This window comes from Ruegeria discodermiae (assembly GCF_030758345.1).
GTDB lineage: Bacteria > Pseudomonadota > Alphaproteobacteria > Rhodobacterales > Rhodobacteraceae > Ruegeria_C.
On record NZ_JAVAMO010000007.1, the window covers coordinates 1 to 114142 of the forward strand.

The window sequence follows — 114142 nt, forward strand, 5'->3', positions numbered from 1 at the left end:
CTTCACCCTTTATCGTATCGAAGTTGTGTTGGTATGCCGCCCTAATCGCCGCTTTCCCTGCATGCAAGGAGCCATTCGAAAAGATCACTATCGCGTCGTCGCTGATGAGCGGCGCAACGGAGCTCCAATCTTGAGTGCCGAGAGCGTGTTCGTATTCCTTCACAAAGGATTTGGCGGACACTATTGCTTCCAATGCTAGTTATCCTGATCCGCTGTCGATTACCGCTTTTTTTGCTTCAAATTTCTCGAGTTACTGTGAGGCATTCGCCAGTTGATCATCTGGTAGGTCCCAAGGTTGCGCCGCATTGCCAAAAACCACGAACGCCGGTGTAAAGTTGGAAGGTTCGTCCATTGTGGCGGCATGTATGTATATGCGCTCGGGAAACCTCTCGGTGCGGCTGGTCATTGGCGAACCGCATTTTGGACAGAAACCGGCGTGGGTGACAGCACCGTTGTCACTTGAGGAAGCAAATTCCCTAGTCGTCCCCGAGCATTTGAACGCATCCTTCGGGACCGCGAATGCCGATGAATGACCAGCGCCAGTTGCTCTCTGGCACTTGCGACAATGACAATTGAAGGCGAACTCAATTTCAGCGCGAACTTCATATCTGACGGCGCCACAGGCACAGCCTCCGCGAATAACATCAGTCATCCCGCGTCCCTTCCAAAAGTCGTCGAAGTTTCGGCATGCCACTTGACCATCCAGATTGGAGAACCTGCTTTGCCTTGAGCGTGGGAAGTCGTTTGTGCACCAACGTCACTCGCGAGCCACCCGCCTCGGCGCGGAAACGAACACTAACGCGCGTTTCACGCCCTTCTGTCAGGTCACCGTCTTCTTCGCTTTCCCAAGTGAACGACAGCAGATTGCCGGGTTCAATCGCCAGATATCGACCGTGATGATGTGAGACATCTCCGGACTGCGAGATCATCTTGAAGCGCCAGCGACCGCCAATCTTGAAATCCATCTCAAGGACTTCGGCGCGAAAACCTTCGGGGCCAAACCATTTCTCAATTTTGCCGGGGTTAGCCCAAGCAGAGAATGCCTGGCGAACACCCACCGCGTACCAGGCTGATACTTTGACCTCATCGACATCAGATGCAGCATCACTGCTCATCGGACTTCTCGCGCATTAGGAACTCTCCCAACGACTCCAGATTGGCACCCCAGAAAGCTCCATACCGTTCCGCCCAGGTAAGAACCGGTTGGAATCCTCTCTTGTCCAGTTCGATGTGGTGTTGGCGACCGTTCAAAGTCCTGCGGATCATATCTGCCTTCTCGAGCACACTTAGGTGTTGGGAAATCGCTCCCGGAGATATGCCATGATTTGCGCCGAGCTGACCCACCGTAGATGGCCCATCCAGAAGTCTATCCAGCATCTGACGCCTGACAGGGTGCGCAAGTGCTGAGAAAGTCGCGTCGGTGCTCATAATGTTTATTTATCCCTAAACAGTTTAGGGTAAACTAAACAAACTTGAAGGGAAGTCAAGAGACGTCTGAGCAGGAACTCAAACCAGACATTGGGGCGATACTTACAGCGGCAGCAAAGTCCTGTGATCTGTGAGTTCGAACCAGACTAGATTTTGCGGCTGCAGCGAATGGCGGCAACGCGGGCTGCGACCGCAGCATCGAGGGACTGGGTCGGATGTCGGCTCTGGGCCGTCTCATCGAAGCGAGACTTTTCTGGCCGCTGCACGCTGCGCTTGCTCTAAAGCGCGGAGTGAGCCCAGTTCGACCGATGCTGCAATGCGCAGGAATGTCTGGTCACAGATTTTGCAAGGACGATGTTGATTGAGCGTTTTGCATGGTTGGATCTTAGGCAGTCCTGGAGTTGTTTGTTTTCGGACATTGCAGAACTAGAAACCATCAATAGAAAGCACAGCGACTCCGACGAAATCGGGGGAAACACAGTCCCACGCGGTACAAGAGAAAGGCTTAAGTTATTGATTACTATTACAAAAAACGCCCCCAGACTTGGAGGCGAGAGTATAAGGAGTAGCGATTATTGGGGACGCGTTATTGTGGATTTACAACCAAAGTGCCTGACTTCATGGCGTCGATCAGATTGTTGACTTCATCCACTACGTCCACCGGGATATCTGAATGGAACGACCCGATCCGCATGGCCAATTCATTGCCCATATCCGCCCGGTAGAGCGCACCTTCCAGTTTTCCAGCAGCTGCCAAATCCAGGTAGGACCGCATGTTGCCTCGGACATCCAAAATTGCGGACTGTAGGATTTCCGGCCATTCGTTGATCGCATCACGATAGATGCCGATGCCATAGACGCCTTTTTCCTGAACGGCCTGCATGGAGCCCAGCGTCGCGCTGTCCATTGTCGGCCAGACGACATCGGCGCCTTGGGAAATTTGGTTCAAAGCAGCTTCTTTGCCCTTGGCGATGTCATCCCAGTCGCCGGTCCAGGTAACCAGCACTCTGACGTCCGGATTGGCCGCTTTGGCCCCCGCTTCATAGCCAGCAACCGTGTCGGTCGTGAATTTGAACTGTTGCGCCGCGATGATGCCGATGGTGCCTGTGTCTGACATGGAGCCCGCGACGTAGCCCATCAGATAAGCGATTTGACTGAAATAGAAATCCGCGTTGGCAATGTTGTCTTTTGTGCCCAGCCCGTTGTTCACCATGAACATGGTTTCTGGGAAGCGTGCTGCGACACGTTCCACTGCGTCCTGGAACTCTCCGCCGTGACCGATCACAAGGTCATACCCCCGGCGTGCGTAGTCGCTCAGGACTTCGATTTGTTCCGGCTGATGCACGCTTTCTGAAAAAGCGGCTTCAAAGCCAAGCACTTCACCTGCCTTGGTGAGACCTTCGAATCCGGCTTGGTTCCAGCCATTATCAGAAATCGATCCGGGCATAACGATCGCGGCGCGTTCGATCCCCTCAGCGGCCGCAGGCCCGGCCAACATCAGTACCGCAAGCCCCGCCAATAGTTTGGACTTCAATTGCATTGTTGTTCTCCCATATTGGATATGTGTTGTCAGGGTGACGGGAGGATCGCGACGTGAAAAACGATGGTTTCTCACGTCACGGCTGAGATTTATCGATGCTCTCGGTCGTAGGGCAGTCCGACGCTTGCAGGTGCGCTGGCCTTAGCGCCGAGGACCACAAGTGCGACCAGCGATGCGAGGTAAGGCAAGATCAGGAAGAGCTGATAGGGAATCTCTGGCGAAGTGAATTGCAGTTTGAACTGCACCGCATCACAGAAGCCGAAGAAAAGCGCCGCGCAGATCGCGCCAATGGGCGACCAACGTCCCAAGATGATTGCCGCAAGCGCAATGAAGCCTTTGCCCGCGCTCATGCCTTCCGCAAACACATAGACTTGCGACAAGACCAGTTGCACTCCGGCCAGCGCCGCGAGGGCTCCGCTGACTGCAATCGCGAGATATTGCATGCGAAAGACAGGAACCCCGGCCAAGTCCGCGGCCTTCGGGTTTTCACCAACGGCGCGCAGGTCCAGACCCTTGTGGGATTTCATCAGCCAGAACCAGGCTGCTATTGCCAATCCGATCAATAGGTAGAACAGCGGATCCTGGGAAAACAGGGACGGGCCAACGACGGGAAGATCTGACAAGAAGGGAATATTGATCTGCGAGAACCCGTTTACCCGCGCCCCTCCGGCCTGAGCCCCGAATATCTGACGGGACAGAAAAGCTGTGAGTCCGGCCAGCAGCAGGTTGAGCGCGATACCGCCAACCAGCTGGTTGATGCGCAGCCGGATCGACATATACCCAAGCAGCAGGCCAGAGATCAGGCCGCAAATGATCCCGCATCCGAGCCCGATCATGGCGGAGCCCGTTGCGAAAGATCCAGCTGCAGCGCCAAGCGCTCCGGCAAGGATCTGACCTTCGAGGCCGATGTTGTACAACCCGCCACGTTCCGCGATCACCCCGCCAAGGGCAGCAAAAGCAATTGGCGTACCCAGTCGGGCGGTTCCGGCAAGGACGTCGCCCAGCAAAACAAGATCAATCATAGCCTATGCCTCTTTCTTTCGGCGTTGTGTTTGGCGGCGCAGCCGCAGGTTTTTTGCCAGGAGCTTCAGAATGGATATTGACGTGGTTCGTGGTGTCACGAGGGCGGCAGCGACAAAAACCACGACGAGCCCCTCGACCACTTCGATGACGGAACTGTCGACCCCGACGGCGCGTTGCATCGTTCCCGCCCCGGCAGAGAGCCCGGCAAGGAACAGCGCGGTCAAAGGCGCGACAATTGGATTAAGAGCCGCAAGGAAGGCGACGACAATTCCGTCATAGCCGTAGCCATCGCTAAACAGGTGGAACAGGCGATACTTCAACCCGATCACCTCGATTGCGCCGGCTAAACCGGCAAGGCTGCCGCCAATCAACATGGCGCGAATGATGGTCTTTTTCTGGTCCACACCGGCATAGGCCGCAGCGCGCGCATTGCGCCCCACAAGGTCCAGTTGGAAACCCGATGGCGTGAAGCGTAGCCAGAAATACAAGATGATCGTCATGCCCAGCCCGAATACAAAGCCCGCATGGGTATCAGATTGCGGCATCAGAATAGGCAGGCGATAGGCGTCTGAGACTTCCTCCGAATAAGGATATGGCGCGCCTTCGGCCAATAGCGGCCCAGCTACGGCGTAGCTGACGATGTGGATCGCAATGAAGTTCATCAGCAGCGTGACAATGACCTCATTCGTGCCCCGATAGGCTTTGAGATACGCAGGAATTGCCGCCCAAAACGCCCCGCCGGCGGCGGCGGCGATAAATATCAGCGGCACGCCCAATATACCGGGCAGATTGGGGATCGCCAGAGCGAAGACGGCGCCGAACAACCCACCAATATAAATCTGCCCCTCGCCACCGATATTGAACACACCGGCGCGCATCGGAATGATCACGGCCAGCCCGGCCAGAAGCATCGGCGAGGCTTTGACTAAAGTATTGGAGAAGCCCCAGTAATTCAGGAAAGATTCCAGAAACAGAACCTTATAGGCCTCAAACGGGTTGTGCCCGTCCAGCAGGATCAGCACGCCGCCAACGCTCAGCGCTGAAAGCAAAGCAATCGCAATCCGGCGTTGCATGGTAAATCTGTTCATTTTACCTCCTCCGGCGCTGCCGTCATCAAGAGCCCGATGTCTTGAAGAGTTGTGTTTTCTGGATCGACAACACCAGTGATCCGGCCAAAGGCCATCACGGCGACGCGGTCAGAGATGTCGAGCACATGTTCAAGTTCAGTGGAGATATAGAGAACCCCCACGCCGCTTTGGGCGACGGCACGGATCTGGTTCTGAACAAAGTCCGTTGCGCCGACATCAAGCCCTTTTGTCGGCTGTACGACGACCAAGAGATTGCGCGCCCTGGCCACTTCACGAGCCAGAACGATCTTTTGTTGATTGCCACCGGATAATGCCGAGGCGTTCAATTTTGGGTCAGGGGGCCTAATGTCGAAGGCCGCGACCACGTCGCTTGCGATCTCGTGCATCGCGCGCCGGGAAATCAGACCGCCTGACATGAACCTGTCATCGCCAATGGATCGAAAAGCAAGATTTTCTTCGACACTGAGCGACAGGACCAAACCTTCGGCATGGCGGTCCTCGGGCACGAAGCCTATGCCATCTGCAATGCGCGAAGCGATGGAGGCGCTTGATATCTCGGTGCCATTAAGATGGATGGCGCCGCTGGTTTGCCTTTTGAGGCCGGTGATCACCTCGCTCAACTCCGTCTGGCCGTTGCCGTCGATCCCGGCGATTCCAAGGATTTCGCCAGCCTTCACGGTGAGGGTCAGATCCTGCAGGATTTCCGCGCCGCCTGGATCGATCAGGCAGACATCAGAGACAACCAGAGCGTCCGGTGCTGAGCTGGTGTCATTGCGCACCTTTTCGGCCTTGGGCATCCCGACCGTTTCGCTGGTCGGTTTTTCTCCCATCATAAGCGCTGACATCTGGGCCATGGGCGTGGTCGCAACCGGAAGAACACCCTCGACGCGCCCATGGCGCATTACCATGACGCGATCGGCAATTTCGCGGATTTCATCGAGCTTGTGGCTGATGAAAAAGACGAGGCAGCCGTTGGCGACCAGCTTGCGCACCCCTTTGAGAAACGGCGCGATTTCGGTCGGGGCAAGAACGCTGGTGGGTTCATCCAGGATCAGGATCGATACATCGCGAAATAGCGCCTTAAGGATCTCCACCCTTTGCTTCATGCCCACAGGCATTTCCGTGACGCGGATGTCGAAATCGACGTTAAAGTCAAAGTCGCTGCAAAGCTGCCGAATGCGCGCCCGCGCTTCGGCACCCCTCTTTGTGCTGGGCAAGCCGATCAGAATGTTCTCTTCGGCGTTCATCGCGCCGACCAGGCTGAAATGCTGGTGGATCATGCCGATCCCATGCTCAATAGCTTTTGCTGGGCTGCTCACCGAAACAGGTGCTCCGCCCAGTTTGATTTCGCCGTTATCGGGCTGATACAGGCCGATCAAAACGCTTGCGAACGTGGTTTTCCCCGCTCCGTTCTCGCCCAAAATCGCAATGCACTCGCCCTTCGAGGCCAGCAGATTGACGTTGTGCAATGCACGAACTGCGCCAAACGACTTGCAGATGCCGGTGACGTTCAAAAATGGATCCAAGACAACCTCCCAACTTTCACGCAAATTCAAGAGAGAATGCCCTATCTTCTCAAATTAGATGTTTTCACCTCACGGCTGAGAATTTCGCCCACATGAGAACTGGCAATCGGGTTAGAGTAGAGCGACGAACTAGCATCGCACCAGGAGAGCAAAGCCGCGCGTCATGGCGAAGATACCGTCGTTGAAAAGCATTCAGGCCTTCGAAGCGGCCTGCCGGCATCTGAGTTTCAAGGATGCTGCCGATGAATTATGCGTCACTCCGACTGCCATTTCCCATCAGATCAAATCGCTGGAGGATCAACTTGGGGTGCCCCTGTTTCACCGGCTGACCCGCGCCTTGAAGCTGACGGAGGATGGGGCCAACTACGCGCCCCACATCATTGAGGCCTTCAAGAACATCGAAGCCGCCTCTCTCGCGCTGGAGGAAGACGACCTTGCGGGCACATTGACAATCTCAACCACCGGATCCTTTGCCGCCAACTGGCTTAGCCCGCGGCTGCGAGGTTTTTACGAGAAATACCCGGAGATATCGGTAAGGGTTCTGTCAAGCGATCAACTGGTGGATTTCAAATCCAGCGATGTGGATGTGGCCATTCGGTATGGTTTTGGCGATTATCCTGACAGCAATGTGGCTTGGGTCTTGAATGATTGGGTAGCCCCTGTCTGCAGCGTGGAAAAGGCGAAGTCACTGAGTTCCCCCAAAGATCTTCGGAAGTCTCGTCTGATCGAATACCAATGGAGCGGGTTTTCTGATGCGGATCCGAGTTGGGAGCGCTGGATGGACGCGGCTGGCTTGCAGATTGGTGATGTCGAGCCCTATGTCACCTATTCCGAGGAACACATCTGCTTGCTGACAGCAAGCGATGGTCATGGTGTGGCCCTGGTCAGCCTTTTGGCCGCCGCGCGTTTTCTGGAACGTAATATGCTGGTCGCCCCCTTTGACACGGCATTGAAGAACAAGAGCTATTTTCTCGTCTGCCCGGAAACTTACGCCAATCGTGCACGCGTTCGTGTGTTCCGGGAATGGCTATTGGACCAAGCAGATGAGTTTCGCGACAGCGCCGTCGGTCAAAGGTTTTTTGAAGATTAGCGCGTCCGCAACGATCTAATCCGTCGCTTGAATTTTTGTCATTTCTAAATTGCCGAGAAGCATGCGTTTCTGAACCCCTAATCAGGAGTTCTTGCGCATGCAAAGTTTTGACCCTTCCCAACCCGATGGTTTCAATCAAACTCTGGACAGCACGGTCTCTGCCGACGGCGTCCCGGTCATTGCAGAACGGTATACAGTGCCAGCACGTTGCGGTGTCGCGGTGCGTTTGACAGCCGGGCAGACTTTGACCATCACCAATCCGACCGGCTGGCAAGTCTGCGATTTCTGGGCGTTCAATGCGGCAGAGCTGCAAGAATATTTGTCTATGCCGCATGTGCATACGGATCTTCTGTCTGTTTTCCCAAAGGTCGGTGACAGGTTGGTCAGCAATCTGCGCAATCCTCTTCTGACGCTGACCCAAGACACATCGCCGGGTGTTCATGACACTACGGTCGCCGCTTGCGATGCCAACCGGTACAAGCAATTGGGCGTCACTGACTATCACGACAATTGCGCCGACAACTTGAGGCAGGCCATGATTGCTATCGGGCAAAAAGCACCGCATGTGCCAGCGCCATTCAATCTGTGGATGAACGTCCCAGTTCACCCAGATGGCAGCCTTGCCTGGGCTGCGCCAGTGTCAAAGCCGGGGGACAGCATGACCTTCAAAGCTGAGATGCCAGTCTACGCCGTGATGTCGGCCTGCCCGCAAGATATCACTCCAGTTAACGGGGACGAAGGCAAGCCGAGCGCACTGGAATTTGTTGTTCATGACTGCTGATGTCGGCGACATTTTTTCTGCCCGCTGGATCATCGAAGATGCCTTTCACAGTCACAACGACTTCGCGCTTTATGTTCTAGACGGCAGAATAGGTGGCTTGGCGCCTCTGGCCGTATTGAAGTCACGTTATCCCAGCGCAAGGGTGCACTTGGACACAAACACGGCGATCCTGCCGGGGTTTGTGAATGCGCATCACCATTGTTATGGGGTCAACCTAATCAACCAAGGGATACGGGATGACCTGTTAGAGCCTTGGATTTTCGCCTCCGCTGGCGCAGCTGACGTTGCGCCGCGCCTCGCCACCGAATACGCGGCAATGCGCTTGCTGAAGAATGGGGTAACGGCTGTTGTGGATGCCTGCACCGCGGGTCAGACAGCGGTCCTTGCCGAAGCGAAGATAAGGGACAAAATCGCCGTATATAATGGGCTTGGCCTGTCCTGTGCCATCGCGCCGGGCGAGAGATGGCACAACCAGCTTGTGCATCCCTATGGGCAAAGCCAGTCGTTTCTGACCACCTTGCCCGAGGTTCTGCGATGCAAACTGCAACGCCAACACGTTGCGCGCACACGTATTGAACCGCAAAGCTTTGTGCGGCTTCTGTCCCGGATGCATGGCGAATACGCGGCTTCTGAGTGCGCTGATGTGTGGTTTGGCCCCACTGCACCGCATTGGACGGGCCGAAAGACCCTGCGCGACATCGCCAGCAAGGTTCGCGAAAGCGGCCAGCGCGTTCACACCCATGCCGAGGAGTCTCGGCTGCAGCACATATCGGCCACAGCCTGGTGTTTTCAGGGTGCTATTACAGAATTGGGCAAAGCGGGCCTGCTCACTGACGGCTTATCTTTGGCGCATATGGTCTGGGCAGACGAAAAAGACCTGGCGCGAGTGGCCGAGGCGCGCGCGCATATCGTGTGTAATCCTAGCTCCAATTTGCGGCTTCGGTCCGGCATTGCACCCGCGCCATTGATGAAGCGGATGGGCATCAACCTCGCACTGGGGATGGATGGGACCAGCCTGGCAGGCGATGACGATATGTTCGCCGAAATGCGTCTGGCGCAAAGCCTTTATTGGTCAAGTGATCGGGCGAACCCCACCCTGACCGCGAAGGATGTTTTCGACATGGCCACTATGGGTGGCGCGCGTTTGATGGGTATGGATCGCAGCATCGGAAGCCTGTCCGTCGGCAAACGCGCCGACTTTGTGATCCTGCGACTGGACCGTCTTGAAGGGCCTTGGTTGGACCCCGGCGTTGATCCGGTTGAGCTTTTGGTCAGCTCGGCAAAATCCACGGATATCCATAGCGTCTTCACCGGCGGACAACTGGCCGTTTCGCACGGCGAGACCAAAAAGTGCGACGAAAAGATAATTCTTCAAAACATCACCGACTGCATGCAGCGCGCCGCTGATCAAAGGCTGAGCGCCAGTGAATATGCCGCCGTCAAATCCGCATTGCAGCGCTGGTATGATGATTGGCTGACGAACAACGCCCCGCAATTGTGACAGAGGAGCAAGACCATGCAGAAGAAAATAATCTGGCCAAACGGCGCGCGATGCGCCTGTGCGATCACCTTTGATATCGATGCGGACAGCCTGATCCATATCGCAAAGCCGGTCGACGGGCATGATCGCCTCTATCCGATCTCCATGGGGCGCTACGGGCCGACGGTTGCCATCCCTCGGATTCTAGAAACCTACAAACGTCTTGGGCTGAGACAGTCCTTCTTCGCACCCGGATGGGTCGTGGAACAATATCCAGATGCCATGCAAGCCATCCTGAAAGATGGTCATGAAATCGGCCATCATGGCTATTTGCACGAAGACCCGACAAACCACAGCTCGTCTGAACAAGCCTATTGGTTTGAACGCGCGCTGGAGTCGCATAAGCGGGTTCTAGGAAATGTGCCAAAAGGCTATCGCGCACCGGTTTACAATGTGACGCAAGCCGTCATCGACCTGCTGAACAAGCATGAATTCGACTATGACAGTTCGCTGATGGCGGATGATTTGCCATATCTCATGCGATCCGGCGGGCGGACTTTAGTCGAACTTCCATCGCATTGGGGGACCGACGACTGGCCGCAGTTCGCCCACTTTGAGGAGATTGGCTACATGATGCCCGTCGCCGGGCCACGCGCCGGGCTGACCCCATTTTGGGAGGAATTCGAAGCCCAATACGAAGAAGGTGGTTTCTGGATTGGCATCTGGCATCCCTTCCTGACCGGGCGTTTGGCGCGGTGGCGGCAGGTGGAAGACTGGATGGAATCTATCTTGAAAAGGGGCGACGTCTGGTTCGCCACACTCGGAGAGATCGCGCAGCACGTGCTCACGCAATTTGAGGCAGACCGGCAAAGCGTACGGGTTGAAGAGCTGCCCTACTACCGGGCTCCGGTCCTGATGGCATGAATATCCTTCAACGGGCGCGCGACTTCCTGGCTTCGCTCGACGCCCAACGCGAGGTATTCCTTGGCGTTGCGCCAGATAGACTGTTGCAGGATGCCCGATCCGCCGCCGCGCGGCGGGCCGCAGGGAGGCTGCTTGGCCCGTTGGACGGCCAGTTTCTTGCTGTAAAGGCCAATATCGACGTGCAAGCGCTCCGAAGCCATGCGGGATCTTTGGCCATCGATCCTCAACCAGCAGACAATGACGCCCCGATCGTGGCCAGGCTCCGTTCTGCGGGCGCGATCATTCTGGGCCATGTGAACATGTCGGAATTCGCCTTCTCCGGGCTCGGAGTTAATCCGCATTTCGGCACCCCTCTGAATGCGTTGGACAGTACAATGGTGCCTGGCGGTTCCTCGAGCGGATCGGCATCAGCCGTTGCCTTGGGCTTGGCCGACATCGCCTTGGGCACAGATACCTCCGGCTCCGTGCGCATTCCGGCCGCCTGTCAGGGCCTTGTGGGGTTTCGCCCAACTATGAACCGCTATGAAAGCGCCGGGATTTTACCTCTGGCACCTTCCTTGGATACGCCAGGCTCACTCGCCTTAAACGTCAGTCAGATTTGCGCTGTGGATCGCGTTTTGTCGGATTGCAAAAAAACCGGGCACGCCTGCCGTCAACTTCTGTGCCTGAGGGAAGATGCCCTGGTGGGATTTACCCTGGAAATCAAGACAATGTACGAACAGGCCCAGCAGCATTTGTCCGAGTATGGCATCGAATTGGAAAGGGTTGATATCCGAAGTTTCACTCGTGTCACGGAGATCTTCCAAACCTATGGAACGCTGGTGAGTGCCGAAGCCTTTCGTCTTCTGCCAAGTTTGGTCGGAGACCAGCAGACCAGTCTGGACCCAAATGTGCAGGATCGCCTTGCTCAGGCGGCTTCAATCCTTGGCACAAGTCTGCAGGCATTGCTGGAAATCCGGCGGGCACTCATCTCAGACTTTGGCAGGGAACTGGCAGGGAAGATGCTGCTTTACCCGACATTGCCGTCGTACCCGCCGTCTGTTCAAGCCGTGACCGGCGATAAAGGGGTCTTTGCACGGGAAAACGCCCGTATCCTGTCGGTATCGATGAAAGCCGCTTTCCTCAATGCCCCAACAATTTCCATTCCATTTGGAGAACGGAGACCGGGGGTCAGCCTATCCTTGAGCGGCGGCGCAAACAGGGACGCGGATGTACTTGTGACGGCGTCTCATCTGGAAAAGATTTTTTCAGCGATTAGAGATGGCTGAGGTCAGCTCACTCTATTCAGAATTCTCTTCATTTGTACCTGTGCGTCTCTGGCTTCACCTTTGAATGGTTCATTGCAAACTGACTAGGTGACAAGATGACCACAATCCTGAGAATTGACGCAAGCGTGCGCCGCACCGACAACCCTGTTGCGGCCTATAACTCCATTTCCCGCGCTTTGGCGGACAGTTTCGTGGAAGAATGGAAAACGGTTGATCCGGACGTCGAAATTATTGTGCGTGACGTCGGAATGACCCCGCCGGATTTCATTTCCAACGATTGGATCGCGTCCGTCTTTACAGCAGAAGAGGAACGCACTCCTGAACAGAGCGCTTTGATCAGCTTGTCTGATACGCTGATTGACGAGATCGACCGCTCCGACATCCTTCTGATTTCGACGCCCATGTACAACTACGGCATGCCCGCAGCCCTGAAGGCTTGGTTTGATCAGATCATCCGGATCAACAAGACATTTACGTTTGATTTGGCGCGCGGCGACTTCCCTCTGGAACCGATCATGTCTGGCAAAACACTGGTGCTGCTGACTTCGGCTGGCGAATTCGGCTTTGAGGACGGTGGAATTCGCAATGACTCGGGTCACCTTTCTGCGCATATCAGCACATTGCGCAAGTACCTGGGCGCAGAACGCATGTTCGAAGCTGCGGCCGAGTACCAGGAATTTGCTGATGAGCGTCACAAAGCTTCGGTCGCCTCAGCTCAGGCCGAGGCTCGTCACATTGCGCGTGAGCTTGCCTAACCGTTAGCAGACCGGCAATTGGAGATGTCTATGGCCGCGATTGCAATTCCTGGGGACGCATCACCGGAGCATTGCTTGCTCGACTGATCGAAAAACCTGACGCGCATTACTCTTTGCGCGTACCTGTCAGTTCCTGGGCGACGTGCAGGCTGACCTGGAAAGCCAAGGCGTTCCCGCCGAGCAAATCCACACCGAATGCTTCGGTTCCGCCGTGTGATCTCTATAGACAAAGATCCGCAATCGGAAATTAGAACGAGAGGAGTAACAATATGCGCGAGTCATATGATGTGATCATAATTGGCGGGGGCAATGCAGGGTTCGGTGTTTCCTCCGTGGCACATGGAACCGGAAAGTCCATTGCCTTTATCGAAGCACGCGATTTCGGCGGGACCTGTCCCAATCGCGGCTGCACGCCAAAAAAGGTTTTGGTGGCGGCCGCCCATGCAATGCACGAGATCGAACAAGCCCCCATCCATGGGATCGAAGTCAGCAAGCCAAAGCTCAATTGGACGAAACTGATCGACCGAGAGAAAGACCTAATTGGTTTCATTCCTGAAGCCATGCAGGGGTTGGCCGAAAAACGCGGTGATGTCTTTCGAGGCACTGCGCGTTTTGTCGGGCCGAACGAGGTTGAGGTCAAAGGTCAGGTTATACATGGCAAGGACATCGTTATCGCAACAGGATCGAAGCCAAGGCCTCTGCCTATTCCCGGCGCCGAGCACATGATCACGTCCGACGAAGTTCTGTCCGATGCGACATTGCCAAAAGAAGTTGTCTTCATTGGCGGCGGTGTCATAGCCATGGAGTTCAGCCACGTCTACGCGCGAGCCGGCGTGCAGGTGACAATCCTTGAAGCGCTGCCACAGCTGCTGCCACGTATGGACAGTGACGCCGTCGCGGCTCTGCAAGCGGAAACCGAACGCCTCGGCGTTGTGGTTAAAACCGGAGTATCGGTGACGGCAATCGAGAAGACTGCCGACGGGTTGCGTGTTGAATTCGAACATGACGGCAGAAACCAAAGTCTTTTAGCCGAGCGGGTCGTCAACGGCGCAGGCCGCGTCGCCAATATCGACGGGCTTAACCTCGATGCCGCCGGTGTCGGGCATGACGGACTTCGCATTCTGATCGACGATACGATGCGGTCCACCTCCAACTCTTCAGTCTGGGTTGCGGGCGATGCTGTCACCAGCTCCGCTCAACTTTCCCCCATCGCAACCTATGAGGGTCAGATTGTCGGCCACAACATCGTGCATGGACCAACTAAAAGGCCGGATTACAGCGTGATCCCCAGCGCCGTCTACACCGTTCCAGCGCTCAGCACCGTGGGTCTGACTGAAGCTGAAGCGCGGGAAAAGGGTCTCGATGTCTCAGTTACGGCTTCTGATATGTCCGGGTGGTTTTCCACCAAGACCTATGCGGAAACGGCAGCCTGGTCGAAGGTTTTAGTCGACAAGAGTAGCGATCAAGTCTTGGGTGCTCATATTCTGGGCCATCACGGTGACGAACTGATTCATCTCTTTGCGATGGCCATGCGTCACGGCATCTCTGCCAGCGATCTTAAGTCCTCGCTATATGCGTTTCCGACCTTCGCTGCGGATATGAAATCTTTGATTTAGAGCAGCTTGATACAAGCTGATCCTTCCCAAAGGAGAGCCGCCATGAACGATAAAGTCTGTCTGATTACAGGTGTCTGTGACGCAACCGGAGCATCGGTTGCCCGCCGGTTTGCACGGGACGGATACCGTGTTGCCTTGCTGGCCGAGAACGCGGTTAAGTCGATGTCATCCGCCATGAACGCCCACGCGTCGATTACCTGAGACCCGAAGGTATTGGTAACTCTCAATTGTGCGCCTTGCACAAGACGATACGCGCGGCCAGTGCGGGCCTTCAGCACAAAAGTCTCTGCCATCAGAACAGCAAAGCGCCGGTTGTTGGCAAGAGGACCGCATATACGCTTGTGGAGGCGGTGATGAACAGGCGATTGCGTTTCGGCCCGCCAAAGCAAACATTCGAGACCTCTTCTGGGACGAAAATCTTGCCCAGCAGCGTGCCATCCGGGTGGTAACAATGAACGCCGTCCTTTGCGCTCGTCCAGATACGGCCTTGGGTATCGAGCCGAAATCCGTCAAAGACGCCTTCTTCGCATTCAGCAAAGACATCCCCGCCTGAGAGCTTGCCGTCTGCACTAACGAAGAACGCGCGGATATGATGCTCTCCGCTTGCGTAACGCGTGCCACCACTGTCAGCGATATACAGCGTTTGCTCGTCTAGCGAAAATGCAAGTCCATTCGGACAGGCAAAGTCAGTAGTCACTTGTGTGACATCGCCGGTGGCCGGATCGAGACGATAGACATGTTCACCGTCAAGCTCTGGGTCTGCCTGAAACCCTTCGTAGTCAGACTCGATCCCGTAGGCCGGGTCACTGAACCAGATCGTGTCATCTGATCGCACCACAACATCGTTGGGGCTGTTGAACCGCTTTCCCTCGAAATGACTGGCCAGAGTCGTAACCGACCCATCATGCTCAATCCGGGTGACACTGCGCGTCCCATGCTCGCAAGCTACAATCCGACCTTGCCGGTCGAGCGTTGAGCCATTCGTGTAGCATCCGAGGCCTGAGCGGATGTCTCCGACTGCTCCGGTCAGTTCGTCCCAGCGGAGCCGTCGATCATTGGGAATGTCGCTCCAGATCAGGCATCTGAACGTCGGAGAATACACCGGTCCTTCTGTCCATTTACCACCTGTCCAGATTTGGTCGATCGGCTCATCCAGTTTGATGCTGCGTTTGAACCGATCATCACGGATTTCGTAAGTATCAGTCTTGGTCATTGGCAATACTGGCTCGGGTTGCTATAAATTACATAGCAACATAGGGCACTACAGAAAGTATAGCAAGTGATTAAGATACCGATACCAGGTCAGCCTGTCCGTGGTTCAAAAAGCGGCGCGCCCATAATGGCTCTGTTCGACCTGCTTGGACGGCACTGGTCTATGGGAGTCCTTTGGACGCTGAGCGAGACTGGCCCATGCACATTCCGAAAGTTGCAAGAAGAATGCGAAACAATCTCACCTGCGGCACTCAACACCCGACTGAAGGAGCTTCAAGCGGCGGGATTTGTTCATCGCGTTGCCGAAGGATATGCGTCGACTGATCTGGGACAACACCTCTATGATCATCTCTGTCCACTCGGAGACTTCAGTAAGGAATGGGCGAAACACTTACATGCTCGGGAATAGGAGAGCGGACGTTCAGAATCATTGATTGAAAGTTCGGTTTGTCTCGCTTTTCAGTCGCCTGAACCAGCTGCAGCGATGCGTTCGCAGCGAATGTCAGCAAAGCAGGCTGCGAATGCAGCGTTGGCGACCCACGTCCAAGGTCGGCTTAGGGCCGGGCTATGCCCTAACTTTAATTGCACCTAAAATAGGTGTTTAGTCAGCCTTCATATTCTAGGGTTTAAAGGCCCGCATTGTAGTTGGATGCAAACACTAACACTTAATTGGACACCTAAACATCGCAGGATTGAATGACTTGAGCGCGGTTGGGTCGCCGATCCATCAGGCGCGTTAGGGCTGGCGGAACCAAGGCCGCAACTTCTTCGGGTCTGTACTCGTTAGAAACGTCATATACCCGGGTGCCAGCATATTGCTGTGTTGAACTTTGATGGAGTGGATACCCTCCTCGTTGCTTGGTGATACTTCACCATTCTGGCACATTGCGATGCCGTAGAGCGGGGGTATCCACTCCATCAAAGTCGCTTTGCGCCAACTCACAGAAACACAATACTGTCGGCAAGCCCGTCGAGTGTAAGGCCATTAAGGCCATTCCCTTCAAGTATCCATTGCTCATAGAAGGCATCATCGTTGGAACGTACAGACAAGATCGTTCGCCCAATGTCGTCTGTTTCCAACATTAGAGAATCGTCATTGTCGGGGGCGCCGGATCGCGTGACCATACCAATCGGAGCAGCGATGACAATTTTGTCGATGCCGACTTCGAAGTTTCGAAATATGGTTGCGCCGTGTTTTTGGGGGTCCCACAATACTTCGATTGCTTCGGGATCGGCCCTGGCCAGCAGCGGCGCGGTGTCTGGGCCGACCTCCGATCGGGCAGATAGACCAAGATTGATAATTACCTCGCCATTATACGCGACGTCTTCACCTGCACCTCCATCGATGAAATCGAACCCCTCTCCGCCAAACAGGATGTCATTGCCATCGCCGCCAAACAAAAAGTCATCGCCGTCACCAGCGATCAGAGTGTCATTGCCGTCATCGCCCAAAAGCAGGTCGTCGCCCTTACCCGCGACCAGCAGGTCCGTGTCATCCCCGCCAATGAGCGTATCATCACCATCAAAACTATAGAGTTGATCAGCACCAGAACCACCAACCAACGCCGCACTGGTGTTGCCGGCGAATAAAATATCGGCTCCCGTGCCGCCGCGAAGCACAAGATTGACGTCGGACTGTATGCTGCGTGCGTAAATCACATCATCGCCCGTCTCACCGTCCACAATGACGGTATCCACATCCGGTGCGGCTGATAGATCGCCTAATTTGACCTGGTCGTCGCCGTCTCCCGCGTGGATTTCAACGGCTTCCGTGGTGCTCAGGCGATTCAGGCTCCAGGCCGGGCCGGTGTTCTCTACATGAAGCAGCGAGGTCTCGAACGACAGGTCGATTTTGTCGGGAAGATCGCTAAAACTGAACACAGCCCCATCTTTCCCGGGGCCGCCGTCCATACGGTCGTTGCCGTCGCCTTCGGACCAAATCATCAAGTCATCGCCCGAACCGCCCAGAAGGACATCGTTGCCCAGACCGCCCTGGAGTTCGTCGTCTCCGGCACGTCCGCGCAATTGATCATGATCGGCGCCGCCATCAAGCAGATCACCACCGCCGCCGCCAATAAGCGTATCCGCGCCTGCGCCACCATAGACCTCAAATCCGGTCAGAGTTTCGATCCCGGTGCCGCCGGCCTCGAACCAATCGTTATCTTCAAGAAGATTGATGTTTGTGATCTCTGCGTCCGTCACGTAGATCGTGGAAGTCCCGTCTTCGATGCGCACGCGACCATTGTCAGAGCGCACGCGCACAACATCCCGCGTTGGATCGAAAAAGTTGAACTGCGCAGTGTCCTGACCGTCGCCGCCATCAATCAGATCATTGCCGTGGCCACCATGCCAGATCATCACGTCGTCGCCCGTACCGCCGTAAACAGCATCATTGCCACGCCCGCCAAGGAGGATGTCGTCATCAAGCCCGCCCTGAACGACGTCTGCGCTGTCGCCGCCGACCACAACGTCTGCGCCTATGCCACCGTCGAGTTCCAGCCGTACGCCAAGCTCTGCCAGGCCATCGGAGGCGATGATCACATCGTTGCCGCCCCGACCATTGATATCCAGAACCTCTGACGCGCCGATGTCGAGAGTGACTGGCCCGAGATTTTTGCGTTCCAGCATGATCCGCCCTCCCTCCATGCGGATCTCGAACCGGTCGCCCGAGCTGTTCGCACCGTTGACCTGAACGGTGTCAAAACCGGCGCCGCCTTCAATGAAATCTGAGCCATCATTGTTTTGCCAGATAAAGAGATCATTGCCGACGCCGCCAAAAAGCCTGTCGCTTCCCGCACCACCAACAAGCTGATCGTTGCCGCTGCCTCCGTCGAGAATGTCATCACCGTCGAAGCCACTGAGCAAGTCGTTACCGCTGGAACCGAACAGCCGATCTGCCCCTTGAGCGCCGAACACCTGATCATCGCCATGTCCGGACCGAACCACAAGCGGTGGCATGGGACCGCTGGTGTCATCCAGTCTGATGTGATCATCGCCACCAAGCCCAGACACGAAGATCAGCTTGGTCAGTGTTAGGGTCGCCGGGCCGCCGGCAATTGGAATGTCGCCGGCGTTGATCTGTAGGCGTCCGTCCGTAAGGCGTGTGATTGTGATCTGGGCGTCAAGCTCATCGTCATTGACAAAGAGATGTCCGGTTATGTCATTGAAAAATGCTGTCGTGGCCATGTCGAATTCCTGATTTCTAAAGCCGCTATCGAGGCTTTGATGTAATTGTGATAGACCGATGTCCGATTTTATTGACCTGAAGTCAGGCGCGGTTCACTGAACTATTTCGTATGGCGACCAGCTAACCGCAGCACAGGATCCTGATATCTGTGATGTAAGAACTGGGTGAAGGTGATCATCCTCCTGAGCGTTGGGGTGAAGCAGATCTCGCCTTATTCTCGTTGTGTTCAAAAGGTTGATCGCGACGGCTTTTCCGGTGATGTCGGGAATGGACGCGTTCGATGATTGACGACCTTATCGCTTTGATTGTGCCTTCACATAGGCCTCCATTTCAGCACGAAGAATCTTCCGGAACTCTGCTTCCTTTGATGCCAGAACCTGCGCATACAGAATGTCGGCGATGCGCCCATTTGCGAGGTCAGTGGCGGCCGCGGCGCCCACGGCCTCACCGCTTTTCTGGCCAACTTTCGCGGGATTTTGGGTCATCCAGGTGGCGATCTCACGATTGACGTCGCCATTGGAGTTCAACAACTTGCTGAACCCGCTAGTCCCGAACCTGACAAAGAACTTCGTGATGGCTTTGGTCACAACTCTTTCAGGGAAGTTCTGGATACCTTTAGAAAAAGCCTCGGCATTCACCTTCACCAGTTCCTTGGCGACGGCCTTTGCCTCCTGATCCAGCACGCGCGACACAAGTCGGCTTTGAGACAATCTGGAAAGCTGAGTGGTCATGACGGGTCGCGATGCCAAAGCATTCACCAGTGGCTTGGCCGCATATTTGGCGATCCCACCTGCGATGGCGCCCCCTGCGGCACCTGCAATGGCGTTAGCGGCAACTCTCTTGGCAATGTCGCCGGGCGACCGCTGCTTTAGACCGGCATCCATGCGCCCTAGGGCATCTGCGCCGTCAAAGGTCAGGCTGACACCTGTATTGGAGAGCGCGCCGACCAGTACGCCTGCCGACAGGCTGGCGGGGGCTGCGAGGGTGACGGCAACGACCGTCCCGCAGAACTTCCCGACCTCCTTGACCATTTTCAGGCGAGCCACCGTGCGTTCTGCAGACCCGATAAGATCGCCGACCCACTTATGCACATCGTTGGTGTAGGCGGTGATGACTTCCTCTGCGGTTTCTAGCTCGCTTGCGAATTTCTTGTATTTCCGGCCTTTGGTTGTCTGAGCAAGCTGTATCAAGGCCCGGCCGGCGCGCATTCTGCTCTTCATTGGTTCATCAACCGAAGAAAACCTGTTGACCACAAATGAGACGAACCATTGGTTGTCATTGATCTTGCATTGGGTGTCGTGACGGCCGATTGCGTAGGTGTATCTTATTCGAAGCGCGGAATAGGCGCGGTCCATCGTTTTGTGCACATTCGAAAGTAGTGTCTGGTACTCTTTTTCGGTTAAGACAGTCTGCCCGCGCGGCCCCTTGATCAGAAAAGCCTTGGCCCTTGGATCTGGCAGCCAAATTTCGGATCCCTTTGTTAGAGTGGCACCTTTCTTTTTGAGCAGGGGCAGGCACTTGCGGTTCTTGGGGTGCTTCAGAATTGTGTCAGGATCCTTGATCCGAAACTGTTTCACAATGGATTGCAACGTATCGCCTTCTTTTGCCTTGTACTTGATCCACATGGATTATCCTCGCTAACAGCGTACTCATTGATAATTGTCGTCGCTCATGCGCGTTTCGGTTGGCTAAATTCTGCGCTGAAAGGCCACAAAACTTGTCGTGTTGCCGGCACCGACCGAAGCCGCCCCGAAACCCAGCGTGTCGCGATCGCCCAGATCCAGGCTAAGGTAGACCCGATAGTCCTTGCATCGATCAGGCGTGGTGAGCGCCCTGGCTAAAACGGTTACCCGGTCACTGGCGGGGCGGAAGTCGATCCCGGCAATGTAATTCAATGCCGTTGCTGATGCTGCGGTCACGAAATCGCGAACAGGCTTCGGCCTAACATCTTGCCCGGCTCAATGCTCTTGCTTGTTGCCAAGCAGGTGCAATGGCGTTTCGGTAGTCGCCTAACTGATCTTGCCTAGGGGATTGGCGGCCAGTTCTTGAAGGTCCGCGGCCGGCTCACCTGGCGGCAATTCATCGAAGAATAGTCCCGACGCCATACGGCCTTCAAACACAAGATCGTTGACAAGGATGCCGTTCGAGAACAAGCTGTTTGGCGCAACAGCGGGATCAGCGAACGCGGCCTGCAGGGATGCCAAGGCGACGGCAAAAGACACTGGTACAAGTTTCACTTTTCATAGCTCCATTAAATACGAAAAACTGTCGCTTTTTGAACTTACTGTTTCGAGCGATGAGAGAACGACAGTGTTGATGGTTATCGTCCCGCCACAATCTCGCCGTCGATAATGGTAGCCGTGCCCGTCATTGAAAGCTTTTAGGAAATCTGTAGATATTCGTTAGAACTACGCGATTTCTGCCCGAGGCTGCCCCATGATCTATAGCTTCAGCACTTACGAGCTCGATACCGAGAAATTCGAACTTCGCAAAAGTGGCGGTCTTGTGCCAATTGAACCGCAAGTCTTTACGTTGATCCAGTTTCTGGTCGAAAATCAGCATAGGATGGTGTCCAAATCTGAAATCGTGGAAGCGGTCTGGGATGGTCGAGCGATCTCGGACAGCGCCATCAGCAGCAGAATACGATCCGCCCGTAACGCTCTGAACGAAAGCGAGAACGCGAGCCAGTTCATCCAAACGATACACGGAAAAGGGCTTAGATTCGTCGCAGAGGTGCAGGAATTGGGTGACACTCGAAGCAGCTCTGGCGCTGTAGACCCTGTGCCGCAAGACGTCGTCACGACCGCCACTTCAGCACAGGTCAAGGACAGACCTTCGATCGCCGTATTGCCCTTTGAATGTCTCACGCCCAATTCCGAAGATGCCTTGTTCGCATCTGGACTGACCGAGGACGTGATCACGAACCTGTCGCGGTTTCGGGATCTGTTTGTCTTTTCGCGTGTGACCACAACTGCACTGGCGGGTGCAGGTCTCAGCGCCCAGGAAATTCATCATCGGCTCAAGGTAGATTTCATCATTGAAGGCAGTATTCGAAAGTCCGCAGAAAAAGTGCGTGTTACGTTTAAGTTGATAGACGCCACCTCAGACGACACTCTCCTCTCAGAGCGGCTCGAAGATACCTGCACACTACAGAATCTCTTCGACTTCCAGGACAAGATTTCGCTTCTGATTGCGGGGCGCATTGCAAATAGGCGGCACCTGCTTCGCTTGACTGAACAAGAGGACGCACGCCGCCTGTGCAGCACGGCAAAGTGGGGCACATATCGCTGGATCGCGCAGTACTACGAGTATATGCGGACCCGTGACAGTGTACTACATGCGTCGGTACGGGCCGGTCTCACGGACGCGTTGACAAATGATCCGAAATCAAGCGATGGCGCAGCGGCGCTGGCAGTGCTCCTACTGGATGAGTTTCGGTTTGGAACCAACAGTAGACCGGGTCATCCGGTCCTGGATGATGCCTACCACCATGCCAAGAGGGCAGTCGCAAACGATCTTTCAAATGCCTTTGCCCATCAGTCTTTGGCCATGGTGCAATACCATCGAGGCGAGTTTGACGAATTCCTCGCATCGTCCCAAAGGTCGCTCACACTAAACTCAGGGCGCGCCGATGCCTTGGCAGCGTTTGGTTGCCTTAACTATCTGGCAGGGTATTTCAGACGCGCCATGATCCAGCTCGATCAAGCGATCGATCTAAATCCGATGGAAAATGGCACTGCACGGCTCGTCCGCGCAGGCTGCCATTTCGTTGAAAACCGATACAGCGCAGCATTGCTTGATATTCGACAAACTGACCTGCCGGATTTGCCGTGGTACCACGCTTACAGCATTGCCATTAACTATGCGGCGGGAGACACCGAAACAGCGCTCGCACAAGCGCTATTGATGCAGGAGCAGTTCCCGGATTTTCTAACCCAAGCCGCAGCCATGAGAGACGTTCTGAAAATCTGCGACGAAGTACACGTAAAATTTGATGCTGTTTGGCAAGAGGTATTTGTAGCACTGGAGATGAGCCGCAAATAGTCTCGTTTCATGTCTTTCCAAAGAGGCCGTGCGTGAAAAAAGGACGGTTGCGACGATGATCCACGTCATCAGCCATTCCAATGGATTTGAAGGACTGCTCCCCAAGAAATCTGAGGCCAGTGGCCCTACTCGTGCGTGAGCAATCTCACGCCAAAGAAAGCTGCAACGAAATTGAAACTGGAAACTGGGGCCGCATGAGGCCAGAAAGCAATCGATGGTTTCTTCTGGAAGCTGATGGAAGGTTTGGTCTCATGTCGGAGCACATGTTCAGTCGTTGATGCAAAAGACCAATTTACTTGGCGTTGAGCACGAGAGAAAAGAGAATATTTATTGCCATTTCAAATTCTTAAGGAAGAAAATTTTACACGTGTTGTCCTGAGCGCGCCCCTTGGTGAAGTGATCGATTTGCCGATCAATGCAGCGAGTCCGTCGCGGTCGGGACCGTATATCTTTGATCATTGGCAAGAGGGACGCTTTGAATACTTCTACTCTTACGAAGACACTTGGGCTTGGAATTTCAGATTTCGCGTTGATGTTTACGGCAACGGCGAAGCACAGCATAGATTTTGGACTGCAGACAATCAAAATGACGCTATGCCGAGTGCTTCGGTATCACTCATCACCGCAGAGAACCACATTCTACACCGCTTTTCGACCGAGACCAGCTCTCAACCCAACAGACCTCACGTAGAAAGCCAGCGACAATCGGGGCCAATTGTTTGGTGGGAAAAGGCAACCCGACTGGGTTTTATCTTCCAAGTATTCCGTTGACCAAAAATGCGAACCTGTAACAAACGCTATCGAATGATGACCATTGTTAGGTTTTGTTCAGAGAAAGCAGGGATCGTGCTCATCATTGCGCCGGGCGTCTTGGCTGTGATCCAGCCAACAACGGCTCTTCGATCCAGGCTGGACAAGTTGCCGGAGACCGGAATGGGAGGAGACTATCGGAACGCCGCTTAGCATCCGTACCGCAGTTGTAGGCGGCGCAGCAATGGCAGCCCACGACAGCATCAATCTGATCGAAGGCTTTGGTCTTGAAGGAGAAGGCTATGCGACGGGCAAGGGCATGTACTCGGAGTTTCTAGATATCCTCGAAATCACTTTGATCGAGAACGAAACCCTTGTGGCCTTGGAGCGCGACCATGGGGTTGCCCTTCATGCCTATGAGCATGTGTTCACCGGAACGGGGATCATGTCAGATGCCGCACCAAGGGCGCGACCGCATCCGGATCGTATCCGCCACTGATCCGTAGCCGGTGACCACTTGCCAATTGCAATTCGATCAGTCCATCTGCATCGGGCATTGCCTCTGCCCGTGTAGGCTCTGCAACGTCAGTTTTCTGGATATCGCCTCTCTCAATGTTGACCTTCCAACAGAAGGTTCTGCGGGACTGAGTATATTGCTAACTTACTACCTCTATCGACTGGCTCGATGCCGCGAGTGTTGCGACATGCGATTTTAGTACTTCAACGAACTGGTCACGCGCCTCGTTTGGTTCTGAATGCCGCGGAAACAGGAGACCAAACGACATCCAACGTTCAGGTGTGATTGGGACCGTCTGAACGCGGGTCTTATCCACATCCGCCGCAACAAGTTCATCTGCGATTGTGACACCACCGCCATCTGCTACGAGAGCACATGCCAGCGATGAAGAAGCGACCTCGCAAGTTTGCTTTGGCAATATCCCTGCGGATCGAAACATATCATCCAGTTGATCGCGCAATAGCAATCCGTGCATGAGTCGGACAACGGGAACATCAGCCAGATCGTCAATGGAAATTTCCTTCAGATTGGCAAGTGGATGATCAATTGGTACGACGGCTTGCGCTCTTACGCGCAACAACAGTTCGGTTCGGATGTCGGGATGTTCGACGGGCAGAGCGCCAATACCCACATCATATTCTCGACCAGCCAACCACTTGCCAGCTTCTCTGCGGGCGCGCACATCGAGGCTGATATTGGTATCAGGGTTTGCCCTAACAAATTGACCGACAGCGGGGGACGCCAAGGCGCGCGCGATCCGTGGCATGGCGACGATCCGAAGGTTCTGGGTGCGGCCTGCACGAATCTCGGCGGCGATGCCGGGGATCTCATCCAGATTATCGAGAATACGGCCCGCTTCGCGATAAAATGCAAGACCCTCGGGTGTTGGGGTGAGGTTCCGACCGCTGCGATCAAAGAGGTCAAGCCGCAATTCACCTTCAAGGCCGGAAATCAAGCGGCTTACCGCCGGTTGCGAAAGGTGCAGTATGTTTGCTGCTGCTGCGAGTGATCCCTCAGACAGCGTAGCTCTGAATGCACGAAGCGCTTTGATGTTCATGTTCGTCACCGTCACTTACATGATTTGCAAGTAAACTAAACATCTTTGCATTTTTCGCAATCTCAACCATCTGCTAGGTGAGATCAGGAGAGAAACTAGGGAGGACTCTATGAAACGCAGAACACTTATTTCTGCCGCACTGGCAAGCATCGCCCTTGCGGCATCAGCCACAGCCAGCTTTGCGGCTGACTGGCCCAAACGCCCGATCAACCTGGTTGTGCCCTACAAGGCAGGCGGCGGCACTGATGCATATGCCCGCGCTATCTCAGCGGCAGCCGAAGGCATTTTGGATGTGCCGGTTGTTGTCGTGAACAAGCCCGGCTCGGGTGGCTTGAATGGGGCCAATTCTGTCGTTGGCGCACGGCCTGATGGCTACACGATGATGATGACCTCTGGTGGCTCATTCCTGCTGTCCACCATGACCCGCGACACGGACATTGATGCACTGGACAGCTTTGAGTTCGTTGCACAGGTCGGCCAATTGCAAACCTCACTGATGGTCCCGAAGAACAGCCCGTTCCAGTCTGTTCAAGACGTGATCGACGCAGCGAAGGCTGACCCCGGCTCGCTTCGTTGGGCGCATTCAGGCCGCGGTGGTTTCCACCATGTTGGTGGTCTGGGCTTTCTGGCCAATAACGGTATCGAAGCGCAGGATGTGCCGTTCAAAGGTGGCGGGCCAACCCGCGCCGCTCTGATCGGTGAACAAGCCGATTTCGGCTTCTTGGGCGTACAACAGCTGGCCGGGTTCGAAGATCAACTGCGCGCCCTGGCCGTCAACAGTCAAGAACGCGATGGCATCATGAAAGATGTACCTGCTTTTGGAGAGTTGGGCATTCCGTTTGCCGCAGTCTCCTCGCCGGTGATCGTGTTTGCTCCGAAGGGCACGCCTGCCGAGGTTGTCGCAGCAATGGAAGCTGCGCTTGAACAGATTGCGGCCAAGCCCGAGTTCGCCGAGCTGCTGGCGTCGCGCGGCACTGGCCCGGTCTATCAGAACGGCGCGGATGCCAAGGCAACGCTGATTTCTATGAAAGAGGACGCCACTCCTTTGATTGAAAGCTTGACCAACTAAGTCCTCATGGCCGGGGGATCGATGATCTCCCGGCTTCTTTCTGTCCACGCATTATTCAGGGAGGATGACATGCGCGCTTATGCCGAAGGTCTTGTGCTGGCCATCGTTTCACTTGCGGCCATCTGGGGCGCGTGGCAGGTGCCCGCTGCATCACCCGGCGACACCTGGGCCGGGATCGTGCCCTTTGCTGCCTCCGTCGCTCTTCTGGGCTTGTCGTGCCTCTTGTTGGTTGGTGCATCCCGTCAGACCGGAGATGTCGCTACAGCAAGCGGAGACAACAATGCCACTCCGCAGATTATCGCGCTGTTCATCATTGCGCTGATCTACCAACAGTCATTCCGCTGGTTTGGCTACTTGCTGCCCACGGCCATAGTGGCTCCCATCGTGCTTTACATGTTCGGTATGCGGAGCTGGATTGGCCTTGCGGTCTCCGTGGTCATCTGCCCGCTGGTCTTCCACCTCATCTTTTTTGTGCTGCTTGGTGTCTTCCCGCCCTATGGCGAAGTGTTTGACCTGCTTAGCTGGCTACAGGGGTAAGTCTCATGGAAATTTTTCCCGCCCTTCTTTCGGTCATCACCGACCCGATACTACTTTTTGCCATCGTTCTTGCCGCTGCCGTTGGCATGATCGTGGGCGCAACGCCGGGTCTGACGGCATCAGCTGCAATCGCGATGCTGCTGCCCATCACATTCTATATGTCACCGCTCTTTGCACTCGCCTTTCTTTATGTGATCGGAAAATCCGGGCGCTATGGCGGCTCTATTGCGGCGATCCTGTTCAATACGCCTGGCACTGCCGCGAGCGCCGCAACGCAGATTGACGGCTATCCACTGGCCCGCGCTGGTAAAGCGGGCAAGGCAATGAAAGTTGCCACAATCTCATCCGTGATCGGCGATCTCATGGGCGACGTTCTGTTGGTTGTTGGGGTGGGGTTCATCGCCGCAATTGCGCTGAAACTCGGACCGCCAGAAACCTTTGCCATCTACTTTGCGGCCTTTGTCGTGATTGGCTCGGTGATCGGAAAGTCCATCGTCAAAGGTCTGGCCTCCGCGCTCCTGGGTATTCTGGTGGCAATGGTAGGGCTCGATCCGATTTCCAGCGAAGAGCGCTACACGTTCGGCTCGTTTGATCTCTCCAACGGGATCGGCCTCGTACCGCTGATGATTGGTGTCTTTGTCTTGGGCGAAGTATTTGCGCAGGTTGAAGAACGGCGAAAAGCAACTGGCGAGACCAAGGAAAACGAAAGCTCCGCTGACGGCAATGATCTGACATGGGAAGAATACAAACCCTGTCTGCCCCATGCCGTGCGGGGCGGGTTCATCGGTGCCGGCATCGGTGTTCTGCCGGGTCTGGGGTCAGCTATTGCGGCGTTTATCTCCTATGGAGAAGGCAAGCGCCGCGCTAAAAACCCTGAACAATGGGGCAAGGGCGCATTGGAGGGCGTTGCAGCACCCGAAGCGGCGAACAACGCTGTATCCGGTCCTTCCATGGCTCCACTGCTGACATTGGGTATTCCAGGCTCGACGATTGGGGCGATCCTGTTGGGCGTGTTTCTGATCCACGGCATCCAAGTCGGGCCGACGCTGTTCCTGACCGACAAGGAACTTGTCTACAAGCTCTTTGCCTGCGGAATGCTGGGTATCATTGCCTATGGTCTGATCGGTTATTTCGGAGCCACGCAAGTCGCGCAACTGATCCTGAAAATCCCGACCAATGTGCTCTATCCGCTGATCTTCATGACAGCCTTTGTTGCGGCCTATTCGGCGCGCGGCTCCATGTTCGATGTGACGGTGATGACCTGTGCTGGTTTTATCGGCTGGCTGATGCGCAAATATGACTTCAACATCGCGGCCTTCGTGATCTCCTTTGTATTGGCCAAGGGCGCAGAAGAAACCTTCCGGCAATCGTTGCTGATGTCAGATGCCGGTGCGCTTATCTTTGTCGAGCGCCCGATCGCGCTCGCCTTCCTGATCCTTGGTGCCGGGGCGATTGCCTTCCGCATTCGCGGCATCATGAAAGAACGCAAACTGGCGCAGGGAGGGTTAGGTGATGCTTGAATGGCAGCTCATGCAAGGCAGCTTTTCCAGCACAGATATGCGCCGTATCTGGTCGGAATCTTCCACAATCTCCGCATGGATCAAAGTCGAACAAACCCTGGCGCGAGTGCAAAGAAATGTGGGTCTCGTACCGGACGAAGCGGTCGTTGCGCTGGACGGGTTTTGCATTGGAAAGCTCGATCAGGAGCGCTTGCGCCAGGACATGGGGCTTGTCGGGCGACCCATAGTGGGACTGGTCGGGCAGCTGCGCGAACACGTGGGCGAGGATCTCGCCAAGTTCGTCCATTTCAAAAGTACGACACAAGACATCATGGATACTGCGCTTGCGATGCAAATGAGGCTCGGTCTGGCGACCGTGTTGAGCGACCTCGATCAGCTCGTGTCCTCCCTGACGGGTCTGATCGAGGCGCACCCCAATACGCGAATGATCGGGCGTACCAACGGGCAACATGCGATCCCAATGCTGCTCCGGACCAAGTTTGAAGTCTGGCGCGCAGAGCTGTTGCGCCGTCGTGAGGTGATCACCGAGGCGGAAAGACGCGGGGCGTTGGTTCAGGTCGGCGGACCCTTGGGTGATCTGTCCAACTACGAAGACGGAAAAGGGGCTGAGGTAAAGGTTGGCATGGCAGAGGCGCTTGGGTTGAACGCAGCCGAACCACATTGGCAGAACGCACGTGATGGCGTTGCTGATATTGCCTCCGCACTCGGTGGGCTCTGTGCGTCGATCTGCAAGATCGCGCACAACATCAACCTGCTCTCATCCAGCGACATCGGGGAGATTTGCGAATGCCATGAAAACGGCAAGGGTGCGTCGTCCTCGATGCATCATAAGCGCAACCAGCGGGCCAGTGAATTTGCCGAAGCTGTTGCAAGGCTTGGGCGCCAAAGATCGGAGCAAATCGGGGAACTTACCTTGCACCAACATGAGCGCTCTGGCGGCGTTTGGGTTGGCGAGTGGCTTGTCATTCCAGAAGTGTTCTTGCTGTCTTCAGGAACTCTGTCCTGGGCAAAACGGATGCTGTCCGATTTGAGAATCGACAAAGACAGGATGGAACAGAATTTAATCTGAGAAGAGTGAGGAAACGATAACCGTCATTCGCGTTGTTATGGCGAACGTCAAAATTGTCCGCGTCTAAAATGTCGGATCAAGCGGCGGCGAAAGTGCGCTCTTGGTTCGAGAGAAATCGACCAACGCGAGTGACCGGATTGGCGACATGCGCTGCGTTGCAGAGATCGACCTGCCGCGCATGCGAACGGATGCTGCTTCAGCGAAGGCTCAAAATCGAATGTCGGGAAAGTCCGCACTGCCGCCGTTGAATACGTCGAGCGCGCTGGTGAACCTGACCGGAAACGTCAGATGACCGCTGTGAGCCCAGAACTACTTCATGCTCCCGTATTTTCGGTTCAAATACCTAATGGTCGGCACACCAAGATAGATCATCCAAAATAGCCAAATCCAGATCACAATATTTGCAACAAGAACATCGCGATTTGGGAATGCATTGGTTGCGAATATCAACAACAAAAAGAACGCGAAATGCGACACCAACAGGAAGACAAATGCCCGTACTGGGTTTCTCTCAAGCACTCCTTCGAAGTTAAGGAACAAGTCTTTCAACATTTCATGCTCCGGTCCTCCAACCAATCATGCATACCCTACACCAAATGTCAGAAAAGTCCGCACTGCCGCTGTTGAATACGTCGAGCGCGCTGGTGAACCTGACCGGAAGCGTCAGATGACCGCTGTGAGCCCATATTTACAACCGCCGCGCACCGCAGCGAATGTCAGCTTTCCTTGAAGCCTACTGAAAGAGAAGCTGGAACGGGTATCTGATATTCGTCGCCCTGCGCGAGTTCACAAACTTCAGCGCGCACCACTTCTTTGATCCGCTCGCGCGCGCTTTCAGGTTGCGAATTCAACATTGCAGTTGCGCGAACTGCACCCTTGTTAAAGGCGTCAAATACCTGGTCTGGACTAGAATGACGCCAAGTTTGAGCCGCTCCAACTGTTGAAACTCTTGTGAAGCCTGTCGGTTCCAGAATGGCTTTGACTTCCGCTGGATCAGCAAAGCGAAAGTATGGCGGAGCCGCAGGGAGTTTGATGTCTGAGACCCCGTGCTTTTCGATGGCGGCCAAGACAATCCCGAAGCCTTCACCTTCTGCCGGTGCAGCCCACACGGAGAATGCAAAAGCTCCACCTGGCCTCAAGACACGCCACGCTTCTTGAGCAGCTTTCTCTGGTTCCGGAAGATGGTTCATTCCAAATCCCATAACCACTGCATCGAATGCTTGATCATCAAATGGCAATTCTTGTGCGTCGCCCTGGACGAATTCGGTGCCGGGATATGTTTTTCGGGCCAGCTCAACTTGGGCGCTTGAGAAATCCAAACCGATGGGAACTGCCCCAATGCTCTTAGCCGCTGCCGTGACGTAGCCTGCACCGGTTGCTACATCAAGGACCTTCGAGCCATGCTTGACCTTCGCCAATCGGAGCATTGGGAGGGCAGATTGCGTCGACAGTGCTCCCCAATGATCATGGTAAGCTTCTGCTGCTTTTTCCCAACCATTCCATTCAAACGCAGTGAATGGTTCGATGTCTTTCGAAGAAAATGTCATTGGCACCGACACGAATACTCACTTTGCACACTAAAAGCAGACATTCGTTTCGGTCAAAGGAAAGTCGGCTTCGTCCGCAAACTGTGAGTTCGGCCTTGTCAAAACACTGCTCTTGCAGCGAATGGCCGCAAAGCGGGCTGCGACCGCAGAATTTCGAGGAGGCGCTCAAAGTCGGCTAAGGGCCGTCCTCCTTTGGGCACGACAATAATGTCAGTCTCCCGATGTGAGCCCTTCCTTCAACACAACCGCGACTCATTGGACTGCGGCGTTTCGAACCCAATTTGTTGCTTCAACCCGGGTGCGCGTTACGAAACCCAAGTGCTCGTAGAGTGCGATGGCCGATGTATTCGACGCGTAAGCATGTAGAAATGGAGTATTGCCTGCGTCGCGGATACGGTCACACATGCGGCGCACCAGCTCAGTGCCCATGCCGCGTCCGCGAAACGCAGGATCGACACATAGAGCGCTGATCTCGGTATAGCCTGGTAGCTTCAGACGCTGGCCCGCCATCGCGACAAGCGCGCCGTCCCGGAATGTGCCGATGAAATCACCCAAGCGGTTTGTTTGCGACCGAAACGGCCCCGGTTTGCAGAGTTTGGCCAGATCAAGCATCTGCGCTGCATTTGTTTGGCCCAGCTCACAGATTTCGAATGTATTTCGGGGCGGCATCGGTCGCTTGGCAATCATCTGGACACCGGTGACGGGATCCTCCCCCCAGCATTGTCGCGGACAAATCGGTGTTTTGGCTTCGATCGTTGTGACCGGCTCTTTCCTATGCGCAATAAGCGAAAGGAAGTCCTGGATCTGATGTCGGGCAAATCCTTGGCTGGCCGCAAAGGGGCTCATCTCGCGCGGCAATGCGCGCGCTGTACCCGTGCACTCTGCGAAGTGGGAGAGGTTTGTGCTGAGCGAATGCCAGATTGGGCGATCAAGCATCTCGGTTTGGCAGGTGATTATCTGGTGCTGTGCCATCGTTTCAAATCCTATCAGGAGCGAAATGGAAGTGCGGGCCGAGCTTTTGGTCCGCGGGAAAGGCCCGGGCTTAGAATTCTGCTTTGCGGGGTTGCCGGGCGTTCCTGCGCACAAGCCTTGGAAACAAGAAGGGAACGTTTCTTTGATAGGCCGCGTAGCGGGCACCAAACATGCGCAGCAAAGCGCGTTCTTCGAAATAGAGGCCGACGAAGATGTAGGCGGTCATCGACCCTGCAAAGAGCAGGTGACCAACCGTCAGTTGAGGCGTTGAGAAAAGCAGAATAATGATCCCAAGCTGCATGGGGTGGCGGACGATCCGGTAGAGCGCGGGTGTTTTGAACTCGGGCGTCGGCATCGGGGTGCCGCGCAGATGTGTCCAGCTCTGACGCAGGCCAAAGAGCTCAAAATGATCGATCAGGAAGGTGGACCAGAGTACAATCGCCGCGCCCAGTGCAAATGTTGCGAAAGGCACGATCTGCGAGGGCCCCGCGAGGGACCAGAGCGTCATGTCCATGGGTTGCCACAGCCACATCGCGAGCGCAAGACAGAGGCTCGACTGAACTACATATGTGCTGCGCTCGGCAGCCCGGGGCAGAATGGCGTAGAGTTTTTCTTTCATCCAGTCTCTTGCCAGCAGACTGTGCAAAAGGCCGAAGAAGGCGATCAGAGCTACGTTGACAACGCTGGCTCCGAAGAGGCCACCGGGGGCGGCAAGGCCGGGATCGTTGATGGCTTTTGGCACCAAAAGTTGCAGGAGAAAGGCCGCCATATAGCCAAAGACTGCCAGAAAAAGCACGTAGGCAAAAACGCCGTAAAGGAAGATTGCAAGCCGTTGCATTTTGGGTCCTCTCAAAGGGGTGATCTGTGTGCATCAGCCTTAGAAAGATCCCGATCTTGCTGCTTGATCCGAAATTGATGACTGCGTGATGATTTCGTGAAGTCAAAAGCTAAGAGGCTCGCAAAACAGTCCGAGCCTGTAAAAAAACAACCCTATTTCATGGCTCGTCAGCAGAACCTTTGGGCAGCGGCTATATCCCGTATTTGCCCAGCACTTGCAGAGCCACCGTTTGAAAGTCCGGGTTGCGGAAGGGCAGAGCGCTGAACAGATACCCGCCGTCTATGCCGGGATAGCGTTCGAGCGCCCGAGAGGCCCATCTTTGCGCTGCATCGCCATGGCCGGCCAGATCGTTGGCAATCACGGCGACCAGATCCATAATAACCAATGCGTTTGGCGCGTTTGCCGATTTGTTGGCCCATAGCGCGGCATCGGAATATGCACCCTGGTTCAGGTAGCCCAGGGCGCGGATACCGTGGAACCCGTAGATCAATGGGTCCATCGGGCTGAGCAATGTGGCTTGTTCCGAGGCGCCCTCGAAATCGATGTCGGTATCCGACAACACACCCAGAAGCCCTTTGGAATAGTACCCTTGGGCGAAGTTCGGATTTATCTCGATGGATCGCGACACCCAATCGAGCCCTGGTTCCAAATCCCCGGTCAGCCAGCAGGCCCTGCCGCGGACAAAGTTCGCGAAATGGTCAAACTCATCCAGTTCCAGACTGCGTTCGGCTGCCGCAATGGCGATCTTTGTCGACTGTGCCGTGTCGGTCCCCTCATATACATTGAAGGCGCTTTGGAAATGAGCGAAGGACAGCGCCGCGTGCGCTTTTGCAAAGGCTGGGTCCAGAGAAATTGCGCGATCAAACAGGGAAATTGCGCGCGCATTGCTCGATTGCGTGAAGCGGTACATATGGACCAAACCGACATGAAACGACGACCAGGCATCAAGGCTTTCGGTTGCGGCTGATTGCAGAAAACGCGCCTCGTGCCGGGATATGCGCATTTCGATCGAGGCCATGGTGCCGCGAACAATCTTTGCGCGCAGGTCGTGAACATCATCCACGGACCCCTCGAACTGATCGACCCACACAATGCTGTTTCGCAACAGATCGACAAGTTCGACCGTAATCATCAGCCGATCCGCCAAACGTTCAATGGTTCCTGTCAGGCAGTATTTGACGCCCAGTTGTTCTGTGACCTCATTCAAGGGGCGGTCTTTGAATTGGAATGCAGTGGCTCTGGCGATCACACGCAGCCAATGAAGACGGGAAAGTGCCTGGATGACGTCATGCGCAATGGCCACTGACATGATCAGATCGCCATTTGTTTCCCCGACCAGGTCAAAAGGCAAGACGGCGACACCGGGCAATTGGTGTGTTTGCTGCCCTTGCAGCGTCGAAAGCGGGGGGTCTCGCGGCGTTGCGGGCTTTGAGGCTACCTCGGTCACATCTGCCACAAATCGGTAGCCTTTGCCGCGGAGCGTCTTGATGAAATTCTGGTTTTTTCCGTCATCTCCAAGCGCGCGGCGGAGCTGTTTGAGGGATTGAGAGATCGACGCATCCGAAACAAATACACCCGGCCAGACGGCTTCAAGCACCTGGTCCTTGCTGACGGCGCGGTGGTGGTTTTCGACAAGAAAAAGCAGCAGATCGAAGGTCTTGGGCTCTAACGCTACCAACGCATCGTTAGACCGCAGCTCAACCCGTGCCTTGCTGAGCGTAAACTTGTCGAACCTGTATTCCATAAGGCAAGGTTAACGCTCCGGTGATGCTGCGGAAAGTGGCAAAAATCAGGTCAAGGGACTGCATCGATTGCATTTCTGTGGCCCCTGGTAATTTCTGCCGCCGCCTGAACGCGCGCAATCCTCAGCAACTCCTCACACCACCATCAAGCAGAGGATGCGCTTTTGACGCGAGGATCGAAGCATGCGCGAACCGACCGGCCGCGCGGCCGGTGTGACAGTTCCGCCAGGACTCAGATCGTTGCAAAGGACATTGCCATGCCATCACCCACCCCACAAAGCCCTCTGGGCGAACATGAAGCGCCTGTAGCGCAGACGCACCAGCGCCCCTCTCCACTCTGCGATGCCGAACCTTCGCGGAGCCACCCGGTCTTGGCCCTTCATAGTTCCGGATCGGGCGCAAAGCAGTGGCGCTATCTGCAAGACGCCCTTGGGCAGAGGCGTAACATCTTGTTCCCACAACTTGCCGAAACCGAGATGGTCGCGCGGGGTTGGACAATGGAAGACTACCGGCTGGAAATCGAAGCCGAACCGTTGGTCAAACACCTGCACCGCCTCGGGCGTCCGGCACATCTGATTGGCCACTCTTTTGGGGGTGGCGTTGCATTGCATATCGCACAGAGACACCCGGAACATGTTGCGTCCCTGTGCCTCTATGAACCGACGGCTTTTCATGTTCTGCGCCCGGGCAAGGCCGCCGACCGCAGCTTGTTTCAGGATCTCGAGATCCTCGGAATTTCTGTACAGGACGCCGTTGACAGAGGGTTGCCAGAATTTGGCGCGCAGTTGGTAACTGAGTTCTGGGGCGGCCTTGGCGCGTGGGAGGCGCTTTCGCCCCAGCGTCGCGAAGCATTGGCAAAATGGGCCCCCAAAGCGCCTTTGGACTGCGGCGCGCTGCTTTATGAAGAGCGCCGGATACCTGTGCCCGAGGACATCCCCTTTACCCTGATTTACGGGGCCGAAACCCATATGCACACACGCCGGATTGTCGAAGTGCTAGCCGGCGAAACAAAGCAGGCCCGCGTTGTGGTTCATTCAGGGGCGAACCATTTTGGGCCGATCCTGTGTCGCGAACAGACTGCCCAGTTGATAGGGCACCATATCGAACGTGCCGAACACAGAACAACCGCATGATTGAGCCGCTCCAGCTCTTTTCAGCGCGACGGCCAATACCCTGAGGCGGGTCGCCAGCGACGATCAAACGGCTTTGACACCCTCTATCCCCGAAACCCGTGCCGGTTGGAAAACCGCGCACGGGTTTTGCTATTGGACCCATCGCATTGGCAGGGCAGCAAAATCATCCCGACTCTGCTTGCTTAGACCAGTAAATCATCGGGTGCATCAATCGCCGCATTCACCCACTTATCGGGGCCGCGTCCGAAACGCTCACACAGCGATCAAGATATCATCAACATACCCTCCGACAGCCCTCAAGCAGCTGCCTGCTCGCGCGTCTAGATCTGCAATCAGCGCCGGAATGGTCCGGCCAGATCAACTGCCCCGGTGTGGGCGAGACAGGAGACAAGACAATGCCCATTCGAAATTATCCTTGGTGGAACTGGGGCGAGACTTTTTATGGAACCAACTCGGAAGATGTTCTTTTTGGAACGTCTTACAATGACACCCTCTATGGTTTTGGTGGCGACGATTACCTTTCGGGCGGTACCGGGAACGATACGCTTTCGGGCGGGTTGGGTGACGACACGCTGGTTGGCGGCAGAGGGAATGACAGGCTCTATGGCGGAGCAGGCGCTGATGAGATGCATGGTGGCATCGGCAGCGACTGGGTCGACTATACCGGGGCGGTGGGCGACGCATATGGCAACGGCCTTGTCATCAACCTTGCAACCGGTGCAGGTGGTCGCGGCGATGCCGAGGGGGACACATATTTCAGTATCGAGAACGTGGTTGGCTCGTCTTTGGGCGACAGGATCTACGGCAATGCTGCGAACAACTATCTCTACGGAGCAGACGGGAACGATGTGTTCTTTGGCAGTCTGGGCGCGGACACGCTGGATGGCGGTGAGGGGGACAAGGATCAGGTCAGCTATTTTGCCTCGACCGCAGGCGTGAATGTGGACCTCTACTCTGGTCTTGGCCATGGCGGTCATGCGGCAGGCGACACGCTTTACAACATCGAGAATGTTATGGGGTCGCAATATTCAGACCAGCTATTTGGAGATGACGGAGACAACTACTTCGACTCTTTCGGTGGCAACGACCAGCTCCGCGGTTATGGCGGGGACGACCTGCTTTCGGGCGGTGACGGCGCAGACAGCCTTTATGGTGGCGATGGTCTGGATGAACTTTATGCTGGCGACGGTGACGATTGGATGGTCGGCGGCGCTGGCGGAGACCACTTCGATGGCGGTCGTGGGTCTGATTGGGTGTCCTACAGGGATGACGGCAATGGCGTTGCAACTGCCAATATGACCGGCGTTTCCGTCAATCTGGCCGACGGTATCGGAGGCCGCGGACATGCCTGGGGGGATACGTATCGCGATGTCGAAAACGTCGAGGGGACTGACAACACGGACTTCATGTTCGGAAATGAGGCCGACAACATCCTCAAAAGCTGGGGCGGGGATGATGTTCTGAAGGGCGGCGATGGTAACGACATGCTGATTGCGGGTGCCGGGGATGACCGACTGTTCGGAGGCGCGAGTGCTGACAGCATGTATGGCGGCAACGGCAGCGATCACTTTGTGTTCAAAGAGGCCTCTGAGTCCACTGCCGATACTTTCGACACCATCGTCGATTGGGACCATCAGTGGTCTTGGGGCAAGGGCCGCGAATACGATAAGATTGACCTGTCAGCCATTGATGCCAACGATCAGATCGCAGGCAATCAGGCGCTAGAATGGATTGACAAGGCTGCCTTTTCCGAGGTGGGCCAGATCCAGCAACTGCACGGGGGCGCGACAACCTGGATCCGCGTGAACCTCGACACTGACTTCACCGATGCCGAGATGGTGATCAAGGTCGATCAAGCCGTCGACTTTCACGATTGGGACTTCATCGTTTGATCCTTTCGTGAGTGGGGCTGGCCGCAGGCTAGCCCCAAATATGACCAACAATATCAGCGGGTTTTCGACCGGGCGGATAAGATGGCCCGCGCGACCTTGGAAAATCTATCTGTGACTCAGCGAGCACAGCGTTCTGGATACCGGTTTCGTCGCCCATGTCGGAGACAAGATGGCAGTGATCTGCCAGCTGGGCATCGAAAGCGTTCCAAAGGCCCCACATGCCACCTAGGTCCAATTCTAGGCTCGAGCAACCGACCAACAGTTGGCGTGCCAAGACCCCTCTGGGGCAGGGGTCACTTCTCCACCGCCAACGGTGCCACTACAGAAGACATCGTTCGGTAGTACCTCGCAAATCGCATCGCCGAATGTCCGAAAAGCAGCCTGCGAGCTTAGTTTTGATGATTGTGGGCCGACGGCAGGATTGGGCCGGAGATACTTGCCCAATATCCGCATTGCACTCATGAACCGCTTCAATGCTCACGACACCGCCGAACTCACTCGTGTGGCATAACATCAGCGGGGAAAGGGGCCTTCACGCTTCACGTGCGAGCTACGCAACCACGCCGCTTTTCCGGGTATTTGTTGGCCGAGGGGTTGGTCTGCACTGCAAAACTGCATGACGCTTAGGCGGCTATACGGGAAGGCAAAGGCCAGCAACTCTGGCAAATTTGCAGAAGGTCAACATGAAGCGGAGATGCCAACACGACAATACCCAATTGCCCAACGGCAAATCATTTTGAAGCAATTCCCACGAAAGGATAAACCATTGAAGAAAATATCAACTGTAAATCGTAGCATTGTGGCGGCAACTGTTCTGGTGACGCTATTTGCGACAATCCCGGTTTCCGCTCAAAATGCGAAGAACTCCTTGCCGTCCACAAGCCGGTCTTCCGACTTTGGTACATCTGGTGGTCACACCCACAAAATACCTGACAAAGTCCAAGTTACTAATCTGGCCAACGGCGAGGTCGGTTGCCACAACCACGATCAGCAGGTGTCAACTCCAGGAGCTTGCGACTGGCCGGACAATTCATCGGGTGGCGCTGGGTCCAGCGAACCAGTGCAATAGGACTGTTGTTTCGGCGGAGTGTGGCCGCTGCACAATCTCAATAATCTTAAACGTAAGTGTTTACTCGGCAGTCGCAGCAGTCTGGCTGCCGAGGCAGGTCAGTTGCGAGACAAAACCTCTATTTACGGCCTGACTTAACAAGTTTGATGATATGACGCTCTGTTCAAGTAATCGTCTATTTGACGGTAGATGGATGGTCGGAAAGTCGCGACTTTGGAAAATTGCGACGCTAATGATCACGATGAGTTTTCCCGCTTATGGACAACCGATCAGTGGTGACGACGCAAAACCCAAAATTATCACCTATCGAAGGTTACACATTGCTCAAAGCCTCTCAGCTCAGCCAGACTTGAGTGGTCTGCTGTCAGCCAAATCGACCGGCTACCTATTTGCGGATATTACAAAAAAGGCAGGCAAATTTGATTTCGCAGCTGATCGTCAATCAGTGTGGGCACGCCTGCAAGGTAGCTGGTTTGAAAACGAACACCATTTGAGATCTTATTTCTTTGGCGCCGCCGGCGCTCATTTCAGCCTGACACCAAACGCAATAGCTGGTGTCATGCTTCAATTCGACCAGATGATCCAGGAGAGTTTCGGGGCTGGGAGCACAGGCAAAGGATATCTGATCGGGCCATACTTTGTCGCGAAGCTCCAAGATCAACCGCTTTATTTCGAAGTTCGATACTTGCGAGGCCGAACCGAAACCGACTTCATCGGGTTTGGGAGTGCGGTCGAGGACATTGTGTCAGAGCAGACATTGGCAACCTTAGAGGTATCAGGCCAATTGATCTTTGATGACTTCACATTGACGCCACATCTGCTCTATAGCCATCTCGAGAATTCCCAGCAGCCCTTTGTCGACAACGAAACCGGCAGAATTGCAGAGCAAAGCATGACGGTTACGGGCGTCGTAGCCGGTCTAGACTATTCCAAGCACTTGCGGGTTCAGAGTGGAGACCTGGACTTTACGAGTGGGATTTCGGTCAGTTGGTCGGAAACAGTTGCCAGGCGCTTTGGATCAACCCTGACGGAGGATTTCGGCGGCATGTGGGGAAGGGTCCATATGGGCGCTACCTATACAATAGAGAGCGACTTCAAAGCACGCGCCAGCGTTGCCGGAATCGTTACAGATAGCGACCAGAACTGGGGCATAGACTTAGAACTGGAAATGAGGTTCTAAGGGCATTGTCGTGTCGCACGGATCAGAAATTGGGCGGATTGGCCCCAAGGCTTCGTGCGGTCGAGTGCCAAGCTGATGAGCATGGACCTTGTGGTCACGCCTTACACGTGAGTTCCGCAACAATGTCTTTCCAGACCGATGCGTGTCGGTGGTTGATATCAGCGATTTTGTGTGGCCGCTCTTAGGGTCTTGATGAACCAGTGCTGCAACAAAATTATGGTCTTTGCGTCGCAGATTTCACCGCTTTCGATCATGTTCATTGCATCCGAAAGTGAAACCTGAATTGTTTCGATATCCTCACCTTCCTCATAGGATCCGCCGCCTGATGTTTGCTGATCGCTACTGCGGTAGGTTCCGGTGAAGAAAGCAAGATATTCAGTGACAGAACCTGGACTCATGTAGACGTCAAACAGGTGGGTCAGTTTGTCGATCAGAAAGCCCGTTTCTTCTACAAGCTCTTCTCTCATACGCTCTTCGGCGGCCATGCCATCAAGCAAGCCCGCGGGCGCTTCAATGAGCGAGAGCTGACCGCCATTCAGGAATACCGGAAGCCGAAATTGGCGGGTCAAAAGAACGGTGTCTGTATCCGGATTGTGCAGCAAACACGCTGCCCCGTTGCCACGATCATAGGTCTCACGTGTTTGACGTTGCCATTCACCATTGATGCGCTCGATCTCATATTCATGCTTGGTTAGAACGCCCCAGTCATTGGATAAGATGGTGGAAGAAATTGGCCGGAAGGTGTCCCGGGCTGGTAGTGTCTGTTTGTTCTTCATTTCAAAATCATACCCAGAGTTGCAAGATGGAAACCGCCAGCAATCCGGCCATTCCCCCGTTGAAGATATGCCAGTGCCAATCTGCAGAAAGAACGCGGGACACCAATCGTCCTGTCAACGCCCAGAACGTGAGGGACAGAAGTGCCGATAAGGCAAACACAGCGGCCAGCAAGCCGCCCAAAAGGATTGGATCTGACACCAACTGGGAAAATGAGGAAGCCACGCCAAGGGCCATCGCCCAAGCCTTTGGATTGACGAGCAAAAGCATCGCCCCATTGATGAAGCTCAGAGGACGTTCGCCGTTTGCATTGATCGTGTTAGGCGCTCCGGAAAATCCAAGTTTTACAGCCAACCAAAGCAGGTAAACGGTTCCGAGCGCCTTCACAATCAGATTCAAAGCGGGTGCAGCCTGAAGCGTCGTGGCGAGGCCGCTACAAGAAACCGCGACCAATCCCGAGAGTGTGAGAGCAATTCCGGTGATAAGCGGGATACTTCTCAGAAGTCCGAACCGGGCACCTGATGCTGTTGCCAAGGTTGTTGCACCGCCGGGCGACCCGGTGGCAATCAACGCAAATAGGACAAGTGCAAAGAACTGATCGAACATAGGTGGCCCAAAATCACTTTATTGCCGTTCCTTCGATTTCAAACAGATGGTCCAACGCTTTGCGCCCGTTTCGTAAGGCCAATCTATAGCTCATTCCTATTTCCTTTTATCCCGCGGATTTTTGATTGCTCAGCTTTCATCAATGATGCTGACAATCTTTCCGTTCGCGACACGAAAGGCAGCCGCGCCGGAAAGACGCAGTTCTTGGCCGGCCTTCCAGCCATTAGACGTATCCATCGCGACCCTGGCTGTGAAATCAATCTCGACCAGCGTCGTATCGGCAACCGAAATGATATGCGTCACCGTTTGTCGGCGGCTTTCAAAAAGCTGCACAGCCAGCTGCGCAAGCTCACGAAATTCCTGCTTGCCGGTTGTCGACGCTGACACTACGCCCTCTGTGATGTTCTGAAACTCGACACTGTTGCAAAGGCAGGCCAGCATCCCATCAACATCCTTTTGGTTGTAGGCGTTGATATAGGTCTCAATGACGTTCGGAAGTTTATTCATGTGATTTCACGTGCGCTCCCGGTCACGCGCACCGACGCTCCTTTGGTGTCATCCAGAGACACCGTGATAAGCGACGGGCTCCCCATGTCTTCACCCTGGCGAATGGTGAACCTGCCGCCATGCGGCCAAGTGCAATCCCGCAGGTAACCGGCAAATGCAGCAGCGGCCGCACCTGTCGCGGGGTCTTCGAGCACGCCGCCTGAAGCAAACGCATTGCGAACCACAAATGTCTGATCGCTTTCGATGAACACCAACATGACCGTGACCAGATCATGTACACGCATGACATTTCGACCCTTGTCGAGGTCGTAATCCATTCCGGCAAGCGTGTTGCGACTCTTTAGCGGTAGGACAACGTGATTGGCGCCTCCATGAATATGGGCTGGTGCCAACCGCGGATCGAGATCATCTGAGGTCAGGCCGAATAACGCCAAAACATCTCTGGCTTCATCATTCGCAAGCGCACGGCTTCGGGTCGGTGGAGAGAATAAGGTCGCCACCAGTCCCTCCGGTGACTCCGCCGCTTCGACTGAGATATTGGCGTCGTTCAGGACAAGCGAATAAGTGCCCGGACCGTGCTGCTTTCCCAGTACCGCACCCAAGGCAATGGTTGCGTGCCCACAAAATGGCACTTCGGATTCAGGAGAGAAATAGCGCGCGCGCCAGGTTTTTCCGATGTCGTCCTGAGCGACAGCGAAGACAGTTTCCGAATAGCCGACCTCAGCAGCGATACGCGCCATATCCTCTCGGGAAGCAGGGGACTGAAGAAGCACGACACCAGCCGGGTTGCCGCCTTCTGATCCTTGACTGAATGCGGATATCCGCTGAACGTCCATTGATAGGTCTCCATTTTAATTGACCCCGACAATAACGCCAAGCCAACACGCCTGTCCCAGAGATTTCATCAGCGTTTTCTCTTTCTTTCTTTTAATATGGAGGCTGTTTTTGCATTATCCCTTCATGGCGAAAGAACTTGATCAAATCGACAAAAGAATCATCGAGATACTCGATGCCAATGGCCGAGCAAGTCTCTCAGAGATTGGCAAAGCGGTAGGCTTGTCCGGCCCTGCAGTCGGTGAGCGATTGCGTGGCTTGCAAGAGCGCGGCCATATCTCGGGCTTTGGCGCACGTATCGACCTGCGCAGTTTGGGGTATACAATTCAGGCGCTTATCCGGATCAAACCCAGAAGCGGCCAACTCCACATTGTCGAACGAATGATCGAAGAAGAACCGCGCTTTATGTCTTGTGATCGCGTCACTGGCGACGATTGCTATGTTGCGCGGATTGCCCTTCGGGATGTGAGTGAGTTGGATGAAATCGTCCTACCGCTTCATGATCGCGCTGAGACCCATACCTCGATTGTGAAGTCTTCGATTTTTGACAGCAGATTGCCGCCGCTCATAAAGGATACGTAAACACCCCTGCATGTCTGCCCAATTTCGCCTATGTTGGCGGGTCGAAAACAACTAGCAGCTGGTTTGGCAAGCAGTCACTTCAATTTCAACCAGCAGATCCGGCGCAGCAAGTGCGGCAACAACCAATGTCGTAACCGCTGGTGCCTGATCAGAACTCCACCGTTCCTGGCGAAGATCGCTCAATGGTTTGAGATGTGCGGGATCAGTGACATAGTAGACTACGCGCGCAATATTCGCCCGCGTCATATCCGCATCGGCCAACAGTGCTTCAACATTGCTCATCGCCTGTCTCGCCTGAGCATCAAAGCCTTGGCACGTGCTCCCATCAGGAGCGACGCCAATTTGACCTGCTAGAAACAGAATTCTCTCTGGATTCTCGACAAGATTTCCGTGGGCAAAGACACCTTCGTAACGGGGCGGCACGCGCGATACTGTTTCCGGGGCAAGTCGACGCAATTGCTTTTCTCCAGAGGAATGTAGGTGAATGACAGTTTGACCGGAGAAAGTGTTGAAGCTCCAATCAGAAATGGGATGGAGGCATAAAGCACACTTATTGCTCACTCCGCCCGAAACTCAGCAGTCTCTCGTGTTAACCAGTTCCGGAAGCGCTTTATTTTCAATGCGTTGCGACGACTTTCAGGGTAGACTAGCCAATAGCCGCTACCGTCATCGCCAAGCAAGTCGAAGGGTTGCACCAGTACCCCGCTGTTTAGCTCATTCTGAAAAAATGCGGGTGTAAGCATCGCGACGCCTTGACCGGCAATTGCCGCACCAGCCTCGATCACCTGCGGACCAAAGGTCTGAGGCGGCGTGGTTGGAGAAAACTCCTGTTCAGAGCCGGCTAGAGAAAACCAGTTTACCCACCAAGGGTCCCCCCGAGACAAGATGGGCAGCTTCATAAGATCTTCGGGTCTCTTTAGTCCACCAACCGTTTCCAAAAGTGATGGTGCCAGCATCGGTGTAAATCGGGTTGGCATGAGCAATTCGCTCTGCAACCCATCCCATTTGCCGCGACCACCGCGGACGGCGACATCACAGTCACCCGTCGAAAAATCCATCAATGCCTCGCTGAGTTCCAGCCGGAGGACAATTTCAGGATTGGCGCTTTGAAATCCTGCAAGGCGCTGTGCGAGAAAATTGGTCGCGAATGTTGGAATAACGCTGATACTCAGCTTCTTCGATCCTGCACCCTGAGCATTGTCGAAAGCATCCGCGAGGATATCGAGGGATGCCGAGACGCGATGATAGAATTTTTCGCCAACCGGGGTCAGCCCTACACCACGCGCGTGTCGCTCGAACAGCGATGCGCCAACGCGCTCCTCCAGGACTTTCACTTGATAACTGACCGCGGCTTGCGTCATCCCAAGCTCACTGGCTGCAGCCGTAAAGGACTTGTGGCGCGCGGCTGCTTCAAAAACCCGGATTGCGGGGAGAGGGGGTAGGTTTCTCGCCATTAGGTATAAGTCAGTTTATTGTCTCGTGCAGAATTTGAATTTGTTCTGGGGCCGGAATTCCATGATGTCAACAGGAGCAGGCGCTCTGAGTTTGCGCATGACTTCAAGCCATGGAGTTCCTATGTACAAGTTAATACGATCAATTTTCGCAAAACTGCGGGTCCGACAGGCGCCAAAACAGCAGGCCCGCGATGTCTATGCGGACAGTTGCTGCCTGTCTGAGCATATGAAGAACGATATAGGATGGTATAATGGATCGCCAAAATCTGACAGCCACCATGTAAGGGCGGTAGTTGTCCACGATGTCATGTTCCGTTTCTGATTTGCAGGCTCTTGATGACCCTTTCTTATGCCGCCGAGTTTGGTCGAGTAGAACCGGCAGATAAGTTTTTTGAAACGATCTGAGTTCAGCGATGAGCGCAGGCTTTGTGAATTAGGTCATCCCCATGCGACACTCTTCCGAAGGCTCAACGCCAGGGCCTAAAATGCACATCGGACCAGGCGATTCCGGGATCTGTTCGAAACAGCGGCGATCCAATTTCACTGAGATAGACATTGCCATGGCGGCAAGCAATGGCGCTGAAGCTATCCGTCTTGCGTGTGCTTCTAATCAAGAAAAGCCCTCCCTTCCAAGGGTTTCCTGCTCTCATAAACCTGACTGATGTCTTGGTCGCATATCTTGTTGGATGTGCCGCCGTCTCGTTGCGAAATGTGTACCCCCGACTGTTTAAGGGAAGGTCCGCCGTGGCAGGTGGATCAATGGCGCGATACTCTGTTGTGGGAGGCGAAAGGATGAATTTGAATTGGGATGACATTCGCATCCTGCTTGCATTAGTCCGTTCTGGTTCGTTAACACGCGCGTCGCAGTTTCTTGAAATTGACCAGACAACGGTCGGGCGCAGACTTTCGTCGTTGGAGCGCGCGCTAGGAGCGACCCTCTTCCTGAGATCAAAATCAGGTTTGATACCGACCGAGACCGGCGAGAAGATCATTGCGGACGCTCTGGAGATCGAGCGAAGGGCGGATCGAATCGTTCACGCTGCATCTGAACAGGACGATGAGCCGATCGGGGAAATTTGTATTCTGGGCGAGCATTGGATTTTGCAGCATCTTGCGGCACATTTTCTTCCCTCGCTCATGTCGGCGCACCCCAAACTAACCATACGACTGATCTCCCAACCCGAAGGTATTGCGTCCAGAACGGCGGCAACCGTTTCCCTCTGGTTTGAGAACCCTCCACAGCTGGGCGAATTTGCCATTAAGCTTGTCGATGTACCCTTCGCACTCTTTGCCAAGAAGGCAAGCAACTGTAATGAAACGGGTTGGGTTGCGGTACGCAATACTCATGCGTCGCGCAGGGCGACGCTGACGCTGACCGATAAATTGAGGAAGCGCGACGAACCAATGCGTGTTCTTGCAGATGATCCGAAGTTAATTGAAGCCTGCATCAACCGCGGTCTGGGCAAGGGGTTGCTTCCCGTGTGTCTGGCACGGCAAAACCGTGATTTGGAAAGGGTCGGTGGGTCGGAGGCCGAGGTGTCGCGTCGACTACATCTTCACGCGCATCCTGACACTGTTCAATCGCACCGCGTTCAAACGATAATAAGACGCTTACGTGAGGAGGCGGCTGCCATCTTTTCGGCTGAACCAAGTGTCAGCCAGCATCAGTCACGACCGCGGAAACTGAGCCACGGCACCCGTGTTTAGATCAAGTCGAGCATTAGCATCTGACTTCGGATATGCCGCTTCGATCATGACCGTAGCCAAGCCGTCATAGGCCTGGGCCCAGGCCCGAAGAGCTCTGCCTTCATCAGAGCCATCCAACAAGGTTTCGAGCATTTCTATAAGCGCTTGCCGAACAAGCTCATAATGCTCCCGTTTGACGCCATAGGCCAGATGCCTCAAGGCGAGATCGCTTACCACCGGCGTAAGCTCTTGCGTATTCTGAAGCTGAGATATCACCAACCCCAACGTACTCATGAGCTTGGTCGCCTGCACGGACATATCCTCCAGGAACATATCCTTGGTCTCAGGCGCGATCTCGAACAATCTCTCATAGAAAACCGCGCCTGCCCGGTCGAGGTCTGCAGACATTTGAATGAATGATGTCCGAATGGCGTCGATGTCGTCGCTGGAAAGCTGCATTGAATTCCCCTTTGAGCCCTGTTTTGCACCAGTTTTCCGGGCCAGGGAATTCGTAGAACTGCAGCATCAGTCAGGCGAAAATGCCTTGAGCATACAGCGCATGGCCTAGCATTTATGCGCCTTCCCGCACCTAGGAATCGATGAAATCCACCGAGAATAATAGCGTAAGGCGCGGTCAGGCATCTACGCAGGTTATGACTGCACAGGTTCGGGTTCTTTGCCAGGAAGGACGCAGCTATCTCAATCACACAATGAAGTTCGACGCCGCTTATCTCGGGTGGCGCTGCGGGCGGGATGTAACGATTGGAGATTAACGATGGCCCTACGAAGATTTACGCAGAGACTTGGCGAAACCTCAAATGCGATAGAGATGCTTTACGCAGGCCAAACGAGAAAAGGCGATGATAATGATGTCGATATTTCCGACATCCTGATCTGGAATATTGATGGAGGAAGCGTTGCTGAAGCCAGTGCCACGACTGGCGGCTTGCCTGACATCATGGTGCGCGATGATGATGATGACAGTGCGCCAACCGACGATAGTGACGATCTGCCCGATATGATTATCTGGGATATTGATGGTGGTAACTTGGTAGACCATCGCAACAGCGACAACGCGGATCAGTTCGTGTTTGAAAAAAACGATGACGAAGTCCTTCCAGATCAAAATCAGGAAATCGTTGGAACTATCGGGAACGATCTTTTGGTGGGTACGGACGCTTCCGAACTTGTCAGAGGGTATCAAGGGGACGACATACTTAGCGGTATGGGCGGTAACGACGAAATCCTCGCTGGAACTGGAAATGATACGATCTTTGGCGGGGAAGGGAATGACCGGATGTATGGTATGGCAGGTGACGACGTAGTTTATGGTGGCAGCGGTGACGACCTCTTGCGTGCGGGTATCGGGAACGACGAACTCGCCGGTGGGGATGGCGCAGACCAATTTGCCTTCTTAGGAAACATTAGCGGGTTGCTTGGCCTTGCAACCATCAAAGACTTCGAAATTGGCCTCGACAGTTTCATATTCAATGAGGCATTTCTTAATGTCGCCCCCGGAGAAACCCTGCATCAGAATGTGATCGCCCTAGAAGGGAATGGAGGTACCGAGCTGTGGGCTGACGTCGCCGATATAGGATTGACTCAAATCGCATTTGTCGAAGACCTGACGATGCAGCAACTTCAGATCGAATTCGATAGCTCACTTTTGCTGTAACCACGACACACTGCGTCGAGGCCTGTACTATTGCACGCCCTTGACGTTTTCATCTTGGTATTTGTGCTGGCCCTAATGGTTCCCGAACCATGCGAGTCGGTGCGGCACCAAAACAGCAAAACCAGCTTGTCAGACTGCACTTAACCGACATTTCGAGGTTTGCTTGGCAACGCTTCAAGACTTCGCAAGTGCCCCTGAAAAACTGGTCGATTGTGCAAGTAACATTGCAAGGAATCAATTCAAATGGCAGCATTAAAAAAAGGTGCGAAGGGTAAAGAAGTCGAAACCCTTCAGAAACGTCTCAACACGTTGGGCGCAAAACCGCCCCTTGTTCCCGACAGCGACTTCGGCCCTAAGACACACAAGGCACTTGTGGCTTTTCAGAAGAAATCAAAACTAAGATCTACAAACGGTGTTGTCGACAAACATACATCCGCTGCGCTGAAAATTGGTGGGCCATTGCCCACGATGAACGTTAAACCAGCAGGTCCCGCGACGCAGAATCTAAAGGACTTTCGAAAGCACAATCTGCTGCTACAGGGTCATATGACCGCCTTAAAGGGGGCGTCGGTGAACCTCACCGATATCCTTGATAAGAGATTGCCGGGTGTTGAAAAGATGACGGCTGCGAATGGACCGCTATGGGAAAAGGTGTTCAAAAAAACCACCGATCTTGTCGGCAAGCAGAAGAAATTCGATGCAATTCTCTTGTCCGATCCCGTGCAGGCCCGGAAAATTTCGTCGGAATGCGATACCCTGTTGAAAGATATGCTGGCGATCTTTGACAAAATGGACGCAAACATCATGAGCGTCTATACCACTCTGGACAAGATGATGGCGGACCTCAACAAAGGTGTTGCGACTGTTCAGAAGATGATGTCCGAACTAAAGGCGCATACAAAGAGGAACAAGAAGTTCTTTTAGGGGTTCCGTCGCAAACTTTTTCTCCACCTGAACCGGCGACAAGCCAAGATCAGTGTCGCGATCAAGACCATAATAACAGCGACGCTCTGCGGATCGAAATGGGATCCCATGACAGGGAACGCCATCCAGCTCAGATTGCTCATGGCGTGGAACAGCGAGGTTGCAAACACACTCTGGCCGCCGTGGACGAAAAGCCAAAGGATGATGATTCTGCGGGAGATCGTGCCGCCGGACCACCATGCGATCCATTCCCACTTGCGCCCTGCCTGTAACAGGGGAATGACGTGCCACAAGACGGTTGCGACACCAAGAATCGCACCAGCAGTAAGCAAGCCATGCGAGACATAAAGCGCGCGCGCGGCGTAGCCCGTCCAACCGAGTTCCTCGACCGTCGCCGCAAACAGAAACAGTGCAAACAAGCCTAGTAGTTGGCCCGGATCCAACTGAGGGGCTGGCAGGTCATGCCCTGTTGCGAGAAGCCAGGCGCCAGATAGGACCATCACCAATGGCATTGTAACAACTACGACAACCCATGCCCAAAGCCGCATCGCCGCGGCGTCAACGGACCTTCTCCAGAATCGTCTGAGCGCCTGAACTCCGCCGATACGCAGAACCAGAATGGAGGCTGCCGTGGCTGGAGCAACCACCATAAGCGCGCTTAGCGGAAGCGCAGGTAACAGCCGCATATCGGTCAGTGTGCCAAGTGCCCAAAAAGGAAGGCTCACGACGCCGGTTAGGGCGAAGAACACAAAGGGGCTTGCGGGTGTCATCGCGGGCTTAATCTGCCGCCAGCTGCTTCAACGGGAGCACGTAGAGTATTAACTCATGGGCGACGCCCTGGGACCTGCCGATCTTTTGGAAGCCACAAGATCGAAGCAAACGGTGCGACGCTTTATTTGGCACATCAACGGATGCAACCAGCTTGGAAAGGCAAAGGGTATCGCGAGCATGGTCGATCACGGCGGCCAAGGCGCGGAGGGCCAACCCTTGCCGCCAAAATCGGGGACCAAGCGCAATGGTTGGCTCAATGCCACCCGCCATCTCTGGAATATCTTCAAGAGCGCCGGTCACTGGCATCAGGCTGGCAATGCCCGTGATATCCTTCGCGTCTGTTTCAATCACCCACAGTCCCAGACCTTCTGCGTCGCGACGGTTGCTGTCTGCAAGGAATGCCGCGATTTCGGGTGTCGTCAGAATCTTGTCATCACAGAGAAACCGCCGCACCTCGGGCGTCGTCAGGAGGGCCAGTAACTTCCCAGCATCCGTCTTTGTCACCGGACGTAGGCAGTTTGATCCAAATGGCAATACTGTCTTCATCGCGCATACTCCTCCGCCGTGAGTTTGTCCGTGGTACGCGCCCTATGGAATGGGCGCGCACTTTATCAGGATGTGGCTTTCGGCAAGGAGGGATCGCTGCCCCACTCCGCCCAGGATCGATGGTACACCCGTACTCGTGGGACCCCCAAAAGACGCAGCGCAACGTAGCTGTGGGCCGAAGCGAGGCCATTCTGGCAATGCATGATCACATTGCTCTCAGGCGCAATATTGTGGCGTTCGAAATGCGCCGTCAGCGCATCGGCGGGCAGGAACTTTCCGTCCTCGTCGAGGTTATGCGCCCAAGGCACATTCAGAGCCCAAGGGATATGACCCTCATCAAACATGTGTGTCGGACGGACATCGATAAGTATCGCATCCGATGCACCGCGATGCTCCAAAATATCTTCGGCCGTTGCATGGCGCCGGGGGCTCGGTGCGGCCTGGAAAATGGCGGTTTGCGGTTTCGTGGCTTTCGTCAAATTTATCCCGCCAGCGGCCTGCCACGCCGTCCACCCACCATTCAGAATGGAGACATTCCGATGTCCGAGATATTCAAGCAGCCAAAACATACGAGCTGCGTGAAACCCACCACGATCATCGTAGAAGACAACGATGCTGTCCGCATCTATGCCAAGGTTGCCAATGATGGCTTCGATCTCTTGGATTGATCGAAGGGATCCGTCGATCGGACTGTGGGGCGCGACGACAGCGTTTGGATCCAGATGAACGGCTCCGGAGATGTGACCAGCCTCATAGGCGTCACGGGCGCGAACGTCGACCACGACCAGACTGATACCGCCAGGCGAAGAAGTACTGTGGGCGACCGGCGAGATTGCTGCGATCAAGTCCGCAGCCTCAATGAGCAGGTCGGGGTTGGCATACTGCGTCGCCTGCGCAAATCCAAGCTGCGGCAGAGCAAATACAGCCAGACCGGCCGACAAGACACCGAACGAACGGCGGGTAAGATTGGTATTCATCCTAATCTCCTTGGATATCTATTCAGTCTGGCATCTCAACGAGACGCAGATAGGGGACTGGAGCATTCCATCCCTTGGGAAAGCGTTTGGCAGCCTCGTCATCCGAAACCGATGGTACGATCACCACGTCTTCGCCTTTGGCCCAGTTCGCCGGCGTCGCAAGTTGGTGGCGCGCAGTCAGTTGAAGGCTGTCGATGGCGCGCAACACTTCGTTGAAATCCCGGCCTGTGGTCATCGGGTAAGAGATCGTCAATTTGATCTTCTTATCCGGCCCAATCACGAACAGCGTGCGTGCCGTTGCATTATCCATCGCGGTGCGCCTCGATGCCGCGTCACCTGCGTCCGCTGGTAACATGTCATAGAGTTTCGCTATTTTCAGATCAGAATCTCCGATCAGCGGATAGTTTGGTGCGTGTCCGGTCGCGGTACGAATATCATCGGACCACCTGTTGTGATCTTCGACAGGATCAATCGACAGGCCGATCAGCTTGACGCCGCGGCGGTCGAATTCGGGCCTCATGCGGGCCATCACGCCAAGTTCGGTCGTGCAGACCGGCGTGAAATCCTTCGGGTGGGAGAACAAAACGCACCAGTTGTCTCCGACCCAATTGTGGAAATGGATCATCCCTTCCGTCGAGTTGGCCAGAAAGTTTGGTGCTTCAGAGTTAATTGAAAGCGGCATAATAGCTCCTTCATTGGCATTGGACGATACGGCCCGTACGGCCCGCGTCGCCTGGGGCTTAACCCGGCGAGCCATTCAACTCCTGAAAGAAAGCTGAAAGAAACCTGAAGGCTCGATTGCGCTATTGAAATGATAACGCTTGGTCGAAAGTAGCTCAGACAGCCATAAGCTCTTTGTCGAGATCCCTGAATGCCGGGGCCGCGGTCACGCGGCGAAAACTAGTCTCTTGACCAAGGATGCAAGCATGCCGCCAGCCGCGAAGACCAAGAAAGCGAAGACGTTCTATCGCCGAAGACACATCCCCAATCTCCGCGAAGGCAAGAGCGCGGTTGTACTCTAGCGGAGAGTCATGATGCGTCACGCTCTCGATGCCGGATAGCGCGGCACGATGGTCACCGAGTATCGCGAGAAGAGGGCCGAGCGTGTAGAGCGCTCTCATGGAATGGGGATTAAGGGACAACTCCGACTGAACCTTCCGCAAGGCACGCTCGGCATGCAGGCGCGATCGGTAAGCGTCGGTTCGGACAAAAATACGCGCGGCGAGAAAATCGGGTTCAAACTGGTCTGGAGCAAGCGTCGCAGCACGAATGGCTAGTGCAGCGGCGGCCCGACTGTTTCCCATCGTGTAAGCAAGTTTTGCCGCGTCCAGATGAACGTCTGCGTCTTCGCGCCCAAATGCCAATGCGGTTTCTAACGAGCTTAAACCCGGCTCGACCCACCCAATGGCAATTCGGGCGGAAGCGTCTGCCAGATAACCTCTGGCACTCGTGGGGTCGAGCCGGATCGCAGCACCAGCTTCCTCAAGCGTCCGATCCAAAAGCATGGCCCCTTCAGACCAGTAGATATGTCGTTTCAATAGCGCTTCTGCATGGAGAGCGCGTATTTCTGCATTTCCGGGGGCCATTGCTGCTGCCTGGGCCGAAAGATCGAAGTATGATCTAAAGTCGCCCTCTCCACCGCGTGCAAAGCATTCTTGCGCTTCGAGACTTAGAGTGTATGCATCCAACGATAAGATGGGGCCATCCCGACGCTGGTGAGACATTCCTTTGTGGTCTGAGGTTTGTTCAAACGGCACGTTTAGGCGGTAACCGCCGCGCGCAACGGTTGCGATCAGATTGCGGTTCTTCAGCACGCGACGCAGTTCCGAGACAACCTGTGTCAGGCTTTCATCACTGACGATTACATGCGGCCAAACCCGGTCCAGCAGCTTGCTGCGCTCTACAACCTTCCCGTCAGCGTCGACAAGAACCTGCAATAGCCTTATCGCACGCGGCGAAAGCTGCTCTGAATGGTTGTCTCTAAGTGCGGTCCTGGCGGCCAGATCAATCAGCCAGCCATCGATAGAAAGTTTCATGAAAACACCGAATGATAACGTCACTAACGAAAAGCCTACATGCTAGCCGCGGATTGCAGGTTGGAAAACCGTTCTGCGCATACAAACACATAGAAGTGATTTGAAGCGCTATTGGATCTGACCGGATAGGGACCGAAACGCGCAGATCACAAAGTTTGCGGTGCCCTCCCCGTGTTTATCAAATGTGTCGCGAAACCGTGCATCGCCGTCATACATATCCGCCAGCGCTCCCAAGTGGCTTGCATCGCACGGATAGAACCAGCGATCGATCAGGTCGGCATACGCCCTCGCAAGCTTCGACGCTTCGACACCCTTTGTTGAGGCGTTTGCTCGGGCAAGTTCAGCAAAGCCTTTGCAAAGCGCGTTGTGCTCCTTGTGATATTGCGCCCAATTCGCCTCGGTGTAGTTGGCGCTGCGCTTTGCCGATGTTGTCCAGGCCTCAGTTTCGCCCCAGCGTGTCTTGGCTTCATCTTCGAACTGAGACGGGTCGAACCCGCCGAAGAGCGTTGTCATATCCAAATTCTTTCGCGTTTTGCGGTCGATCAGAGCCAGCGCTTCATCAATGCCGCGGATCAATGCCTCGTTTTGGGCGATCTGATCGGTGACAGCCTGTCTTTGCGCGAGAAGAGCCGCCCTGCGGTCAAACGACGGGTCGTCTATAAGTCTTGCGATCTCGTCCAATGCAAGGCCAAGCGTGCGATATGTCAGGATCTGCTGAAGCCTGAGCACGCTGTCCCTGTCATACTGCCTGCGACCCGACGCACCGCGTAGTTTCGGCTTGAGCAATCCGATCTCGTCGTAGTGATGCAAGGTGCGCACCGTGACACCGCTTCGTTCAGCGAGCTGCCCAACTGTGAAGAGTTTGATTCGTGACATGGTTTAATCGATACGACCTCACGCCACGTGAGGTTCAAGACATTTTTTTGCGCCATTGGAGAGCTATGGCATGGAACAGAGTTATTGACCTGATCATCAATTGCCTTGCTTCCGTCCGTCGTCGCTCTGTTTGCAACGCCGTGCTCCAGCTTCACTAGTCGAAAACCACGCTCTTGAATGGCCACTGCCGCCAGGCTCTCGCTGGCGCACTGCGGATATGGCGAATGACAACTCTTCCTCGCCCGATCTCCTTCTGTTGGCAATTAGGAGCGCAGGTCGGAAAATAGGTCAGTTCTCCAAACAATAGTTCTGTCTTGCAGATTGTGAGTTCATCTGGCCTTTCATCTCGCTCTGGCAGCGAATGTCAGCATTGCGGGTTGCGACCGCAGCATCCGGAGGCGATGCTCAGGGTCCGGTTTGGGCCGCGAGTGCCAGCACTAGTCGAGGATCCTAAGTTGGCTTTCCGACAACCAATCGTTGGTTATCTTTAAGCGAAATCAGAGTATCTGCGACTGATTGATTCAGCCGGACAATGCGTCTTCAATCACGACAGATGGGAATACTTTTCGGGAAAAAACACCTCCAACCCGGCCTTTCGCCATCCTTCCAGCATCAACAGGGGCATTTTCCCGGCGACACACCAGACTTCGGCCTCGGTGAAAATCCTTGTCGCGAAATCCGGATACAGAGCTTTGATGGTCGCGACCTCGGCGCGGGTCAACTCCATGTCTCCGGCGAGTGCGCTATAGGCAACCATATAGGCATGATACCAGAAATACCCTTCCATCGGTGTCTTCTTCTGCTCGGCGATGGCAGCTCTCGGGTCTCCGCTGACGAAGTAGTCACAGGCGCGTGTCAGGCGGAACCAACCGGGATGGACTGGGCTGAGTTCGACGGCGCGATCGGCCAATGGAACCGCTCGATCAAAGTCGCTGATCAGGCAGTAACAGAACGCGATTTCCGCCAGATTATGCGCATGACCCGGATTGAGCGACACACATTTCTCAGCGGCAACGTGGAAATCATCTAGCTCTTTCCGATGGAACCGCGTCAGCGCGCGGGCAAGGTAAGCAAAGCTGTTTTCACGATCAAACGACACGCTTTTTTCGGCGTATGTCAACGCGCGATCAAGCAGATCCGGTTTCGGCGGGTCATGAAAGGGCAGGCGGTATTCATCCACATATAGAAGCGCCAAGGCGGCCCAGGCATCAGAAGACCCGCGGTCTTCAGCGGTCGCTGCTTCAAGGCCCGCTTTAACGTCGGCGTGGAGTTTCCGATCTCTTGTCTCGTAGTAGTCGTAGAAGCGCGCTATCTGTAGGTAGGTGTCCCATTTGGTGAACTGAGCACCGCGATCATGGCGGGTTATGAATTTGCCGATCGGACCGTATCGGTCGGCGACCCGCCCGGCAACTAGCAGCGCGATCTGGTCCTGTATCTCATAAAGGCTATCCGGGCTGGCCTCGCGTTCGAATTGCTCTGCAAGGACGCTCAGACCGGTCACCGCGTCAAGCAGTTGAACCTTTACACGTGTGGTTGCCGCTGTCAGCCGGACGCTGCCCTCCATCACAAAATCCGCGCCAAGCCGCTGGCTCAAATCGGTGACGCCCGCCCCGTCATTGATGAGCTTGGTCGTCGTCAAGCGCGAGAAGACAAACAGATCGCGGAAACGGGCGAGGTTGGAGATTGTTTCTTCGGTGAGGCCCTTAGCAAAAACCACCTCGTTACTGGTTTGCGCAAAGCTCTCGAAGGGAAGGACGGCGATGGACGGTTTGTCTCTGGCATCTGGAAGGTCAAACCTTGTCCGGGCCGTATTTTTTGCGGCGTCGGGGACCAAATGATCCTTGCCCGGGTCATCAAGCTCCTCAACATCCGCAATAAAGCGCAATCCCTGACCATGGACCGTCCGTATCACGCTTTGCAACTTGCCAGTGTCACCAAGCGCAAGCCGAGCGGATCGAATCCGACTGCTGACAGCTCCCTCTGAGACAATGCGACCGCCCCAGACGACATCCATCATCTCGGATTTTGAAACCATCCGATGACGATTTGCGATCAGCAGCTTGATGATCGCAAAGACCTGCGGTTCGAGCGCAATCAACTTTCCGTCTTCGCATAGCTCAAACGTCTCTGGGTCAAGCAGGAACCGGCCAAATCTGTATTTCATTATGTCCTTATAACAAATTCTAGGAAATCTATGGAAATTCTATAGGTGCCCTTCAAGCGACGGACCGCACGCATGTCTAGGTGTTTCATTGCTCGGCTCAATACTGATGTGCTGGGCTCAAGTGAAAAGGAAACTGATATGAGTGCAAAATACCGTGACCGTTTGCCCCAACTTCATGGCAAACAATGTTTGAGCGATGGGGGGCTGGAAACCCATCTCATTTTCAACGAAGGCTATGATCTGCCCATGTTCGCGGCGTTTACGCTGCTGCAAGAAGAGGCAGGACGCCAGGCATTGGATCGCTACATGCGCCGGTTTGCCAAAATCGCCTTGCGTGATGGCCGGGGGCTTCTTCTTGATACGCCGACCTGGCGTGCCAGCGCACGGTGGGCCAAAGATATCGAGATTTCGATCGATACCCTTGCTAGGTTGCATTGTGAAGCCGTGGAACTGCTGCACGACCTGCGTACGGAACTGGAAACACCAGCGTCTCCGTTTGTGGTCAATGGGGTGATCGGGCCCCAGGATGATGGCTACAACCCGCAGGCATTCATGAACCGGAACGTGGCGCAGATCTACCACGGGCAACAGGTTGACTGGTTCGCAGCGCTTGATGTCGACATGATTTCGGCGATCACTATGACCTATGTGGAGGAGGCAATCGGTATCACCAATGCCTGTGCCGAGGTGCGAATGCCGGTTGTCATCTCGTTTACAGTTGAGACTGACGGGCGGTTGCCATCAGGGCAGAGACTGGGCGAGGCGATTGAGCAAGTCGACGCGGAAGCCGTTCTTGCCCCAGCCTATTATATGATCAACTGCGCGCATCCCGATCACTTTGCAGATGTACTGACGGGCAATCCTGCGTGGCTGTCGCGTGTCATGGGCGTACGGGCCAACGCGTCTCGGATGAGTCACGAAGAGCTGGATGCGGCAGAAGAGTTGGACGAGGGAAACCCGCAGGAATTGGGTGGCCACTATCGCCAATTGGCTGGGATTTTCCCAAGTCTGACGGTCATGGGCGGCTGCTGTGGCACCGACCACCGCCACATCGACGCGATCAGTAAGGCCTGCCTGCACGCCGATGTCACTGCGGCCTAAAATCCGCGTGCTTGTTTCGGCCCGTGTGGCCGATGCTCAGACACGCAAAGTTTGTACGATTTAAGGATTGGTAAGATGAAGAAATTGAAGAAGGGATCCAAGGGGTCCGACGTCAAAACCCTGCAGACTACGCTGAACAAGACCCCGCCCAAGGCGAAGCTGAAGATTGATGGTATCTTCGGCGTCAAAACCGAGGCCGCCGTCAAGGCGTTTCAAAAGGCCAAGCGGCTCAAGCAGGATGGCATCGCGGGCGAAAAAACGCTCGGTGCGCTCGGGCTGCATAAAAACAAAAGCCAGGAAGTTGACTGGCCCTGGCCAGAAATGGACAAATCGATCCGCAGCAACCACAAGGTTTACGCAACACATCGCCGGATCGTCACCGCTGCGTTGAAGCTTGCAGGAAAGACGAAAACCGCTGAAATGGCAGCGCTACAAAAGAAGATGCAGGCAGCTCTGAAAGAGCTCAACCGCACCTTTTTGGCGCAGGACAAGCCCGCCAGAGCTGTTGTCGTCCTGGAACGCGCATTCGAGAAGGCCAAGCGCGACAATCCGTCGGCCTGTGCCGGAATTGTGAAAAAAGCAAAGAAACTTGCCGAGACCTCGGTCAATGCAGCCATCATATTGCTCAGTGCAGAGGAAACGGTCGAGGCGCTTGCCGTCGAGATCAAGCAGGCGGCCTCAAACGCGCCGGAGCCGCGCCCGGTTGAAAAGACCAGGAAGCGGATCACCCGGTACAAATCGCTGGGTAAGGCTGACCAGAAAAGCATGGATAAAAGCCTTGAGCTATGCCGCCGTCATTCGAGCCCCGGCGTGGATGCGGTGCGTGACAAGTATCTGGCTTTGATTGACCAAGCCAATTCACCCGGCAACTCTTCGGTTCCTCAAATTATGAAACGTTTGGTGGAGCTGGAAGTGCTTGAGATCAAGTATAACAACGCGATAAAAAGTTCATCCGCCAGCGAATTGCACCGCGCTCTGCATGACCTAAAGCTCATCGACAAAACCATCGGGGCTCTGGAGAAAGCCCGGCTGGTCCGGCTGAAGCAAAAGGCCGCGCTCGACAAGGAACTTGTCAAACAGGTCAAGGCTTCGGTCTTCGCATAAACTGCGGCCCTGCACCCAAACCGGGTGTGGGGCTGGCTCATATCACACGGTGTAGGGCCTTACGGCCGCAATGTATTTTCGGAATTAGGAGAAAGATGATGATGAGAAGAGGTTTTTTATCGGCGCTTGCGCTTGCAGGAAGCGCATTACTGATGCCACAGATCCTTGCGGCTGATGGGTCGATTGCCGGAACCTATTCGGTCCAGGGGCGCAATGTCGAAGGCCAGATATATGACGGCGTTGCGACTGTCGCGCAGGACGACTCATTCGTGAATTTCGAATGGAGGATCGGCACCCAAGTCATTAACGGCGCCGGATCAATTGATGGCAAGGTCGTGACTGTCGACTGGGGGTCTGAATTCCCCGTTGTCTATGTGGTGATGGCCAATCGCTCGTTGCATGGTACATGGGCCGACGGCCTGGCACTTGACAGGCTGACGCCTCAGTAGTCGGGAGCCGGAGTTAAGGTCGGCTCTGTGCCGATGATGCAGCACATGCTTACCTATCGCGTCGTTGCTGCGTTGCCGCTGGGATCGTCTATCAGCCTAAAGTGTTGCATGCCGTTCCATCGAAGCAATAGTGTAGCCAACAATGAGAAGTCTCACTGGCCAAGACAACGATTTCCTCAAGATTGTACTGCCGGCGGCAGCTGCTGGAAAAGTGGATGCAGTCAAGAGCTACCTGGAAACCAAACCGTCATATTTGCACAGGATTGGTCCGCACGGGCGCACGATGTTGTGGGAAGCGGCGCGTGGCGGCAAGTTCGCGATGGTTAAGCTGTTGGCGGAATTGGGTGCCAACATTGAGGGGCGCGGTTGCTACAACAATGAGACACTGGTTGAGCTGTCTCCTTGGTGTATTGCCGCGTTTCGAGGCAGATCAAAGGTCGCTGAATTGCTCCGTCAATATGGTTCAGAATACCGGTTGGAGTCTGCCTGCTTCCTGGGTGATCTGGACAGAGTTCGCGACCGAATGTCGAAGACGCTAATCAATAAGGTTATCTGCGAAGAACCGGGCAGGGACCGTTTGTTGCCGCTGCACTATGCCGTGGCGGGCCAGCAACTGGACGTCGCGAAGTATCTAATCAGCCAAGGTGCTGATGCGGTGATCGATGGTGCGCGCATGGGGAGTTGGGCACTTGGCCACGAAAATCCTGACATGCTTCGACTTCTGCTGGACAACGGGGCGACATTGCGTCCTGGAGACGCAAATGAAGCGTGTTTGTCTGGGCGTTGGGCTTCTGTCTTGAATGGCTACGGATACCAACTCGACATCAACGCTCCAGATCGGTTGGGATTTCCGCCGCTCATCGAGGCTTGCCGTGGAAATCACAACGCGACGGAGAACATCGAAGAAATCCAATGCTTGCTCAGACGGGGTGCCGACGTTGCCGTTCGAGATCACAAGGGAAAAACGGCTCTGCATCGCGCAGCGCAAGCAAACTTCACAGGCGCGATACAAACACTGTTAGATGCCGGTGCCGATCTGGACGCGACTGACACCAAAGGGGAGACACCGCTCTATGATGCCGTTAGAGCCGGGCGTGTGGAGTCAGCGGCACTGTTGATCAAGCTGGGTGCCGATACCGCAGTTCGAAACAATCTTGGCCAGTCCGTTTCGCTTATCGCGGTGCGTTCAAAGAAGCCGACCGCAGAATTGATATATTCAGTGGTTAACCAGGATCGAAAAACGCACTGAACGCATTTCGCGAGCGGAACAGTTCTTCTATCTGGGCATCCGCAATATACCGTCTACAATTCACCTATACGTTGGCATCTGATCCGACGGCACCAAAACATCCGATCTCACATACCCGAAGATCCGATCTGTGCCATCCAGCGACACCGCGTGCCACCCGTCTGCAGATTGCAATACGATTGGGTTGTGAGCCAGTGTCAGTGTCATCACGACTTTGGAATTGTGGCCCGGTTTCTCAAATACCTTTGCCTGACGCACGACCGAAAAGTAGACCTGATCCTTCAGCAAATAGGATGTCGCAAAATCCTGTGGCTCAGCCGGAGACCTACGGCCAAAGTCACCAATATCAGCGGCCATCGGATTGATGATATTCCCATCGACCTGGTTTTTTCCGAACCAGAGATGATGTGAAAACTGAAACAGGTTCCACCGCTCGGAATTGTAGAACTCCCGCGTGCCGGGCCAGCCACGCGACAAGGCGAGCCAACTCAAATCAACCAGTCCTGCATCCAACAGCCGCCTCAAAACCAACCCGGACCCATAGGCCCCCACGCGGTATCGGTTGCCACCCCGTTGAAATGCCGTTCGCACAGCGGTGAAATACGCCATGACCCCGGCTAGTTGTGGTGGCTCGTTCCAACTGCCATCTACTCCGAAATAGATGGCGGATCCTCCAGGTTGCCCAATCACGGTTTCTGCGTATTCCAATGCATGTTCGGCATCCGCTTTCCCACGCTCAGCTGTGATGCTCTCCAACCTGTCATTGTTGTACTGAAACACCGCGCCGATATTTATCCCGGCCTCCCACAAGGCCTGCGCCTCGGGTCTGCGCAGCACTTTGTGGGGCAGGTTCCGTTCCGGCTGATCTTTGTAAGCATAATAGCGGAACACCGTCCGCACGTTCCGCTGCACCAGCATGTCCATCATGCCCTCGCGGCGGGTCATATCAAATGCGGCATCAATCACCGTAATCGGGACAAACGAAGACAGCTCCTGCGCAGATGGCCCAGACGGGCAGACCAATCCTGCGCCCGCCATTGCCAATATCTGTCGCCGCGAAACCTGCATCAGTCCTCCTGGTACACAACAATCGCCAATCAAACATCGTCGGGACCAGGCGATGCCCGCTGTTGTTCAGCACTACTGCAAACCAAAGCTTTCTTAGACTTTGACTGCATTGTGTCACCATACATCAACTTGACTACGCTTGACCGCCCTTAGATTTGATCTGCCCACATTTGTCGCTTTGGCGCCCTTGGTGGAAGCCGCAGCACATGTCATTGGACTGTTTGCGTTAGGAATGATCGCCCTGACAATGCTGAGTCATGGCCAGAGTGCATGAAGCGAATTCACGCTTACTGTTTGCCAGCTAGAACACCACTTGTCCGCTCCGGGCCATCCTTGGCTACTCCAATGGCAATTCAACGCAAACCTTGACCCTTCAGCGCTGCGCAGCATTGATCAAGTAGGGCTCTCGGCGCAATTCTCTAGGTGGCCAAGGATCGGAGGCTTTCGCGAGCGTGCAATTTGATGCTCGCCCGCAAACGACCCCAACATTGGCAGGTCGCATTGCATCCGCTAGGCTGATGACACCCCCCAAAATGGGAGAGCTGTGATGCCCAATGTGACCTCCCCTATCCTTGGGCTGATCTGCGGGCTGGCCATTGGGACGCCGCTTTTTGCGCAATCGGATGCCGCGCGCGTGGTCTCGGCGCTGCGCGCCGCTGTGGAGGCCCCATTGCCAGAAAGGGCGTTGCGCGATGTGCAGGCGGAATTACTGGCGCTGCTGGCCGACACTCCACAATCCCCGATCGCTGCGGCGATCCTTGCGGTGCCTGCGGGCAAGGACCGCTCTCTGTTGCAATTGGTGCAGTCTGAGCTGGCGCAGGTGGCTGCGACGCAAGAAGGAGGTGCAAACTGCGCAGACGTGGATCGTATCGAGAATCTGGCCAACCGCATTCTCGCACAGCGGACCGAAGTCGGTGGGTTTGCGCAGGCCAATTTCGGCACTGAGGCCATCTATCTGTGGCTGCGATATGCACAACCGGACTTTGCGACCGGTCTTGCCCGCCTGCAACAGCTCGCCACACTTGGGCGGCGGGGGCCGCGACAGATGGAGGACCTCACACTCAGTTATGCCTATGCCAACCTGCCGCCCGATGAGGCCGAAATGCTTTTCGGGTATGCCGCTACCCAGGCATTTGCGCATAACCATCGCAACGCGCTTGGTTCGCTGGCACGGGTGGATAACGGAAAAAGCTATTTTGCGCGGCTGAACCAGGCGGTCGAGTCGGGGGAGGTTCAGGAGATCACGGGTTTGACCCTGTCTACAGCGATTGACCTTTATCCTTTGGAGGACGCGCGCAAGATTGCCATTGCAGCTGAGGCGGAGAAGGCGGGTTTCCCAACCTTCGCTCTAACGCTGCTGTCTTCCCTGTCCGATCAGACCGCCTATGCCGAGTTTGTAACCCGCAACGCCGGCGACGAAAGACTGATGAGCTTTCCGGTTTATTACTACGGTGGGTCAGCCCTAGCTAGGAAGGCACCGGTCGCCCCACTGCCGGAGCAGACGTTTAACGCCCAGCCGGAAAATCAGTTTCTCACCCTGCGGGCGGGGTTGCTGATTGGCGAGGCGGATTATCTGAACATTCTCTACAACCAGACAGGCTGGGAAGATGCCATAGGCGCAGCGGCGGCGGGGTTTCTTGAGCAGTTGCAGGCGGGCGAGACCAGTAGCATCGGCCGGATGGAGGACAACTGGCTTTATGTCTACGACCAAATTGCTACCCGCGCGGACCCGGATGAGCTGCGCCAGCAGATGTCGAGCTTTGATATTTCCTCCAAGGTTCGCCACTACGCTGGGCGCGCGCAACAGCTGATTGACTGGATGCGTGCGAAGCGTACGGTGCGGCCTTTGCTACACGGTCAAAGCGCGGAAATCCCTGCGCGGCCAGAACTGCTGTCGAATGAGTTTGACTGGTCCAGTTGGACACGCCTTGCAAAAGAAGTCGCAGCGGGGAGCACACCCCCAGGGGCTACAATGCAGGAACAGATGATAGTGGCCGAACTGCTCTGGACCGCTGGGCGGGAGGAGGATGCTATTGCCCATGCCCAAATGCAGATGGATCCCGAACCCCGGCTCGCCTTTTTTCGTGATGTAATGAAACGGCTGGACCGCGCCTGCGCGGGCCATGGCTTTACCTTGGGGCAATCAATATTGTTGGGCGGGCAAATGTCCTATGTGTTTGAACGGAGCGACTGATCTGCTTCTTTTTGATCGGCACCTCGGAAGGCGGTTTGCGGCAGGCGCGGCCACCAAGCGACGAGGATATCCTCTCAATCGTCGAATAGAGCGGCGCGTAAGTGGCACATCCGGATGCAGATGGGTGAGAATACCGGAGCTGAGACATCACTATTTGGCGAGCAGCAAGGGCTGGGAGTTGACCCGCTGCCGTGACAAGCGCACCTGACCCGCCTCCGAGCGGCATGGGTGGGATTACACAAGCGCTGAAAGCGGACTGCGTCCGCGGAACTCGATAAGGTGCCGAGTGTCGGCTACTGCCCAACGACCGCTGACACCATCGTCCAGATGGACCAGGAGTAACAATCACAATGGACCAAGAAGATCATATTACCCAATCCTGCAAGTCGCGAAACGTCAGAACTGATCATCTGGATGCCACGACATGACGTGAATGGCGCGCCAGTCTGTTTCTTCGGACTTTGAGAACCAAATAGTCAAATTTTCGTCCGGTGACAAAGACCATGTAACTTCTCGTATGTTCGGCGGGTTTTGTGTCCTCTGTGTTTCATCGAACAAGTTGGTCAGTTCGATCCTAAACTCCGAGACAACCACGCCAAGCTCGAACCGGTCTTCCTGGATGGGATCACCCAGCTTCTGCTCTACCTCATCGAAGGACTTACCAAGGATTTCGGTGGTAACACTGCCTGTTTCCATTTGACTTTCTCCTTTCGGGTCGCCCGACGCGCAGCTTGCTGACGTTAGAGCCGCAGCTCCCGCCGTGACGGCCACCATCAATGGCTTTCTCAACCGTATCAATTTACGCTCTTCACCGAGAAGGAGGTGTTCGGGATCATCTTGTTGAGTTGTTCAACCAAATGCTTTGCGTGCCGCTTTTTTACTTGGTTGCCGAGGTTCATGATTGACTTCTTGTGATGATGGAAGGCGTTCGATTTCTTGTACTCGTCAGGTTGACCAATCGCATGGCCAAACTCGTGCGCCGCAACATCCATCTTCACGCCATCGCCAGCGCCTTTGTTTGCAGGTTGGAGATCTTCAGTATCAAGCGTGATTTCCTGCTTGCCCCAATTCACCTTCGAGACGTTGGATCCTCCCTTTGGAATTTTCATGGCAAAGACTGTCCAGTGTTTTCCCTTTTTGCGCGGATCGACATCAAAGAAGACGGTGAACTTCTTGCCCGCGAAATACTTTGCGAAGTCCGATGTTCCTGAAACATCCAGCACAAATTTGCCGCCCCAGGACTTCCGAATGATTTTCTCGGTTTCGATATGGAAATCTTTCTTTTCTTTTGACGTCCACTTCGAGACCTTGCCTTTGGTCTTGTAGACATAGTCCCAATTCTGTCGGACCCATATCTGCTGCTTCGAGCCGGTTAGTTCGAAATCCATACGCTTGGTTTTGAGCTTGTGGTCCATTTTTGCGGGCTTAGTTGGACCCGACAAGGCAGCTTTCAGGGCGGCCAGCGTGTTTTTCCCAGCCAGCCCGTCAACTTTCAGCGGCGGATTGGCTTTCTGAAAGGCCTTCACCGCCGCCTCCGTGAGCGGGCCAAAGATGCCATCCACAGCCAGCTTTGGTTTTGCTTTTGCTTTGTTTAGATCGGTCTGAAGGGTCTTTACATCTTTGCCCTTCGATCCTTTCCTGAGTAGTGTCGCCATCGGTAACCCCAAATCCACTCTTTAAAACACGTTGTCGACTATCGTTGCGACTCTCCTCGAACACAGCGGAGCAAATAGGTGACGAAGAAGCTAAAGCTCGATGCAAAATAGCCAATGAAAAAATCTTGAACTGTACGGAAGTATTACAGATAACGCCGACATTTTCAACACAACGTCTTGCCTGCGTAGCAGACAAAAACCACGAGATCCCGCCCTACACCGTCGCAGCGCGAACGTGGGCAATCATCAGGTCGCGAAGAACACAGATGCCAATGATGCCCCCTTAAGTGTCTGGCGCCCAGGCTTCGTGTTTCTCGTTGCTCAGCAATAAAACGGAATGGCCACCAGCCTCAAATTAGGTTCTGGACCTAACGTGCCCCCAACGGACGTGAACCTGCCAAATTGGGAAGGTAGGGCCGTCGGCAAGCTGTCTGTTCGTTGGCAAGACGGAGCAAATCACTCTCTGAGGAGGCCAAGGACATCAGGGGCTTGTATTACTCAGAAGTAACAGCTGCACCCGAGCTAATGAGCGCAGAATCTAAGCTTGGCGCGTGATCTAACTAACTGAAATAACAAGCGTTGTTGTATAGACGACCGCGCAACGGCGCCAACTCCCCTCTGGCATCAGTGGCAGTGATACGGCTTCTTACCCGCGTGGCAGCATTGGCCGGGAGGGGAGCTTTTGCGGCACCCGCCGCCGTGGTGGATTTCCTGGGAGTTCGTTGTTGGAGAGTTTGAAGCTACCGTTGACGCATAAGCTGGGGCGCCGAAAGCAAGAGCGCTGATGGCAAAGGCATAAAGAATGTGTTTCATGAATATCTCCCAAGAATGTTCGACCACTACACAGCGGTCTGGGTGATCTGCGTTGATTTGGGTCAAGTGCGGCCTCACCAATACCGTCCGCAATACCCTTCGCGGATCATGACCGATGCCAGGTCACGACCATCGGGTAACGTGCAACTGCCAATTTTTCGATCGTAGCTGGTCCGTCCGTTCAGGTAACAGATCAATGTCGGTCGGGCAGTCAGATTGCGCATTCGATTTGTCGCTTGCTTTCCCTTTGTCGTATAGCGCTCTGCGCAATCCAGTGACCCGAACCGGATCGGTACGCCTTCAACTTCGATTGTGTCACCGTCGCGAACATGGGTAACCCGACCTTCAACGGTCCCAACAGCAGTGCGCTGCACCAGTGCGCTGAAATACTCCGGAAAACGCTCTGCGGCCTTCTGTGGGAGCACCAAGGCGGCGACAGTTATAGCTATCAGGGCAAAAAGGGTGAATCCAGCGATAGACCGGATGAAGAGTACCAATCTGCGGCGCGCCTTCTTCCTAACCCTTCCTTGCGACCGATGATCGATGCTGGATTTCGTCAATACCCGGGTCAATGTGCTGAACTGCTTGTCGCTGAGCCGCGTTCTGTTCCCATACCGGCGGAACTTGGATTGCATATCACCGAGGAACTTTCGCTCCCATTCATTCAGGCCAACCGATGAAAGGGCCCGGGTGATGTTGCCTTGGATTTGATGACGTTGGTCGGGCGGAAACTGCATGCGCGTAGAGATGGCAAGCAAATGCGGCGAGAATTTGGAAGACCGTCACTAATTTCAATGGTTTTGCGGAGCATTGTCCGTCCTGCGCACGACCGCGCCCGACGATCTCAAGAATACCAGAAAAGGCCCAACTCTAACCCTGCTGCGCATGACGAAATTCCTGGGTGGCTGCACCGAGTGGAAACACAGAGGATCGAGCACATGCTTGCGGAACACCGTTGACTGGATGGATCTCAGTGACGCGCCGGATCACTTCCTATGCTCCGAAAGCCCGAGCTCCTCCCACATCCAGCCGAAATCATACTCTGCAATCGGCGAACCTGTCTGGCGGGCGCTGCGGTTTTCGATTGTCTTCAGCCAGTCTATGACATCTTTCTTGCCCCTGGCGCTGCGAACGGCCTGGCGGGGTGTCTTGTCACCGAGCGCGGGTATCGGCTGGTCGAGCGTGTCGCGGTAATGCCGGTCGAGATGCTCATGGGCGAGTTGCCGAGCGAGGGCAGGGGGGATTTCCTCATCCGCTGCGGGGCCGGTCTCCGGGTTGTCCTCTGCCATCATCTGTTCGACGGTCTGGATCGCGGTCAGCGGCGGTTTCACCAGATCGCCCAGCAGCTCGAGGATAAGGGCCTCACCACGCTTGGCACGCGCGGCTGAATCCACTGACAGCGTCAGCGCCCTGCCTTTCAGGGTGAGGGATCCGAGGACAGAGGCGCCTGACATCGATCTGTCCAGTACCAGGCCAGTGCCGCGCCGGGTGTTGCGGGCGGTGTCCAGAGCGAGCCAGGTCCAGTCCTTTGGACCTGTGGCCACCAGATCCCCGGCTTGAGACAATTTCTGCGAAACCCGTTTCTGCGTCACCCCAGTGGCAAGCGGGAAACGCAGATCATGGAAGACCAGGTCGTCGCCCTCACTGTTGCTGATCTGCGGTGGCTCCGGGTCCAACAGGTTTGGCAGATGTGAAAAGAGCCAGGCATTGGCAAACAGCGGTGCGGCGCGGCGCAGCTGATCCTGCGTTAGTCTCAGATCATCCTTCGCTTTCAGTTTCAAAACGGTGCGAAGCCCATCTTCGAGCATTGAAACAGCCTCCGGATCGAACGGCAGCAGAGCGCCCGAGATCACGGTGTGATCGTCCTGCCTGACAACCCGAACGGCAATGCGATCCCATTGTTGCAACATCCGTGTGGCGCTTTTTTCCCGAACGGTGACCGGGCCGGTGCCCGATAGCAGATCCGTCAGCACCATGGATGTGCCGGGTACGATAGTACTGACCTCGTAGAGGCTGACCAGAGCATCCCGCAACCCGGCGATATAGGCTCGGGTCTTGGCACTCTCCTTTGATCCGTGCCGCTTCAGATAGACATCGGCGGCGGTTTCATTGTCTGGCCCAAATCTTCTGCCCAGCAGGTCCTCCAGCCCGCCACCCCATAAGACCATTGGCCAGTCGTCTCCCAGCAGATCCCCCAGGTCATCGAAGTCGAGATCGAATGTCTCGAGGGCCGGCAGAAAATGCTCGTCCAGGACATCCGCAAGCCGTGCGTGCCAGGTCTCGTCGCCGGTGATGAACCCGATGAGCCCGTCAAGATCATGTCCCATCAGTGAGCACCCTTTTACTTCGTTTACTGGATAGATGCGACGTAGCGCAGATGGTAGCCGTCAGCCAGACGTCACGCAGTCTTCGGCAAAGACTGTCTCGGTGGTCACAGTGCAGAAAAACTATTGCCCTTGTGCCCGCGCAAACAGCCTCGCAAAGAGCGCTTCCGATTGGCGCAGCCCGTCTTCGGTCAACACCACGGACTTCGCCTTACCTTTCGGGTCGAGGATCAAGCCTCTTCGGTACAATCGGTCGAGCGCCTCCCAGTCAAACCCCTTCCAGGCGCGCCGCTCGTCATGCAGCGTCAGCCAAAGCAGCGCTAGAACCGCGTCATCCACTTTGTTTTCATCAATGTCCATGACGAGAGCGGACGCCATCAGGGCCGCACCCGTCAACCCTGATCACGCGAGACAGTTTGCTGTCGATCGGCGCTGAATGGTGCCCCTTGCGGCTCAGCCTGCCTGAATGCGTCACGGTTTGTTGCTGTCGATCCAGCGGGTCATCATCTTGCGATCGCGATAGCACTCATCCGGGACATCACGGCGTTTGATCCGGGCAATACGCTCGGCAAAGGCCACTTGCTTTGAACTCGGACGCGTGTCGCGCATGCGCAGCGCGGCAAGCTGGGCATCAATCCACGCGCTGATGAGCGTTCGGTCCTGCTGAACCTCCCAAGGCAGAGTAATGTTCTGTCGCTCTGCAATCTGGCGGGCATATGCGATCTGTTTAGGTGTGGCCGGCAGCGCGGTGGGTGTCTCGGAATTGGCATGATCGAGCATGGGAATCCCCCTTTGGCAGCGTAGACTCAGACTAGAACAAAAGGGGCTCAAAAGCAATTATATTGTGTACATCGTCTCGCCGGATACCACATATAGTGACCAAAGGTGAAAGGAAGGGTAGACGCTTTATCGGTTCGGCACTGGCTTTAGAATTGAGATGTATTCGAAAAGGACGACCCTATGGACTTTCGTCCATCCACTCGATGATGGGCGGATCCAGATGCACCGTGACTGGGCACATTGTGCTGAGGCAGCGGGCTGGCCGATCTTTTCCTTTCGTGGCCGTGTCACCAGGGTAGATGCCGCCAGGCGGTCACATCTACCCCAGTGCTGGTGAGGCCGTCACTCCTTTGGTGAAGTCCATGACCGCCTGACGAGAGTTCATTTAGGTAGTTCGGCCCGAAGTCCGGGTTGAACCGGCGAGCTTGTCGAGCGCTGTTAGGATCCAGAAAGTAATAGGGGGATCGATCGGTAATTGATCGATCCCCTCTAAGCGTGAGGTCCGAAGAGGGGGCTGTCGAACCTCATGTCCTCAGTGGTAAACGGACGGTTAATGCCCCGCTATTGGGGGATTCCCGTAAGAACAGAAAAGAACTCAGTACGTGTTGGTGCAATTCATCTTCCGGCTTGAAGGTTCAGGCCGCCAGAATGCCAATAACACATTGATAAAGAGCGATATTCAAGAGGGCGCGTTTGAATTATCTTCACAAGCGGGTGGGCAAATTGCCTGCAATTTATTTGGTGTTGGTGCCGCTACGTAGCCGCCAGCCACCGTGCTGCACGCAAACGCTGGTTACAATAGCTCACAAAGGCTGGGATTGTTCTTTCGCTTGCTCAAATGATCGCATGCCAAAAAGTCACTGCGGGGCGCCAAGCACCTCCAAAATCTGTGGATTTTAAAGCCATATTGGGTGAGATCCGTTTTGTGGCGAAAACTGGCCAGAAAGTTAACTTGCTACGCTTCAGACCCAGTCCTAACGCTAACACTAGCCATTGATCGAGCCTTGTGTGAGTTGGGGGGTGCGTCGGTCATGGTCAGGGCCGGGCGGGTGTGTGTTTGCCCCCCAGCCCGCTGATTTCCGCTTTTCGCCACCATAGCGACATCGGCGACTGATCTTACAAGGCCGAAATCAGCGCGCTTGTGGCTCCAATGAAACCAGCCGCTGCGACTGCGCTCGCAAAGAGCACACAAACGACTTCCAAAGCACTGAGTTTCATGATGGCCCTCACTGGCAGGTGAATCGATGGAGAGAGGGCTATAGGGCCAGTCAAAGGGGCGCAGTGAATATTTTCACATAAGGCCGATCATTCTTGGAGGAGGGCACCGCTCGCTGCCCTGCTCCGTTGCTTTTGGTCTGGGCAACGCAAAAGAGGTGACCCACTTCAGTCACCCCCGCTCCGCAATCGGTGCGCCATTTGGCGTCAGATTTCCAGATCGTCGATGGACTTGCCCGCTTTGATCGCGTCATTGACCCAATTCGGTTTGCGACCCCGACCCGTCCAGGTTTGTTTCGGGTCCTCCGGATTACGGTACTTGGCGGCGGCTTTGGTTTTGGCCTTTTTCTTTGGACCGGAAAAATGTGCGATGACTTCCTCAAGCGTGACACCATGAGATTTGGCGACTTTGTGGATCTCTTTGAGTGCTTTTGACAGCGCCTCTTTTTCTGCCTGCACAAGAGTCTCTTCGATTTTCTTTGCCAGTGCTTTGAGGTCTGCTGCACTCATTTTCTTCAAATCGATTTTCATGTCCCTGCCTCTTTATTGAAACTGCGATGTAACCAATATCAGTGGAGGGCGTAAAGCAAGGGCGACTTTTGTACCAAGCATATACGCGCCATTCCGTGAGTTGAAGCTGGGCGGGATCTACTCTCCCACGTGTTTTATTGCCACCGGATCACATTATTTCTCTATCGTACCGAGGCTTTCTTGTATCTCATTGGAGTTCCCGGACTGATGCAACAATGCCTACCTGAGACTGGTGGAGATTGTCTGGCAGCACCCGACGGAAAAACCGCAATGACAGTCATGCAATCAAGGCGCGCGACCCTCTGCAACATTTTTGCCAACCTGATAGCAATGCAGCGAGCAGGGGAAGTGCCTTATTAGCACTCCGTCAATCTCGCTTTCGGCCGTGATCGTCTTCGTTGTCGCGCCTGCAGGGATACCGGACTCAAAGTTGCGTTTCGCGAATTCGATAAGCCCACGCAGTTCCCCCGGTTGATCGGTTGCATATCTGTCTGACCATTTGATTTCATATGCCCATGTGGGTTTGAGGCGCGCCGGATCGACGCGGACAAGATCAACTTCCAGATCTGACCTGCCCTTTTTCCAACGCGCATAATGCAGGTTTTTCCTCAGGGGTGAATGGAACCACTGCGAGAAAATCGCTGTTTCCGCCATCGCGCCCATCGCATCATCACCGTCCGAGATTTGTGCAAATAGTGCTGAACGCATCGATGGGTTGGTCAGATAGACCTTGAAATTCCGCATCCGTTGGAACGTTTTTCCAGTGTCGTCAACGCGCCGGACACGCACAATCAAAAAGGCAGCCTCAAGGTAGTCGAGGTATTTTGTGATCGTGTTCTTGGCGACGCCCGAGCTTTGCGCCAAACCATCAAGGCTGACTTCCTGACCAGTGTGATAAGCCAAAGTCGTGAAAAGGCGGTTCAACTCCTGAATGTCCTGAATTCCATAAAGGCTGGGCAAATCGCGCAGCAAAACCTTGTCGATGATATCGCGGCCAAGGAAGCGCTGCACATCGGCCTGAATCGTCTTGTTCAGAACCGCCTCGGGATAGCCACCAAAGTTCAGATAGTGGATGAATTCCTCGTTCAGCCTCGCAATGTCCGGTGTGGAAAACCGCTTGGTCGCCCCGAGCGGAGCCGCATTGATCAGATCGTCTTCCAATTCCCGAAACGCCAGAAACTCCGCGAAGGTCAGTGGCGGGAGGAAAAAGTCTGTAAAGCGCCCAGCACCTGATTCCTCGCTTTTCAATCGCAGCGCGGCCGCTGCAGACCCGGAAGCAATGAATCTGGTGTTCGGGTGTTGGTCGGTAAGCACTTTGAGATGGACTTCCCAATCCTTCAGGTACTGAATCTCGTCGAAAACGATGATCCGCCGCTCCTGTGGGTTGTGTCCTGTCTCCTCCTCGAACAGCTCGATCAGGCGTGACAGTGGCATGCCGCTGTAAAGCGGCGTGTCGATGGAAACAAACAGAATATTCTGGCCGTTAAACCCTTCGGTGGTGGTCTGCTCAATCAACTGGCGCAGCATGACTGTCTTGCCAACACGGCGCGGCCCCATCAGGATGGTCGAGCGGCGCACGGACCAATCCAGAGCGAGCGCTGAAAAGGGGCCGAAATAGGCCCGTTTCTTCTCAGTCGAGCTTTGTGGTACCTTGTATGAAGCATCCCACCACGGGTTGTCCCGGCGAAGACTTTTAAGAACGTCTGTTTTTGCAATTTCGAGCATGTCGCGCTAATATCAATCCATTGATACTAAGTCAACCAGGCAAGACAACACACTGATAATGAGGCAAATTATTTGTGCCAATAGCGACCTATGCAATGCAAACAGGATGCCTCGTTTGCTTTGAAGTACAGCGGAGCCTCTGCAATTAGAGCACGCTGAGCGGAACGATTGTCATCAAAATTGACGAGATCCGCGCGGGGCGCGCGGCTCGCATGATCCGGGTGACAGGGCAGGGGTTCGACGCGCTGATGCGCGCTCACCCCGGCCCTGACATTCTCATAATTGGCTGAGCAGACCGCGGGAGCGGTCTGCTGCGCTGCTTTCCCCCGAGCGTCAGGGGGCCGAAAATCTCTCGTATCAGATCCGGTCCAGGGGGAAGGCGCAAAGAGAGACCCGCGCCACGGGGCGCGGCTCACATATCTTTTTTGTGCGCCTCAAGCAGAAATCGTGAAAATCCCGGTTCCTCCCACGCGCGGGCGCGCGGGTCCCTCCCAAATGTCCCCGATTTCAGCCTGACCCTCAGTCCTTGGATCAGAAACGGATCTTTTCCATCGGCCCCCCTCCTTCGGCGGGAAAAACGCGGATGGGTGCGGGTGGCTGATGTCAGTCCATCAGGTCGTTTCCTTGACCTGCTGTGTTCATAGCAAACCGCAAGCGGACAGGTCGGGCGCAGATCGGCCTCCGCATCAGCACGAAAGAGAGGCCAAGCATGGCTGCAACCGCACAACAGACCGATGAAACAGGTCACGTCGATTATGCCCTTATCGCTCAACAGAACGACGCTTTCCGCAAGCGCCAGCCCGAGGGCGGGGAGGGGATGTTCGTCCAGACAACCGCCATCGACAATATGGGGCCTGCCTTTGTCGCGGCCTGTCTGGCCCAGATCGTCACCTATGACGGTTTCACCGAGGATAACGATCCCTATGGCACCCACGAGATGGGCTTCATGGATGTCATGGGTCACAAAGTCTGGTTCAAGATCGACCTCTACGACGAGAACTATCACTACGGGACACCAGCCCCCACCGAATTGAGCAAGACGCGCCGCGTCCTGACCATTCTATTCCCTAGCGATTACTGAGTTCGGTAGCGAGACCTCTCCCCGTCCAGCGCCGAGGCTGGCCTGTCCAGCAGGCCCAAGGGGAGGGCGATGAGCGCCCTTTCTGCACCATCACCACAACGGAAAGGAAGGTGAGACACATAGACCATGAGACGAAAAAGCGCCGCATTGCCGAGGCTTGGGCGCTTGTCAGGAAGGGCGATCAGTTTGGTATCGGCCGCCGCTTCCTGATCCAGCACAGGGCCATCTAGCCCTCTCGCCTCAGCCCATCAGGGCTGGGGCACCCATAGCACAGAAATTCACCATGAGAAAAGGGTTACCCCAATGACCAAGCAAACCAAAATCACAGCAACCGAGGCCCGCTTTCCGCTGGCATCACTGACACTTTCCCCGATCAACCCGCGCCAGACTGTGCCGGAGGGTGAGGTGGTTGAACTCGCGGAATCCATCTGGACTGTTGGCCTGATCCAGAGCATCGCCGGTCTGGCAGACGACAATGGCGGCGCTGAAATCGTGGCCGGTGGGCGTCGCCTGCGCGCGCTGCAATACCTGGCCGAAAAGCACCCGAACCTTGCCAGCATTCGGCCCGAACTGGCGAATCCGCTGGTGATGATCGCGCCGGATGTTGAAACGGCGGAAACATGGGCGAATGCGGAGAATATCACCCGCAAGAACCTGACCCCCGCCGAGGAAATCCGCGCTTATGGCAAGATGGACAATGCTGGTGCGCCTGCTATTGGGATTGCCCGCGCCTTTGCCGTGACCGAGGCCCATGTTCACAAACGCCTCAAACTAGCCGGACTGCCGGGGCAGGTGATTGACGCGCTGGAGGCCAAAGAAATCAGCCTTGGCGAAGCGGCTGCGTTCACCATCTGCGACGATACCGACCTGATTGTGCAAGTGCTGGAACAGGCCCGCAAAGGCTACCTGTCGGAATACCAGATCAAGAACATGCTAAAACCCGATAGTGTCAGCGCGACAGACCGGCGAGCCAAATATGTTGGTCTGGATGCCTACAAGGCGGCAGGGGGTCGTGTATCTGCCGACCTCTTTGCCGAAAAGACATTGCTGGACGATGAGGCAATCCTCGACCAGTGCTTTGGCGACAAGCTGGTAACCGTGGCCCGCACGATGCGCCAAGGCGACGGTTGGAAGTGGGCTGACTTCACACTTGCCAACAACTTTGGGGGTCATACCATCAATGAAATGGGCTGTGCCCGTATCTATGCCGAGAACGGCGTTCTGACCGAAGAACAGGCGGAGCGCTATGACGAGTTAGGCGAGCTTGCCGAGGCGGAAGTTCTGGATGAGCCGGGTCAAAAGGAACTGGCCGAGCTTCAAAGCATCATTGATGGCGAATACAGCCTGTTCCAGAAGGACCACGCTGGGATTGTGCTGTATGTGGACAGTGCCGGTGAATTGAATGTGATCTACGGTCTGGTGAAGCCCGAGGACAAAGAGGCCGCGATTGAGGCCGGTGTACTGGAAGCATCCAAGCATAAATCTGAGGCAAAGGCCGAAGCCCCGACATCCAGCAAGCCCCGCATGTCGCAGGCATTGGTTGACGATCTGAACCGAGTGGTGACGGGCGCGCGCCAACATGCGGCCGTCAATGATCCTGATCTGATCCTTGCGCTGCTGGCCTTTCAGGTTTCGGGTGGCACTCGCTACGGAAACCCCATCGGGATCTGTGCAAACGATGTGCCGAACTGGCCGACCACCGAAGCTGACGGGTATGCGCTGGATGAACGCCTGACCACGCCGACTGAATGGGAGGACGATGCGTTCGACCGTGATCTTGCAAAAGAGTTCCGCAAGTTCCGCAAGAAGGGTGATGATCACATTCAGGCCGAGTTGAACCGGCATCTGGCGGGGCTGTTGAGCGGCGGCGACAAGACCCTGAAAACCCTGATCGACAAAGAGGTCAAGACCGACATTCGCGCGGTTTGGACACCGACTTTCGACAACTTCTTCAGCCGTATCGCTGGACCCTACCTCAACGACATCTGGCGCACCGTTCTGGGCCTCAAAGAGGGCAACGATCAGCTGAACACCTTCGAAAGCCTCAAGGTGGGCGACAAGCGCAAGAAGCTGCACTCGTTGTTCAATGAACCTGAGACCCGCGAAGCGATGAAGCTGAGCAAGGCAGTCGAGAAGCGGATTGCCACATGGTTGCCCGAAGGCATGGGCTGATCAATGCGGGCAGGGCGCGCAAGCGCCCTGCCCGGATCACCGGAGACAACTGGACCGCACGGAATGACAATGCAATGTTGCGTTGAACCCGGGGGTTCGACGCAATCAAAAGATGAAATCGGAGATGAGGTCATGACAACAAGAAACGACTCCGGGAGCGTCGGCAGTGCCGTCCGCCGCGTGTGGAAATCGGCGCAACTCTATATCGGTTTCCACCGAGACCCGTCAGGGCGCAAGCGCGATCGGGCGAAGGTTTGGCCGCCGAAGAATGCCAGCGCCTCGATCCACGCTGATCCGGGCGAACAGGAAGCCTTTCTTGTCGTCAAGAGCGTCGACACATCGGCAAGTGAGGATGTTCAGATCAGGATCCGTCCGGACAAGATCGTGCTGCGCCGCGACTGCGATACCTGTTGGCAGGGTGTTCAAGTAGACGCCTTCTCGGTCATGGTTCGGACGGCCGATGATGTCTACATCAAGATCGGATATGATGGGTCCGTCACCCGCCAGACCGAGGCTGACGAAACCACCGTTGATGCCGATGGGTCGGTGTTCAAGCGAACAGACTATGCGGAAGCCCACATGTCTGGCGACGGTGTAACGGTATCGCGCCGTACAGATACCCATGTCGCCGCCATCACCGAGGATGGCGTGGTCAGCAAATTACGTGGTGAGTAGCTGGTGTCTGCGCCCACCGCCTCATTTTGCCGGTCGTGGTAAGTACGGTTTGCCTGCTTAGGCGGGCTTTTTCTTTTTCCGCCCGCATCCTGCGCCGGGCCGGTCAAGGGGCAAGCGCCGCGCGAGCGCGGCGTCTCCTCGTCAAAATCCCGGTACCTCCCACGCGCCAGGCGCGCGGGTCCCTCCCGCATTTTACCGCTCCGACCCCGTGACAGTCCCGTCCCAGGCCGCAGTCGGGCTGCGCCCTTCCTGCTCTGCCAGCCGAAAGACACGGGGTCTTTCGTCCAGCAGAGCAGAAAGGTCTCGCCCAATTGGCGGCATCGCTCGGGATATCGGCAGCCGCCATAACCAAAGAAGGAGCAACCCATGAGTTACAATCGTTATATGCGCGGCATGTCAAATGGCGGTCTGGTCACAGGTGAGGCGTTGAGTGACAATCAGCTGCGCGCCGCGGTGCCGTCGATCTTTGCCACACAGGCCCATGATAGCCGGTCGGAGCGGTTTGTCGTGGTCTCAACCATCGACATTCTGACGGGGCTACGGAGGGAAGGATTTGAGCCATTCTTTGCGCAGCAGGCCAATACGCGGGTTGCCGGCAAAGCAGCCTTCACCAAACACATGCTGAGGCTGCGCCACCGGTCGATCACCAACGCGGCGGGGGAGGCGTTCGAGATCATTCTGGTCAATGCCAATGATGGCACCAGCAGCTATCAGATGGTGCCGGGCTTCTTCCGGTTTGTCTGCGCCAACGGGTTGATGGTGGGGGACAGTTTCAATGAAGTGAAGGTTCGGCATTCGGGCAATGCTATCCATGAAGTGGTTGAAGGTGCCTATAGGGTTCTCGAGGATGCGCCGAAGGTTGCCGGTCAGGTGGAGGCGTTCAAGGGCATCTCACTGGATGAGGATGAGCGCAGGGTATTTGCGGAGGTAGTGCATGAACTCCGCTTTCCCGAGGCGCACAAAGAAGACGGCAAGCCCGCACTTGTTGAGGCCACAGCCCTTTTGAAACCGCGCCGCAACGTCGATCAGCATTCTGATCTATGGACCGTTGGCAATGTTGTACAGGAGAACGTGATCAAGGGCGGGCTGCGGGGCCAGATCAGATCCGCAAATGGCGTCCGACGTCGCCAGAAAACCCGCGCGGTCAGGGGCATTGATCAGAGCAAAGCGCTGAACCGGGCGATTTGGTCGCTCACAGAAAAGATGGCAGAACTGAAAGGTGTGGAGCTTGCGGCCTGAGCATTGCCGCGCGGCTTGCATGGGCCGCGCGGCTGCGTCTCGTGATGCCGTAGTAGATTGGTGTAAATCCGGGTCATGAGTCGGCAGGTTCTCGCGTAAACGAACTATGTGCAAAAAGACAAATTGCACAAAATAACTCTTATCATTACCATCTAGAGTGAAATCGATGCGACGTTGGCAGGATATGCCAAATGTCTGCGACTTTTGTCCGAGGGGTTTTTGCCCATGTCAGGCAAGCTTTTGACACGCACAGGACGCCCCAAACGCCTGAAACTGGAAGCGCGGATTGAGTTGGCGCAGCGTTACCATCGTGGTGAGACGCCGAAGGCTCTGGCCGAGGCTTATGGTGTGTCGCGACGGCATGTGACGCGGATTGCCAAAGAGCAACGCGGTGAGGGGCAGGAGGTTCGAGACCCGTCAGTGGCGGTGAGTTTCCGGGCTGCGCAGTCCGAAGTCGATGCCTTTGATACGGAATGGCAGATGCGTGGTTTTGCCAATCGAAGCCAGGCGCTGCAAGCGGTGGTACGGGCGCGTTGCGGGTTGCTCGATCTGATGTCTGATGACCTGCGGCTGTTCTCTGAGACCCTTCAGCGCGCGCAAGACATTTCCGACAGCGCGCGTGTACTGGCCAAGGCTGTGCAGCGCGGAAAGCTGAAACTAGCACGAGAGGATCACAACAGCCTCTCGGAACTGCTCACCCTGGCTCAGGAAACCCATCGTGCTCTGGCTGCGATGAAGGCGTCCGTCCAGGGGCGCCGCGGTGCCCTTTGGCGGGATCTGGGAAGCGCCGAAGCCGCCCCGGATGCGGCAGGTGATGATGAGTGCTCCGCTTCACAGGCGCATGGCCCCTCGCTGCCTCTCGGCAACTTTGAGGCGCGAACAAGGATGCAAGTCTCTGTGTTAGAAGATCGGAGGGTTCGAAGTGTCTGAACCACTCGCCCTCTATCATGCCGTCATGGGCAAGCTCTGGGAAAGCGAGCGCATTCGCGGTCAGCGTCAGGCGCGCATCGAGGCACGGACTGCCGGGCGTCGGCAGGGGCGCAGCTACCACCGGACCGGCCGGGTGTCCGCGCGTAACCTACTCACATCCATGAGACCGGATAGCCGCGCGGCTGTGTTCAAACGGATCCGGGCCGGGGGATGCAAAACGCGGACAAGCCTTGGCAACCAGCTCTCTTACGTGAATGACAAGGCGGTCTATTCCTATTCGACCATGACCAACCCACTGAGCGATGGGCCGGTGCTGACAGTGGATCAGAAGAGTGAGATCATTGAGGCCTGGGCGGAAACCTGGCGCGGGACCACAAAGCTTGGCTTTACCTCGCACATGCTGTTGTCCTTTCCAAAAGATGTCACTGTCGATCAAGTGCGCGAGATCAGCCTCGATTGGGCGGAGCATTTCTTTGAGACAGGCGATTATGGCGATCAATGGGACTATGTGCTCTCGGTGCATGATGACCGGGCGCACAAGCATGCGCATATCATTCTCAACAATCGCGGCCTGAACAATGGCACATGGTTTTCTTGTTGGGCAGAGGGTGTGATGTCGCCCCAGCTCATGCGCGAGAAACAGGCTGAGATTGCCGAAGCCTATGGCGTGATGCTGGACGCCACGACCCGCCTGGAACGCGGTATCTTCGAGAAGGCACCCGGCATTGAAGAGATTTACCGAGCCAAAGAAGAGGCTCGCTTGCCGCGGGCGATTGCGCTCAATTCTCAGGAGATGGCCATCGCCAAGGCGCAGGTTGTCGCCTTCGCCAAGGATTATCGTGCGTTGGCAGACGTGCTTGACCGCATGGATCATAAGCACCTGGCCTACGTGATGCGCCGCATGGCCGCCTGTCTCGGAACAAATGTGCCACACGCGCTTGCTGCAGGAGAGATTGACATGGAGACCATTCGAACTGTCGGGGACGCCATCGACTATGCCGAGAAGACCATCGAAGCATTGCAGTTGAAAGCGGATGAGATGGGAGCAACTGAACGACCCGGCTTTGAAGTCAAGGCCGCCTCCGTCATTCGCGATCTGTCGCAGATGGTGCCCGATCCGGATCTTCGGGCGCGATTTACCAGAGAACTCGATGAGCCTTATCCGCCGGGCGCCGGCGATGAGCGCTTGAGCGCAGCGCTGTCATCGGGGCAGGACGGTGTTCTTGAGGCGCTCAAGCGGGATGCGGCGCAAGCTGGTCTGAATACGGGTGAACTTGTCGCACGGATCGAGGTCGGTGGCACCCGCAACTACGGGCTTGTGCAGGACTGGGTGGAGCGGGACAGGGCAGCTGTTCTCGGCAGGGAAGGAATTGATCCGGCGCGGGCCAGTGAGAACCAGCGCGCGCGCGCCCTCGACACGGTCGACGGGGTCATGGGGCGCTTGCTGAACCGGGCTAGCGAGCTGGGCGCAGATACTGAACTGGTACTGGGATCACAAACCCTGCAATTGGTCGATACCGGGGATCGATTGAATGCACCCAAGCCAGCCTTGCAGGATCTTGCAGATATGCTGCGCGGGGGTTCGCTATCGGACGCGCAAGAAGAGACGGTCGCGCGCACGCTCAAGGCCGAGCTGCATCGGGCTCTGGGTGACGCTGGTATGACGGAGCTGCGGCGTGGAAATTACAAGGTTCTGGAAGACGTGCTGCCAGACAAGGTGGATCAGATTACGATCACGCAGGAATTCCTCGAGCTGACCCAAGAGGAGACCGGCGATCAGGTCTACACCGAGCGCGCTTCGGCCTTGCAACAGGACAAGGCCAATGCGGTTGCCCGGGACACCCATCTGGAAATGCAACGACACCGCGGCCTGGAGCCTGGCCTTGATGATGAGGCGGGTCTCTGATGAGCACCCGCCTGCCTCTCTGGGCTGCGGTGCCCTTTGGAACACTGTGCGGGGCTGCGCTTGGCACCATCGTGGCCGGCTTCTATCTTGCCTTGGCGCTCAGAACTGGCCTCAGCGAGTTCGACATGTTTGCGGTTTGGACGTCCGGCGCCGGTCTTCGGTCGGCGCATCCCGAAGCATTCAAAGTGGCATTTGGCGCGGTGGGGCTTGGCGCCATCGGGTTGGCAGTGCTTGCCTTCAGTTGGTCCTGGGCGCTACGCCGTGATGATTACGGCTCTGCCCATTGGCAGAGCAAGCGCGAACTGAAGGCAAATGACATGCTGCAGCGCCCGGGGTCGGGTTTCGTTTGTGGTAAATTGGGCCCGCCCACTGCAACGGCTCCCTATATCTCGGCCAGCTCCATTCCACATGTGATGATGGTCGCTCCAACCCGGGCCGGGAAGGGTGTTGGCTTTGTCATACCCAACCTGCTTTCCTTTGCGGGCTCGGTTGTGGTCCTTGATGTCAAAGGTGAGAATTTCGAGAAAACAGCCCGGCTGCGCGCGATGAACGGAGATGAGGTTTTTCGCTTTAGTCCGTTCGACTGGGCCAACAGCACGCACTGCTACAACCCCCTGGCCAGGATCGCGGTCGCGCCGAGCTTTGCGCAGCAGTTCACCGAGGTCTCGATCCTGGCCGATCTCTTTCTCGACAAGGACAACAAGACGCTGGATACATTCTCCGAGGCAGGTAAGTCGATTTTTGTCGCGGCCTGTCTGTTGGCGATCCAGCGCGGGCGGCCGACCCTGGGTGAGGTCAACAGGATCGTCACTGCCGGGGACTACAAAAATGCCCAGTACAGCGCCTATGCCGAGGAGGCCAAGGAGCCAACGGTGCGTGAGCTCTGGATCAACGCGGCCAGTGCTTCTTCGCGACTGCTGACCTCCAACATTCAGGCCTTGATGACGGCGGGTCTAAAGCAGTGGGACAATCCTGCGGTGCGCACCGCAACCGATGCCAGCGACTTTACCTTCGACCAGTTCCGCAAGAAACCGCATGCACTCTATATTGTTGTCTCCGAGGACCACATCTCCACGCTGGCACCGCTCCTGCGGCTAATGTTTGCAGACCTCATTGCCAGCCTGCGGCTGAACGAGCCCGGATCGGACGAGCCCTGGCCGGTCATGATGATGATCGACGAATTCCAGCAGATGGGTGCAATGCCCTATCTCGAGCGCGCCATCCATTCGCTCGCTGCCTATGGTGGCCGCGTCGCCATCATCGCCCAATCGCTGGCCTCGCTTGATCGCATCTATGGATCCGAGGGACGCGAAAGCCTTGAGAATGGAGCAGGGCTCAAGCTTTACATTACGCCCCGCGACCAGCGCACTGTTCGAGAGGTCTCTGCTGCGGTCGGCAGCACCACCCGCGAGGCCGTCACCCATATGTATGGGCGCAACAAGGGTATCCTGGGTGCCACCTCATCCTCCTCCCGACTGGAAGAACGCCCGCTACTCTCTGAAACCGAAGCCCGCACCATGGATCCCAATGAGGTCATCATCCTGGCGTCCCCGCAGCACCCGATCCGTGCGCAGCGGATCAAGTATTTCGAGGACCCGTACTTTGCCGGACTGGCAGAACGCCAGTCAGGTCACGACCATCCCTATCCGCCGAGGGTCGAAGGAATTGGTCCCTGGGTGGAAGAAGAGAATCCGGCACCTGAGGCAGACACCAATGAGGAAACCAGTGTACCACTCGGTGAGCGCGCGCGGCGGCGGCGGTCGCGTGCTATGCAATCTGATGTTTCGGAACCAGCAGAGAATGAACCGCGCCCTGAGACCCTCAATCGGGAGGATCCGGTGCCCGAGAAATGGGAACAGGTGTTCCAAGAGCAGGGGGATTTCATAGACGAGTTGCTAGGCGATCGATGATCAGTGCGGGTGCAATGTGAGCCTGCGTTTTCCGAGAGAGCTTCCACTCTGGGGTAAAGAATCGTTCACACGCAAGAGGACAGTCTCTCAAATGTTGCGGTCAACACCGAGGTTCGCGATGCGCAGAAAGCGGACTTTGCAAAGTCGAGCGGGGGCCCTAGATATTTGGTCAAAGCGCTGCCTTGTCGAAAATGCGAACGACCCAATCGAGGAAAACCCGGACGCGCGGGGATAGTTGTCGGTTTTGAGGGTAAAATGCAGCCAGCGGGGTTGGGGATGGCGGTGTATCCGGTAAAACTTCCACAAGACGACCATCTTCCAAGTCTTCCAGAAAACGATATCTCGGCGCTTGAGTCATCCCGAATCCGTTTCGGGTCAAATGATGCAGAGTGTCAGCGTCGTTTGCGGTAACCAACGCCGGTAACGTCACTTCCCTAAACTTGTCTCCAACCTTAAACTCCAGCGGCAGTACTGTGCCTGTTCGCGAGGACAGAAAACCAACCATCTGATGACCTTTCAAGTCATCAACAGAGTTTGGAGTGCCAAACTTGGCCAGATACTCCGGGCTTGCACAGGTGATCTCCGGAAGGTCTGTCAGGTGTCGCGTGATCATGCCACTGTCATCAGGAATACCGGCACGGATGACGCAATCGACCCCTTCGCGCACCAGATCCACCAGGCGCTCTGTCTGACCGAGTTGAAGGCTGATTTTGGGGTACATTGCGAGGAAATCAGTCAGGTGAGGTAGAAGAAAGACCCGCGTCAGCGTACCAGGGGCATCAATGCGAAGCAGACCTGACGGTTCGTGCCCACGCAAGGCGCCTTCAGCTTCTTCAATATCACCCAAAATGGACGCGCATCTTTGGTAATAGGCTTGCCCATCCGGTGTTGGAGCAACATGGCGTGTCGTTCGATCCAGCAGCCGACTACCAAGGTCACGCTCCAGCCTCTGGATGGCTTCACTTGCGGTAGACCGCGGAATGTTCAGATCCGCTGCGGCCTTTGTGAAGCTCCCGCGTTCCAGCACCCGAACAAACAGGCGCATCGTTTCAAGTCGATCGATCATTGTTCGCTTTTATCGAATTGTCATTCCCAAACAAGACACATTATCTGGATCGTGTCCCCGTCTATCTTCGCTTCAAACAGAAAGGAGATTGACATGGTACACGGACAACGAACTGCAATTGTGACTGGCGCCAGCAAAGGGATTGGTGCAGCCATCGCACTCCGCCTGGCTCAGGATGGCCATACAATCATTGCCAACTATGCAAGTGATGCGGTCAGAGCGAACGAGATTGTAGACGCGATCAAAAAAGCTGGCGGCCAAGCAATCGCAGTTCAGGGTGACATTTCTGATCCATCCTGCATGCCAAGATTGTTCGATGCGGCTGAACAGGAATTCGGCTCTGTCGATGTTCTGGTCAACAACGCGGGTATAATGCGCCTGAGCACAGTTGCATCAACTTCCGATGCTGACTTCGAAGCTCACTGCGCCATCAACATTGGCGGCGTCTTTCGCGGCATGCGCGAGGCTGCCAACCGCATGAACAAAGGTGGCGCGATTGTCAGCCTGTCCTCCAGTGTTGTTGGGCTCTATCAGCCGTCATACGGGGTCTATGCGGCGACAAAAGCCGCTGTGGAAGCGATGACCCATGTGCTCGCCAAAGAACTGGGCTCACGTGACATCACCGTGAATGCCGTCGCGCCTGGGCCGGTTGGGACAGATTTGTTCATCAATGGAAAACCGGAAGCAGTGATTGAAAACATCAAAAAGATGAACCCGTTTGGTCGGCTCGGAACACCCGAAGACATCGCTGCTGCTGTTTCGCTTCTGGCCGGGCCGGATGGCCGTTGGATCAGTGGTCAAACACTGCGTGCCAATGGCGGTGTTGTCTAAGACACCGCTCTCGGAAAGCTATGCATTTCTGACCAAATGGCGGAAGTGCGGAGATAGCTATCAATCGCACCTAGCGCGAATGGTAGCTATCAGAATTACAATCCGGCAGACGTCCAAGCTGACATCTTATGCCTATCTACCCTTTTCCTCCTTAATCCTTCGATGAGCTGTAGAGTCCAGCATCAATGTCCGCAATGAGACTTGGCTCTGATGGAGACCAGTTCAGAACCTCTTGGGTCCATGTGCTCGATGCCGGACTGTCTGAAGCAGCCATGAAACTGAACCAGTCAAAATAGGCTTGCGCATCGTCGCCGGTTTTGGACGAGACTGGCAGCCCCAGACTGCGACCCAGGGCCTCGGCGATATCCTTGAAAGGCACGCCTTCTTCGGCAACGCCGTGGTAGTGAACACCGCCTTCGTTGCGCTCCAAAGCCAGCCGGTAAAGACGTGCTGCATCCAGGCGATGGACGGCACACCAGCGGTTTTGTCCTTCGTCGATGTAAGCGCCTTCGCCATGTTGCTTCGCGATATCCGCCAGCATTCGGACAAAGCCATGATCTCCAGCGCCATGTACAGAAGGAGCGAGGCGCACAGCAGCAATCTTCACATCTTTTTTTGCCATTTGCGCGCCAGCGTGTTCCGTCGCAACGCGGGGGTTTACCATGTCGCCCGTCGGAGCAAGGTCTTTTTCCTTGGACTCGACACCTGGCGTCAGTATCGCTGTGCCTGATGTCGCAAGGAACAGCCGGTCAGAGCCTGCCAACTCGCTTCCGATTGCGCGGATCACTTCGGCATCATGAGCGCAGTTCTCTGCGAACTTCGAGAAGTCGTGGTTGAAACCAAGGTGGATCACAGCGTCTGCCTGAGCAGCGCCTGTGCGCAAACTGTCCAGATTCTGAAGGTCGCCGTGATGTGCCTCAGCGCCGGCTTTTTTCAAGGCCTCGGCTGAGGATTCTGAACGAGCCAACCCGATGACCGAGTGGTCGTGATCCAATAGTTCGCGGACGACGGCAGACCCGACATAGCCGGTGGCTCCGGTTACAAAAACGCGCATTGATATCTCCTATGACGTGTTGAAACCTGCGCAGCGGCTCAGGTTTTTCGTCATAAAAAGTACAGGCGAACTTGGCGTTATCAATAAGTGAATGTCTCGATTGTCTTCGCAATCGTCCCAATCTCTTGGATATACGGCTTCTAGCTGATAGAGTTTTGAAACAAACCCAATCGGCAGAGATCACGTGGACCCTCTTTCTGACATCCTCTCCATCCTGAAACCTCAGAGCCATCTGGCAGGTCTTCTCGACCTTGGGCATCCCTCTGCGATTGGCTTTCCCGATCAGGCGGGTGCTCTGAAATGCAACGCCATGATTTCTGGTGATGCCTGGGTGTCTGTTGAGGGCCGCAAAGAACCCGTTCTAGTTAAGGAAGGCGACTTTTTTATTCTACCGACGGGTCGTCCTTTTGCGATCAAGACCGATCCTTCTCTTGAAGCCGAACCCGTAGAGCAGCTTCTGACAGCGCCACTTTCAATGGAGCCAGCGGTTATCAACGGTGGCGGGGGCACAATGATTGCAAGCTGCCGCTTTGCCGTGTCTCAAGCTCACGCATTCAGGCTCATTTCGATGCTGCCGTCGATTATGGTTATTCCGGCGCAAGAAGAGATCGCCGCCCATCTGGTTCATTCCGTGGGATTGATCCTGGAAGAACTGGCTGATGCGCGTCCGGGCAGTTCCTTGGTTGCTCATCACCTCTCGCACGTGGTCCTGATCCAGACCCTGCGTCATCATCATGCGGAGAAGGATGCCCAACTGAGCTGGCTTAAGGCGCTCGCTGATACACGCTTAGCTTTGGCTCTGACTGCGATGCACAGTGATCCCGGCAAGAAATGGACACTGAGCGAATTGGCTGAAGTCGCAAGCATGTCGAGATCGGTCTTTGCAAGGCGTTTCCAAGAAGCCGCAGGACAAAGTCCCATGGAATACCTTGCTGTTCTTCGAATGATTAAAGCGAGCGACCAACTCCTGTCATCCCGATGCACCATCGCGACCGTTGCTGATGCCTTCGGATATAAGTCCGAAAACGCATTCAACACGGCCTTCAAAAGGGTAATGGGCCGCCCGCCGCGTCAGTATGTGAATGAGCGTTCCAAGGGTGGTTCGGACCCTGTTTTGACCGCCGAGGACCTATCCCGAAGCTTCCAGTAGATTTGCTTTTGAGTAACGCGCAGGAGGGCACCCAACATAGCGGGAGAATGCGGTGCTGAAGGCACTGGACGATCCATACCCGGTCTGCGCGGAGATTTCGGCAATACTGAGATCGCCTGCCCGGAGCATATGCTTTGCCAACGTCATCCGCCAGTTTTGCAAGTAGCTCATTGGGGGCATTCCCATGACCCCTTCAAATCGTGTGAAAAACGCAGACCGCGATAGCCCGGCTTCAGTTGCAAGAGCTTGAACAGTCCAGCTGTAAGCCGGAGCCGCGTGCATGGCTCGCAAACTGGGTCCAACGCGCATGTCTGCCAATCCACGTAAGAGGCCAGCAGCCGGTGCCGGGTCCGCGCCAGACCGGAAGGCTTCGATCAGTAGGACTTGCAATAGGTTCTCGACGATCACATCTCGCGCCGGCCGGTTTGCGCGCGCTTCATCGCGAACAAGCTCCGTAAGTGCAGCCAACCGACCCTCACCGCGAACAAAGATCAGATCAGGCAATAGCGAGATCAATAGATTAGCGTCCGGGCTGGCAAAGGTGCAGTGTCCCACGAGCTGTTGAACTTCTGGATCCGCATCAGCCGTCCCAAGCCGGAAGATACCGTCTTCACCTTCCATTGGGTGGTTGACCAAATCATCGGGTGGTGGAGGGTCCATGCTTGAGAACGTGAAGGATTTGACCGCGGGGATCAGGACAAAGTCACCTGCATTTAATACTAGCGGCTCTTTCCCTTCGACCTCCAGGCACGCACGTCCGGTAAGAAGTGAGCAGTAGAATGCTTCGTTTACGTCTTCACGATGCACCCGAAACGGCCCAGATGCATGTACCAGTTTGGAATAGGACGCTTTGGGTTGCAGCAGGGAGATAATTTCAGAGAATGGATCTGCCATTTTGGACTATTGTTAAAGAGAAACGGACTTACGATTATATATAATACTGTCGACGTCCTCTATTTTCAAGACATCAACAAACAGGAGACAACGTCATGAAGACTGTATTGATCACAGGATGTTCTTCGGGATTTGGACTGGAGACGGCACGCTTCTTTCTCGAACAGGGCTGGTCGGTAATCGCGACAATGCGCAAGCCGGATGAAGCCTTATTGCCGGCCTCGGATCGTTTGACGATCCTGCCATTGGACATCTCGGACAGCGAGAGTATTGCAAAAGCATTGGAAACTGCGGGCCCCATCGACGCTTTGGTGAACAATGCTGGCGTGGGCTGGCTTTCGCCCTTCGAGGGCACATCAGAGGATAACCTGCGCCGGATTTTTGACACCAACACGTTTGGCACCATGGAAATGGTCCGTGCGGTGCTGCCACAAATGCGCGCCACGGGATCAGGGGTGGTCGTGAATGTCTCTTCCAGCGTCACGCTCAAACCGCTGCCGCTGGCTTCGGTCTACACGGCAAGCAAAGCTGCGGTGAACGCCTTTACAGAATGCCTTGCCCTTGAACTGGCCTCGTTGGGTATTCGGACCCATATTGTTCTACCTGGTCAGGCGCCAACAACGAATTTCGGTAAGAACGCAATGGCACTGATGTCAGAATCCAATGACACGCCTGAAGATTACAAGCCGTTCGTCGAGCAGACTATGGCGGCCTTTATTAACGCTGAAGGGAAAGAGTTCACTTTCTCAGAAGACGTCGTTCAGGCAATCTGGAAAGCCGTGACCGATACCACTTGTCCGCTGCAAATCCCTGCCGGTAAGGACTCGGTCGCACTGGCGGCCTAATCCACCCATTTACAACAAGACCCCCTGAAAAATTAGAATGGCCGACCTCAATGGGCCGGCCTTTTTTGCATCCAGTCGAGCTGATGTGATGAGTCACATGGCCAATCGCCAAATCGGGATCGTGCCGAGCAATGCCTTTACTGTAACAGGCACAGCAGATGAAGCGTTCAGGGTGTGCCTTGCGCATCTCGGGGTTTGCAAAGTTCGGCGATGAATGTCCGGTTCGGGCTGCCACCGGTCGCTGGCGCAAGTTGCAGATAAATTCGGTCTTGAACCCATAACGCGATTTTGCGGCTGTACGGAGAACAGCAACAAATTCCCTATATTCACAATGCAGGCCATTTCTTGGCTCAGTTTCACTAGGTCACGACGGCTGGATTCTGAAACGCTCTCGGCCACCTAACAATCCGGTCAACGGATTTTTCACACAATAATACCTGGGATGTTGCCAAAACCCTCTTCAAGCGCGTCGATGAATGCAGAAAGCCGACGCGGTTGGCGCCTCGCAGGGAGATACGCGAGGTTCACGTCCAGCGTTGCTGCCCGCCAATCAGGAAGTAAGTCAATCAGATCGCCTGATGCAAGTTCCGACGCAACGAACCATCTGGGCAGAACTGCCGCCCCAAGCCCCGATAGCGCTGCATTTTTTAGTGACATGATGTTGTTTGTCGACAACTTGGCAGCAACATTCAGATCGCATTTCTCACCATCTGAATGAGATAGTCCGACATTTGCCCCTTCAAACGGCGTCAGGGACACGAATGGAAGCTCTTTTGCGCCATCCGGTCTGGAGCTCTTGATTTGTTTCGCAATCGATGGAGTGCCGACAACCAACCTTTCAACCCGTCCTAGACGACGCACGATAAGTGTGTCGTCAGGGACAGTTCCAACCTTGATCCAGCAATCGCATCCAATTTCTGCAAAGCGAATTGGCTCATCCTGCAAATGCCAGTTTACTGTGACGTTGGGATTGGCTGCCTGAAATCCGATTGCGATTTCCGCAAGATGCAATTGACCGAGCGCGACGGGCGCAACGACCCTCAGCGGACCTCTTAACGTCTCAGGATCAGGCGCATGTTGCTCCTCTAGAGTATCCCATCCGGCAAGCAACTCACGGGCATCGGCAAGCACGTCAAGCCCTGTCTCCGTCAACGCCAATGAATGCGTTGTGCGACGCGCAAGCTGGACCCCAAGGCGCTCTTCCAAGTCTTTCAATTGTCGGCTGGCGGAGCCTTGCGAAATGCCCAGATCACGTGCGGCGCCACTGATTGTGCCCTTTTCTGCGATGCGCACAAAAGTTTCGAGAAGGGCGAGGCGGTCTAATGGCTTACTCATACGCAATACAAATAACAGATACCCTTATAAACTGTCTACAGAGTATCCTCGGCTTCAATCATCTTACTCCTCAACAGCAACGACTTCTCATGAGGAGAACTCAGATGACCAAAAGAACCTTCAAAATCGCCAACGACCTGACCGTGAACCGCCTCGGTTACGGCGCCATGCGTCTTACAGATCAGCCCAGCAATTTTGGCCCCTATCCCAAGTGGGACCAGGGACTTGCCCTGCTGCGCCGTGCAGCCGATCTTGGCGTGAACTTCTTCGACAGCGCTTGGGCCTACGGGCCAGAACATGCTGACCGAATTGTGGGTGAGGCGCTTGAGGGTCGGGATGTCATCCTGGCTACAAAAGGTGGCGTCGACAAACCGGAGCCAGGCAAGATCATAACCGACGGTAGCCGTGACGCGCTGCTGCATCAGGTTGATCGAGCCCTCGTCAATCTGCGCCGCGACCGCATCGATTTGTTTCAGCTTCACCGTGTTGACCCGGAGACACCCATCGAAACCTCGGTTGCTGCTCTCGCGGAAGCACAAGCGGACGGGCGTATTGGCCATATTGGCCTGTCCAACGTATCGCGCGAACAGCTCGACCAAGCCCTTTCGGTGGCTCCAATCGCAAGTGTTCAGAACCGCTTCAATATGGACGAAGCCGACGAAGATAACCTTGTCGACTATACAGCGAGCAAAGGCATTGCCTTTATCCCTTACGGGCCGCTCGGCGCGCATCCAATGCGTCAGGGTGCCAAGCTCGAACCCAAAGAGGCCATCGCCTGGATTCTGAAGCGCTCGCCAAACATCGTTGTCATCCCCGGAACGACGTCGATCCAGCATCTCGAAGAGAACTGGTCGGCATGGGACCTCGCATGATCGCCTCGATAAAGGAGCAAAAAAATGACCGCATCAGCACAAAGCAAAACCAACCTAGGGAAGCTCACCATGGAGCATGTGATGATCTCCACGGGCGACTACGCCGAGACGATATCCTGGTATGTCAACAAGCTCGATTTCGACATTCACCACGAATGGACGGTGCCGGACCTTCCAGGCATCAAGCTGGCCTACCTTAAGCGTGGTGACTTCCTGATCGAAGTTGTCGAAACACCGGACGTTTTCCAGGTTCGCAAGACGCCCAGGGACCTTAGCGAAGCGCTTGCTGACCGTGGAATTGGCCACCTCGCGTTTCTAACGCCGGATGTCGACGGTGTTGCTTCAATCCTAACTGAGCGGGGCGTTGAAATGGTGGTTCCTCCGACAAGTTTCCCTGATGCCGGTCGGCGACTGATCTTCATTCAGGACAACAATGGCAACTTCATAGAGTTCCTGACGCCGCTGTTAGAATTGGAGGGAGAACACGACAAATGACCCAGAACATTCACAAGCTGGCATTGCTGACCTGGGCCGTCGTCTACCCGATGATCACGCTTCTTCTGACCGGGTTGGAGCCCTTTGTCAGCGATCTCGCCACACCGCTTCGCACCCTCATCCTGACTGCATTGATGGTGCCGGCGATGGTCTACGTGGCCATGCCATTTGCAAAATCACGCCTGAAAAACTGGCTTGAACACTGAACGAAAGAAAGGACCTCAAAATGCTAGATCAGACCCAAACCAACCCCGTAACCCCGTCGACGACCACGTTCTCGATGAAGTTTGCACCCCATCTTGGGCTGTTGTCGCCGGACGCGGGCATGTTCCGCCACCACGCAGGCGATGATCCAGTCGATCAGATCAAATTCATGGCCGACTAGGGCTTCACAGCCATGGAAGACAATTGGATGAAGATCCGAGATGTAAACGTGCAACAGCGTGTCGGAAGGGAACTCGAACGCCTCGGTTTGGAAATGGGCGTCATCGTCAACACAATGAAATACAACGAACCCACTTTTGTCCTGCCGGATTTGCAGGAGCGGGAGCGCCTGATGCAGGAAGTCCGGGATACAGCAGAAGTGGCACGCCGTGTCGGTGCAAAATTCGTCACAACCCTCTCCGGAACCGCGCACGGGTCGCTGCAACGTGACTACCAGACAGCCAATATGATTGAGAATCTGAAATGGGCAGGCGATGTGGCGGAAAAAGAAGGCATCATCCTCGCCGTTGAGCCGATCAATCATAAAGGCTGGGAAGGCGCATTCCTGACCGAGATTGGCCATGCTTACCTGATCTCAAGAGCCGTCGGTATGCCGAGCGTCAAAATGCTTTACGACTTTTGGCATCAGCAGATCCATGGCGGAGACCTCATCGAGAACCTGGAACTTGCCTGGGATGAGATTGGGTACTTCCAGATTGCCGACAATCCTGGCCGTGTTGGGCCAGGTGTTGGGGAAATCAACTACCGCCCGATCATGCGAAAGATTGCCGAAAAGGGCTTCGACGGGATCATCGGTATGGAGTTCGACAACTCCGTGGCGGGCATGGAGGGCGAGCAGTCCGTCATCGATGCCATGCGCGCGATTGATCCTGCGCACGCATGAAGGGGGCAGACATGACCATTAAGCATTCCCTAGTTGCGGCGAGCGCGGCAGTTGCGCTCGCACTTGGAAGCACACTCGTTGCAGGAGCAGAAACCATGTTGCAAATCGAAACCAGAACGATTGGTGGGTACGAAGTTGCCTACACAGACCAAGGCACTGGCGAGGTACTTGTACTCATCCACGTGCTGGGTGCAGATCTCAGCCGATGGCGCGAAGTAGTTGGTCCGCTCTCAAAGTCACACCGGGTGATTGCGCTTGATTTGCTAGGTTTTGGACGTTCTGCGAAACCTGACATCAGCTATCGTGGGCAGACCTATGTTGATCAGCTGTTCGCGTTGCTTGACGCATTGGACATTGAAAACGCGACTTTGACTGGCAACTCCATGGGTGGCTGGATCGCATTGCTGGCTGCGGAACAGAAACCCAATCGCATTGAACGGCTCGTACTCGCCGCGCCGGCCTTCGTTCAAGGGCTTCCGGATGGCATGAGCGCAGAAATGCTTGCAACAGGCGCTGCCCCGCAATCAGAAAACGACATGCGCGCATATCTGGGCCGTGTCTATGCCTCACCTCCAACCGACGGAGCAACAGTTCGGCAGCTTTTGCATGAACATCGTACGGCAAATGCGAATGGCGCTATCGAAGCGATATCGCGGTCTCTGGCGGCGGGCGAAGATGCCTTTACACCTGAGCGTTTAGCGCAGCTCCATCAACCCGTGCTCATCATTCACGGCGATAGGGATGGCATTGTTCCAATGGTTGCCTCAGAGGCCTTGGTCGACCTCCTTCCAAGCGCTCAGCTATTGCAAATAAAAAATGTCAGTCATTGGCCTCAGGTCGAAGCGCCAGACGACTTCCTCAATGCCATTTCGGAGACCCCAGAAACAATGTGAGGTTGGCTTTCAAAACTCGGCGATACCATTGGGAAAGCAGCCTGTTGAAGGCCTATTTACGGGACTTTCGTCGAAGCTGTCATTCGTTCAATTGCTGGTTTGCCCGCCTCTAGTGAAAAGCAAAGTATGGGTCCTAATGACCGCTTTGGGCTGCCAGCTGCCGATGCTACGCGTTGAAGCGAACGACGGGCGTAAGCCCTAGTGCCAAGCCTGGCCAGTTCCCCAATTGTCAGTGTTTGGTTGAAGGCTAGCGAAATAATGTGCGAGTTGTGCAGCCTGGCGCTAAGCACCCGACAGGTGTTCGTGGGGTGCGTCCCAAGGCTGCGCCATTTCACCATATACAACGAACGCCGGACAAAATTTGGAAGGGTCGTCTAAAGTAGCCGCATGAACGTATATGCGTTCAGGAAATCTCTCGGTTCGACTGGTTAATGGCGAACCGCACTCCGGGCAAAACCCCGCGTAGGTGATCGCGCCATTGTCGCTCGGAGAAGCGAATTCCCTAATGATACCTGAGACTTTGAACTCAACCTTGGGGATCGCGAACGCAGAAGAATGGCCACCGCCTGTGGCCCGCTGACACTTCCTGCAATGGCAATTGAACGAAAACTCGATCTTTGCGCGACATTCATATCTTACCGCACCGCAGGCACAGCCTCCGTTGATTATGTCAGTCATCTTGCCCCCCAAATTGCCGTTTCAGTTTTTCAAGCCCGCTCGACCATCCAAACTCTAGGGCTTGCTTGGCTTGGCGTGTGGGTAATTTTCTGTGCACCAACGTCACCCGAACCCCTCCGTGCTCAGGGGTAAACTGGACACTTACAAGCGTCTCGCGCCCTTCGGTCAGGTCTTTTTCCTCTTCACTTTCCCAAGTGAAGGAGAGGAACTTGTCAGGTTCGACTGATCGATAGTGACCCCGGTGATGCGAGGCTTCGCCAGACTGCGAGATCATCTTGAATCGCCAATTTCCGCCGGCCCTGACATCCATTTCGAGCACCTCAGCCCGAAAACCTTTGGGGCCGAACCATTGCTCGATTTTCGAGGGTTCGGTCCACGCGCAAAATGCCTGATGGACGTCTACAGCATACCAGGCTGAAACGCTCACTTCATTAACGTCAGATACAGCCTCACGGTTCATCAGTCTTCTCGCGAGCTAGAAACGCACCCAACGATTCAAGGTTTTCCCCCCAATAGGCAGCGTATTTTTCAGCCCATGATAACGCAGGTTGAAATCCCCTCTCGTCCAACTCGATGTGATGTTGTCGACCTTTTAACGTCCTACGGATCATGTGTGCCTGCTCAAGCACTTTTAGATGTTGAGAAATCGCGCCCGGTGAGAGCTTATGATCCGATCCCAACTGGTTCACTGTGGTTGGGCCACCTAGAAGCCGATCCAACATCTGCCGTCTGACGGGGTGAGCTAGTGCCGAGAAAGCAACATTAGCATAAGACATGATTTGAAGATACCTAAATAGTTTAGGTAAATCTAAAGCATTTGAGATACTTGTCAAGCGGCCGCTTGAGATTGAAAGCAGTGGGGCAATCCAATCATGCCAAAGCAGGCTTCCCGCGCAGCTCGGGCGTCTTGAAGCTGGTTCGTGAATTCCCGATTACGAGAAGAAGAGCCAATTGCGCTCAATGTACAGTGCTGTGGTTGAGTATCTACAATCACGGCTGCTGTGCCGGCAGTGAGGCATCACTTTCCGGCCGATAGAATTGCATCGTTACACCATTTCCGCAGTGCTCAAATCTGATCAGCTTCAGTTGGCATGGCGGGCTGCCGTTCTCAAAAAGACGCTTGCCGCCGCCGACAACCACCGGGAAGACCCACAAGCGGAACTCATCTATAAGCCTATGGGCAAGAAGGGCTTGTATCAGGCGGGAGCTGCCATGCACCTGCAACAGAGGTCCATCCTGTGCCTTTAAAGTCGATATTTCCTCTGCGATGTTACCGTTGATCGGGCGCGCATTCTGCCAGTGCAAACTGCTAGGTTGTGAGGTCACAACGTATTTTCGAGCCTTATTGATACGGTCGGAAAGTGCGGACTTCGGCGCGTTTGGCCAATGGCCTGCAAAGAGGTCATAGGCCTTGCGGCCGAAAACCATATCATAAGGATCAGACATGGCGTGACGCTCGACTTGGTCCATCACGCCTTCCCAATACGGCGCGGCCCAACCACCATGTTCAAACCCACCAGACGGGTCTTCTTCCGGCATGCTTGGGGATTGCATCACCCCATCGAGCGTCACGAATGTCAGAACGGCAAGCTGTCGCATGTGGTCCGCCCGTCAGTCGCCGTGCATGGAAGCAAGATGCTCGCCAAGCTTATCAAAGGCCTGGTTCCAGCCACCGGCACCAGCCGTGCCTTCTTCGACGCCGATATGGACCATTGTCATCACAGTCTTCCCGTTCACTTCCGAGAGTTCGACGATGATTTCCGTTATGTCAGGAAAGTCTTCGGGCATACCCATCGCCTGAGGTGTGATTAGGGTGCCGTCCTCGTCACACAAACTCTCGGTATAAACGAGGCGATTTGGCCGGGTGACTTCCTTGTACACGCCGGTGAACCACATTTTCATGGGTCGTTCGGCTGCGGTCATTTCCAAACAGACTTTACGCGTACCGCCAACAACAACATCCATTTCTGCTACCGGAACGGACATGCCGCGTGGTCCGTACCAAGCACGAAACAGAGCCGGTTCAGTCCACATGTCCCATATAGTCTCAATCGGGGAATCAAACTCGCGCTCGTTCTTCACCCATTTGTATTCCTCATTCATCGGGCGTTCCCTTCATTCCATTCAGAATTCTGTCCATGGCATCGAAGCGAGCCTCCCAGATGAAGCGGTTTTGGTCAGTCCAGCTTGCAACCGCCTCCAAAGGCTTTGTGTCCAAGGCACAGGGTCGGAACTGGGCTTCCCTTCCACGTGTGACCAAGCCGGCGGCTTCGAGCACCCGGATGTGTCTTGAAATCGCGGGCAACGTCGCATCGAACGGCTCTGCCAGTTCATTCACCGTGGCTGAGCCTTGCACCAAACGTGCCAGAATCGCGCGCCTCGTTGGGTGGGCCAATGCGGAGAAGGCAGCATCAAGTTGTTCATCGCCAATCATGGCAGTATTATTATACTAAATGGTTAATTAATCAATTGGTTTAATTAAGTTCGAAAAACCCACCATTGCTTTTTTGGACCTGCCAATCCAACAGATTGTTCGGCTTTCCGCGCAGAAGCGGCCACGGTCGCATCGCTAAAGTATTGCGACCAGATAGCCAGGGGAAAACCAACTCAGAAATCGAACGCTACACCTCAAGTGAACCTTGAGACGTTCAATCAGGTGGAAGAAAGGCCGCTATAATCAAATCGGCGGCAGATCCGCTCAGCGCCATTGGAATGTCGTGCATTATTGCGAGTCTTGTAAGGGCCTGGAGGTCAACGTCACTGCCGTGGGGCGCTGTTGGGTCAGCCAAGAAGATCACTGCATCCAGCTCTCCGGTTGCGACAAGTGCCCCAAGTTGTTGGTCGCCACCTTTGGAACCGCGTTGTAACCGCCGTACGTTCAATTCCGGGCACGTGTCCATCACAAGGGCGCCGGTCCCGCCAGTGCAAATCAAGTTGTGCCCAGCCAAGGCCTTCCGATGTCTTAGCACCCAGGCGCGCAAATGGGACTTACGGTCATTATGTGCAACCAGCGCTAATTTCCTTGGTGCGCTGGAAAGTGCCTGAGCATCGGCGGTAATTGCCAAAAGGGATCTGATTTGGTCAATGAAGCTCGCGCCTGATTGAAAAGCGCCCGAGAATGCAGCCGTGCCGACCGTAAAGGCTTGCGCGCCGGATTCCGCGACCGTGCGTATGCGATCTTCGCTGTCGATGCTGCCGGCGACCACTATTGGCTTGCTCACTGCTTGCGCCACCTGCCGCATAAGCGCGGGGACGTCGCCGGAAAAACGGTAGGCCAGCAAATCCAACCCGTGAACATACTCCAGATCGGCCAGTCTTCGAGCCGACGCCACAATGTCGCCAACTGAGCCCTCTAATACGCTGGGATGCCCGGTTATCCGACCCGGAAATGGAAAGTAACGAAGCGGGTGATCTCGAGTGATTTCCGTAACCTCAGCAGCCCGTGTGCCGCCTAACAGGCAATCAACATTCAAATCAACCGCCGCGCGCGCCGAAGCAATTTCGCTTTCTTTATCCAGACTGACTACTTCGAGGTATGACCGACCACCAGCAGTCCGAATGGATTTCGCCAAACTGTGCAGATCCTCGAATGGCAAACCCACATCTTTGAAACCAATGTGGCGTGCTCCGGCTTCTAGCGCGTCTTCTAGCCGGGCTGAGGCATCTGGAATGGTAAGGTCATTCTCGGTCAGCATCAGTATGAAGTTGAATGCCATGACTTACTCCCGTTTTGATGCTGCGACTTCGGGTGCGGATAACCAATTCTCGGTGGCTTCCACGATTTCCAGATGAGGCCGTCCTTGCGAAGATCGTACCAGAGCCAAGACATGACCCAACGCCTGACCAACTGTCAAATCCGCGGCAATCATTGCGGCGAATACGTCACCTGTACCATGTGGAACATCCGGAAAATGGCGTGTTTGATAATGTGATACATTTGGCCCATCCAGGGACAAGATGCCAGTTTCATTCGGCCCCCATGGCGTTGATGTAACGTAGATCTTGTCGATGCCCAGGGTTTTTGCGGCCTTTACTGCATCATCAATACTCTGGCATTTCCGTCCTGAAAGCCATTCGAGTTCAAAAAGGTTGGGTGTGGTTACATCGGCCAGCGGTAGTAGCTTGTCGCGCACGGCTGTGCCAACTTCCGCAGAAACGTAAAGGCCATTGGGGTGGTCGCCCAGAATGGGATCGATGACAACTCGTAAGTGGCTTGCTTCCGCTTTGGCGCGATTGACGAGGTCGACGGCCGCATCAACATGCCGGGAACTCGGCATGTAGCCAACGAGAACTGCCGAATGATCAGCCAACCAACCGTTGGCGCAAAGCGCTTCCGTCATTCTGAGTATCTGTTCAGCTTCGATTGGCACTTGTGCAACATTGGGCCAACCGGGGTGGTTCGAAAGAACCACGGTTGGAACAGCCGTGACATTGATGCCCAGTTTTTGGCACACGGGCTGGCCTGCCGACAGGCCAACGTGACCAATTGTGACGTAACTCGAAAGGATCAAGATGCGCGACAACGTAATCTCTCCATAAGGTCCCGCTGCGATTTTCGCCGTGCCAGCCTTGCGGTTTTGACACGAAGAAACGGCATCGAGCAGCGCTTCCAGAACTAAATGACTTAACTCAACAGGAGCTCCGAAATCTCGTTCTCTGTCATCAGGTCTGCATTCTTCTGTTCCATGTCGAACAAATTAGCATTGTGAGGTGCCAACGCTCGGTCACCGACGCAATCAGAAGCGACGATTGTCTTAAAGTTGTAGCTCATTGAATCGACGAGGGTCGCCCTTACGCAACCCGACGTCGTGCATCCTGCAACGATAACTGTGTCAACGCTTCGCGCGATCAGCCAAGCCAACGATGCTCGTTTTTGACTCTCTCCCAATCAATTCGAGGTTCCGAGGTGTTTGCAGGTCAATAGATCTTCGCAAACTTTGCTTGGCAGATCATAGTCCTTCACAAGTTTTAGGTGTCATATTGGCGACGACTCCAATGAAGCGATTGTAGCAATTGCTCCACACCGAACAAATGACTTGACTTCATTTATTGATTTAGTTGAACAGCGACCGCTTACTCTGGATCGCCTTGCTCGAACACCGGTGTCACCAATGGCGCAGGCTTGTGGACTGCCACGCCGATCATCACCAGCACAACGCCAAGGACGTCGATAGCGCTCGGTATCTGCCGGAGAACCAATACACCGATTACTGTCGCCGTTGCTGGCAGTAGAGCCAGCAGGAGTGCAAAACTCGCGCGAGGCAATCGTGCCATGGCGAGTTGATCGCAGACATACGGAACGACGGACGAACATATGCCGACACCGATGCCAGCCAACACCAAAAGAGGCGCATCAAAGGCTTCGAGAGCCCGCAAAAACCCAATGGGCATGACGAAAATGAACGCCGCTGTCATCGCTGCCCCCAGCCGTTCCACCCCGCCTGACGCGCCACTCTCAGAAATTTTGTGGCCAAGAATGATGTAAAGAACAAACAGCACACCGTTGAGCACGGCCCAAAAGAGGCCAAGAAGATCAGAGCTCAGTGCACAGCCCTCCGCCGAAAGAAGCGACGGTACGTCTATTAACAAGGCCACCCCGAAAACAGCGAGCACGAATGCAAGATAGTTGTGTCTGGTACGCAATCCCCACAGTGCTATCCCGATGGTTCCGACGAACTCGATAGCAGCTACCAACGATATTGGCAGCCGGTCGAGGGCTAGATAGAAGGCGGTATTCATAGCCGCAAGACATGCTCCAAGGGCGATAAGAAGCAGGCGCTCTCGGTGCGTTGAGTTTTTGAATGTCCGCCAAGGTTTCGTAAGAGGCGCAAAGATCAGTGCTGCCGAGGCAATGCGAAACCAGGCGACTCCAAGGACCCCTACGACCGGAAAGAGCAAAACCGCGAATGCAGGTCCGAGATAGTGGAAAACGGCGGACACGCTGAACCATGCGTGAGGAGGAAAGACGTTGGACAATCGTGACATGGCGCCAGATGCCTCGGCGTGGGTGGGTTTAACGGGGGATTGATCCATGATGCGCACATGATGCAAGGTATAATGAGCTCTTGATATGGAGATCGGGTATGTCCAGAACTGGTATTGGTGGCGGAAAGAAGGATATTTCTATAGAAAGCCTTCGATCCGAAGTGGCGGGTCTCGATAGCATTGATGCTGCGATTCTTCGCGAGCTTTGCGCAGATGCCCGCATTGCTCGTGCCGAACTCTCACGCCGCGTCGGACTTTCCGCCCCGAGCGTCGCGGATCGTGTGCGGCGACTGGAAGACGTCGGTATCATCACCGGATACGGTGCGCGGATCGACCCCGCCCGGCTTGGCTATCGCCTGACGATCCTGATCCGGGCAAGGCCGCTGCCGGGCGAAATGAACAACATGATCGAAGCGATCCGTGAGACGCCCCAGATTGTTGCCTGTGACCGGGTGTCCGGCGAGGACTGTTTTGTTGCGCGAGCACACGTCCGGGACGTTGCGGAGATGGAGGCTGTCATCGACCGCATAGTGCCCTTTGGAGCAACCAATTCGTCCATCGTGCAATCGTCACCGGTCGCAGAGCGTTTGGTGGAGTTTTGATCTTCGAATGAGCTTATTGAGGCAGAACTCCTAATCAGTCAGTCTATTGGGAGTCTGCGCTTCAAGGTCCGGTTAGGGCTGCGATCAGTCACTTAGTTGGAGTGCTGAGATCGACGGTTCTGAGCCGTGGGTGAAGTTAACTATCCCTCTGCGGTTTCAATTTTCCACGCTTCAAGCAGCCTGGGAAGAGCTATCTCCCAGTCTAAGACATCCGTCTTTTTTGCCCAGTTGTTGTATTGACCGATCAAGTCCACTTCCAATTTGGAGTTACGGCCTCTCAAATCAGTCAATTCGGTGCGATCCGCCTCGATGTCATAGAGCTCCCAGTCCTGCCCATGCTGTTTGACCAGTTTGAACTGACCAAGCCGGACCGCCGCATTGCCCTCATGCTCGAAAAAGATAGGTTCTTCGCGCGACCAATCCTTGCCGCGAAACAGATCCATCAATGACTGCCCTTGCATCGGCTGAATTTCATGCCCGCCAACCTCGCCTTGGTACTGGCTTCCGGTTGCCTCCAAGATAGTCGGCAGAATATCAACGACGTGGCAAGCCGCATGCGCATTTGCACCCGGCGCGAAGCCATTGGGCCAATGCGCTATGAGTGGTGTCGAGATGCCGCCCTCATGGACGTAATGCTTGAACAACCGAAACGGTGCATTCGAGACATTTGCCCATGGTTTATCGTAGCTCTGATAAGTCTGGGCATCACCCGGCATAACATCGGGGCGATTTCCCATTTCGATCTGACGGCCGTCATTTGTCGTATCCGGGAAGAACTTTGCCCATCCGTCTTCGGCCATGAATTCAGCGCAGCCGCCATTGTCGGACAGGAACATGATCAAGGTGTTTTCAAACTGCCCCAAACGCTTTAGCGCAGCGATGAGTCGGCCGATAGACTGATCCATCCGGTCTACCATCGCAGCATAGGTGGCCATTTTTCGTGCCTCCCAGTCCGTGTTGTGTTCGGCTTCCCAGGGATGAACGCCCGCGTCACGCGGAGAAATTTCCCAGTTTCTTTGAAACAGGTTCATGCTGTTCATGGTTTCATGTCGTGCGGTGCGGGTTGCGTCCCAGCCTTTTGAATACACCGCGTCATAACGCGCGATGTCCTCGGGATGGGCATGCAGGGGCCAATGCGGTGCGGTATGCGCGAGATAAAGGAAAAAGGGCTGGTCGTCGGGTGTTTCCTCGATCATAGCAATTGCTTTGTCCGTGATCGCATCTGTGAAATAGAAGTCATCCGGGAATGTCATGACACGGCTGTCGTCTTCGAGCATGTAATGCGGCGAGAAGAAGTGGGTGACGCCATCAACGATTCCGTAAAAGCGATCAAATCCGCGCTGTCGCGGCGTCGGATGTTCAACATCTCCAACCCGCCAGCTATCAACTTCGCGCGCCATGAAATCTCCGGCGACATGCCATTTGCCTGACATCAGAGTCCGATAACCACCTGCCTGTAAGTGTTCCGCTATTGTGGCGCTGTCATTGCGTAAGAACCCCTGGTATGCGGGCGTTCCCAAATTGGCTCCCATATGACCCACGCCCGCGTTGTGCGGGTACAAGCCGGTCAAAAGAGAGGCCCGCGTGGGACAACACCGGGCGCAGTTATACATCGCCGAAAGCAGGACGCCATCTCTTGCAAGGCCATCGATGTTCGGGGTCCGGATTTCCGATCCGGTTGCACCCAAATCTGCAAAACCCAGATCATCAGCCAAGATCAGTATCACATTCGGTCGTTTTCCCGTCGGCATGCGAAGGCTCCATTGCTACACCTATGAGCGTACCTCACTATCGACGAAGATTTTGTCCCAAAATGACCCAGTCATTGCGGGTCAAGGGAGGCTCCTAACGACCGCCATCGGCTCAAGGGTTTCAAGAGCGAGCATTGGCGCATCCACAGCAAACTCGGCCATTGTACAACGGATCAGGCATTGCAAGATGATGGTCGGCGGCGGCTTAGGGCTGCGAACAACCTCTGGTGCACGGTGCAGAGAACGTTGTCCGCAAGCCCGCACGATACCTCGGCTCCGGCGTTGAACTGATGCAGGTCCTCGCCCGCGCAGTTAGCCATGACAGCATGCCCGGATTCATCCAACGCGACATCTCAAACTGGAAACGCGAGATTTCTGATCGGAGTGGCGCCCACTTTGCAGGGGTTCGCTGACGCATAGTCACTGTGCGCCTTGCGCTACTGGTGAGGGCTGATCCGGGCTCCCACCTATGCCCCGAAAGGAGACAACCGATGCTCGATACAAACACGATCCGCCAAGACGACATGCCGAAAGAGATGCGGTTTCTCTTGGAAAAGTACCCCCGCGACAGCTGGGATGCCCATCCGGGCTTCAAAGAAAAAACCAGGCATTGGCTCGGCGCCCATCAGATGTTTCGTCGTGTGGCGGAACGTATTCGACTGGATACGGAAGGGGTGTTGAACAACGAAATGGGGTTGGACGACTATGCAGGTCGGCTGTCTTACTATGGCGGCAATCTGGTTGGGAACCTACATGGTCATCACGGATGGGAAGATCACAGTTATTTCCCTGAACTATCAGCTGCGGACCCGCGCTTTGATGTCGGGCTTGAACTTCTGGAACAGGACCACTGTGCTCTGGATAAGGTGCTGGCCGACTTCACCCGGACAGCCAATCGTGTGATCAAACTATCTGCCTTGGATGAGGCCCAGGCCTTTGATGAAACCGGACAGGTCCATGCGACAAGCAGAATGATTGAAGCGTTCCTGAAACGGCATCTCAGCGATGAGGAAGAATTGGTCGTGCCAATCATCTTGCATCACCGGCTCAGAGGATGATGCTGACGTCATGACCGACACATCCACTGAAGAAGACTAAGCTGCCATCAAAGAGCGCCGCGCACGGGGTGAATTCGTGCGCGGCGTCAGCGGCTTTCGCCATGCCATCGGTGAGGAGGAGTTTCCGGCAGAACCCGGCCGCTATCACCTGTTCGTGGCGCTGAATTGCCCTTGGTGTCACAGAGTCACGTTGGCGCGCAGTGTGTTGGGCCTGCAAAACAGCGTCACGATGGATGTGGCTTTTCTAAACCGCACCGGCGATGACGATCCGGAGGGGCCGAACCTATGGGAATTTGCCCCCGACCGGGTTGCGTCACTCACTGGTGCGACCTTGCCGGAGTGCACCGTCGAGACTGGCACTGGCAGAGGACTGCGCCTTGCCAAAGAGATCTACCGTGCCGATGACTCTGAAGAGCAATCCCTTCCGATCCTTTATGACAAGATCGCAGGTCGCATCGTGAACAACGAAAGCGCCGATATTATCCGAATGTTGGATGTCGCAGCAGATGCCCTTGGCAGCACCATCCCTACAGCAGAGCGCGTTAGGCTTTACCCAGACGACGACATGCTGCGACAGCACTTGTACGATCTGAATGACCTGATCTACCGGACGATCAACAACGGCGCGTACAAAGCCGGGTTCTCGTCGGATCAAAGGATTTATGAAGCAGCGTTTGACGCCTACTTCGAGACACTCGAACAGCTAGAGAAGCTCCTCTCAGATGGCAGACCCTTCTTGTTGGGCGTTCACTTTTCAGAGGCGGATCTGCGCCTGTTCCCAACGCTCTATCGTCACGATCCAGTCTACAACATGCGGATGAAGCTCAATGGTGCAAGGATCCTGGATTACCCAAACTTGTGGCGGTGGCTTTGCCGTGTATACGCGTTGCCAGGCGTTGCGAATGCCGGGTCCCTTGTCCATTGCCGCCAGGGATACTTTGGGCGCAGTTGGAATGGCGTTGTTCCAAGTGGGCCCTTCAAGCCAATGCCCTATCCTGAGGCCTATCTTCACCCTGATCTCGCAGCGCTGTAGCCGTCGTCGAGGTCGCATTCGGCAATCACGATTTCGAATCCTGACCTGTTCTAGATGGAACAATTAGGCACTTTTTTGCGCCTCAGCCGAACGCCGTTCCTATTCAAACCACCAAAACCTCTGCGATGCCGCGCCTGCCTTCCACGCGCCCAAGCTGAACGATGATGTCGATGGACTTTCGAATGTAGGTCTGAACCTCACCAAAGGTGAGCGGCGTTCCGGCTTGCAGTACCATCAATGCGAGACGATCCACGGCGCGTCCTGCCGTTTCGGCGTGGATCGTTGTAACCGACCCTCCGTGGCCGGTATTGATGGCTTCGAGATAGGTCAGGGCCTCGGGACCGCGCAGCTCGCCAACGACAATGCGATCCGGCCGCATGCGTAAACCTGCCTGCAAGAGCGCGTTAGCTGAGCGGGTTGTATTGGGTGTTCTCTCAGCAAGGAGGCAGACACTGTTTGGCTGGTTGGGAAACAGCTCGAATGCATCTTCTATTGTGATGAGGCGTTCATTGTCGTGGACAGATTTGAGCAGATGGCGCGCGAAGGTTGTTTTCCCGGTTGAGGTGCCGCCACTGATCAAAAGATTTAGCCGGTTCTGGACCAATATCTCTAGGGCCCCGGACAAGTTGGTCTTTGCCAGGTCCTGGATTTCGGCGAGCTTTGACTGGCGTTTGTCATCCAATGAGACAGGTTCACCAAAGAGGTACTCAGGTTCATAGGTGGTTTGCTCCCCCATGCCAAACAGCCTGATTGAGATCGCCGCGCCGCGCTCGACAGCTGGCGGCACGACCACCTGGATGCGCAAGGGCCGATCGCGGTATTCGATCTTTCCGGACACCAGGGGAGATTTCTCGGACATCTTGGCGCGCGCATCTCCAACGAGTGTTGCGGCCAGGTTGGCGGCGGCAGGCCCTGCGATATTCTGTCCAGTCTGTTCCATGGTGCTTGCACCCTGGCGTTCGATCCAGACCTGGCCATCGGGATTGATCGCGAGTTCCACGATATCGGCGCACTCGATCAGGTCGCGAAAGGGTTCGAGATATTGCTCGAGATAGGAGGCGGGCAGGGTGGCCACGGGAGACTTGGGCTCAAGTGGGTCAAGCCTCGGAATGTCTTGCTTGAGCTCAGGGGAGTCTGTGTCGAACGCCTTGTTCATCGAAGCAGTCCCATTCCGGGGTCAATAGACCACCACATCTCTGTCCACGAGTACGGTGACCATCGCGCCCTGGTCGACATAGATTGTTGGTGCAATCGAGATCTGGTCAGCAATCACCGAGCTTGTGGCGTCTTCCAGATCTCCGGTGATTTCGCGGGCCACATCGCGGGCGAGATCATCTTCGATCTGATTGGCCGCAACCGCCGGGGCCGCTCCGATGATCGATATCAGGGCCGCGCCGCCAAAGCGCTCATCGAATTTGGTATCGACAAGCCCTGTCAGCCCTGATCGGCCAAGCTGGTCGCCCCCGACTGAGGCGATCTGCATCGATGTGCCATCTGGCGTGAGAATACGGGTCCACAGCACCAGGATGCGCTTCTGGTTGACCTCGACGCCGGATCGGTATTGGCCGAAGAGCCGCGCACCGCGCGGGATCAAAACCTGATTTCCGGAAAACGCATAGACTGGTTCTGCCACGACGGCGATGACACTGCCGGGCAGATCACTGTTAATCGCTGTTTGCAGGGCGGCCTGAATGACCGAACCCTGGGTGAGGGTGCGATCAGGATGTTCCATGCGGGCGGCCTCATTGACCTCGAGGGGCCGTGCAGCGCGGCGGAGGTAGGTTTCGTTTTCGTTGAGGGGCAACTCCGCGTTCGTAGTACTAACTGCTTGGCCACGGGCACCGGAAGTACGCGCGGTGGCCCCCGTGGAGTAGATCACCGCCGGGGACTGGATCTGTGCGGACAGCAACTCTGCTGCTTGCTGCTCTGCCTCACGGCGCTTTTGCGCCTCTTCCTGCCTTCGACGCTCTTCAAGTAGCTGTTGATCCCGGATGAGCGCATCGCTGGCACGATCCGCCTCAAGCGCTTCGCGCTGTGCACGTTCTGCCTCCAGCTGGCTTTGAAGGGAATTGAGGCGAGTTGCGTTTTCGCGCTCGAGTGCCGTGAGTTTTGCATCGCGTTCGGCGACGGCCTTCTCGAGGCCTTTGGTTTGATCAGCGAATGCGCTGCGAAGATCGCTGACAGCAGATTGAATTTCGGCATTTCGTTCTGCCTGTGCCGCCGCAAGCGCCTCGCGCAATTCTGCCAACTCGGCCAGTACTTCGGCGCTTGGCGTCACTGCAGGTGTCGCGGGGGCAGGGACCTCAAGCGCCTCTTCCACAGCTATCAAGGCCTCATTGACGCGTTGATCGGTCTCGTCTGCAGGAAACTCCAATCGTCCGCCCATTCGAATGCGGTCATTCTGAAACGGTTCGACATCGGAGGTTTCGAGTTGATCCGGATCGCCACCCCAGTCTGTGGCCAGAACATAAGCAACCCCGGCTCCGAGAACACCCAGACCAAGCGCAAGGGCCGTGACGCTAAATCCTTTCCGCCGCCGGGAGCGACCGGACCCGCTGAACGTATCAAGTCGCTTCTGGAGATCCGGATCTTGCGACATTTCTCAGTTCCTCACTGGTATGGCGGAGCTGTCGTGGTAGATGCAGAGCGCGTCTTCCCCGAGTCGAAGCGTCCAGTAGTCGCTGGTCCCAGTCACCCGGACCGTATTGCCCTCCTGTGTCCAGTTGACGGTGCGTTCGCGACCACGATGATCTGCCTTGAAGATCGCCGGTTGCCGTCCGCGTTCGGGGAAGGTGAAATAAGTAAATCTGCCGTCGTCATAGACGCTCATGGGCCGGAAATCGCCTTTGCCTGAGAGTTTGTATTTGGTGTTGGGCGGGACCACATAGCCTTTGGGCTGCGCACTTGCCGCGCGACTTCGTTGTGCCTCGCCCGGATAGCGAAACCGGACCTCGAAGAACATGCCGGTGCGGCCCGGAATGGAGCCCTCGCGCAGATGGAACGCATAGCTGCGGCGGTTGGTGATGACTGTCATGTTGGTTGAGGCGTTCTGGACGTGAGGTTTGATGGTCAGAATATTGCCAAGCTCCGGGATGGGGTCGACCTGAAAGCTCTCCGTATCTCCCACGATCACGGCCTCGAACCGTTCACCCGCACCAAATTGGATTGTGGTGGAATGGCGCAGATCGGTCTCGATCCGGAAGACCTGGTTATTGTCATAGACCGCGTAACGGATCCGAACGTCTTTGTGCCCACCTTGCGGTGTTATTTCAGAAAGGGCGGGGCCCGACAGGAGTGCGACAAGAAGAACGGGCAGGGCGGCGCGCAACAACATCACTCAGTTCTCCAGCGTTTCGGCATCGACGCGGTAGGATTTCACGACAAATCCCAGCGGGTTTGCCCAGACCTGTTGCAGCCTCTGGCGGGTGTCCGGTTGAAAGGTGTATCCAAGGGTGGCGACATAAGGCCGTGTGACAGTTCGCTCATCTCGGGGTTTTCGAAGGGTTTTGGTGAAGCGCACCTGGGCCACGCCGGGTTCGATCTGATTGACCGACCGGATCACCACGTCGATCTTGGCATCGCGGCCGTAAATCGTGATCGGGTAGTCGGGGTTGGTTGAGGACCAAAGGTCGCGCAATGTGCGCGCGGCATCTTCATCGGAGCGCTGCAGCACGGAATTGATCCGCTGTTCTCCGTCTGTCAGATCGTAGGTTTCCCGATCATCAACATAGGCAACAAGGTTGGCCTGGATAATCGCGTCGCTCTCATCAAGGCTGAGCGCTTCGACCGCCGCGACCCGGTCCATTTCGCCCGTTTCCTTGTCCACGACGACCACGAAGGTTTCGATCGTCTTGAGCGGCAACAGGCTCACGGCACCAATGAGGCCGGTCAGCCCGGTGATGACCCCGGCGGCGGCCACGAAATAGGCAAAGCGCTCTCGGCGACGGGGACCGAAGATGAAGTCTGCCTCGAAGGCGTCTTGATCGAACTGGCCCTGTGTCATGACTTGCGGAAGGATTTGATGAGCGCGAGAGTTTGTGCTGGGGTGCGCCGGATCAATTGGTTGCTCCCGGTGGCAGCACCACTGACATCGCGGCGCAACTCGTAAGGTGTGCGCCCAGTCAGGACGCGGCCGGCGCCGCCTGCGCCATACTCGCTTGTGTTTATCACACCACGACGTGCCATGCCGGTCAGTCCAATGGCGTTTGAGGCGATACCCATGACCCCGGTCAGATTTGATGCGATTGCGGGAACGGCGGCCATAACGCCGGCGGAGAGAAGCAGGATCACGAGGAAGGGCAGGATAAGACTGACGGTTTCGACACTGTCCGGATCGGCAGAGGCATCGCCGATGCTTTCGGCAATGGCCACGATGATCCCGGCCGCACCTGCCGCAGCGACGGGTATCAAGGCATACCCGATTGTCGCGCGCGTCCAGGCTTCAAACAGCGATTGGGTCGGCTTGAACAGCGAAGTCAGGATCATGAAGGGTGCGATCACGATCATCAGGGTGAAGACGATACGAGCATAGGCGATGATCCCGGCGGTGACGGCGGCAAAGATGGCAGACAGGACAAAGAAGATGGCGCCAAGCACTGCCCCAAAGACCCAACCAGCACGGTCCCCGATGGCGTCGCCATATGCGGTGATCCGGTTCACCATGCTGTCGAGGCTTTCGTAAATCCCGGCTTCGTCGCCCGTGGCTGTTAGTGCCAAAACTCGTGAACCGATGGCTTCAGGTACGTCTGATACAATTTGGTAAACGATTTCAAAGTTTTCCCAACTCTGAGCAAAAATTCCAATGAGAGCGATTTTAATGCCGAATGCAAAAGCACTACCGAATGTCATCGGTCTTAGCTGCATCACTACATTCATTCCGAGGAAGACAAGTAGAAGCGCCGTCCCTACACTCAGGACATCCCCGACCTGGCTGGCGGCTTCGATGAAGCCAGCCTCAGCCACAGAGTCTATCGCTCCGTCAACTTGCTCGAGGATGTCCGTGATGATCCCCATCTAGCCCTCGCAGATCGCTGCAAAGTTGATTTCAAGCTGGTCGGCGCGGCTTCTTAGATCGATTACATCGAATGGCAATTTGGGATTGTCCGACGTAACGAACTTCTCAGAGATCTCCACTATTTGATGCCAGTCGATTTCGGCAAACGGACAATCGCAGCTTTTGGCTTCAATCGCTGAGGCGTATGCTTCGATGCGCATAATCTCCCTGAACCCGTTTCTGACATAGGCGAAAGAATCCAAGTCCTTCGGCGGCTTTGGCGCTTTACACTCACTCAGGTCCCCGCTCGGCTGCACCATCGTCTCGAAGTTTTCTTGCGATGATTGGGCTGCGAGGGCATGCGGCAAGTTCAAGATCGCCATGGCTGTCAGCAAGGCTGTCACCAAACGGGTCATTTCGGCACCTCCATGGAGCGGAATTTGCGTTCTTCGGCGAGCGTGGCGGCATCAACAATGCCGAGCTGCCCACCATTGACACCCGCGGCTGCCTCCAGCCGCCAGATCTGTGTCAGGATGATTCCCAGTTCCGCGGTTACGCGAGTGTTGAGATCAACGGCGGCCTTCAGACCCTCCTGGTCATCAATGAGACCAACCATTGTCTCCAGACGCTTCAGGCTTTCTCCGGCCTCGGTATGGCTGTCCTGAGCCGCAACCGAGAGCATGGCGCTGGAGCCAGCGCGGGTGGCGATGCGATTATCCGCAGGCTCAGTGCTCGACGCCAGGGAGGTCAGGCGGTCCTGCGTGAAGCCACTGCCTGACAGGACACGCTCAACCGCCGCATCCAGTTCAGCGCCCGGTTTGAAACCGCTCAGGAAGTCGCCGCTTGCCAGTGCCTCGGCTGTCGCAAGGGGTGCGGTCAGTTTGCCCCGCAACCGATCAAATTCCTTGACCGTTGCAAAAAGCTGGCCCAGCTCATTGCCGTCAATCAGGGATGCCAGCTGGGCCTCGAGGTTTAAGAGTTGGCTCAATTGGGTTTCGAGTGTCTCTCGCATGGTGGCGAGTTGTTGCAGCTGGACATTCAGATCCTCGGCCATGTGTTCGAGCTGCAGAACCAACTGCCGTAGGTTTGAGCTATCGAATGTGGGAACTCCCTGCGCCCTCGCCGGATCTGCAAACAATCCGGAGATCAAGGTGGCGAGAGCGAGACCAAGGGCGGGTCCTTTCATCTGATCACTCCCATTTGCATGAAGTCGCGCTCAGCAAGGCGGTCCGCCGCCAGATGCCGGCCATGGGCTGCAACGCGCTGATGGTTGGCAGCCATCAAGCGTATGCGCAGGTTGAGAAGGCGGCCTATTTCGGCCCTGGCATAGGTGTTAAGCTCGATCGCTCGTTTGATGTCGGGCATTTCGTCGATCTGCCGGATGATCGCGGCAAGCCGGTTGATAATCTGGTCGCTCGTGGCGTGGCTGTCAGCGGCGTAATAAACACTGGCCTCGGAAATGCTGCCGTATTCAGCCAGCGCCATGTCAGACGGGGAGAGTGTGCCAAGCGCCTCCGCACCGCCAACGACCGCAAGGTACTCGTTGTAGAAGCGGGAGATGTTGCGGACGTAACCTTGGGTTTCTGCGAAGGGCGGGACACCGCCGTATTGCTGCACGCGACCGGGTCCAGCGTTATAGGCGGCAAGCGCATGCGGGATGGTGCCGAAGCTATTGAGTTGGGTTGTGATGTAGCGCGCGCCGCCACGCAGATTGTCCATCACTTCATGGCGGTCAACGCCCAGATCGGCTGCAGTTCCGGGCATGAGCTGCGTGAGACCATAGGCGCCGGCCGGGCTTTGGGCCGACACGCTGAACCGGCTTTCCTGTTTGATGAGCGCCTGGAACAGGCAGCGCCATTGGGTGGCGGAGAGGCCGGCCCGGCGGACCCCGGGCGCATTGGCATATTCTCCAGCGACCCGCACGATCATCATCTCGACAGTGTCCCGGCCCTCGCCGAAGAGTCGGCTGTCCATCGGATGAATGGAGGTGGTTGGGTAGAGGTCTCCAGCTGGGAAATCGGCATTTCCCTCCAGAGCACGGATGTCCAAGCCAGGGCCGGACACTGACCCCGACATCCTCTCCAACATATGCAGTTGATCGGCCTGCACCGAGGAGAGGGACGTGCCGATCCCGAACTGATCACGCTGTGCGGTCAGATCTTCACCCAGTTTCGAAAGGCGCGCGACGAGCTGGCCGAGCCCGGCAGTGTCCTGGGTTGGCACGCCTTGTGCCTGCGCCAGAGTGGTGGAGTAGGTGAGAAAGGCAATGACACCGGCGAATGGTTTCATGATGCTGGCCCTATCTCTTCGAAGATGCAGTTCTTGGATGGGGATGTCACGAAGGCGAGAGTTTCTGTGCCGGCACGCGAGACGGTTGGCTTACCGTTAGTCCCAAAGCAGGGTGACGTTGCATCGGTGTATTTTTCGCAAGCGGATAGAGACAGGAGCAGGACGAGGACGATCAGTCGCATACCTGCCTCCAGAATTCCGGGCGCGTGCGCCAATCGGCACCAACCTGTGCTTCCCCCGCCCGGCCTCCACCCAGGATGGGAAGCAGGGAGCCAAGTGCGGTCAGATCGACATCCACAAACACGCTGTCACCGGCAGAGCGCACAAGTGCAATGCGCTGTCCGGCAGCGGGTTGGGTCAGGAGAGCGGCTTCTTTTTCGTTGACACGCAGGAAGTCGTAATCGGTTGGTGTTGCGCGATCATTTGGGAAAAGGATTTGCGTGGGCACGGTCTCAACGATGGTTTTGCCAACCCGTGCCTCGCGCAGCTGGCTGGGATACTGCGTCATCATGATCACGACGCAGTTCATCTTGCGCAGCGTGACGAGCCAATTCTCGAGGCGCGTAGCAAAATAGGGATCATCGAGCAGCTTCCAGGCTTCATCCAGTACAATCACGGTCGGGCGGCGGTCTTCAACGATCTGCTCGATCCGCCGAAGGATGTAAGACAACACCGCCATGCGCTCGGTAGACATGTCGAGGATTTCGGTCATGTCAAAGCCCATGATGCTACCTTCCAGATCAAGGGCCTGGCTGCCTGCGGGCTCATCAAACACCCAGCCAAACCGTCCGCCAGGCGCCCATTCTCCTACCCGCGCCTGCAACTCCCCGTCATCATCGAGCGATTGAAACAGGGTCTGGAATGTCCCAAAGCGTTGCAGTGAGGGGCCGGCATCGGCGTTTTGGGACACGGCACTTTGTATCTGGCGCGATTGCTCGCCCGAGAGAGCGCCGGCGCGGGAGAGGAGCGTTGCAAGCCAATCCGCCAGCCATGCCCGTCCGCGTTCATCGGTCTCGGTCTGAAGCGGATTCAGGCCGGTCGAGATACCAGCCAAAATTGTGTTATAGCGACCCCCAAGCGCGCGAACGGCCATTTCCAGCCCGTGATCCTTGTCAAAAAAGAACAAACGTGCTCCGACGCGTTGGGCTTGCGCCGCCAGAAAGGCTGCTGTGAGGGTTTTGCCGCTGCCCGTGCGCCCCAAGACAAGGGAGTGACCAACCGTGGGTTCACGATCCGGGGGTCCCGGTTCGTGGAGGTTGAGACTGTATCCTGAGGCGCCTGCAGTCGGGAAAACGCACAGACGCGCACCCCAGGGCGTGTCAGCATCGGCGCGGCCTTCGACACATCCGTGCAGGGCCGAGAAATCGGCAAAATTGATCGTCGAGATGGGCGTTTTGCGAGCACGGTATCCGAAGTTCCCCGGCGCCTGCGCAAAATAGGTCGCCTTGAGCGCCATGTTTTCCCGCACGATCACGGCCATGATCTCCTGGCCAAGGCGTTTGATCTCTGCGGCAGCATGTTCCAGCGCTGCTGGGTCGGGCGCGTAAACCGCGATGGACAGATGATGATCGCCAAAGGCAATGCGCCCGGCTTCCTGAGCATCCGCTGCGTCAAGAAGTTGCTCCCGAAGGGAAACAGCTGCGTCATCCGCAGCCCGCATCTGACGAACGATCCTCTGAATGCGTTCCGCCATGATGTTGGTTGGAATTGGAGAGAAGGAGTTGGTCAGCACGATATCAAGTGGCAGGTCGAGATCATCAAACAACGACACATCCGTCAGGGCGGGGTAGCTTTTGATGCTGAAGAGCGCGCCGAACCGCGTCTGGCCTGTTGTGCCGCAGTTTATGCGTGCAGTGTTGCCGTCAAACGTGGCCCGGCAGGATCCCAGCCCATAGGCGACGGGCAGGAGCATTTGAGGTCGGGCAATTGGTGCAAACCGACCGGTCAGCAAAGCACCGAGATAGCCCAGCCATTCCCCACTTCTGTTGGTCAGACGCACGGGTTTGGCAGCGGCCAGGGCCGTCTCGAAGAACCCAGCCACCTCGTCAAGCTCGCGGGTGCGCGCGGCGCGGGATTTCATCCACACCTGCTTGGCAAGTGACCGCAGCAGGGGAACGCGGGCCCCGATCTCTGGGCGTCGCAGAATGCTGAGATAGAGTTGGGGTTTCTTGCACGCGAGGCTTGCAACATGCGCCTGCCAGCGGCGATCGACCTCCGCAGCGAAGCCATCGCCCTCGATGGGGCTGAGTGCCAGATCCTGCGGAACAAAGATGCGGTGGATGTAAAATCCGAAGAGGTTGCCGGTTTGGGCAATAACGGCGGCGACGGCCCGTTTCATCGCGTCGAGATCCCCATCCGGCGTCGTCAGCGCAGCAAGTCCGTTCAGGCGGAGCGTGGCCATCAGATCGCCTTCGCGGAGAACCATCACGTCGGGTTTGACAAAGGAGACAAAGGGCAGATGTTCGGCAAGATGACTTTCACGTGCCAAGGCCGGGCCGCTGGTTTCGCGGAGCGCTGCGCTCATCCTGGCATATCCCAGCCCATCAAGCGCCATAGCTGTCTCCGCTATGTATTAGCCGATTGCGGGTGCCGCGCACCGCGCCGTAGGACACCCGCAGAACCTCAAAGAAATGCGGCTCCTCGTCGGCAACAAACCATAGGATCGGATAGGCTATCGCACCGATGAGGAAAAAGATCAGCGACTTCGTCCAGATGAAGGGCAGCACGATGCACAGCGACAGCGCGACAAGATATCCAACAGGAAGACCGAGGTATTTTGGTGGGCGCGCAAGGCCGAGGAAAAGAGGAGAGCGCATCATGTAA

Annotated in this window: 114 protein-coding genes (1 of these 114 cut by a window edge); 47 read left to right on the top strand and 67 right to left on the bottom strand. The window is 55.6% G+C overall.

What is annotated here, in order from left to right; all coding sequences use genetic code 11:
* From Q5Y75_RS15915 to Q5Y75_RS15945, 8 genes are all read right to left on the bottom strand, one after another.
* Nucleotides 1–181, bottom strand: a 181-nt coding sequence (locus tag Q5Y75_RS15915) for a Cif family virulence factor (protein WP_306199223.1), incomplete at its 3' end; no start/stop codon positions are given.
* A gap of 69 nt (nt 182–250) precedes the next feature.
* A complete protein-coding gene (locus tag Q5Y75_RS15920) occupies nt 251–652 on the bottom strand; it encodes a GFA family protein (RefSeq protein WP_306199225.1) in 402 nt (133 codons plus the stop codon).
* Nucleotides 645–1115 (bottom strand): SRPBCC family protein, encoded by a 471-nt coding sequence (locus Q5Y75_RS15925; RefSeq protein WP_306199227.1) that lies wholly within the window; start codon nt 1113–1115, stop codon nt 645–647. The genes Q5Y75_RS15920 and Q5Y75_RS15925 overlap by 8 nt, the downstream gene beginning before the upstream one ends.
* On the bottom strand, nt 1105–1428 hold the full coding sequence (locus Q5Y75_RS28525) for an ArsR/SmtB family transcription factor (protein WP_371933274.1): 324 nt from the start codon (nt 1426–1428) through the stop codon (nt 1105–1107). Before Q5Y75_RS28525 ends, Q5Y75_RS15925 begins: the two co-directional genes overlap by 11 nt.
* 586 nt (nt 1429–2014) lie before the next feature.
* The gene (locus Q5Y75_RS15930; RefSeq protein ID WP_306199229.1) at nt 2015–3043 is read right to left on the bottom strand and encodes a BMP family protein; all 1029 of its coding nucleotides are present in this window, start codon (nt 3041–3043) and stop codon (nt 2015–2017) included.
* A 14-nt stretch (nt 3044–3057) separates the two neighbouring features.
* Complete coding sequence (locus tag Q5Y75_RS15935; protein WP_306199231.1) at nt 3058–3990, bottom strand: ABC transporter permease; 933 nt, start codon at nt 3988–3990, stop codon at nt 3058–3060.
* Nucleotides 3991–3993: 3 nt separating this feature from the next.
* Nucleotides 3994–5079, bottom strand: coding sequence for an ABC transporter permease (locus Q5Y75_RS15940; protein WP_306199233.1), 1086 nt, complete (start codon nt 5077–5079; stop codon nt 3994–3996).
* The gene (locus Q5Y75_RS15945; protein WP_306199235.1) at nt 5076–6605 is read right to left on the bottom strand and encodes an ABC transporter ATP-binding protein; all 1530 of its coding nucleotides are present in this window, start codon (nt 6603–6605) and stop codon (nt 5076–5078) included. Before Q5Y75_RS15945 ends, Q5Y75_RS15940 begins: the two co-directional genes overlap by 4 nt.
* 163 nt (nt 6606–6768) lie before the next feature.
* Between Q5Y75_RS15945 and gcvA the strand changes: the two genes are divergently transcribed.
* The 8 genes from gcvA to Q5Y75_RS15985 all read left to right on the top strand — a co-directional run bounded on the left by gcvA (nt 6769) and on the right by Q5Y75_RS15985 (nt 14720).
* Nucleotides 6769–7695 carry a transcriptional regulator GcvA gene (gcvA, locus tag Q5Y75_RS15950; RefSeq protein ID WP_306199237.1) on the top strand — a complete coding sequence of 309 codons (927 nt, stop codon included), beginning with the start codon at nt 6769–6771 and terminating at the stop codon, nt 7693–7695.
* A 97-nt stretch (nt 7696–7792) separates the two neighbouring features.
* The gene (locus Q5Y75_RS15955) at nt 7793–8476 is read left to right on the top strand and encodes a DUF1989 domain-containing protein (protein WP_306199239.1); all 684 of its coding nucleotides are present in this window, start codon (nt 7793–7795) and stop codon (nt 8474–8476) included.
* Complete coding sequence (locus tag Q5Y75_RS15960; protein ID WP_306199241.1) at nt 8466–9977, top strand: amidohydrolase family protein; 1512 nt, start codon at nt 8466–8468, stop codon at nt 9975–9977. The genes Q5Y75_RS15955 and Q5Y75_RS15960 overlap by 11 nt, the downstream gene beginning before the upstream one ends.
* A gap of 15 nt (nt 9978–9992) precedes the next feature.
* Nucleotides 9993–10880, top strand: a complete 888-nt coding sequence (locus Q5Y75_RS15965) for a polysaccharide deacetylase family protein (protein ID WP_306199243.1) — start codon at nt 9993–9995, stop codon at nt 10878–10880.
* On the top strand, nt 10877–12148 hold the full coding sequence (locus Q5Y75_RS15970; protein ID WP_306199245.1) for an amidase family protein: 1272 nt from the start codon (nt 10877–10879) through the stop codon (nt 12146–12148). The genes Q5Y75_RS15965 and Q5Y75_RS15970 overlap by 4 nt, the downstream gene beginning before the upstream one ends.
* 125 nt (nt 12149–12273) lie before the next feature.
* A complete protein-coding gene (locus tag Q5Y75_RS15975) occupies nt 12274–12903 on the top strand; it encodes an FMN-dependent NADH-azoreductase (RefSeq protein WP_371933275.1) in 630 nt (209 codons plus the stop codon).
* 269 nt (nt 12904–13172) lie between these two features.
* Nucleotides 13173–14519, top strand: a complete 1347-nt coding sequence (locus Q5Y75_RS15980; RefSeq protein ID WP_306199248.1) for a dihydrolipoyl dehydrogenase family protein — start codon at nt 13173–13175, stop codon at nt 14517–14519.
* A gap of 42 nt (nt 14520–14561) precedes the next feature.
* Nucleotides 14562–14720: a hypothetical protein gene (locus tag Q5Y75_RS15985; RefSeq protein WP_306199250.1), complete on the top strand. Its 159-nt coding sequence runs from the start codon at nt 14562–14564 to the stop codon at nt 14718–14720.
* A 91-nt stretch (nt 14721–14811) separates the two neighbouring features.
* Here the strand turns inward: Q5Y75_RS15985 and Q5Y75_RS15990 are convergent, their stop codons facing one another.
* Complete coding sequence (locus Q5Y75_RS15990; RefSeq protein WP_306199251.1) at nt 14812–15732, bottom strand: SMP-30/gluconolactonase/LRE family protein; 921 nt, start codon at nt 15730–15732, stop codon at nt 14812–14814.
* Between the two features lie 126 nt (nt 15733–15858).
* Between Q5Y75_RS15990 and Q5Y75_RS15995 the strand changes: the two genes are divergently transcribed.
* Nucleotides 15859–16140 carry a winged helix-turn-helix transcriptional regulator gene (locus Q5Y75_RS15995; RefSeq protein WP_306199253.1) on the top strand — a complete coding sequence of 94 codons (282 nt, stop codon included), beginning with the start codon at nt 15859–15861 and terminating at the stop codon, nt 16138–16140.
* 530 nt (nt 16141–16670) lie between these two features.
* Here Q5Y75_RS15995 and Q5Y75_RS16000 read toward each other — a convergent pair.
* The 4 genes from Q5Y75_RS16000 to Q5Y75_RS16015 form a co-directional block, all read right to left on the bottom strand.
* Nucleotides 16671–18917, bottom strand: a complete 2247-nt coding sequence (locus Q5Y75_RS16000; RefSeq protein ID WP_306199255.1) for a calcium-binding protein — start codon at nt 18915–18917, stop codon at nt 16671–16673.
* Between the two features lie 294 nt (nt 18918–19211).
* The gene (locus Q5Y75_RS16005; protein WP_306199257.1) at nt 19212–20543 is read right to left on the bottom strand and encodes a hypothetical protein; all 1332 of its coding nucleotides are present in this window, start codon (nt 20541–20543) and stop codon (nt 19212–19214) included.
* Between the two features lie 63 nt (nt 20544–20606).
* Complete coding sequence (locus Q5Y75_RS16010) at nt 20607–20837, bottom strand: hypothetical protein (protein WP_306199259.1); 231 nt, start codon at nt 20835–20837, stop codon at nt 20607–20609.
* A 90-nt stretch (nt 20838–20927) separates the two neighbouring features.
* Nucleotides 20928–21155, bottom strand: coding sequence for a hypothetical protein (locus Q5Y75_RS16015; protein WP_306199261.1), 228 nt, complete (start codon nt 21153–21155; stop codon nt 20928–20930).
* A 199-nt stretch (nt 21156–21354) separates the two neighbouring features.
* Here Q5Y75_RS16015 and Q5Y75_RS16020 point away from each other — a divergent pair, with 199 nt between their 5' ends.
* The 3 genes from Q5Y75_RS16020 (at nt 21355) to Q5Y75_RS16030 (ending at nt 24211) form a co-directional block, all read left to right on the top strand.
* The gene (locus Q5Y75_RS16020; RefSeq protein ID WP_306199262.1) at nt 21355–22962 is read left to right on the top strand and encodes a winged helix-turn-helix domain-containing tetratricopeptide repeat protein; all 1608 of its coding nucleotides are present in this window, start codon (nt 21355–21357) and stop codon (nt 22960–22962) included.
* 330 nt (nt 22963–23292) lie between these two features.
* Nucleotides 23293–23733 (top strand): hypothetical protein, encoded by a 441-nt coding sequence (locus Q5Y75_RS16025; RefSeq protein ID WP_306199264.1) that lies wholly within the window; start codon nt 23293–23295, stop codon nt 23731–23733.
* Between the two features lie 223 nt (nt 23734–23956).
* Complete coding sequence (locus Q5Y75_RS16030) at nt 23957–24211, top strand: hypothetical protein (protein WP_306199266.1); 255 nt, start codon at nt 23957–23959, stop codon at nt 24209–24211.
* 157 nt (nt 24212–24368) lie between these two features.
* Here the strand turns inward: Q5Y75_RS16030 and Q5Y75_RS16035 are convergent, their stop codons facing one another.
* The gene (locus tag Q5Y75_RS16035) at nt 24369–25286 is read right to left on the bottom strand and encodes a LysR family transcriptional regulator (protein WP_306199268.1); all 918 of its coding nucleotides are present in this window, start codon (nt 25284–25286) and stop codon (nt 24369–24371) included.
* A gap of 109 nt (nt 25287–25395) precedes the next feature.
* Here Q5Y75_RS16035 and Q5Y75_RS16040 point away from each other — a divergent pair, with 109 nt between their 5' ends.
* The 4 genes from Q5Y75_RS16040 (at nt 25396) to Q5Y75_RS16055 (ending at nt 29481) form a co-directional block, all read left to right on the top strand.
* Nucleotides 25396–26355, top strand: a complete 960-nt coding sequence (locus Q5Y75_RS16040; RefSeq protein ID WP_306199270.1) for a tripartite tricarboxylate transporter substrate binding protein — start codon at nt 25396–25398, stop codon at nt 26353–26355.
* Nucleotides 26356–26424: 69 nt separating this feature from the next.
* Nucleotides 26425–26892, top strand: a complete 468-nt coding sequence (locus Q5Y75_RS16045) for a tripartite tricarboxylate transporter TctB family protein (RefSeq protein ID WP_306199272.1) — start codon at nt 26425–26427, stop codon at nt 26890–26892.
* 5 nt (nt 26893–26897) lie between these two features.
* Nucleotides 26898–28412: a tripartite tricarboxylate transporter permease gene (locus Q5Y75_RS16050; RefSeq protein ID WP_306199274.1), complete on the top strand. Its 1515-nt coding sequence runs from the start codon at nt 26898–26900 to the stop codon at nt 28410–28412.
* Complete coding sequence (locus tag Q5Y75_RS16055; protein WP_306199276.1) at nt 28405–29481, top strand: lyase family protein; 1077 nt, start codon at nt 28405–28407, stop codon at nt 29479–29481. Before Q5Y75_RS16050 ends, Q5Y75_RS16055 begins: the two co-directional genes overlap by 8 nt.
* Before the next feature lie 716 nt (nt 29482–30197).
* Here the strand turns inward: Q5Y75_RS16055 and Q5Y75_RS16060 are convergent.
* The 4 genes from Q5Y75_RS16060 to Q5Y75_RS16075 form a co-directional block, all read right to left on the bottom strand.
* Complete coding sequence (locus tag Q5Y75_RS16060) at nt 30198–31040, bottom strand: class I SAM-dependent methyltransferase (protein WP_306199278.1); 843 nt, start codon at nt 31038–31040, stop codon at nt 30198–30200.
* A 240-nt stretch (nt 31041–31280) separates the two neighbouring features.
* Nucleotides 31281–31640 carry a GNAT family N-acetyltransferase gene (locus Q5Y75_RS16065; protein ID WP_306199280.1) on the bottom strand — a complete coding sequence of 120 codons (360 nt, stop codon included), beginning with the start codon at nt 31638–31640 and terminating at the stop codon, nt 31281–31283.
* A gap of 430 nt (nt 31641–32070) precedes the next feature.
* Nucleotides 32071–32838 (bottom strand): methyltransferase family protein, encoded by a 768-nt coding sequence (locus Q5Y75_RS16070; protein ID WP_306199282.1) that lies wholly within the window; start codon nt 32836–32838, stop codon nt 32071–32073.
* Nucleotides 32839–33028: 190 nt separating this feature from the next.
* Entirely contained in the window at nt 33029–34582 is a 1554-nt protein-coding gene (locus tag Q5Y75_RS16075; RefSeq protein WP_306199283.1) for a winged helix-turn-helix domain-containing tetratricopeptide repeat protein, read from the bottom strand.
* 255 nt (nt 34583–34837) lie between these two features.
* Here Q5Y75_RS16075 and Q5Y75_RS16080 point away from each other — a divergent pair, with 255 nt between their 5' ends.
* The 3 genes from Q5Y75_RS16080 to Q5Y75_RS16090 all read left to right on the top strand — a co-directional run bounded on the left by Q5Y75_RS16080 (nt 34838) and on the right by Q5Y75_RS16090 (nt 39854).
* Nucleotides 34838–35713, top strand: a complete 876-nt coding sequence (locus Q5Y75_RS16080; protein ID WP_306199285.1) for an alpha/beta fold hydrolase — start codon at nt 34838–34840, stop codon at nt 35711–35713.
* 395 nt (nt 35714–36108) lie between these two features.
* Nucleotides 36109–37605, top strand: coding sequence for a calcium-binding protein (locus Q5Y75_RS16085; protein ID WP_306199287.1), 1497 nt, complete (start codon nt 36109–36111; stop codon nt 37603–37605).
* Between the two features lie 1301 nt (nt 37606–38906).
* Nucleotides 38907–39854 (top strand): hypothetical protein, encoded by a 948-nt coding sequence (locus tag Q5Y75_RS16090; RefSeq protein WP_306199289.1) that lies wholly within the window; start codon nt 38907–38909, stop codon nt 39852–39854.
* A 158-nt stretch (nt 39855–40012) separates the two neighbouring features.
* Here Q5Y75_RS16090 and Q5Y75_RS16095 read toward each other — a convergent pair whose 3' ends face one another.
* The 4 genes from Q5Y75_RS16095 to Q5Y75_RS16110 all read right to left on the bottom strand — a co-directional run bounded on the left by Q5Y75_RS16095 (nt 40013) and on the right by Q5Y75_RS16110 (nt 42577).
* Nucleotides 40013–40630 (bottom strand): NUDIX domain-containing protein, encoded by a 618-nt coding sequence (locus Q5Y75_RS16095; RefSeq protein WP_306199291.1) that lies wholly within the window; start codon nt 40628–40630, stop codon nt 40013–40015.
* Nucleotides 40631–40637: 7 nt separating this feature from the next.
* On the bottom strand, nt 40638–41234 hold the full coding sequence (locus Q5Y75_RS16100; RefSeq protein ID WP_306199292.1) for a LysE family translocator: 597 nt from the start codon (nt 41232–41234) through the stop codon (nt 40638–40640).
* Between the two features lie 129 nt (nt 41235–41363).
* Nucleotides 41364–41741, bottom strand: a complete 378-nt coding sequence (locus tag Q5Y75_RS16105; protein WP_306199293.1) for a nuclear transport factor 2 family protein — start codon at nt 41739–41741, stop codon at nt 41364–41366.
* Nucleotides 41738–42577, bottom strand: a complete 840-nt coding sequence (locus tag Q5Y75_RS16110) for a PhzF family protein (protein ID WP_306199295.1) — start codon at nt 42575–42577, stop codon at nt 41738–41740. Before Q5Y75_RS16110 ends, Q5Y75_RS16105 begins: the two co-directional genes overlap by 4 nt.
* Before the next feature lie 124 nt (nt 42578–42701).
* Between Q5Y75_RS16110 and Q5Y75_RS16115 the strand changes: the two genes are divergently transcribed.
* On the top strand, nt 42702–43157 hold the full coding sequence (locus tag Q5Y75_RS16115) for an Lrp/AsnC family transcriptional regulator (RefSeq protein WP_306199297.1): 456 nt from the start codon (nt 42702–42704) through the stop codon (nt 43155–43157).
* A 51-nt stretch (nt 43158–43208) separates the two neighbouring features.
* Here Q5Y75_RS16115 and Q5Y75_RS16120 read toward each other — a convergent pair whose 3' ends face one another.
* The gene (locus Q5Y75_RS16120; RefSeq protein WP_306199298.1) at nt 43209–43718 is read right to left on the bottom strand and encodes a RidA family protein; all 510 of its coding nucleotides are present in this window, start codon (nt 43716–43718) and stop codon (nt 43209–43211) included.
* The gene (locus Q5Y75_RS16125) at nt 43715–44611 is read right to left on the bottom strand and encodes a LysR substrate-binding domain-containing protein (protein WP_306199300.1); all 897 of its coding nucleotides are present in this window, start codon (nt 44609–44611) and stop codon (nt 43715–43717) included. Before Q5Y75_RS16125 ends, Q5Y75_RS16120 begins: the two co-directional genes overlap by 4 nt.
* A gap of 792 nt (nt 44612–45403) precedes the next feature.
* Here Q5Y75_RS16125 and Q5Y75_RS16130 point away from each other — a divergent pair.
* Nucleotides 45404–46318, top strand: a complete 915-nt coding sequence (locus Q5Y75_RS16130; protein ID WP_306199302.1) for a LysR family transcriptional regulator — start codon at nt 45404–45406, stop codon at nt 46316–46318.
* On the opposite strand, the gene Q5Y75_RS16135 is transcribed toward Q5Y75_RS16130, so the two are convergent.
* Nucleotides 46280–46756 (bottom strand): globin domain-containing protein, encoded by a 477-nt coding sequence (locus Q5Y75_RS16135; RefSeq protein WP_306199304.1) that lies wholly within the window; start codon nt 46754–46756, stop codon nt 46280–46282. The genes Q5Y75_RS16130 and Q5Y75_RS16135 overlap by 39 nt on opposite strands.
* 316 nt (nt 46757–47072) lie before the next feature.
* On the opposite strand from Q5Y75_RS16135, the gene Q5Y75_RS16140 reads away from it, so the two are divergent.
* Nucleotides 47073–47972, top strand: a complete 900-nt coding sequence (locus Q5Y75_RS16140; protein ID WP_306199306.1) for a calcium-binding protein — start codon at nt 47073–47075, stop codon at nt 47970–47972.
* A gap of 243 nt (nt 47973–48215) precedes the next feature.
* Nucleotides 48216–48896, top strand: a complete 681-nt coding sequence (locus Q5Y75_RS16145; RefSeq protein WP_306199308.1) for a peptidoglycan-binding domain-containing protein — start codon at nt 48216–48218, stop codon at nt 48894–48896.
* Here the strand turns inward: Q5Y75_RS16145 and Q5Y75_RS16150 are convergent.
* The 7 genes from Q5Y75_RS16150 to Q5Y75_RS16180 all read right to left on the bottom strand — a co-directional run bounded on the left by Q5Y75_RS16150 (nt 48893) and on the right by Q5Y75_RS16180 (nt 56266).
* The gene (locus tag Q5Y75_RS16150) at nt 48893–49666 is read right to left on the bottom strand and encodes a CPBP family glutamic-type intramembrane protease (RefSeq protein WP_306199310.1); all 774 of its coding nucleotides are present in this window, start codon (nt 49664–49666) and stop codon (nt 48893–48895) included. The genes Q5Y75_RS16145 and Q5Y75_RS16150 overlap by 4 nt on opposite strands.
* Nucleotides 49667–49673: 7 nt before the next feature.
* Nucleotides 49674–50213: a GNAT family N-acetyltransferase gene (locus Q5Y75_RS16155; RefSeq protein ID WP_306199311.1), complete on the bottom strand. Its 540-nt coding sequence runs from the start codon at nt 50211–50213 to the stop codon at nt 49674–49676.
* Nucleotides 50214–50278: 65 nt separating this feature from the next.
* Complete coding sequence (locus tag Q5Y75_RS16160; protein ID WP_306199313.1) at nt 50279–51190, bottom strand: sulfurtransferase; 912 nt, start codon at nt 51188–51190, stop codon at nt 50279–50281.
* 22 nt (nt 51191–51212) lie between these two features.
* A complete protein-coding gene (locus Q5Y75_RS16165; protein ID WP_306199316.1) occupies nt 51213–51947 on the bottom strand; it encodes a peroxiredoxin in 735 nt (244 codons plus the stop codon).
* 79 nt (nt 51948–52026) lie between these two features.
* Entirely contained in the window at nt 52027–53250 is a 1224-nt protein-coding gene (locus Q5Y75_RS16170; protein ID WP_306199318.1) for a winged helix-turn-helix domain-containing protein, read from the bottom strand.
* 84 nt (nt 53251–53334) lie between these two features.
* Nucleotides 53335–54102, bottom strand: a complete 768-nt coding sequence (locus tag Q5Y75_RS16175) for a MerR family transcriptional regulator (protein WP_306199319.1) — start codon at nt 54100–54102, stop codon at nt 53335–53337.
* Between the two features lie 544 nt (nt 54103–54646).
* Nucleotides 54647–56266 carry a winged helix-turn-helix domain-containing protein gene (locus Q5Y75_RS16180; RefSeq protein WP_306199321.1) on the bottom strand — a complete coding sequence of 540 codons (1620 nt, stop codon included), beginning with the start codon at nt 56264–56266 and terminating at the stop codon, nt 54647–54649.
* A gap of 138 nt (nt 56267–56404) precedes the next feature.
* On the opposite strand from Q5Y75_RS16180, the gene Q5Y75_RS16185 reads away from it, so the two are divergent.
* The 4 genes from Q5Y75_RS16185 (at nt 56405) to Q5Y75_RS16200 (ending at nt 60169) form a co-directional block, all read left to right on the top strand.
* Nucleotides 56405–57367 carry a homocysteine S-methyltransferase family protein gene (locus Q5Y75_RS16185; RefSeq protein ID WP_306199323.1) on the top strand — a complete coding sequence of 321 codons (963 nt, stop codon included), beginning with the start codon at nt 56405–56407 and terminating at the stop codon, nt 57365–57367.
* A 75-nt stretch (nt 57368–57442) separates the two neighbouring features.
* Entirely contained in the window at nt 57443–58471 is a 1029-nt protein-coding gene (locus tag Q5Y75_RS16190) for a peptidoglycan-binding domain-containing protein (RefSeq protein ID WP_306199325.1), read from the top strand.
* Nucleotides 58472–58623: 152 nt separating this feature from the next.
* A complete protein-coding gene (locus Q5Y75_RS16195; RefSeq protein WP_306199327.1) occupies nt 58624–58920 on the top strand; it encodes a hypothetical protein in 297 nt (98 codons plus the stop codon).
* 142 nt (nt 58921–59062) lie between these two features.
* Nucleotides 59063–60169 carry an ankyrin repeat domain-containing protein gene (locus Q5Y75_RS16200; protein WP_306199329.1) on the top strand — a complete coding sequence of 369 codons (1107 nt, stop codon included), beginning with the start codon at nt 59063–59065 and terminating at the stop codon, nt 60167–60169.
* Between the two features lie 60 nt (nt 60170–60229).
* On the opposite strand, the gene Q5Y75_RS16205 is transcribed toward Q5Y75_RS16200, so the two are convergent.
* Nucleotides 60230–61237, bottom strand: coding sequence for a glycoside hydrolase domain-containing protein (locus tag Q5Y75_RS16205; RefSeq protein ID WP_306199330.1), 1008 nt, complete (start codon nt 61235–61237; stop codon nt 60230–60232).
* A 547-nt stretch (nt 61238–61784) separates the two neighbouring features.
* Between Q5Y75_RS16205 and Q5Y75_RS16210 the strand changes: the two genes are divergently transcribed.
* Nucleotides 61785–63431, top strand: a complete 1647-nt coding sequence (locus tag Q5Y75_RS16210; RefSeq protein ID WP_306199332.1) for a hypothetical protein — start codon at nt 61785–61787, stop codon at nt 63429–63431.
* A gap of 396 nt (nt 63432–63827) precedes the next feature.
* Here Q5Y75_RS16210 and Q5Y75_RS16215 read toward each other — a convergent pair whose 3' ends face one another.
* The 8 genes from Q5Y75_RS16215 to Q5Y75_RS16250 form a co-directional block, all read right to left on the bottom strand.
* A complete protein-coding gene (locus tag Q5Y75_RS16215) occupies nt 63828–64127 on the bottom strand; it encodes a hypothetical protein (protein WP_306199333.1) in 300 nt (99 codons plus the stop codon).
* A gap of 98 nt (nt 64128–64225) precedes the next feature.
* The gene (locus tag Q5Y75_RS16220) at nt 64226–65086 is read right to left on the bottom strand and encodes a peptidoglycan-binding protein (protein ID WP_306199334.1); all 861 of its coding nucleotides are present in this window, start codon (nt 65084–65086) and stop codon (nt 64226–64228) included.
* An 887-nt stretch (nt 65087–65973) separates the two neighbouring features.
* Nucleotides 65974–66636, bottom strand: coding sequence for a thermonuclease family protein (locus tag Q5Y75_RS16225; protein ID WP_306199336.1), 663 nt, complete (start codon nt 66634–66636; stop codon nt 65974–65976).
* Nucleotides 66637–66885: 249 nt separating this feature from the next.
* A complete protein-coding gene (locus Q5Y75_RS16230) occupies nt 66886–68226 on the bottom strand; it encodes a DUF7986 domain-containing protein (RefSeq protein WP_306199338.1) in 1341 nt (446 codons plus the stop codon).
* Between the two features lie 120 nt (nt 68227–68346).
* Entirely contained in the window at nt 68347–68601 is a 255-nt protein-coding gene (locus Q5Y75_RS16235) for a DUF6429 family protein (protein ID WP_306199340.1), read from the bottom strand.
* 93 nt (nt 68602–68694) lie between these two features.
* Nucleotides 68695–69003, bottom strand: a complete 309-nt coding sequence (locus Q5Y75_RS16240) for a hypothetical protein (RefSeq protein WP_306199342.1) — start codon at nt 69001–69003, stop codon at nt 68695–68697.
* A 1422-nt stretch (nt 69004–70425) separates the two neighbouring features.
* Entirely contained in the window at nt 70426–70749 is a 324-nt protein-coding gene (locus tag Q5Y75_RS16245; RefSeq protein WP_306199344.1) for an H-NS histone family protein, read from the bottom strand.
* Between the two features lie 285 nt (nt 70750–71034).
* Nucleotides 71035–72474 carry an ATP-binding protein gene (locus Q5Y75_RS16250; protein WP_306199345.1) on the bottom strand — a complete coding sequence of 480 codons (1440 nt, stop codon included), beginning with the start codon at nt 72472–72474 and terminating at the stop codon, nt 71035–71037.
* Between the two features lie 709 nt (nt 72475–73183).
* On the opposite strand from Q5Y75_RS16250, the gene Q5Y75_RS16255 reads away from it, so the two are divergent.
* The 7 genes from Q5Y75_RS16255 (at nt 73184) to Q5Y75_RS16285 (ending at nt 82387) form a co-directional block, all read left to right on the top strand.
* Nucleotides 73184–73555 carry a DUF3768 domain-containing protein gene (locus Q5Y75_RS16255; protein ID WP_306199347.1) on the top strand — a complete coding sequence of 124 codons (372 nt, stop codon included), beginning with the start codon at nt 73184–73186 and terminating at the stop codon, nt 73553–73555.
* A 303-nt stretch (nt 73556–73858) separates the two neighbouring features.
* Nucleotides 73859–75727 carry a ParB/RepB/Spo0J family partition protein gene (locus tag Q5Y75_RS16260; protein ID WP_306199349.1) on the top strand — a complete coding sequence of 623 codons (1869 nt, stop codon included), beginning with the start codon at nt 73859–73861 and terminating at the stop codon, nt 75725–75727.
* Nucleotides 75728–75859: 132 nt separating this feature from the next.
* On the top strand, nt 75860–76402 hold the full coding sequence (locus Q5Y75_RS16265) for a hypothetical protein (RefSeq protein ID WP_306199351.1): 543 nt from the start codon (nt 75860–75862) through the stop codon (nt 76400–76402).
* A gap of 366 nt (nt 76403–76768) precedes the next feature.
* On the top strand, nt 76769–77641 hold the full coding sequence (locus Q5Y75_RS16270) for a DUF932 domain-containing protein (protein ID WP_306199353.1): 873 nt from the start codon (nt 76769–76771) through the stop codon (nt 77639–77641).
* 225 nt (nt 77642–77866) lie between these two features.
* Nucleotides 77867–78571, top strand: a complete 705-nt coding sequence (locus Q5Y75_RS16275; RefSeq protein WP_306199355.1) for a helix-turn-helix domain-containing protein — start codon at nt 77867–77869, stop codon at nt 78569–78571.
* Nucleotides 78564–80477, top strand: a complete 1914-nt coding sequence (locus Q5Y75_RS16280; RefSeq protein WP_306199357.1) for a relaxase/mobilization nuclease domain-containing protein — start codon at nt 78564–78566, stop codon at nt 80475–80477. Before Q5Y75_RS16275 ends, Q5Y75_RS16280 begins: the two co-directional genes overlap by 8 nt.
* Nucleotides 80477–82387 (top strand): type IV secretory system conjugative DNA transfer family protein, encoded by a 1911-nt coding sequence (locus Q5Y75_RS16285; RefSeq protein WP_306199359.1) that lies wholly within the window; start codon nt 80477–80479, stop codon nt 82385–82387. Before Q5Y75_RS16280 ends, Q5Y75_RS16285 begins: the two co-directional genes overlap by 1 nt.
* A 169-nt stretch (nt 82388–82556) precedes the next feature.
* Here Q5Y75_RS16285 and Q5Y75_RS16290 read toward each other — a convergent pair whose 3' ends face one another.
* On the bottom strand, nt 82557–83453 hold the full coding sequence (locus Q5Y75_RS16290; RefSeq protein ID WP_306199361.1) for a LysR family transcriptional regulator: 897 nt from the start codon (nt 83451–83453) through the stop codon (nt 82557–82559).
* Nucleotides 83454–83546: 93 nt separating this feature from the next.
* Between Q5Y75_RS16290 and Q5Y75_RS16295 the strand changes: the two genes are divergently transcribed.
* Complete coding sequence (locus tag Q5Y75_RS16295; protein ID WP_306199362.1) at nt 83547–84284, top strand: SDR family oxidoreductase; 738 nt, start codon at nt 83547–83549, stop codon at nt 84282–84284.
* 151 nt (nt 84285–84435) lie between these two features.
* On the opposite strand, the gene Q5Y75_RS16300 is transcribed toward Q5Y75_RS16295, so the two are convergent.
* Entirely contained in the window at nt 84436–85338 is a 903-nt protein-coding gene (locus Q5Y75_RS16300; RefSeq protein ID WP_306199364.1) for an SDR family oxidoreductase, read from the bottom strand.
* Nucleotides 85339–85522: 184 nt separating this feature from the next.
* Between Q5Y75_RS16300 and Q5Y75_RS16305 the strand changes: the two genes are divergently transcribed.
* A complete protein-coding gene (locus Q5Y75_RS16305; RefSeq protein ID WP_306199366.1) occupies nt 85523–86488 on the top strand; it encodes an AraC family transcriptional regulator in 966 nt (321 codons plus the stop codon).
* On the opposite strand, the gene Q5Y75_RS16310 is transcribed toward Q5Y75_RS16305, so the two are convergent.
* Nucleotides 86468–87382: an AraC family transcriptional regulator gene (locus Q5Y75_RS16310; RefSeq protein ID WP_306199368.1), complete on the bottom strand. Its 915-nt coding sequence runs from the start codon at nt 87380–87382 to the stop codon at nt 86468–86470. The genes Q5Y75_RS16305 and Q5Y75_RS16310 overlap by 21 nt on opposite strands.
* 95 nt (nt 87383–87477) lie before the next feature.
* On the opposite strand from Q5Y75_RS16310, the gene Q5Y75_RS16315 reads away from it, so the two are divergent.
* Entirely contained in the window at nt 87478–88227 is a 750-nt protein-coding gene (locus tag Q5Y75_RS16315) for an SDR family oxidoreductase (protein WP_306199370.1), read from the top strand.
* A gap of 423 nt (nt 88228–88650) precedes the next feature.
* Here the strand turns inward: Q5Y75_RS16315 and Q5Y75_RS16320 are convergent, their stop codons facing one another.
* Nucleotides 88651–89562 (bottom strand): LysR family transcriptional regulator, encoded by a 912-nt coding sequence (locus Q5Y75_RS16320; RefSeq protein WP_306199372.1) that lies wholly within the window; start codon nt 89560–89562, stop codon nt 88651–88653.
* 104 nt (nt 89563–89666) lie between these two features.
* Between Q5Y75_RS16320 and Q5Y75_RS16325 the strand changes: the two genes are divergently transcribed.
* Genes Q5Y75_RS16325 through Q5Y75_RS16350 form a run of 6 tightly spaced genes read left to right on the top strand, consistent with a single transcriptional unit; the run spans nt 89667 to nt 92930 of the window.
* On the top strand, nt 89667–90434 hold the full coding sequence (locus Q5Y75_RS16325) for an aldo/keto reductase (protein ID WP_306199375.1): 768 nt from the start codon (nt 89667–89669) through the stop codon (nt 90432–90434).
* Between the two features lie 24 nt (nt 90435–90458).
* Complete coding sequence (locus tag Q5Y75_RS16330; protein WP_306199377.1) at nt 90459–90929, top strand: VOC family protein; 471 nt, start codon at nt 90459–90461, stop codon at nt 90927–90929.
* On the top strand, nt 90926–91135 hold the full coding sequence (locus Q5Y75_RS16335) for a putative antibiotic biosynthesis monooxygenase (protein WP_306199379.1): 210 nt from the start codon (nt 90926–90928) through the stop codon (nt 91133–91135). Before Q5Y75_RS16330 ends, Q5Y75_RS16335 begins: the two co-directional genes overlap by 4 nt.
* Nucleotides 91136–91155: 20 nt before the next feature.
* On the top strand, nt 91156–91314 hold the full coding sequence (locus Q5Y75_RS16340; protein WP_306199381.1) for a hypothetical protein: 159 nt from the start codon (nt 91156–91158) through the stop codon (nt 91312–91314).
* A gap of 12 nt (nt 91315–91326) precedes the next feature.
* Nucleotides 91327–92037 carry a TIM barrel protein gene (locus Q5Y75_RS16345; protein ID WP_306199383.1) on the top strand — a complete coding sequence of 237 codons (711 nt, stop codon included), beginning with the start codon at nt 91327–91329 and terminating at the stop codon, nt 92035–92037.
* Nucleotides 92038–92048: 11 nt separating this feature from the next.
* Nucleotides 92049–92930 (top strand): alpha/beta fold hydrolase, encoded by an 882-nt coding sequence (locus tag Q5Y75_RS16350; RefSeq protein WP_306199385.1) that lies wholly within the window; start codon nt 92049–92051, stop codon nt 92928–92930.
* 282 nt (nt 92931–93212) lie between these two features.
* On the opposite strand, the gene Q5Y75_RS28530 is transcribed toward Q5Y75_RS16350, so the two are convergent.
* The 10 genes from Q5Y75_RS28530 to Q5Y75_RS16390 all read right to left on the bottom strand — a co-directional run bounded on the left by Q5Y75_RS28530 (nt 93213) and on the right by Q5Y75_RS16390 (nt 99641).
* Entirely contained in the window at nt 93213–93608 is a 396-nt protein-coding gene (locus tag Q5Y75_RS28530; RefSeq protein WP_371933276.1) for a GFA family protein, read from the bottom strand.
* Entirely contained in the window at nt 93601–94068 is a 468-nt protein-coding gene (locus Q5Y75_RS16355) for an SRPBCC family protein (RefSeq protein ID WP_306199387.1), read from the bottom strand. The genes Q5Y75_RS28530 and Q5Y75_RS16355 overlap by 8 nt, the downstream gene beginning before the upstream one ends.
* The gene (locus Q5Y75_RS28535) at nt 94058–94384 is read right to left on the bottom strand and encodes an ArsR/SmtB family transcription factor (RefSeq protein ID WP_371933280.1); all 327 of its coding nucleotides are present in this window, start codon (nt 94382–94384) and stop codon (nt 94058–94060) included. Before Q5Y75_RS28535 ends, Q5Y75_RS16355 begins: the two co-directional genes overlap by 11 nt.
* Before the next feature lie 214 nt (nt 94385–94598).
* Entirely contained in the window at nt 94599–95207 is a 609-nt protein-coding gene (locus Q5Y75_RS16360) for a dihydrofolate reductase family protein (RefSeq protein WP_306199388.1), read from the bottom strand.
* A gap of 12 nt (nt 95208–95219) precedes the next feature.
* Nucleotides 95220–95711 carry an SRPBCC family protein gene (locus Q5Y75_RS16365; protein WP_306199390.1) on the bottom strand — a complete coding sequence of 164 codons (492 nt, stop codon included), beginning with the start codon at nt 95709–95711 and terminating at the stop codon, nt 95220–95222.
* The gene (locus tag Q5Y75_RS16370) at nt 95704–96042 is read right to left on the bottom strand and encodes an ArsR/SmtB family transcription factor (RefSeq protein WP_306199392.1); all 339 of its coding nucleotides are present in this window, start codon (nt 96040–96042) and stop codon (nt 95704–95706) included. The genes Q5Y75_RS16365 and Q5Y75_RS16370 overlap by 8 nt, the downstream gene beginning before the upstream one ends.
* 214 nt (nt 96043–96256) lie before the next feature.
* Nucleotides 96257–97324, bottom strand: a complete 1068-nt coding sequence (locus Q5Y75_RS16375) for a methylglyoxal synthase (RefSeq protein WP_306199394.1) — start codon at nt 97322–97324, stop codon at nt 96257–96259.
* Nucleotides 97325–97327: 3 nt separating this feature from the next.
* Nucleotides 97328–98131 carry a PfkB family carbohydrate kinase gene (locus Q5Y75_RS16380; protein ID WP_306199396.1) on the bottom strand — a complete coding sequence of 268 codons (804 nt, stop codon included), beginning with the start codon at nt 98129–98131 and terminating at the stop codon, nt 97328–97330.
* Between the two features lie 101 nt (nt 98132–98232).
* Nucleotides 98233–98496: an isochorismatase family protein gene (locus Q5Y75_RS16385; RefSeq protein ID WP_306199398.1), complete on the bottom strand. Its 264-nt coding sequence runs from the start codon at nt 98494–98496 to the stop codon at nt 98233–98235.
* Between the two features lie 185 nt (nt 98497–98681).
* Nucleotides 98682–99641 (bottom strand): EamA family transporter, encoded by a 960-nt coding sequence (locus Q5Y75_RS16390; protein ID WP_306199400.1) that lies wholly within the window; start codon nt 99639–99641, stop codon nt 98682–98684.
* A 50-nt stretch (nt 99642–99691) separates the two neighbouring features.
* On the opposite strand from Q5Y75_RS16390, the gene Q5Y75_RS16395 reads away from it, so the two are divergent.
* The gene (locus tag Q5Y75_RS16395) at nt 99692–100195 is read left to right on the top strand and encodes an Lrp/AsnC family transcriptional regulator (RefSeq protein ID WP_306199402.1); all 504 of its coding nucleotides are present in this window, start codon (nt 99692–99694) and stop codon (nt 100193–100195) included.
* 140 nt (nt 100196–100335) lie between these two features.
* Here the strand turns inward: Q5Y75_RS16395 and Q5Y75_RS16400 are convergent, their stop codons facing one another.
* Nucleotides 100336–101946: an arylsulfatase gene (locus tag Q5Y75_RS16400; protein WP_306199404.1), complete on the bottom strand. Its 1611-nt coding sequence runs from the start codon at nt 101944–101946 to the stop codon at nt 100336–100338.
* A gap of 491 nt (nt 101947–102437) precedes the next feature.
* Here Q5Y75_RS16400 and Q5Y75_RS16405 point away from each other — a divergent pair, with 491 nt between their 5' ends.
* Nucleotides 102438–103004: a hemerythrin domain-containing protein gene (locus Q5Y75_RS16405; protein ID WP_306199406.1), complete on the top strand. Its 567-nt coding sequence runs from the start codon at nt 102438–102440 to the stop codon at nt 103002–103004.
* Between the two features lie 76 nt (nt 103005–103080).
* Nucleotides 103081–104037, top strand: a complete 957-nt coding sequence (locus tag Q5Y75_RS16410; RefSeq protein ID WP_306199408.1) for a glutathione S-transferase C-terminal domain-containing protein — start codon at nt 103081–103083, stop codon at nt 104035–104037.
* A gap of 103 nt (nt 104038–104140) precedes the next feature.
* Here Q5Y75_RS16410 and Q5Y75_RS16415 read toward each other — a convergent pair whose 3' ends face one another.
* From Q5Y75_RS16415 to Q5Y75_RS16465, 11 genes are all read right to left on the bottom strand, one after another.
* A complete protein-coding gene (locus Q5Y75_RS16415) occupies nt 104141–105193 on the bottom strand; it encodes an ATPase, T2SS/T4P/T4SS family (RefSeq protein ID WP_306199410.1) in 1053 nt (350 codons plus the stop codon).
* 21 nt (nt 105194–105214) lie between these two features.
* On the bottom strand, nt 105215–106636 hold the full coding sequence (locus Q5Y75_RS16420) for a TrbI/VirB10 family protein (protein WP_306199412.1): 1422 nt from the start codon (nt 106634–106636) through the stop codon (nt 105215–105217).
* Nucleotides 106637–106639: 3 nt separating this feature from the next.
* A complete protein-coding gene (locus Q5Y75_RS16425) occupies nt 106640–107371 on the bottom strand; it encodes a TrbG/VirB9 family P-type conjugative transfer protein (RefSeq protein ID WP_306199414.1) in 732 nt (243 codons plus the stop codon).
* A gap of 3 nt (nt 107372–107374) precedes the next feature.
* A complete protein-coding gene (locus Q5Y75_RS16430) occupies nt 107375–108040 on the bottom strand; it encodes a VirB8 family type IV secretion system protein (protein WP_306199416.1) in 666 nt (221 codons plus the stop codon).
* On the bottom strand, nt 108037–109050 hold the full coding sequence (locus Q5Y75_RS16435; protein ID WP_306199418.1) for a TrbL/VirB6 family protein: 1014 nt from the start codon (nt 109048–109050) through the stop codon (nt 108037–108039). The genes Q5Y75_RS16430 and Q5Y75_RS16435 overlap by 4 nt, the downstream gene beginning before the upstream one ends.
* A complete protein-coding gene (locus Q5Y75_RS16440) occupies nt 109051–109446 on the bottom strand; it encodes a hypothetical protein (protein WP_306199420.1) in 396 nt (131 codons plus the stop codon).
* Nucleotides 109443–110216 (bottom strand): type IV secretion system protein, encoded by a 774-nt coding sequence (locus tag Q5Y75_RS16445; RefSeq protein WP_306199422.1) that lies wholly within the window; start codon nt 110214–110216, stop codon nt 109443–109445. The genes Q5Y75_RS16440 and Q5Y75_RS16445 overlap by 4 nt, the downstream gene beginning before the upstream one ends.
* Nucleotides 110213–111319 (bottom strand): lytic transglycosylase domain-containing protein, encoded by a 1107-nt coding sequence (locus tag Q5Y75_RS16450; protein WP_306199425.1) that lies wholly within the window; start codon nt 111317–111319, stop codon nt 110213–110215. Before Q5Y75_RS16450 ends, Q5Y75_RS16445 begins: the two co-directional genes overlap by 4 nt.
* Before the next feature lie 172 nt (nt 111320–111491).
* A complete protein-coding gene (locus Q5Y75_RS16455; RefSeq protein WP_371933277.1) occupies nt 111492–113873 on the bottom strand; it encodes a VirB4 family type IV secretion/conjugal transfer ATPase in 2382 nt (793 codons plus the stop codon).
* Entirely contained in the window at nt 113863–114138 is a 276-nt protein-coding gene (locus tag Q5Y75_RS16460; RefSeq protein WP_306199429.1) for a VirB3 family type IV secretion system protein, read from the bottom strand. The genes Q5Y75_RS16455 and Q5Y75_RS16460 overlap by 11 nt, the downstream gene beginning before the upstream one ends.
* On the bottom strand, nt 114135–114142 hold the 3' portion of the coding sequence (locus Q5Y75_RS16465) for a TrbC/VirB2 family protein (RefSeq protein WP_306199430.1). The gene runs 274 nt beyond the window's last position; 8 of the gene's 282 nt are visible here — the last part of the coding sequence; the start codon falls outside the window, past its right edge; it ends in the stop codon at nt 114135–114137. Before Q5Y75_RS16465 ends, Q5Y75_RS16460 begins: the two co-directional genes overlap by 4 nt.

Excerpts from the sequence above, each read along its gene's own strand:
- Q5Y75_RS15995 (WP_306199253.1), top strand. The coding sequence starts at position 15,859 with ATGGCTCTGTTCGACCTGCTTGGACGGCACTGGTCTATGGGAGTCCTT.
- Q5Y75_RS16055 (WP_306199276.1), top strand. The coding sequence starts at position 28,405 with ATGCTTGAATGGCAGCTCATGCAAGGCAGCTTTTCCAGCACAGATATG.
- Q5Y75_RS16165 (WP_306199316.1), bottom strand. The coding sequence starts at position 51,947 with ATGGCTCGCCGGGTTAAGCCCCAGGCGACGCGGGCCGTACGGGCCGTA.
- Q5Y75_RS16160 (WP_306199313.1), bottom strand. The coding sequence starts at position 51,190 with ATGAATACCAATCTTACCCGCCGTTCGTTCGGTGTCTTGTCGGCCGGT.
- Q5Y75_RS16105 (WP_306199293.1), bottom strand. The coding sequence starts at position 41,741 with ATGAATAAACTTCCGAACGTCATTGAGACCTATATCAACGCCTACAAC.
- Q5Y75_RS16200 (WP_306199329.1), top strand. The coding sequence starts at position 59,063 with ATGAGAAGTCTCACTGGCCAAGACAACGATTTCCTCAAGATTGTACTG.
- Q5Y75_RS15955 (WP_306199239.1), top strand. The coding sequence starts at position 7,793 with ATGCAAAGTTTTGACCCTTCCCAACCCGATGGTTTCAATCAAACTCTG.
- Q5Y75_RS16425 (WP_306199414.1), bottom strand. The coding sequence starts at position 107,371 with ATGTTGTTGCGCGCCGCCCTGCCCGTTCTTCTTGTCGCACTCCTGTCG.
- Q5Y75_RS16050 (WP_306199274.1), top strand. The coding sequence starts at position 26,898 with ATGGAAATTTTTCCCGCCCTTCTTTCGGTCATCACCGACCCGATACTA.
- Q5Y75_RS16315 (WP_306199370.1), top strand. The coding sequence starts at position 87,478 with ATGAAGACTGTATTGATCACAGGATGTTCTTCGGGATTTGGACTGGAG.
- Q5Y75_RS16435 (WP_306199418.1), bottom strand. The coding sequence starts at position 109,050 with ATGGGGATCATCACGGACATCCTCGAGCAAGTTGACGGAGCGATAGAC.
- Q5Y75_RS16220 (WP_306199334.1), bottom strand. The coding sequence starts at position 65,086 with ATGGCGACACTACTCAGGAAAGGATCGAAGGGCAAAGATGTAAAGACC.
- Q5Y75_RS16130 (WP_306199302.1), top strand. The coding sequence starts at position 45,404 with ATGAATTTGAATTGGGATGACATTCGCATCCTGCTTGCATTAGTCCGT.
- Q5Y75_RS16125 (WP_306199300.1), bottom strand. The coding sequence starts at position 44,611 with ATGGCGAGAAACCTACCCCCTCTCCCCGCAATCCGGGTTTTTGAAGCA.
- Q5Y75_RS16185 (WP_306199323.1), top strand. The coding sequence starts at position 56,405 with ATGAGTGCAAAATACCGTGACCGTTTGCCCCAACTTCATGGCAAACAA.
- Q5Y75_RS16115 (WP_306199297.1), top strand. The coding sequence starts at position 42,702 with ATGGCGAAAGAACTTGATCAAATCGACAAAAGAATCATCGAGATACTC.
- Q5Y75_RS15960 (WP_306199241.1), top strand. The coding sequence starts at position 8,466 with ATGACTGCTGATGTCGGCGACATTTTTTCTGCCCGCTGGATCATCGAA.
- Q5Y75_RS16150 (WP_306199310.1), bottom strand. The coding sequence starts at position 49,666 with ATGACACCCGCAAGCCCCTTTGTGTTCTTCGCCCTAACCGGCGTCGTG.
- Q5Y75_RS16390 (WP_306199400.1), bottom strand. The coding sequence starts at position 99,641 with ATGGATCAATCCCCCGTTAAACCCACCCACGCCGAGGCATCTGGCGCC.
- Q5Y75_RS16345 (WP_306199383.1), top strand. The coding sequence starts at position 91,327 with ATGGAAGACAATTGGATGAAGATCCGAGATGTAAACGTGCAACAGCGT.
- Q5Y75_RS15925 (WP_306199227.1), bottom strand. The coding sequence starts at position 1,115 with ATGAGCAGTGATGCTGCATCTGATGTCGATGAGGTCAAAGTATCAGCC.
- Q5Y75_RS16260 (WP_306199349.1), top strand. The coding sequence starts at position 73,859 with ATGACCAAGCAAACCAAAATCACAGCAACCGAGGCCCGCTTTCCGCTG.
- Q5Y75_RS16145 (WP_306199308.1), top strand. The coding sequence starts at position 48,216 with ATGGCAGCATTAAAAAAAGGTGCGAAGGGTAAAGAAGTCGAAACCCTT.
- Q5Y75_RS16265 (WP_306199351.1), top strand. The coding sequence starts at position 75,860 with ATGACAACAAGAAACGACTCCGGGAGCGTCGGCAGTGCCGTCCGCCGC.
- Q5Y75_RS28535 (WP_371933280.1), bottom strand. The coding sequence starts at position 94,384 with ATGTCTTATGCTAATGTTGCTTTCTCGGCACTAGCTCACCCCGTCAGA.
- Q5Y75_RS16020 (WP_306199262.1), top strand. The coding sequence starts at position 21,355 with ATGATCTATAGCTTCAGCACTTACGAGCTCGATACCGAGAAATTCGAA.
- Q5Y75_RS28525 (WP_371933274.1), bottom strand. The coding sequence starts at position 1,428 with ATGAGCACCGACGCGACTTTCTCAGCACTTGCGCACCCTGTCAGGCGT.
- Q5Y75_RS16135 (WP_306199304.1), bottom strand. The coding sequence starts at position 46,756 with ATGCAGCTTTCCAGCGACGACATCGACGCCATTCGGACATCATTCATT.
- Q5Y75_RS16040 (WP_306199270.1), top strand. The coding sequence starts at position 25,396 with ATGAAACGCAGAACACTTATTTCTGCCGCACTGGCAAGCATCGCCCTT.
- Q5Y75_RS16095 (WP_306199291.1), bottom strand. The coding sequence starts at position 40,630 with ATGAAGAACAAACAGACACTACCAGCCCGGGACACCTTCCGGCCAATT.
- Q5Y75_RS16320 (WP_306199372.1), bottom strand. The coding sequence starts at position 89,562 with ATGAGTAAGCCATTAGACCGCCTCGCCCTTCTCGAAACTTTTGTGCGC.
- Q5Y75_RS16310 (WP_306199368.1), bottom strand. The coding sequence starts at position 87,382 with ATGGCAGATCCATTCTCTGAAATTATCTCCCTGCTGCAACCCAAAGCG.
- Q5Y75_RS16240 (WP_306199342.1), bottom strand. The coding sequence starts at position 69,003 with ATGCTCGATCATGCCAATTCCGAGACACCCACCGCGCTGCCGGCCACA.
- Q5Y75_RS16290 (WP_306199361.1), bottom strand. The coding sequence starts at position 83,453 with ATGATCGATCGACTTGAAACGATGCGCCTGTTTGTTCGGGTGCTGGAA.
- Q5Y75_RS16360 (WP_306199388.1), bottom strand. The coding sequence starts at position 95,207 with ATGCGACAGCTTGCCGTTCTGACATTCGTGACGCTCGATGGGGTGATG.
- Q5Y75_RS15940 (WP_306199233.1), bottom strand. The coding sequence starts at position 5,079 with ATGAACAGATTTACCATGCAACGCCGGATTGCGATTGCTTTGCTTTCA.
- Q5Y75_RS16365 (WP_306199390.1), bottom strand. The coding sequence starts at position 95,711 with ATGAATGAGGAATACAAATGGGTGAAGAACGAGCGCGAGTTTGATTCC.
- Q5Y75_RS16300 (WP_306199364.1), bottom strand. The coding sequence starts at position 85,338 with ATGCGCGTTTTTGTAACCGGAGCCACCGGCTATGTCGGGTCTGCCGTC.
- Q5Y75_RS16005 (WP_306199257.1), bottom strand. The coding sequence starts at position 20,543 with ATGTGGATCAAGTACAAGGCAAAAGAAGGCGATACGTTGCAATCCATT.
- Q5Y75_RS16400 (WP_306199404.1), bottom strand. The coding sequence starts at position 101,946 with ATGCCGACGGGAAAACGACCGAATGTGATACTGATCTTGGCTGATGAT.
- Q5Y75_RS16245 (WP_306199344.1), bottom strand. The coding sequence starts at position 70,749 with ATGAAAATCGATTTGAAGAAAATGAGTGCAGCAGACCTCAAAGCACTG.
- Q5Y75_RS16395 (WP_306199402.1), top strand. The coding sequence starts at position 99,692 with ATGTCCAGAACTGGTATTGGTGGCGGAAAGAAGGATATTTCTATAGAA.
- Q5Y75_RS16335 (WP_306199379.1), top strand. The coding sequence starts at position 90,926 with ATGACCCAGAACATTCACAAGCTGGCATTGCTGACCTGGGCCGTCGTC.
- Q5Y75_RS16255 (WP_306199347.1), top strand. The coding sequence starts at position 73,184 with ATGGCTGCAACCGCACAACAGACCGATGAAACAGGTCACGTCGATTAT.
- Q5Y75_RS16225 (WP_306199336.1), bottom strand. The coding sequence starts at position 66,636 with ATGCAGTTTCCGCCCGACCAACGTCATCAAATCCAAGGCAACATCACC.
- Q5Y75_RS16375 (WP_306199394.1), bottom strand. The coding sequence starts at position 97,324 with ATGGCATTCAACTTCATACTGATGCTGACCGAGAATGACCTTACCATT.
- Q5Y75_RS16445 (WP_306199422.1), bottom strand. The coding sequence starts at position 110,216 with ATGAAAGGACCCGCCCTTGGTCTCGCTCTCGCCACCTTGATCTCCGGA.
- Q5Y75_RS16450 (WP_306199425.1), bottom strand. The coding sequence starts at position 111,319 with ATGAAACCATTCGCCGGTGTCATTGCCTTTCTCACCTACTCCACCACT.
- Q5Y75_RS16230 (WP_306199338.1), bottom strand. The coding sequence starts at position 68,226 with ATGGGACATGATCTTGACGGGCTCATCGGGTTCATCACCGGCGACGAG.
- Q5Y75_RS16430 (WP_306199416.1), bottom strand. The coding sequence starts at position 108,040 with ATGACACAGGGCCAGTTCGATCAAGACGCCTTCGAGGCAGACTTCATC.
- Q5Y75_RS16235 (WP_306199340.1), bottom strand. The coding sequence starts at position 68,601 with ATGGCGTCCGCTCTCGTCATGGACATTGATGAAAACAAAGTGGATGAC.
- Q5Y75_RS15965 (WP_306199243.1), top strand. The coding sequence starts at position 9,993 with ATGCAGAAGAAAATAATCTGGCCAAACGGCGCGCGATGCGCCTGTGCG.
- Q5Y75_RS16460 (WP_306199429.1), bottom strand. The coding sequence starts at position 114,138 with ATGATGCGCTCTCCTCTTTTCCTCGGCCTTGCGCGCCCACCAAAATAC.
- Q5Y75_RS16195 (WP_306199327.1), top strand. The coding sequence starts at position 58,624 with ATGCCACAGATCCTTGCGGCTGATGGGTCGATTGCCGGAACCTATTCG.
- gcvA (WP_306199237.1), top strand. The coding sequence starts at position 6,769 with ATGGCGAAGATACCGTCGTTGAAAAGCATTCAGGCCTTCGAAGCGGCC.
- Q5Y75_RS16180 (WP_306199321.1), bottom strand. The coding sequence starts at position 56,266 with ATGAAATACAGATTTGGCCGGTTCCTGCTTGACCCAGAGACGTTTGAG.
- Q5Y75_RS16275 (WP_306199355.1), top strand. The coding sequence starts at position 77,867 with ATGTCAGGCAAGCTTTTGACACGCACAGGACGCCCCAAACGCCTGAAA.
- Q5Y75_RS16440 (WP_306199420.1), bottom strand. The coding sequence starts at position 109,446 with ATGACCCGTTTGGTGACAGCCTTGCTGACAGCCATGGCGATCTTGAAC.
- Q5Y75_RS16080 (WP_306199285.1), top strand. The coding sequence starts at position 34,838 with ATGCCATCACCCACCCCACAAAGCCCTCTGGGCGAACATGAAGCGCCT.
- Q5Y75_RS16330 (WP_306199377.1), top strand. The coding sequence starts at position 90,459 with ATGACCGCATCAGCACAAAGCAAAACCAACCTAGGGAAGCTCACCATG.
- Q5Y75_RS16415 (WP_306199410.1), bottom strand. The coding sequence starts at position 105,193 with ATGAACAAGGCGTTCGACACAGACTCCCCTGAGCTCAAGCAAGACATT.
- Q5Y75_RS16085 (WP_306199287.1), top strand. The coding sequence starts at position 36,109 with ATGCCCATTCGAAATTATCCTTGGTGGAACTGGGGCGAGACTTTTTAT.
- Q5Y75_RS16355 (WP_306199387.1), bottom strand. The coding sequence starts at position 94,068 with ATGAACCGTGAGGCTGTATCTGACGTTAATGAAGTGAGCGTTTCAGCC.
- Q5Y75_RS16295 (WP_306199362.1), top strand. The coding sequence starts at position 83,547 with ATGGTACACGGACAACGAACTGCAATTGTGACTGGCGCCAGCAAAGGG.
- Q5Y75_RS16065 (WP_306199280.1), bottom strand. The coding sequence starts at position 31,640 with ATGCTTGATCTGGCCAAACTCTGCAAACCGGGGCCGTTTCGGTCGCAA.
- Q5Y75_RS16100 (WP_306199292.1), bottom strand. The coding sequence starts at position 41,234 with ATGTTCGATCAGTTCTTTGCACTTGTCCTATTTGCGTTGATTGCCACC.
- Q5Y75_RS16420 (WP_306199412.1), bottom strand. The coding sequence starts at position 106,636 with ATGTCGCAAGATCCGGATCTCCAGAAGCGACTTGATACGTTCAGCGGG.
- Q5Y75_RS16000 (WP_306199255.1), bottom strand. The coding sequence starts at position 18,917 with ATGGCCACGACAGCATTTTTCAATGACATAACCGGACATCTCTTTGTC.
- Q5Y75_RS16250 (WP_306199345.1), bottom strand. The coding sequence starts at position 72,474 with ATGCTCGAAATTGCAAAAACAGACGTTCTTAAAAGTCTTCGCCGGGAC.
- Q5Y75_RS16370 (WP_306199392.1), bottom strand. The coding sequence starts at position 96,042 with ATGATTGGCGATGAACAACTTGATGCTGCCTTCTCCGCATTGGCCCAC.
- Q5Y75_RS16030 (WP_306199266.1), top strand. The coding sequence starts at position 23,957 with ATGGCAGCCCACGACAGCATCAATCTGATCGAAGGCTTTGGTCTTGAA.
- Q5Y75_RS28530 (WP_371933276.1), bottom strand. The coding sequence starts at position 93,608 with ATGACTGACATAATCAACGGAGGCTGTGCCTGCGGTGCGGTAAGATAT.
- Q5Y75_RS15980 (WP_306199248.1), top strand. The coding sequence starts at position 13,173 with ATGCGCGAGTCATATGATGTGATCATAATTGGCGGGGGCAATGCAGGG.
- Q5Y75_RS15920 (WP_306199225.1), bottom strand. The coding sequence starts at position 652 with ATGACTGATGTTATTCGCGGAGGCTGTGCCTGTGGCGCCGTCAGATAT.
- Q5Y75_RS16405 (WP_306199406.1), top strand. The coding sequence starts at position 102,438 with ATGCTCGATACAAACACGATCCGCCAAGACGACATGCCGAAAGAGATG.
- Q5Y75_RS16155 (WP_306199311.1), bottom strand. The coding sequence starts at position 50,213 with ATGAAGACAGTATTGCCATTTGGATCAAACTGCCTACGTCCGGTGACA.
- Q5Y75_RS16205 (WP_306199330.1), bottom strand. The coding sequence starts at position 61,237 with ATGCAGGTTTCGCGGCGACAGATATTGGCAATGGCGGGCGCAGGATTG.
- Q5Y75_RS16070 (WP_306199282.1), bottom strand. The coding sequence starts at position 32,838 with ATGCAACGGCTTGCAATCTTCCTTTACGGCGTTTTTGCCTACGTGCTT.
- Q5Y75_RS15970 (WP_306199245.1), top strand. The coding sequence starts at position 10,877 with ATGAATATCCTTCAACGGGCGCGCGACTTCCTGGCTTCGCTCGACGCC.
- Q5Y75_RS15990 (WP_306199251.1), bottom strand. The coding sequence starts at position 15,732 with ATGACCAAGACTGATACTTACGAAATCCGTGATGATCGGTTCAAACGC.
- Q5Y75_RS16190 (WP_306199325.1), top strand. The coding sequence starts at position 57,443 with ATGAAGAAATTGAAGAAGGGATCCAAGGGGTCCGACGTCAAAACCCTG.
- Q5Y75_RS16350 (WP_306199385.1), top strand. The coding sequence starts at position 92,049 with ATGACCATTAAGCATTCCCTAGTTGCGGCGAGCGCGGCAGTTGCGCTC.
- Q5Y75_RS16270 (WP_306199353.1), top strand. The coding sequence starts at position 76,769 with ATGAGTTACAATCGTTATATGCGCGGCATGTCAAATGGCGGTCTGGTC.
- Q5Y75_RS16035 (WP_306199268.1), bottom strand. The coding sequence starts at position 25,286 with ATGAACATCAAAGCGCTTCGTGCATTCAGAGCTACGCTGTCTGAGGGA.
- Q5Y75_RS16140 (WP_306199306.1), top strand. The coding sequence starts at position 47,073 with ATGGCCCTACGAAGATTTACGCAGAGACTTGGCGAAACCTCAAATGCG.
- Q5Y75_RS16285 (WP_306199359.1), top strand. The coding sequence starts at position 80,477 with ATGAGCACCCGCCTGCCTCTCTGGGCTGCGGTGCCCTTTGGAACACTG.
- Q5Y75_RS16075 (WP_306199283.1), bottom strand. The coding sequence starts at position 34,582 with ATGGAATACAGGTTCGACAAGTTTACGCTCAGCAAGGCACGGGTTGAG.
- Q5Y75_RS16175 (WP_306199319.1), bottom strand. The coding sequence starts at position 54,102 with ATGTCACGAATCAAACTCTTCACAGTTGGGCAGCTCGCTGAACGAAGC.
- Q5Y75_RS16045 (WP_306199272.1), top strand. The coding sequence starts at position 26,425 with ATGCGCGCTTATGCCGAAGGTCTTGTGCTGGCCATCGTTTCACTTGCG.
- Q5Y75_RS16325 (WP_306199375.1), top strand. The coding sequence starts at position 89,667 with ATGACCAAAAGAACCTTCAAAATCGCCAACGACCTGACCGTGAACCGC.
- Q5Y75_RS16210 (WP_306199332.1), top strand. The coding sequence starts at position 61,785 with ATGCCCAATGTGACCTCCCCTATCCTTGGGCTGATCTGCGGGCTGGCC.
- Q5Y75_RS16340 (WP_306199381.1), top strand. The coding sequence starts at position 91,156 with ATGCTAGATCAGACCCAAACCAACCCCGTAACCCCGTCGACGACCACG.
- Q5Y75_RS16455 (WP_371933277.1), bottom strand. The coding sequence starts at position 113,873 with ATGGCGCTTGATGGGCTGGGATATGCCAGGATGAGCGCAGCGCTCCGC.
- Q5Y75_RS15985 (WP_306199250.1), top strand. The coding sequence starts at position 14,562 with ATGAACGATAAAGTCTGTCTGATTACAGGTGTCTGTGACGCAACCGGA.
- Q5Y75_RS16090 (WP_306199289.1), top strand. The coding sequence starts at position 38,907 with ATGATCACGATGAGTTTTCCCGCTTATGGACAACCGATCAGTGGTGAC.
- Q5Y75_RS16215 (WP_306199333.1), bottom strand. The coding sequence starts at position 64,127 with ATGGAAACAGGCAGTGTTACCACCGAAATCCTTGGTAAGTCCTTCGAT.
- Q5Y75_RS15935 (WP_306199231.1), bottom strand. The coding sequence starts at position 3,990 with ATGATTGATCTTGTTTTGCTGGGCGACGTCCTTGCCGGAACCGCCCGA.
- Q5Y75_RS16110 (WP_306199295.1), bottom strand. The coding sequence starts at position 42,577 with ATGGACGTTCAGCGGATATCCGCATTCAGTCAAGGATCAGAAGGCGGC.